Below are 114929 nucleotides of genomic sequence, written 5' to 3' on the forward strand. Positions count from 1 at the left end.
TCTCGGCTCCTTAGTGTTTACGTTTTCCCCAACCTATGAATGCACCCGCAAAGGGTCAAGACATAGTCGAATTTTTCAATGCATCTATCACCAAATCGTGCGGTAATGACATAAGTTTCTGCGTTTCTGTCCATAAAATAGCCCCTTCAACGCTGTGATCGGGATAGATTTGTTTCAAAGCGGAAATATAAGCCCCCATTTGGCGTAACAATCCATCGGGAATATCTTCGACTTTATCAGGGACCGTTTTGTTGCTTTTGAAATCTACGGCTAAAACTGTGCCATCGCGAACGATCAAACGGTCAATGGCACCGTATATTGTTTCATTGTTCAACTCTGGTACGTTTGCGCATAGATTCACCTCTGTTAATGCGCCTGGTTGAAAGAGGAATTCTAAATCAGATGCCTCTAAAACACGCACCGCAGTATCATAGACTTCGGATGTGTCTAATGTTGGAATGTTCCCCAGCAATTTATCTGACAGGTCTTTCCAGTTCGACCTATGCGTACTGGGTAAATGCTCTAGAAAGGTATGAATTAAAGTGCCGCGCATCTTTGCGGTTTCTTCATCCATATGCTGTGCTTCGGTTGGTAATGCTTTCGCTCCGCCCAAGTTTGAAGGGGAAAGCGTAGAAAGCCGTGGCGCAGGAATTGGTGCTGCCGCATTCAACCAATCAGGCAGTTTAGCTTTTTCTATCTGAGCATCATCATCGGATGGTTTCAAGTCTGTGGGCCAAAATTCATTCTGTAAAACCAACCCACCATCAGCATGCTCTGCCCCAGCATTTTCCATACCTTCAGCCACCAAACGGTACCAAGGACTGCCTGTTTTCCCTAACTTGCCAGCGCCACAAACAACCAACCAGTTTTCAGCGCGCGTTAAGCCTACATAAAGCAATCGCAGCCGTTCCTGTTGGTCCAATTCTTTACGTGCTTCTAAAACAGCACGTTCCGCTTGGTTGGCATTCTCTTTGGCAGACTTCCAACCAACCAAACCTTCATCCAATGCAACAACTTCCTGACCATCCCTGCTGCGGGTATCCACAGTATCTGGCAGTATGACAATTGGTGCTTCCAAACCTTTGGATGCATGTACAGTCATCACTCGAATTTGGCCTGAACTGCTGTCCATTTCACGTTTGATTTCTACAGCACCAGAGGCAAACCAGTTTAGAAATCCTGTCAGGGTTGGTGTTTCTGTTTGCTCATATCGCATGGCTTGGGAGAGCAATTCATCAATGCCATCTTCCGCCTCTTCGCCCAAACGATCCAACAGATTTTCACGCCCATGATGCTGCGTTAAAATACGATCGATCAATTCAAACGGGCGCATCCAATCCGCATGATCCAGCACATCATCAACAATCGCTTTCGCTGTTGGAAATGCATCCGCCTGTTCGCGAAAACTTTGCCAAAGCGTGCCTTTGCGCCCATGTGAAAGCGTGAACAATTCACTTTCCGATATGTTCAAAAGAGGGGATCGCATGGCCTCTGCCAAAGACAGATCATCCTCTGGTGTGGCTGCAAATTTTAACAAGGATAGAATGTCCTTAACCGCCAACTCCTCGCCGACTTTCAAACGATCCGCACCCGCCACGTTCAAGCCAAGTGATTTCAGCTCTTTTATGATTGCACGGAATAAAAGGGATCGTTTTTGCACAAGAATCAAAAAATCCCCCGCATGAACGGGACGTAATCCATCATCTGTTTCGATCTGGTGGCCACTAGAAATGGTCGTATCAATCCATTCCGCAATCTGTGTTGCTAACACCTGACGTGGGTCACTTGCGCTGGGGCGATCCAAGGGTTCGAACCATGGTTTATCTTCTGGCTCTGGCTGTGCTTCAACCAATGGCCAAAGCTCCACGCGCCCAGGTTTTTCTGATTTAAATGCGCGGTGCTTTACATCCCCAATGATCCCGCTTTTAGCGTCGCCTACGAACGTATGATCCACCAACCGCAAAATTGGTTCGGCAGAACGGAATGAAAACAACAGGCTTTGTTTATGCAGCTGGTTTTCAATCGCGGTTAACCGTTCTTCAAACCAATCGCGCATTTCACCAAAATATTTTGGATCGGCCCCTTGGAATGAATAAATAGATTGCTTTTCATCCCCCACAACGAAAATGGTACGCTCTGTATTACTAGCGCCTTGCCCCGATGTGAATTCTTCGGTCAAGCATTCAATCAACCGCCACTGATCGGGACTGGTATCCTGCGCCTCATCCACCAGAACGTGATCTATGCCACCATCCAGACGGTAGAGCACCCATTGCGACATAGAACTATTTTGCAGCAAAGCTTGCGATTTTTCGATCAAGTCTTGGTAATCCAATTTACCATGCAACAGTTTGTAGCTGTTATAGGCTTTCAGGAATGGCGTTGCGAAATCATAAAGTGCAACAGCCCGTTCATACGCTGAAACAGATACAAACGCCTCGCGCGCTGCTTCGACACGCGCCATTAAATCATGCAGTTGTGATACCAACGCAACATTGGCTTCGCGCACAGCTTTGGTTGGTTTCAAATTTGGCAGCGCCTCAAAGCGTTCCTTATGCAACATACAACCAATAAGGATTTGAAAACGTGCGCGATCAGTTTGTGCAGACAGTGCCATTTGGAAAGCTGCCCCAAGTTTTTTGTCATTGGCACCACTTGCCAAAAGCAGCGGCACCATATCGGTGAGCACAGACAGATCATCCGACGTGACTGTTGTCTGCGCAATAGTTTCCGCAGTCATATCTGGGATCAGGCCAAAATCACTATGCGTAGGTCGTGTTGCAAACCCACGATGATTTTGCGCAATTGCTTGTAATAAACTGTCTGGATCAGCGCCCGTATAAAACTCAGCCAACCGTTCAAAGGCAGGACGGGCATCGCCCTCTGCCAATTGTTCCAGAATATCAGAACGGACTTGTTTGGCTTGGCGGTCTTCCAGAATTTCAAACTGTGGAGATACATGCGCTTCTAACGGAAATTGCCGCAATAAAGCATCACAAAAAGCATGTATCGTTTGGATTTTCAAACCGCCTGGTGTTTCCAATGCGCTAGCAAACAAAGTCCGCGCTTGCCGCAATTTGATATCATCCAAAAGCCCAGCATCTTCACCCAATTTTTCCAAGGTTTCGCGCAAACCAGCATCAGGCATCATCGCCCATTCACCCAACCGCTTAAACAGACGGTTCTGCATTTCGGCAGCGGCTGCATTGGTATAGGTCAGACACAGGATTTTTTGCGGATCAGTGCCATGCAACAACAAGCGTGCCACGCGATCGGTCAGCACCCGTGTTTTGCCAGATCCGGCATTGGCCGACACCCATGTCGATGCATTCGGGCGCGCGGCTGTTACCTGTGCCTGCGTTGCTTCATCAAACTGGATCATGGTACATCCCTCGTTTCAGGCATGTCCGTTTCTTCCCATTCGCCAAAGCGCGACAGGTGGTCATAATCTGATCCGTATTTATCCTTTTGCATTTTCAAGCGTGCACCGTAGCCAACACCGTTTTCAAAATGGCATCGCAACAATTGGATCAATTCAGCCCAAGTGTCATCCGCAAGCGTATCTGTGACTGGAACACTGCGCGAAGCTTCTGGCCCTTTCAGGCTGATATACTGCAATGCAGCAATGCTGAGTGGCGCCATATTTGCAAAGCCACCAGCCGCAGCGATCGCAGCCTCTAATTGCAATTGTTTGTCAAAATGGTGGATTTCTTTTGGCCCAGGGGGATCACCAGACTTGTAATCATAAATCATCAACTGCCCTTTGGGGTCGAGGTCTAAGCGATCTGCCTTGGCGGTTAGGGTGAAAACAAACTCCGTCGCCTGACGCGCTCCTTTAATCTCTTGTGCAGAAATACGTCCTAATTGAGAACGTTCTTGTTCTGCCTCAACCAACCAAGGTGCGATCTTTTTCAAACGTCCAAACCATAAACGACGCGCAGATTGCCAAGGTACATCACGCTCCAAAACCTTAGTTGCAATGTCTAGAAAATGTTCAACGGTATATTCCCCATCTTCAAAATGGGTAGATTGATTGAAGGTTTCCAAAATCGTATGCAAAACAATCCCGCGCGATAATGCATCAGGTTCTAATCCATAAGGTTTCAATGCACGCAGTTCCAAAACAGATTGGGCATAAATCTCGTATGGATTGCGCACTAACGTTTTGATCCGCGTTACAGACAGTCTTTTCGGATGTGCTGTTGCAGGTGGCACAGGTGCAGGGCGCGCCGCTTTCTCCAACCGTCCAGTTGGTCTGTCCAAGCTACGTGCAAGCTGCAACCAACGATCCCCACGGTTTGCCATATCACTCAGCGCGGTTTCACCGACTTTTCCTAACCCTGTCAGCAGGTTGTTCAATCGCGTCAGCCAGCGCGATGAAACAGTGGGCGCTTCACCATCGCGTATTGCACGGGACAGCACAATCTTATTTTGTCCGAACGCCTGTTGAAAGTCATGTGCAGAGAGCCCGATATTACGTTCAGGTAAAAGCAGCCCAAGCTGCTTACGCATGGAACGATTCAGCCACGGATCGGGTTTTGGTTTTTGTGGCCAAATGCCTTCGTTCAGCCCGCCAAGAATCACCAAATCAGCCCCTTGTACACGTGCCTCTAGCGTACCCCAAATTGCAATGTTTGGGTGTGGTTTCACAGCATCGCGCACTTCACCGCTTTGCAACACAGAGTAGAGCAAAGAGGCGTAATCGGACGCTGTCCAAACGCTATCCCCATCCGCCTCTTGTGCTAGATTGTCAAACAACCGTTGTGCTTGTTGCCCCTCGTTCTCACGCCACAGACAATGCTGCTCTGCTTTGGCGCCTTTTGAAAGCGCGTATAAAAAACCCTCATGCACAGCCAGCCAATCTGACATACTACGCGGTGTTGTATCGGTAATCATCTCAAACCCGTCACAAAGCCAAGCGACCCAGGGTTGTGCATCGACATGTTTAGCATCTGCCCATTCACGGATTATGTCGAATTGCACAAACGGCGGTCCGCCCCGAATAAGCGGTGTATCACGATCAAGTTCAGCGCGTTCCAAATCACGCGTAAAACGCAAATGATTGCCGCGATCATCAGCTTGATGCGTTAATGGATGCTTCAATACAGCAATCAGTTCAGCAGGGGTGATGACTTTGCCCAACAAACCAGCAGTCAGGCGCATGAAAATACCAATCGCTGACAAATGCAATGGTTCTCCCGCACTGTCATCGGGGGTGATGTTCCAGCGGTTCAATTGTGCGGAAACACGGCGTGTTAAATTTCTGTCAGGCGTTATCAAAACCGCGGTTTCATTTCGTTCGGCTGCTTCACGCAAACATACAGCAATCGCATTGGCTTCGTCTTTGGGTGAGACTGCTGAAATCAGACTGATGTTTTGTGTCGCGGAAGGAATAGTGGGGATTAAATCAGGTCCTTCCTCTAACCATTGATCCGTTACAGGTGCAGGGCGCAAAGCAAGCGATAGTAATTTGTTCCTGTCCTGTGAAAAAACCAGTTTTTCATGCCAAGCAGGAATGTCATTTGGGTCCGTATTCAATTTACCGCAGACCCGTGCCAGCATTGACTGAGGATGATCGTCATTGGCATTTTTACGCCCTAAAACATCCCAAACATCTGCTGGTGTTTCCACATCATACCCAGGTAAAACCACTGCCCCTTGTGGTAGCTTCGAAACGGCCTGCATGAATAATGCAGTTGCGCCGCGTGACCCTGTTGACCCTGCAATGATGATTGGGTTGCTTGGTGGATCTTCTACCCAGTGATTTGTATAGGCTTGGATCACCGCACGTTGTCGAGCTTCTGGATCAATCAAAGACTGTGCTGTCCAATATTGGGTCAGGATGTTCAAAAACTTCAGGCTGCGATCCCAGTGTTCAGATGCATTGCCTAGTTCAACATCTTGCAACCGATCCAATGAAACACCTTCACCGTGAAACTCATCCAATAGCGCGGCCAAACTATCGGCCAGCGCAAACACCGATGATTTTGGTGCAAGGTCTGGCTGCTGTTCAATCAAAGCTGCGACCAAGTCCGCCAGTTTTAACCGACGCTGTAATGGTGATACAGGCAAGGCCAAATCTATCGGTGCCAAAGCATCATGCGTTAAATCTGAAAGCACTTTAAGGCGGGGCAATAACGTTGCCCCTTTTTGTTTGAACAAATCTTCAACACGCCGTGCTGCACGCCGCGTGTTCAGATAAATTGTTATGCTTGCAAACTCATGCGGTTGCTTTGTTATTGCGCGTTCAAAAAGACCATCAACAAAATTTTGCGAAAAATCAGCGCCAATCGGAACCATAAAAACACGTGATTGATGGTTTGGTTCAAACATCAGCAGCTATCTTTTCTGCTAACTCTATGCCTTCGGGATATCCCACATCTACCCATGTGCCATCATAAATAGCACCGCTTAACCGTCCTTCTGCAATCATCTTTTCCCACAGAACATTAATCGAAAAACATTGTTCCGTAATCGCATTCAATCCTTCTGTTTTGATGATCTGAACACCTGAATAAACATAAGGGGCTTCTTTTGCAGTACCTTTACGCTGCAAACGTGCTTGGTCTGTTAAAAGAAAATCCCCAGCTCCTAAATAACCTTGAGCATTAGGTTTCTTTAATATCAGCAGCAATCCATCCATGGTATCGGGGTTCCACGATTGCAGCAGCTGTTCAATTGGGTTTCCGTCAAGCCATATGGAATCGCAATTCATCGTAAAAACAGGATCGGTTCCAATTTGTGGCAATGCATTTTTTAACCCACCGCCCGTTTCCAGTATTTCAGGTTCTTCGCGGATAGTGGTGATACTAATTTTGGTTTTTAGATGCTGTTCCAAAGGATCTGCAAAGTAATGTGTGTTTACGAAAACATCCGCAATCCCAGCATTGGATAAGATATCCAACGTATGATCAATCATTGGCTTGCCCAGCACTGGAACTAAAGGTTTTGGCATGTCATTGGTCAAATGGCGCATACGGGTTCCAAACCCAGCAGCAAAAACCATAGCGGACTTAGGCTGCATGCGCGGCCTCTTTAATCTGCGATAATATCTCTGGCGTGGGCGTTGGAATATGGGCAGCAACCCATGCTTTTAAATCTGCCAATTCTGGATGTGCTAAATCGTGTTGCAAATGATCCCAAACACGTGGAATTAAATCTACATAATGGGGTTTACCATCACGAACACAAAGCCGTGCAAAGATGCCGATAATTTTCAAATTTCTCTGTGCGCCGATTGCTGCATATGCGTAATTGAACGCATCTGCATTGGCACCTGACTGTTTGATGAAATAACACTTCATGCTGTTTTGCAAATCCAGCGATGTATCTCTGCGTGCATCTTCCAACAACGATACCAGATCATATGCAGGATGACCCATTAAAGCGTCTTGGAAGTCCAACAGTCCAACATTTCGAACCCCGTTACGCTTAGGCATCCATAATAGATTTTCTGCGTGATAATCGCGCAAGACTAAAACAGGCGCTTTGTTTTCAACACGCCCACATACTTCACGGATATGATCGCGGTATGCAGCCGTAAGGTCATCAGAAGTTTCTTGTCCTGAAATCGCAGGTAAATACCAATCTGTCACCAAATCCGTTTCGCGCAAATATGTTGCCATGTCATAGGGCGGAATTCCATCAGGTATCGTGGCGCCATGCAAGCTTAGCAAGACATCAATCGCTGCTTTATAAAGAACAGTTTCGCTATTTTGATCTCGCGCGCATATGCGTGCGAAAAGATCATCCCCTAAATCCTCTAACAACAAAAATCCATTAGTCTCATCACTGGCTAATAATTTTGGTGCAGATAGTTTATGATCAACAAGAATGTTTAAAACCTTTACGAATGGGCGTACATCTTCGCCCTTTTCAGGGGGCGCATTCATCAAAATTGCTTTGCGCCCGTCTGATTTTGTTAAACGATCATAGCTACGGTTCGAAGCATCCCCTGCAACCATTACAGACACAGCGTCATCCCAGCTGATATGTTTTAAGAAAGTTTGTTTTTTTGCTGCTCGGTTTGTCATGCTTAAGTATTGCCTAAATCTAGGGATTTTACATCTGCTAGCTTATGGTTCCATTTCGCATCTTGCCATGAAAATACGATGGATCTTTTACCTTCACCAACAATGCCAATTTGAACGCTTAACGCGTGCTCTGGTGCCAAAGATCCTAATCGATCAGGCCATTCAACAAAGCATGCTGCTGTTTCAAATGCATTGTCCAACCCAAGTTCAAAAACCTCATCAGGGTGGGATAGGCGATAAAGGTCAGCATGCACATATTCAACAGTGCCCATTTCATAGGTTTGCACCAATGTGAATGTTGGAGACGGCACGTCTTCGACTTGCCCTGACTTTTGCATTGCTGTTTGGATGATTTTACGCGTTAAATCTGTTTTCCCAACACCAACTTCACCGTACAAAAGTACCACATCACCATTGATAATATTCGCTGCCAATGCTGTTGCGATGTCTGCCGTATCATCAGGGGTGTTAGAAATGAGTGTAAATTGCACAGGGCGTCCTTTGGTTCTGCTAAAGCGAAACTAAGGAATTCTGCCTATGCTTCGCAAGCTAAACTGACATTTTCTGTGTTATTTATTTTCGTATAGGTGTGAAATTCACATAAAGTGTCCCCAGTCGGCATGGGTTCAAAGTTAACAATGACAGGATCACCGTTATGCGTTTTAATATCTGCGTACCATGGTGTTCGGTCTTGTGTATTTTCAACATATTCTCTCAAATCCCCCCATGTGGGTGTTGGATGAAAGATACTCTGCATCAGGTTTGAAAAATCATGAGTTGTTTTACAGTCTCTTGCATTAATGACCTCTTCTTTAAACGCGTGGTTTTGAAATGTTGTTGCGCCAGTTCGATCAAAAACAATGATTCCGATTGATGTAGCATTCATCGCACTTTGTAATTTATGTATCTTGGATCTAAATCCCCGTTCCATAACCAGAGCATTGGTCACGTCTTCAAATAAAAACACAACCGTTCCAGACGGGTGAGGGCGCCCAATCACACGTAAAGTGCGCCCATCTGGTAAATCCCAGTCTTCTCGAAAGTCATCTCGCATTGCACTACGTTCAATTTGTCGAAATGTTTGTCGCCAAGATGTATAGTTTTTGGGTTCTGGCAACACTTGTGTATCACGCAGTCGATCCATGAATGACAGTAAGTTGGGTTGTTGAAGTAACCATTCTGGGCGCAAACCCAGATGCTGCGATAGGGCGGGGTTAAACAATGAAAGCTCATTATTTTTGTCAAAGACAGCAATCCCAACCATCAGCTGTGCAAAAGTAGCACTAAGCGTTTGGACAAATTTGCTACGTCCCCCATTACTTTGTGTAACAGTTTTTCGTGAAGCCCTTTGATCTGTTTTTTTAAAATTATTTTCATTTTCCGGTTTAGGCAATTTGAATAACACAATGCTGATCAGCAGAAGGCTGGTCATAAAAACGCAGAACAGAGTTAAAATAGATAGAATCACGGCTATATCTTTAATTAGGTTCCCCCATCAAAGCGTGAAATTCTGAATCAGAGATTAAGAGCTTGTCTCGAATTGTTGATTCAATCCCAATGCGCCACGTATATCCGCGGGATCCTTTTCCAGTCCGGCCCGCTCCCAGCGTACATTCACAAGGGCGCCTTTAATTTTTGCGCCAACGATGTGATGTTTTTCATTCGTATCAGCAGAAGCATTTGCAAACGTAAGTTCAGCACCAGAACGTTCCAGCAAAGTTTTTGCGATAAATAAACCCAGCCCCATACCTTGATATTCGGAGAAATCTTGTGCGCGTTGGTTTTGACGGGATCGTTTGCTGATAAAAGGGTCGCCAATACGGTCCAACAGATCACTTGGATAGCCATTGCCATCATCTGCAACAATAATACGAACAGATGCTTCATCCCAAGTAGCGTCGACCCATACATTAGCACGCGAAAAGTCTACTGCGTTTTGAACCAGATTACGAAGTCCGTGGATGATTTCTGGGTGGCGCGAAATAATGGGAGTGTCTTCTGCAAACATATCTTCATCTTTGCCATTGATTGTGAAATTGATTATTTTACCGCGGCCTTCATGGGGCTCTGCAGCCTCATGAATAATGGCTGTTAATGGTGCGTGTCTTAACAATAAATCATCTTTGCCGCTGCGCCCCATGTCGCGCAAAATTTGACTTAGGCGATCCGCCTGCTCCTTAATCAAGATTGCATCGTCATGCAGGTCGGCATCCTCTTTTAATTCTGATGCAAGTTCAGAGGAAACCAATTTAATTGTTGCAAGCGGTGTGCCCATTTCATGAGCGGCTGCAGCTACAACGCCACCCAAAGCTGTTAGCTTATACTCACGAGCAAGAGCCATTTGTGTAGCGGACAAAGCCTGTGACATTGAAAACATTTCCACAGTGACACGTCGCGCATAACTGGCAAGGAAAAGAATACCGATGGTCAAAGCAAACCACATACCGCCCAAGAAAATATTCTGAACTTCTAAAATCTCACCAGTTTGCCGTGCTAATGGTGTGTATACGAAGGTCAGTAGTGTAATTGTGATCAATGCGGTTATGCTGATTACTAATGTTGCATTAAATGTAAGTGCTGTTGCTGCAATTGTTACAGGCGCCAAAATCAACATAGAAAACGGATTATGCAGCCCGCCTGTTAAATACAGTAATAAAATTAGCTGCGCTAAATCGAACAGCAAAGACAGCATCGCTTCGCGCTCTGAAAGACGTTTATTCGCAGGCAGGATTAATGTGGCAGATATATTGAACAATACAGCCGCAGTGATAACTATTAAACAAGCACGAAATGGAATTGCCAGCTCCAGATAATAAACAGCAGCCACAACAGCCCCTGTTTGCCCCGCAATAGCAAGCCAACGCAAAATAACCAGTGTTCTCAATCTGATCCAATCGCTGCGGGCTTCTTTTGTAAAAAGATTTGTAGATGGCTGCGACAATGAATGACTCTCTTGTGACTTGTCTTCTGTGTCATGAAGTTAGATGAATGAATACAACTAATCTAGAGTGGTTACTGTTATGTCTAAGTCTTTAGCAATATTTGCATCAAGCGTAGCAACCTTGGGAATCGCTGTTGGTGCGTATTTCGTATTATCCCCAACTGAAAATCAATGTGGCCCAACTGGTGTGATTGCAGGCAATGCCACGATTGGCGGCCCATTTGAGTTGGTGAACCATAAAGGTGTTACAGTTACCGAAAAGGATGTTATCAAAGACGTATCGCTTGTTTATTTCGGCTACACATATTGCCCAGATGTTTGCCCATTGGATGTGGCGCGTAATGCAGAAGCGGTTGATCTGGTCGCCGCAGATGGAATTAATGTAACGCCTGTATTCATCACAATTGATCCTGCACGTGATACACCAGAAGCTTTGTCAGATTATGTGGATGTTACACATGAAAAAATGATTGGGCTGACAGGTACAGACGAACAAATCGCAGCGGCATCCAAAGCGTATAAAACCTATTACCGTAAAAACGGTGAAGGCGAAGATTACTTAATGGACCATTCGACATTCAGTTATTTGATGTCCCCAGACGGTTTTTTGGATTATATACGCCGCGATATGACAGCTGAACAAGTTGCTGAAAAAGTCGGGTGTTTCGTTGGTTAATTAGGTCAAATTGACCTCATGTAATCTTCCATTTAAAAGTGATCTTATGGAATTATATAAAGTTGGTGGAAATGTCAGAAGATGAACTTGGCGAGATTGGCCCAGATAACAGTCTTTTAATCTTAGATGATGATGAACCGTTTCGTCGTCGCTTGGCGCGCGCGATGGAAAAACGTGGTTTCAACCCAACACCATTAGACTCTGTTGCTGCAGGGCGTGCGTTTTGTACAGCAACACCGCCAGCCTATGCGGTTGTCGATTTACGTTTGTTAGATGGTAACGGTTTGGATGTGGTCGAAGTGTTACGTGCCCGCCGCCCAGAAGCCAAGATTATTGTCCTAACAGGATACGGTGCCATTGCGACTGCTGTTGCTGCTGTGAAAATCGGCGCAACGGATTATTTGGCGAAACCAGCGGATGCAAATGATGTGACAAACGCGCTGCTTGCAACACCAGGTGACAAACCTCCGCCCCCAGAAAATCCAATGTCTGCGGATCGTGTGCGCTGGGAACATATCCAGCGCGTATTTGAATTATGTGATCGCAATGTTTCAGAAACAGCACGTCGCTTGAACATGCATCGCCGCACATTGCAGCGGATTTTGGCAAAGCGTAGCCCACGTTAATGTTACTCTATGTTTTGTGGAAGATAGTTGATTGAAATAATCGGGTATGGTTTTAAGAATACATAAATATCCTCCAACTATAACCAGAAAAAACAAATGCATAAAACCGTTTTACCTGCTATTTTATTTACAACTTTAGCAGCGACACAAGTCCAGGCAAAACCTATACAAACCTATTTCTGCCCAGCCGATAAATCTGTAGACAACCACTTTATTCAGGTTACAGACGAGCCTTTAATGCTCAAAGTTATTAACGTTCCGAATGGTCAAAATGATATAAATAAGGGTTCAGTCTTACTGGAAGTTCCAGGTGAGAAAAATAGCAAAAATGGAGCAATGAAGTTTGGTCCAGAAGTATTTAAAGCGCCTTATTTTTACCTTCCTAAAAGTGGAGGGTTTAGTTTTAAATTCAAAGACCGTACTGGAAAAGAGGTGGATTTTGCACATTATCACTGTGAGTCAATATAGAGGTTAGGTTCCTTTAGCTGCACGAAGTAACCATTTTTTAAATGTAAGCAAAGAGGGCGTTTCGCGCCCTTTTTTTGTAACGATATAATACCCTAACCCATCATCCTTTAATTCGCATAGCTGCTGAAGGCTTCCATTGGCAATGGCTTGTTCGACATGCGCATATGGCTGTAAAGTTAATCCTGCACCTGATTTGATAGCAGCAAGAACCAGTTCGCTGTTATCGAACATCGTGATATTGGCTTTCTCTAAGTCCAAACCAGCATCTTCCATCAACAATTTGCGTTCATGCATCATGCCTTGAAAGAACCACGGCAAATCTTGCGTATGTTGAAAACAGCTAATTGAATGTTCTTTGGTGTATTCAGTGCTAGCAACCACAATAAATCGATCTCGAACAAGGGGTGTTACATCCAACCCTGACCAATCACCTTTTCCAAATCGAATAGCCATATCAGCTTCGCCTGATGCTAAATCAACAGCATGTGCGCTTGGGTTAAGGTTGATCGTGATATCTGGGTATTTTGACCAAAAAGCCCCCATGCGCGGTATCAACCAGTTTGATGCAAATGCAGGTGTTAGTGAAACATTTATAGGGCGTGTTTCACTATGACTACGCAAATCATCAACGCCGTCTGCAATGGTAGAAAACCCAGACTTAAGACTCTTTGCTAAAGCAGTGCCTTTTTCTGTAGTTGCCATACCGCGACCTTGTCTTATAACAAGGTTTTCCGAAAAATAGCTTTCCAAATTACGAACGTGCTGGGCAATAGCGGCGTGTGTAACATTTAGCTCGCGTGCTGCTTTGCTAAAGCTGTTGTGTCTAGCTGTAGCTTCAAAAGCGCGTAGGGACGCCAATGGCGGAATCTTGTGCCAATTCATATATGATACCTCAGCTTACATATTGAAAACCGTAATGAATCGATTTCATTCTTTAAAATAGGCATAAATAATCCAACGAAGCAATGAAAGGATTTAGATATGTTAAGTATTATATCAGATGCAATGATGATTGCGACGCGCACAAGCTCTCCCAAGCGCCCTTTTGAAGACAGAGAAGAAAACAGACGTTACCTGTATTTAGAAGATCGTCGTCGGCGTGAAGAAAAGCGCCAATTAAACCTCGCTTTAGGGCGAGGTTTGTTAAAATAAATGCAAATTATGCAGAATAAGGTGCGAGAGCGATCTTTTTAAAACTAGGTCGCTCTTGCAATTTATCGACGATACTTGCCAGTTTTTTGCGATCGCGCCATTGAGCACCCATTCTGGATTCTGCCCATAAAACGATACAAGCAAAAGCGTAATCACACACGTTTGGCTCATCGCGTATCAACCAGTCGCCAGCTTGCGCCTCTAACCAATCCAATGTTTTCTGCCCACGCAAAATATGTCGGTCACGTGGGTTGTAACCCAATACATTTTCCCCAACAGGTTCTAAGCCAGCCCAAACTTGTTGTTGTGCTGCGACAAGAAAATTCCCGACTTCCAGAATGACAGCCAAAATTTGACGGTCTGCCAAAGGATCTAAATAGGGTTCGGTTGCCTCTTCGGTCATCGCCCAAAGTTGCTCCACAATTTGCGAAGTTGGAAAAATCGTTTCACCCACAGTTTTCAAAACAGGCACTTGGCCTGTAGGCGTGATCTCAAAATAATCATCAGGTAATGGATGATCCAATGGGATCGACTTAACAGGCAAATGCCATTCTTCGATTAAGATGCGGCACAACCGTGCAAAGGGTGATCCTTCGATATAAAATAGTTTTGCTGAGTCTAATTCATCCATCTGTCAAATCCGTAAATCGTTCCAAGAAGCGTCCTTTCACTTCCATAGGAGCATGTGGGCGTAATGTACGCTTTGGCAAGTCTGATATCACCGGTTTTCCAAATAATTTGTCGGCTTCAGACTTTGAGAAGCCCGCAATTTGCACTGCTTCAAGCCAAGCTGACAATTTATCCGCACGTTTGATCTGTTTTTTGATTAAATCTGGGGTTTTTGCAGGCAACCCAAACCGCACATGAATCGCTGCCACTAAACGCTCATCTAACGCTTCATATCCTGGCCCAACAGCAGCCTTAACAGGCGATATCATATCGCCGATTACATACTCAGGTGCATCATGGAGCAAAGCTGCTAATCGCCATTTTGGATCTATGCGTGGGTTAAGTGTGGTGAATAGTTCTTCTACAAACACAGAGTGCTCAGCAACAGAATAAGGATAATCCCCAATCGTCTGCCCATTCCAACGCGCCTGAAACGCTAAACCATGGGCGATATCTTCTATCTCGATATCTAATGGAGATGGATCAAGAAGGTCTAACCTACGTCCAGATAGCATGCGTTGCCAGGCTCTGGGTGGGATAGAATTCTTTGACATAAAATCTCCGTATAAAGTTAATAAATACACCCAATAGGGTAACCCCTTGTCGATACTCAATCTGAGTGCTACATGCCACCCTAGAATTATATATTTGTAGAGGACCTTACATAATGGCCAATGACTATATCGTAAAAGACATCGCTCTTGCAGACTTTGGTCGTAAAGAGTTGAACATTGCTGAAACAGAAATGCCGGGCCTAATGTCCTTGCGCGAAGAGTTCGGCGATAGCCAACCTCTTAAAGGTTCGCGCATAGTTGGTTCTCTGCACATGACGATCCAAACCGCTGTTCTAATCGAAACATTGACAGCTCTTGGTGCAGACGTGCGTTGGGCATCATGTAACATCTTCTCTACACAAGACCACGCTGCTGCAGCTATTGCCGCCGCTGGTGTTCCAGTATTTGCGATCAAAGGCCAAAGCCTTGAAGAGCACTGGGATTACTTGGACAAATCATTCTTGTTTGAAGATGGCCCAAACTTGATCTTGGATGATGGTGGCGACGCTACACTCTACATCCTTTTGGGCGCACGCATCGAAGCTGGCGAAGAATTCAGCGTTGCTGGTTCTGAAGAAGAAGTAGCGATCCAAGCACAAATCAAAAAGCGTATGGCGGCATCTCCTGGTTGGTTCACAAAAATGCGTGACCAGATCCAAGGCGTATCTGAAGAAACGACAACGGGTGTACACCGTCTGTACGAACTGCACAAAAACGGTGAACTACCATTCCCAGCGATTAACGTGAACGACTCTGTAACGAAGTCAAAGTTCGACAACAAATACGGTTGTAAAGAATCATTGGTAGACGGCATCCGCCGCGCAACTGACACAATGATGGCTGGTAAAACAGCAGTCGTATGTGGCTATGGCGATGTTGGCAAAGGTTCAGCCGCTTCTCTTCAAGGTGCTGGTGCACGTGTTAAAGTCACTGAAATTGACCCAATCTGTGCGCTACAAGCAGCAATGGATGGCTTTGAGGTTACAACACTAGAAGACGCAGTTGCTGACGCTGACATCTTTGTAACGACAACGGGCAACAAAGACATCATCCGCATCGAACACATGCGTGCGATGAAAGATATGGCCATCGTTGGTAACATCGGCCACTTTGATAACGAAATTCAAGTTGCACAATTGGACAACCTGAAAATGACAAACATCAAAGATCAAGTAGACATGTACGAAATGCCATCAGGCAACCGTATGATCCTATTGTCTCAGGGTCGTTTGTTGAACCTTGGTAACGCAACGGGCCACCCATCATTCGTGATGTCAGCATCGTTTACAAACCAAGTTCTAGCACAAATCGAATTGTGGACTAAGGGTGATGAGTACAACAACGAAGTGTACATCTTGCCGAAGCACTTGGATGAAAAAGTTGCACGCCTACACTTAGAAAAAATTGGTGTGAAACTAACAGAGCTTTCCAAAGACCAAGCCAGCTACATTGGTGTGGAACAAGAAGGCCCATATAAGCCAGAGCATTATCGTTACTAATCATCTGATCTTAGATGACAGATAACTTAAAAAAACGCCGTCCCTATTTCCAGTGGGCGGCGTTTTTGCTTGTAGTAGCTGCCGCAACCTATGGCGGTTATCAGGCCATGATTCACCCCAACACATCCTTACCACCCGAATGGAACCCTACCGTTCCATTAAATGTGGATCACAAGCTTTCACCTCTTACGATGTGGAAGTTACGCAATGCTCTAGGCGATGCAGAACAATGTCATTCAGCTTTGGCAAACATAGCCAAATTGACCCGCTTGCCAGATTTTGAAAAAGACGAACTTTGCCACATCCGTGATCAAGTGGAATTGAATGCGATCGGTCAATCAAAAGTATTGCCCTTCAACACAAGATGCCAAATGGTATTGCGTATGGCGATGTGGGAAAAACACGGCATCCAACCTGCCGCGCAAAAGCATTTCCAGATCCCCGTTGGCGAGATCAAACATTATTCCAGTTACAGTTGTCGCAAAATCCGTACCGTTGGAGGTGACAATACTCGCATGAGCACACATGCCACGGCAGAAGCCATAGATGTATCAGGGTTCGTATTAAAAGATGGAAGCCGTATCGATTTAAAATCAGGCTGGAATGGTTCTGCCCAAGAAGCAGCATTCCTTAGAGATGTGCGCAATAGCGCTTGCGATTGGTTCAAACTCACCCTCAGTCCAGACTTTAACGCGCTTCATTCTGATCATTTTCATCTGCAACATAAGGGCTGGAATGCGTGCAGATGATCCATGCCTTGAAGAGACCATAATACCATTTACAACTGTTTATATTACAAGCGTAGGATATACTGCGGAATTGTGCTGCTCTCTTAACTGCACATTATGCATTAAAGCAGAATGTTGTCTGCGGGCGATTTTACGGGCTATAAAATTTATCATGAAATATGTTGGTATTCTCATCTATAGTGTTGGCTCAATCGCACAAGAAATCGCTTAGTATGAAACAAAGTCAAAGCCGCACTCAAAATAATGTTTCAAAGGTTTAACTTTATGATATTGGGGGTAATTATAATTAGTGGATTGTCTCCACTGTGAGCCTGAGTAGCTTTAGTTAGCATCTAGGCTCCTAGAAACGAAGATGAAGGTTATATCATGAAATTGTTCACCAGTTTTGCACTTATTGCTTCTATGTGCGGGTCTCTTGCCGTTGCCCAAGATATGGAGATTGTCGTTCCAAATGGTTGGGTTGCAACCGATTCTGGCATAGCAAAGGGAAATAGCGAATTATCCGTAGGGCCAATCCTCGATCTTGGTGAGCTGACGCCGGCGGAATACTTGGAACGGCTCGCGAAAGAGCCATTTGAATATAGCGAAATAACGTCGGTTAGCGAATTGAAAGATGGTAACATTGTTACGCAAGTAGCGCGCGAAGTGATAAAAGACGAGATTGAAGCAAGGTCAATCCTATTCATCTGCAAGGACGGGCAAAATAAACACCGCTTATTGGAACTCTTCACTGATGATGTTTTTGCGGTGATCTCTGGCGGAAAAGCGGCAATCGGCTTCTGTAGCCAGTAATCGATCCGTTTGCTCTGCCAACTTTAGGCTTGCCTCAAGCGATCGCAAACTATGTCCAACAGCGCGCAGCAATGTGCGCTGATTGTAATAAATTTAAGAAAATGGAGACTTCAAAGTGCTCAAGCTTACAACTCTACTAACCAGCATAATTTTCATGGCATTTGGTGGTATTGCGTTTTCTAAAGACCTTACAAGTAAAGATGTAACCCATTTCACGACGTTGATTGATTTATTGGAACACGAATACCGTGGTTCTTTAAGTAACTTAAAAACAAAGTTCGATACGTCATCAGCAGCTCAATTTCCGACAAACAATGCAGGGCATGTTGCTTTGTATGATCATACTTACAACGATCTAGCCAATGACACGGAGCAAGGTATTATAGATAAGGCCGTCATCCAGTCTGGATATTCTGAAGACGATGATTGGATATCCAAAAGCGATCGGATTGTAGCTGCATATATCAAAATTCAAACAGACAAAGGGCTTTATAAAAATATCATATCTATGCCCAACAGTGCGTTGCAGTCACTACCTACTGATGTTGCAAATCAGATCAAAGGCTTGTTGGCGATCATTCCCGCTGCGGAAAAAGCCAGTGATGCAGATGTTGCAGTGGTTCGACCACACATGGCTGCATTAGAAACAGCTATGACGGATGGGTTCTGATATGAAACATAAATTGCGTGACTTATGTATAAGAGTTACTACACAGACAGAATGAGAGATAAAAATCAATATGAGTGATACGATAGGGATTGAGAGATGGTTGAGCTTTGCTCAGAAAGCGTAGGGTGGGCTTAAGCCTGCACACTCTATAAATTCACCTATCAAAGTGATCGTGGCAAGCTGCGTACATTAATGTAATCAACTTATTCACGTGCTGTATCGCTCAACCTAGTTTTTCTTTGATGATCCTATAGTTTTTATATTGTTTAATCCTATCAATTACTTAATTTAATGTCCCAGTTGGGACATAGTGGTTTTCCTCAGATATAGAAACAATCATCCATCCTTCCTAGTGGCATACTAATGTACCTAAATTTCCAGGTTTTCGCTTTTTTCATCTTTTTCCTTTTTTATTGAAGGCACTTCACCTATCCTCTGGATTGAAACCGTGCATGTATCTAGCTCCAGCACAGTTTTTTAAAGAAATTTCGGGGTACGATCCGAAAACAGGGAAGGAATTAATTAATGAGCAAACGTGATGATTTGATCGCGCTGTACGCGGAAGACCTAAGCAGCAAATGCGGAATGCAGGCTGACATGGATTTACTCACAAAAGTAACAATTGGCTGTGGCCCTGCAATCTATAATGATGACGCATCTACTGTTGCAGGTTCTCAAGAGGCTGAACTTGAAACGGTGAAAAACAATTTTCTAATCAAAAAATTGGGTATGTCAGATAGCCCTGAGTTGATGGATGCTATCAATTCTGTGATGACAACATACGGCCAATCAAACCGCAACAAATACCGCGCGGTTGTGTATTACATGCTGGTTAAGCATTTTGGCAAAGAGTCCGTATACGGCTAAGCCACTTCACAAGTTTACGAAAAGGCGTCCATTAAGGGCGCCTTTTTTATTTAGAACAGCATTAACACCAAACCGATGACACCACAGCCAATCGTGGCATACCCGCCATCGATTAAAAGTAATTTCATAGGTCTGCCCGCAAACCCATAGTTTGTAGCGATCCAAGGTGTTGCAATAAACAAACCAAGACCTAGACCGCTTATGACACCCTTTCCAAGACTATCAACGCCAGTTCCTACAAAAACATGACGCATCATACCAGCCACTAAAATCGCACTGATAAGCCCTGTTAGATATGTCACAGCACCAGCGTTATGCGCCTGTTCTTCGGAAACACCTGCAGCTTCCATCCATGGTTTCGACAATGACATGTACCAAACGGCACCAAAGGCAAAGGCTGCGATACCTGCTGCAATAACGGATAAATATTCCATAACTCATCCTTTCTGTTTGAATTTTTAGTATGCGAAGTTTCGCCGCCCGAATCTATGATTTTATTTTTCGAGTAAGTAACTAAGGTAATCCTATGAAGCGAAAGGAAGCAGAATGATTGTACGTGACATAAAATCTATTATTGGCAGCGACCATGATGTGCATGGGTCAGGTTGGAACAGCCGTCGCTTATTGGTGCGCGATGATGGCATGGGATACACAATGACGGATACGATCGTTAAAGCAGGAACAGAGATGACGTTAGAGTACAAAAACCATCTTGAGGCTTGTTATTGTATTTCAGGATCGGGTGAGATCGAAGATCATGCATCAGGTCAAATACACCAGCTTTTTAAAGGTGTGATTTATGCTTTGGATAAGAATGATTATCACACATTACGTGTGCATGAGGGCGCGGATATGAATTTGATTTGTACATTTACACCCGCTTTAACGGGGCAAGAGGTACATGGACCTGACGGCAGTTATTCTTAACCTGTATACCCACCAAGGTCGCAAACGATTTTCCATTCTTCATTTGTGACTGGTTGCACAGATAGACGTGAACTTTTCACCAATGCCATTTCAGTCAAACGTGGATCAGCTTTGATCTGTTCTAGTGTCACAGGATTTGGCACATCTGCCACAGCTTTTACATCCACACATTCCCAACGATGATCGTCCGTGGTGCTGTCAGGGTGGCATTCCGCACAAACCTCGACCACACCCACAATGCGTTTTTCTTTGACGGAATGATAAAAGAACCCCAAGTCGCCAACCGACATTTGACGCATGAAATTGCGGGCCTGATAATTGCGCACGCCATCCCATTCTTCGCCAACATCACCCTTGGCCACCTGTTTGTCCCAACCCCATGTGTTGGGTTCCGATTTAAACAACCAATATGCCATATCACACCTCGTGTTTTAGTGGCCTCGACATCAATTGCGTCAAGGCGTCTGTAACGGATAGTTCTTCTTGTAGCACAGCTGAAACCGCTTTGCAGATTGGCATTTCCAATCCGTGTTTTTCCGCCAATGCACCAACTGCCAGTGCTGTTGAAATACCTTCAACGGTTTTCGTTTGCCCAAATCCCGCTTGCGACCCAACCTGATGCCCAAAGGCAAAGTTGCGTGATTGCATGGATGTACAGCTTAACACCATATCGCCAAACCCAGACAGTCCAGACAATGTTTCGGGTTGCGCACCCATCTTATGCGCCAATCCCGTGAGTTCCGCAAAACCGCGTGTTAACAATGCCGCTTGCGCACTTTCGCCCAAGTTTGATCCATTCACGATCCCACAAGCTATGGCATAGACGTTTTTCAATGCGCCGCCCAATTGCACACCCTGCACATCATGGGATAAATACATCCGCAATGTTGGTGTCGATAGCAATTCTTGCAGTTCGGCACCCAGTTCGGGGTCAGCGATGCCAAGCGTTAAGGCCGTTGGCTTCCCACTGGCAATCTCTGCCGCAAAGCCTGGGCCAGAGATGGCACCGAATATCAGATCAGGGCGTTCCTCTGCCAAAATATCTGTTTGGCTGCGCGATGTGTTCAACTCAATCCCTTTGGCGCACATCAACACAGGGCAGGTTAAACCCTTGAAAGCATCCGATTGAATAACCGAGCGTGAAACCTGCGCAGGCACCACCATGAGCAACACATCAGAGTTTGTTAAATCAGACAGATCGCTTGTGGTCATCAAAGCCTTTGGCAACTCAATATCGGGCAGATAAGCTGTATTTACACGCTTTTCAGACATCGCATTCATCTTTTCAGCACTCCGCCCCCAAAGCGTAACAGAGTTGCCGCCGCGTGCCAGAACACAGGCCAAAGCCGTTCCAAATGCACCTGCGCCAATCACCCCGATATTTTTCATGCCTTAGCACCCTTTTTACCCGAGCCTAGCATTGGTGCCGCCGATTGATCCAGTGGCCATCTTGGGCGGGCGTTCAAGGATATGTCGCTGAATGCACCTGCGCGGTACTTTTCAACGCCAACCCACGCGATCATAGCAGCGTTATCTGTGCAGTATTTCAAGGGGGGTGCCAAAAAGGAAAACCCTTGTTCCGCGCATAAATCTTGCAGTGCCGCACGAATTTGAATGTTGGCAGCTACACCCCCTGCTACAGCAAGAACAGGCGTTTTCGTATCCGTTTGTTCCATAAACGCCAAACAAGCGCGGCGCGTTTTTTCAGTCAGAACCGCAGCAACAGCATCCTGAAACCCAGCACATAAATCAGCTTGATCCGTAACAGTCAGTCCGCCTTTTTCTTCAACAATCTGATCACGGGCACGACGCAATGCGGTTTTCAAACCTGAAAAGGACATATCGCAACCGGCACGATCCAGCAAAGGTCGTGGGAATTTAAACCGTTTTACATCACCTTGCGCAGCTTTTTCTTGAACCAATGGCCCACCCGGGTACCCAAGCCCCAACAGCTTTGCAGTTTTGTCAAATGCTTCACCAGGTGAATCATCAATAGTACCGCCAAGGCGTGTGTATTCATCCGCCGAATGCACAATCAAGAACTGGCAATGCCCGCCACTGATCAGCAACATCAAGTAGGGAAAGGCAATGCCATCCGTCATGCGGGGCGTCAAAGCATGCCCTGCCAAATGGTTCACACTGATCAGCGGTTTACCAGCGCCCACAGACAACCCTTTGGCACACATCACGCCGCTTAAAACACCCCCGATTAAACCGGGGCCTGAGGTCACAGAAATTGCATCAACCTCTGCCAATTTCAATCCCGCTTTATCCAGCGCGTTCTCAACACAAATATCCAAACGCTCTGCATGTGCGCGCGCTGCAATCTCTGGCACTACGCCACCAAAATCAGCGTGTAGATCATATTGCTCAAACACTTCGGATGAAAGGATTTCAGTGCCGTTTTCAGCACTGTGGCGCACAACAGCAGCGGCTGTATCATCACAGCTGCTTTCCAATCCTAAGATCGTAATTGAATCTGACATTGCCAATCGTCGCCTTACATGTGCATTTTGGTTAAGGTTGAGTTATCACCTGACTGAAACGCAAGCAATGGACAGCCGCATGAAAACACTTCTGATGATCAGGGATGAACAGCTTGCTGCAGATTTCGTGACTGCGCTGGGTGCGGTAAACCCAGTTATCTATGCGCCTATGGTGACGATTGAGTGGGTTAATGCAGATCAGCCTATTCCTGCCGCAGAAGTTTTAATTTTCACATCCTCAAACGCTGTACGCGCCTATTGCAAAGCCACTGAAGGTCGCTCTGCAAAAGCCATATGCGTTGGGTCTATAACGGCTAAAGCAGCGGGTAACCAAGGTATTGAGGTATCTAAAACCTATGAAACTGTCGAAGCTTTGATTGCAGATGTAAAGAACGACCAAGATCAATATACATCAATTCTTTATCCAAGAGGCGAAGTTGTATCCGTAGATATTGCCCAAGCGTTATCTGATACCGATATCACTCTAACAGAAGCCATTCTGTACAAACAAACGTTTCATGACCTACCTCAACAGGGCATTAACGAAATCGAATCATCCCCAGTTGTGGTGCCAATTCTATCCAAAGAAATCGCAGGAAGGTTCCTAGAGGCCATAACCATATTAAATTCACGAAACGTCACTATAATTTGCATCAGCCCTGCAGTTGCTGAAATTTTCAAAGATTCCACAGGTTTTACAGTGCAAATCGCACCTAAGCCCACACGTGCGGCTTTAATACAGATGGTACAGGTCGCATTGTCGGCCTAGAAAACCGCAAGAAGCCCTTTAAGATCGTGAAACAGGGCCTTATATTCAATCTGTTAGTTAAAAGGTATTCCCGTGGCAAAAAAAGACACCGAAAACACAGATGTTGAACAGCTAGAAGACAAAGCAGAAATTGTTGAAGCTGAAACAGAAGAAGTGATCGCGGACGAAGACACATCTGATCAGGATGTTTCTGACGAAGAGTTTGAAGATGACGAACATGAAGACGAGGAAGAGCATCGTTCCCTTTCCGCAAAAGTCTTGCGTGCTTTGGGCATCTTTGTTGTCGGCGCAGGTGTTGCCCTATGGGGTGGTCCAAAAGTGGCGCCTATGTTGCCAGCGGGTTTGTCACCTGTTGCGGAATTCCTATCCCCGCAAACAGATGTATCAACGCAGCTTGCGGCACTGAAAACGGATTTTGAAGCACAGATCGAAGTGGCAAAAGCAGACACATCAGCTTTGGCAGAATTGAAAACGCTTGCTGAAAAGAATGCAGTACTTGAAATGCATGTGGATACATTGGGTGCAAGTATTACGGAGCTGTCTGAAAGCTTGCAAAAGATCCAAGCAGATGTGGCAACATTGGAAACGCGCCAAAGCTTAACAACTCAAGGCGGTGAACTATCCGCAGAAGCATTGAAAAACTTCGAAGAGAAGTTGGCTGCAATTTCCGAAGCACAGTTAAAACTGAACCAAAGCCAAGACTCAGCTGTTGCAGCACAGCAAACAGCAGAAGAAAAACTGAAACTGGCAACTGCAACACGCGCAATTGGTCAGATTACAGATGCTTTGAAATCAGGCGCGCCATTCAACGATGTATTGGCAGAGCTTGGTGATATCAACGTTCCAACAGCTTTGGCAGATATTGCTGAAACGGGCACTGCATCCTTGAACGATCTAAAAAAACAACTGCCATCACTGGCACGTACTGCAATCCGCGAAGATGCAGCCGTAAATTCAACAGATAGCGTTGTTGGTAAATTCACATCCTTCCTGAAATCTCAGGTGGGCACACGGTCATTAGAGCCACAAGAAGGCGATGCCGTCGATGCCGTTCTATCACGTATCGAGGCAGCATTGGCTGATGCAAGCCTAAGCGATGCACTGGCAGAAGCGGGCGCTTTATCAGATGCAGCAAAAGCCACATTGGGCGATTGGATAGCATCATTGGGCACGTTGGATGCTGCTACGAATGCGCTAAACGATTTACAACAAACACTAACGTCACAAGACTAGACGGGACATCATTATGATTTGGTCATTGGTAAGAATTATACTTTTTATCGGCATTATTGCCCTCATTACCTTTGGCATAGTGTTTGTCATTGAAACTGGTGGTGAAGTCAGACTGTCTTTGGCAGAAAAAGAATACAGCTTTAGCCCGCTTATAGGCGTCATTGGCTTGGTTCTGCTTCTTGCCGCGCTTTGGGTTGCCAAATTGGCACTGGGCTTGATGTCTGCCGTGTTCCACTTCTTTAACGGTGATGAAACTGCAATTACACGCTATTTCAACCGCAACCGTGAAAAGAAAGGTTTTGATGCGTTGGCCGAAGGTATGGTTGCCTTGGCAGCTGGCGAAGGCAAAACAGCGATGGCGCAAGTGTCCAAAGCGGAACGTATGTTGCAACGTCCAGAACTGACAAACCTTGTGAATGCGCAAGCGGCGGAAATGTCTGGCGATACGAAAAAAGCGCTAAAGTATTACAAAAGCCTTTTGGAAAACGATCGCACCCGTTTTGTGGGTGTCCGTGGTTTGATGAAGCAAAAGCTGGCAGAGGGTGACACTGACACGGCTATGAAGCTGGCGCAAAAGGCTTTTGCTTTGCGTCCTGCACATGAAGAAACACAAAACCTATTGTTCGAAATGCAGTCTGATTCAGGTGATTGGTCAGGGGCACGTGAAACGATTGTAACCAAGGTTCGCAAGGGCAGCTTGCCCAAAGATGTGGGTCGTCGTCGTGAAGCAATTTTGGCAATGGCTGATGCAAAGGATCTGTTAGATGCTGGCGATGTTGAAGCGGGTAAAAATGCAGCGATTAATGCGAATAAGCTAGCGCCGACTTTGATTCCAGCGGCAGTTCTGGCGGCCGAAATGCAAACCCTTGCGGGCAATAAATCTGCGGCTGCTAAGATCATCAAAAAAGCGTGGACAGGGAATACCCACCCTGATCTTGCAGCGGCTTTTGCAGAGATCGAGGAAAATGAAACATCTGAACAGCGTTTGAAACGTTTCAACGTTCTGACAAGGGTCAATGCAACAGATACAGAAACACGTCTGTTAAAAGCAGAACTTGCTTTGGCAGACGAAGATTTTCCAGCGGCACGCCGCGCGTTGGCTGATCTGCATGAAACAGAACCAACAGCGCGTTCGTTGTCTGTTATGGCAGCTATTCACCGTGGCGAAGGTGCTGGCGATGAAATCGTACGCGGCTGGCTGAACAAAGCTTTGGTTGCATCGCGCGGTCCGCAATGGATTTGCTCGTCTTGTAATAAAATCCACGTTGCTTGGACGCCGAAGTGTGACAACTGTAAAGCGTTCGACAGCATGGATTGGAAAACACCGCCAGCAAGCGATGATGTGGAACAGTCGACACGTCAACTGCCATTTGTAGCTAGCGTATTAACAGCATCAGACAGTGCAACAGATGCCGTTGTTGAAGAAGCAGAGGTTGTTAGCGAAAGCTAAACATTCTCAGCAATCATAGAGATCATCTCAAATATCACTTCAGCCGCACCTATCGCTGTTATTTGGTTGGGGCTGACTTTGGTCGGAATCAAACAAACCACATCACCACTAATGGAAACAGGCCGTGCGCCACTTTTCATGATTTAGCCTTTCATTTTATACCATTTCTTTAGGATCAATTTAGCGGTCATCAAATCCAGATGTGCCCCACCGCCATTTTTAAACAGATTTATCTCATCGTCACTTTGACGGGTAAATGCGCCGCTTGTAATGTCATAATAATCGGCAATGACATCATTTGCGGATATCACACCATCAGCAATCGGGGTCTTTAATTCGCCGATATGTTCAATCGTTGTTTCGCGGCTGTCCACAAAGATACGTGACCGTGTTAAAGCCGCATCATTCGTTTCGCGCATGTCGGGACGGTAAGCACCAATAAGGTTCAAATGTTGCCCTGCTTGCAACCACGCCCCATCCACCACAGGGTCACTAGACATGGTGGCGCAATTTATAATATCTGCGGCTTCTGTTGCGCTCTTTAGGTCTGTAACGGGTGTAATATCATGATGGTTTGAAAGCTCTTTTGCCATCGTGACCGCTTTATCAGAACTACGGTTCCAAAGTTGGAATCGTGCGTCAGGGTAAAGTTTTGAATAGCCATCAATCATATTTGTGGAAACGGTGCCTGCACCCACAACTAGAATATTATTGCTATCAGTACGCGCCAGTAATTTTGCACCCAGCAATGAATCTCCAGCGGTTTTCCATTTGGTGACCAAATGGAAGTCAACTAACGCTTCCAATTCCCCCGTTTCATCATCGAATAGCATAACGCCGCCATTCACCATAGGACGATCATTTGCTATATTTGAGGGCATAATAGTGGCGCCTTTAATGGCGACACCTAACCCATCAATCCATGCAGAACGCGATAACAAAGTGTCATCACCGCGATAGGCAAACCCATCTGCAACACTGGCCTTTGGTAGTTTATGGCCTTCCTCAATCGCGCCTATAACGTCTGTCCATTCTAACATTGGATCCATTTCGTCAAAGCTGATGAAGGGTATGGTCATTTACTGTCCTATTTCTGCCTGTGTTAGAAGCCCGTGATCAATCAAACATTGTGCCCAACCTTGAGGGTGTTCGAATAAATGCGCTTGCCAACCACGCGCCTGTGCTGCTGTGATATTGTCCTGACGATCATCCGCAAACAAGAGTTTTTCTGGGGCGATCCCACAATCATCCTCTAGCATCTGGTAAATCTGTGCATCAGGTTTGATGACGGACATATGGCCCGAGATATAACGGCGATCAAATTCACCCAACTCAGGATACTTCGTTTCCGCATAAGCAAAGCTTTGAATGCCAAAGTTAGATAGGGCAAACACAGGAACGTTTTTGGCGCGCAATGCACGCAAACAAGTCCACGACAGATCAATCGCTGGCGTGGCCATTTCAATCCAACGATCATGCCACATACGGATTTCCAGCGTGAATTCTGGGTACTTTTTAGCCCAAGCGTAAATCGTATCTTTAAAGTTGCCACCACGATCCACTTCATCATTCATACCATGCAGGTCAACAGTGCTGAACATCGCTTTGCGACGTTCCCTACCAATAACGCTGTCATAAAATCGTTCAGGTTGCCATTCGATCAAAACATTGCCGATATCAAATACGACGGCTTTTATATGTGTCACTTAACGAATTTCCTCTTGGCTGTTTGAACTTCGCGTTCCAGCATATCTAAAAACCTGGAACGATCCGCTTTGGAAAAAGGTTTCCCGCCCCCTTGTCTGAATGGGTCAGCGGCACGCAGGTCCGCCATTAAATCACGCGTGGCCAATCTATTGCCAATATTACCTTCGGTGAAGACCTCACCATTGTGTTGCAAAACCTGCGCTTTATTCGCCACGCATTTAGCTGCTAATGGGATGTCATTTGTAACCACAACATCCCCCACACCTGCACGATCTGCAATCCACATATCCGCGATATCAGGGCCATCAGAAACAATCACTGTTTCTACCAATGGATGCGGGTTTGGGCGCAATCCACCGTTAGAAACAATATAGATTTTTAGCTTATGGCGATCTGCAACTTTGACGGCTTCGTCCTTTACAGGGCAAGCGTCCGCATCAACATAAATCTGGGTCATTTTTCCAAATCAAGGTTAGGCATCCGGTTCCACGCATCAAGACCCGCAATTTTATAGGCTTCAGCCAAAGTCGGATAGTTGAACGTGTTTTCAACAAAGTAATCGACTGTGCCGTCCAAATTCAAAACAGCTTGTGCAATATGGATCAACTCGGTCGCGCCTTCGCCAACGATTTGAACGCCCAGAATTTTGCGATTTTTCAATGATACAAGCATTTTCAACATACCTGTTTTCAATCCCATAATATGTCCACGTGATGTTTCGCGGAATCGCGCAATACCCACTTCATAGGCTATACCACGCTCAGCGCATTCCTCTTCTGACATGCCGCACGTGGACATCTCTGGAACGGAATAAATCCCATATGGAAACCAAGGGGATTGTTTTAATGTTGGGTGATCCATGGCATGACAAGCTGCGACACGCCCTTGTTGCAAAGACGTAGACGCAAGGCTGGGAAAACCAATTACATCGCCGCAAGCATAAATATGAGATTGCGGTGTCTGGTAGCTGTCTTTGTCCACTGGAATGCGATTGCGATGATCAGTTTCCAACCCGCAAGCTTCTAAGTTCAGCTTTTCCGTGGCTCCCATACGTCCAGCTGCAAATAGCAGCATTTCTGCAGAAACATTACGGCCATTTTCTAGTTCTACATGGACTTTTTCTTCATCGGTTGAAACTTTGGTCACTGTTGATCCAAGACGTAAATCTACGCCCATATCGCGAATTTCATGCGTAAATTCTTGGATCAAAGTTTTATCAATGAAATCAAGGAAACTGTCGCGCGGTTCTATCAGAATAACATGCACATCAAGGGCGGACATCATCGTGGCATATTCAACGCCAATCACACCTGCACCGATTACGATCATACTGCGTGGGATACGTGGCAGACTTAGAATTTCGTCACCATCCAAAACCTTTTCACCATCGAACGGAATATAGTCTGGGCGGAACGGAACTGTACCAGTCGCTAATAAAAAACGATCAGCAGTAAATGTCGCACGTTCGCCATCCTCGCCAATTACTTCGATGCTGGATTTAGATGTGAAGTGCGCTTCACCAAACATGGTATCAACACGGTTTCTAGAAAATTGATGCTCGAGAACATCCACTTCGTAATCCAATGTTTTACGTAAGCGATCCCGCAAATCCCGCGCTTTGATTTCATCCTTAGCGCGGTAAGAGCGGCCATAGAATGATCGCTCGCGGTAGCCTGATAAGTTCATAATCGTTTCACGCAAAGTCTTGGATGGGATCGTTCCTGTATGGACACAAACACCGCCTACTTTTTGGCCGCGTTCGACCACCAATACTTTGTGCTTTAGTTTTGCAGCTTGGATTGCTGCGGCGCGACCCGCTGGTCCGCTGCCGATAACGATTAGATCATAATGGCTCATATAGTCCCCTAAGTTGCTTTTATTGTGTCAAAGCTATGTTGGTTTTTTAACGTTTATGTATCAAACACGAAAAAAAACGAATTAAAAATACCAAAACAGGTGAAATTTACACATTTTAGGCATTAATGGCCTGTTTTTCAGTGATTACTTCCGAAAATAGCACCTATAGCTTTTTATACATGACCAAGGCGTCTACATACCCAATTTTCGGATGATTGAATGCTTCTGGAATGTGTCCGATAATATCGAAACCATATTTTTGCCAAGTGGCAATTGCGCGTTCATTCGATGCTAAAACAAAGTTGAATTGCATGCCGCGAAAACCCATTTCTGGCGCGGCTTTCAAACTGTGTTCAATCATGGCGCGGGCTATGCCTTTGCCTTGGGCATCAGGGTGGGTGATGAAACCGCAATTGCAAATATGTGCGCCATGCCCGCTTTGGTTGGGGCAGATATAGTAAGTGCCTAATATTTGCTTTTCATACTCCACAACAAACGCAGTGTGTGAGCCGTCTATCCAATAAGACAACGCATCTTTTTCAGAGATATCAGGGTTGACCGCATATGTTTCACCTGAGCGGAAAACAGGTTTTAAGATCGCCCATATTTCGGGGCGATCTTGGGTATTAGCTCGGCGTATAATCACACTTTAGAATTCGACAACTGCACGAATGGATTTGCCTTCGTGCATCAAATCGAAACCTTTATTGATATCATCCAGTGACATTGTATGTGTGATCATTGGATCAATTTCGATTTTACCGTCCATGTACCAATCAACGATTTTCGGCACATCAGTACGACCGCTTGCGCCACCAAATGCCGTGCCGCGCCATGATCGACCTGTCACCAACTGGAAGGGACGTGTGGAAATTTCTGCACCCGCTGGCGCCACGCCGATAATGATGCTTTCGCCCCATCCTTTGTGTGCAGCTTCTAATGCTGTGCGCATCACACCAACGTTGCCTGTAGCATCGAATGTGTAATCTGCACCGCCACCTGTCAGTTCAACCAAATGCGCTACCAGATCACCATCTACTTCTGATGGGTTTACGAAATCTGTCATGCCGAATTCTTTGGCCATCGGCACTTTGCTGTCGTTCAAATCAACACCAACGATTTGATCAGCCCCCGCAAGACGTAAACCCTGGACAACATTTAAACCAATCCCACCCAAACCGAATACGATGGCAGTAGAACCGATCTCTACTTTTGCCGTATTGATCACAGCGCCAATACCTGTGGTCACACCACAACCGATATAGCAAATCTTATCAAACGGCGCGTCTTTGCGTACTTTTGCCAATGCAATCTCTGGCACCACTGTGTGGTTCGCGAAAGTTGAACAGCCCATGTAGTGATGGATCGGTGTACCGTCCATCATGGAAAAACGTGTTGAGCCGTCTGGCAATAGACCAGCACCCTGTGTCGAGCGAATTTTCTGGCACAGGTTTGTTTTCGGGTTCAAACAGTATTCGCATTCGCGGCACTCTGGTGTGTAAAGCGGGATCACGTGATCGCCGACTTCCAATGATGTAACACCTTCGCCAACTTCAATCACAACGCCAGCACCTTCGTGGCCTAGGATTGCAGGAAAGATGCCTTCTGGGTCATCGCCAGAGCGTGTGAACTCATCTGTGTGACAAAGCCCTGTTGCTTTGATTTCAACCAATACTTCACCTGCGCGTGGACCTTCTAAATTAACGTCCATCACTTCAAGTGGTTTACCCGCCTCTAGGGCGACCGCAGCGCGTGTTATCATGAGTTTTCTCCCAAATGTTTGTCTGCAAAGTGCTTGAACCAAGCGTCAAAATCAAGTGAATTAGCAGAAACCAAGTGACCATGTCGGCTCCTACCGCTAGGGTGACGTTAATGAACAAAGAGAGACGTATGTTTTGGAAAAATATGATGTTTTGGTAATCGGTGGTGGCGTAAATGGGTGTGGTATTGCCCGTGATGCAGCCGGTCGTGGATTGAAAGTTGCACTGGTAGAGCAATCTGATTTGGCCAGTGCCACGTCGTCTGCGTCCACGAAACTGTTTCATGGCGGTTTGCGTTACTTAGAATATTACGAATTTGATTTGGTGCGCAAAGCGCTGAAAGAGCGCGAGGTCCTGTTGCAAAATATGCCACATATTTCATGGCCGATGCGGTTTGTTATTCCACATTTGTCTGGCATGCGCCCAAAATGGATGCTGCGTGTTGGTTTGTTTTTATATGACCACATTGGTGGCCGTAAAATTTTGCGCCCAACCAAAAAAATCAACCTATGTAAAAGCGAATTGGGCGACCCATTAGAGGATGAAATCAAAGTTGGGTTTGAATACTCTGATTGTTGGGTCGATGATGCGCGGTTGGTTGTTTTAAACGCCCGTGATGCAGCGGATCGCGGTGCCAAGATTATGACACGTACGCGGTTTGTGTCTGCCAAAGATACAGATGGCGAATGGACGGCATCTTTGAAGGATGTAAACACGGGTGAGACGCAAAAAATCCAAGCACGTGTGTTGATCAATGCGGGTGGTCCTTGGGTCAAAGATATCATCGAGGATCGCGTCAAAACCGATACAGATGAAGGTATAAGATTGGTGCGTGGTTCGCATATCGTTGTGAACAAGCTTTATGAACACGATAGGGCGTATTTCTTTCAAAACAGTGATGGGCGTTTGGTTTTCACTATTCCTTATGAAAATGATTACACCTTGATTGGCACAACGGATGCTGATCACATAGGTGATCCATCGACAGCGAAATGTAGTGATGAAGAGGCGGCTTATTTATGCGAAATCGCATCACGTAATTTCAAGAAAGACATTTTGCCAAGTGATGTGGTTTGGAGTTATGCTGGTGTGCGTCCATTGCACGATAATGAAAAGGGCGATGCCAGTGCCGCATCGCGTGATTATCAGATCAAGGTGCGCCGCATAAATGATACTGCTCCGCTGATCAATATTTTTGGCGGTAAAATTACAACCTATCGTAAGCTTTCTGAAGAGGTGGTTGCCGAATTGGCGCCATTCGCACGTATGATCGGTAAGCCATGGACCCATCATGCGTATTTGCCTGGTGGTGATTTTGCTTTTGAGCAAAAGGATGAATTAATTGCACAGTTCCGCTGGGATTTTCCATTTTTAAAAGAAGATCAGATGCGCCGTATGTTTAAAGCGTATGGAACGCAAGCAGCGGAAATGTTGCGTGGTCTGACGTCTGTGAAAGAAATGGGCAAAGATTTTGGCGCTGGTTTGACGGAAATCGAAGTCAAATGGTTGATGGATCATGAATGGGCGCAAGTGGCGGAAGATGTGATTTGGCGCCGCACTAAACTGGGTTTGCGATTGTCTGATAAACAAGTCGCAGCACTGGATGCCTGGATGAAAAAGGCTGCTGTATGAGTTTTGTTTTAGCTATAGACCAGGGAACGACATCCAGTCGTGCCATCCTTTTTGACGGTGATTTAAAGCCTGTTTCCAAAGGTCAAAAAGAATTCACACAAATTTTTCCTAAAGCGGGATGGGTAGAACATGACCCAGAGGAAATTTGGAGCTCTACCGTTGAGGTTTGTAAAGAAGCATTAACAGAAAAAACCATGGCTGTAGGAATTACCAATCAGCGCGAAACAATTGTAGTTTGGGATCGGGAAACAGGCGCCCCAATTTACAATGCGATTGTTTGGCAGGATCGCCGTACAGCTGATTATTGCAAAGTATTGAAAGAGGCGGGTCATGAAGCGGGTATCAGTGCTAAAACGGGTTTGTTGTTAGATCCATATTTTTCCGCGACTAAGATTAATTGGATTTTGGATAATGTTGATGGCGCACGTGCCAAAGCGGATGCTGAGCAATTGTTATGCGGTACAATTGATTGCTTTTTGATTTGGCGCTTAACAAGTGGTGCAGTTCATGCAACGGACGCAACAAATGCATCGCGCACGATGCTCTATAACATTCACACAGGTAAGTGGGATGATACATTATTAGAGTTGTTCGATGTTCCACGTTCGATGCTACCAGACGTCAAAGACAGCTCTGACGATTTTGGTACAACTGATGCTGAAATTATAGGGGACGCCATTCCTATTCGCGGTGTTGCAGGAGATCAGCAAGCAGCTGTTGTTGGGCAAGCATGTTTTGATGTGGGTATGATGAAATCCACTTATGGCACGGGATGTTTTGCATTGTTAAACACAGGCGCTACAGCTGTTGCATCACAAAACCGATTGCTGACAACGATTGCCTATCAATTAAATGGCAAAACGACCTATGCCTTAGAGGGATCAATTTTTATCGCAGGGGCTGTTGTGCAATGGCTGCGGGATGGTTTGCAAATTATTGATGATGCGGGCGAGACCCAAGCGTTGACAGAAGAAGCTGACCCAGAACAATCTGTCATTGTAGTCCCTGCTTTTACAGGTCTTGGTGCTCCTTATTGGGATGCTGAATGCCGTGGGGCTGTTTATGGGCTGACACGCAATTCTGGGCCAAAGGAATTATCCAAAGCTGCGTTGCAAAGTGTAGTGTTTCAAACGCGAGACTTACTAGAAGCAATGCGCAAAGATTGGGACTGGGGTGGTGATACTGTGCTGCGTGTTGATGGTGGCATGACTGCCAGCGACTGGACCATGCAGTACTTATCAGATCAATTAAGCGCGCCTGTTGATCGTCCAGAGGTAACGGAAACGACTGCGAAAGGAGCTGCTTATTTGGCTGGACTTGCAGTCGATTTATATCCAGGGCCAGCTGATTTTCAAAAGGCGTGGCAGCTTGAAAAGCGATTCGAACCTTCGGGAGAAAGTGGCGCGTTGAGCGATTCATACAGTCTATGGTTGAATGCGGTGCAGCTAACTATGCAGTTTAAGCCATAGATTTTATTATATTTTTGAATGTGTGATAATTGTCATACTAATGTTAAAATACTCTACTCATAATTGAAAAACGAACCGCGGTTATTGAATCTACCAACCGCATCGTTAAATGCTATTAATAATAAATTGGGGAAGAGGCCTGCCAGCCTTTTAATATTAATGAGTACTATATTACGTTCTGTCGTAAAACAATCAGCGGCGTGCGCTGTTACCGCATTTTCTGTGATGATCCACACGCTTGCCTTAGCACAAGACATTCAACTGCCTTTGGAAGAAGTCGAAGACAGTAGTTTGCGTACAACTGCACTTGGGGCCGTTGTAAGCGAGCAAGGTGTTTTGTCGCTGGCAAATAAAAGCTTTGATAATTATGATGCGCTTGCGGGAATTTCTGATGTTAATACGTTGGTATTAGATGGGTCGAATATCACAGATTTAACAGCCGTTTCAAAAATGACTGGGCTGGAGATGCTTAGCCTTAATGAAACGAATGTTACCGATCTGTCACCCTTAATAAACTTAAAGGGTTTAAAATATTTGTACCTTTCGGACACGCCTGTTGATGATCTATCAGCTTTGAAAAAAATCGCCTCTTTGGAAGATATTGGCTTAGATCGTACATTCGTAGAAGATGTATCGCCGCTAGCAAAAGCTAAAAGCCTGCGCCGTTTAAGCATTGAAGGGACTTTGGTATCGGACATTTCCAGTTTGAAGAAACTGGAAGATATGACGTGGTTCAATATTACTGACAGCTTTGTATCTGATATTACCGTCGTTAAGAATTTCAAAGACCTGCGAGAGTTTTCGCTGGGTGGTACTGTGGTAGAAAGTATTGATCCAGTACAAGACTTGGAAAAACTGAAAGTCTTACATTTAGATGGTACGCTGGTGACAGATTTATCTGCCCTTTCAAACTTGAAAAATCTGACCGAATTGAATGTCGGTTTGACGTCAGTATCGGACCTGATGCCGCTGAAGCAATTGGACAGTTTAAAGTTTCTAGATGCCAGTGTGACTGGAGTACACGATGTTCAACCTGTTGCGGATTTGAAAAGACTGCGCCAGATATTTCTGCAAGGATCACAGGTTCAGAACACAACCGTTTTGAATGCTTTGGTTCGTAGAGGCTTACGCGTCGAAATTTAATACTTTGGTTCCAATGCCTGAACGTGGGTTTTGGAACATTCCCCCTTTTTTAGGCATTTCTGTAATATCCGTATTTCTTTTATTGTAGGTGCTATTTTGAAATGACCATCACAGGGATTGGATTCTAAACGGTATCCGCTTGGCGATTTCTTTAAGAATACAATCATTTTTTCGTCTGTTTTGGGAAAGCTCCCGCACCAGCTTGCAAAACAAATGGTATCGACGGTTACAAGGACTGTGCGTTCTCTTAAGGCGCCAGAAACGCCATAAAATACGCCTGTAAATTCAGTAGTTATTTGGCGTTCAACACTTTGTTGATATTTCGGAATTTTCCCTGTTGCAGTCAGCGTACCTTGCCCCATGACATATATGTCTTTGGATGCAGCGACATTGTTAAATGTGCGCCCGATGTTTGGGCGTACACAACTTAATGCTGCGGCTTGTGATGCCAAAGCTAGGAATATCAAAGCAATGGCACCGAATTTTTTCATACAACTTTGGCCTGAAACTCTCGAAGAACACGTTCATATGTATCACGTTTAAAAGGCACAATCGCATCCAGCAATTTTTCTGCTGGTAACCATGCCCACTCGCTAAACTCTGGTTCTTCGGTGTTGATATTGATCGTTGCATCGTCACCTGTAAACTGCATCAAAAACCATTTCTGTTTCTGACCGCGATACCGGCCTTTCCACAACCTCGGCACTAAATGATGCGGCAGATCATAAGGTATCCAATCCTCTGTTGATGCAACGACAGTCACATCACTTGGGTGGATGCCTGTTTCTTCTTCCAACTCACGCAGGGCGGCAACTTCAGGGTCTTCGTCTTTTTCAACACCACCTTGGGGCATTTGCCATGCGCCAGATGGACCGTCCAAACGCTGACCAGCCCAAATGCCGCCATTACGATTGCAAATCATAATGCCAACACAAGGGCGATAGGGCAGAGCATAGATTTCTTCTTCGGTCATGTTATTTTGCGTCTGATAGAACGGTTAGGCCTTTAAGAATATCGATTGCATATGACAATTGATAATCGTCATTACGTAACTTCGCAGCATCTTCACGGGCTGTACGTTCTTCTTCTAGCTGTTTCTTTTGATCGTCTGTCAGGCTGTCATTTGACAATGAGCCGCGTAGATCTGATTCAAAGCGCTGGCTGCGCGGTGTTTCACCGTCTTCTTCATCTGGTTTTGGCAAACGTTGTTCAACCAAAATATCAGGTGCAACACCCAAGGCTTGGATCGAACGACCAGATGGTGTGTAATAGCGTGCTGTTGTCAGTTTGATACCAGAGCCACTTTGTAACGGCATAACTGTTTGAACAGAACCTTTACCAAAGCTGCGGGTGCCAACCACAACTGCACGGTGATGATCTTGTAATGCACCTGCAACGATTTCAGATGCCGATGCAGAACCACCGTTGATCAACACAACGATTGGTTTGCCTTGTGCCAGATCGCCTGGTTTTGCATTGCTGCGATCGCTGTCGTTGCTGTCGCGGCCACGTGTTGAAACAATTTCACCTTCTTCAAGGAATGCATCGGATACAAGGATTGCTTGGTTCAACAAACCGCCTGGGTTGTTGCGCAAATCCAAAACGAACCCGCCGACTTTGTCGATACCACCAGATTCTTCGATTTGCTTTTCGATACCTTCTTTTAGGTTTTTATATGTTTGATCCGTGAAGCCGGAAACGCGCATCACAACTGTGTCGCCTTCGGTGCGCACACGCGCGGCTTTCACTTTGATCTGGTCACGTACGATTGTGATATCGAAAGGCTCATCTGTGCCTTCGCGTACGATTGTAATTACGATTTCAGAGCCAACAGGGCCGCGCATCAAATCGACAGCTTCGTCTAATGTCATACCAAGGGTCGCTTCGCCGTCTACTTTGGTGATGAAGTCACCAGATTGAACGCCTGCTTTTTCCGCAGGTGTATCATCAATTGGTGTCACAACTTTTACAAAGCCATTCTCTTGTGTCACTTCGATGCCTAGGCCGCCGAATTCGCCACGCGTTTGGACGCGCATGGTATCAAAATCTTCGGCTGGTAAAAAGTTTGAGTGTGGATCAAGCGATGTTAACATGCCGTTGATTGCGCTTTGGATCAATTCTTCTTCATTGACCTCTTCAACATAGCCAGAGCGGATGCGTTCAAAAACATCGCCGAATAAATCTAGATGTTCATATGTTGATTTTGTTTGCTTTGTTTCTTGCGCAATAAGGGGTGCCGTGAAATTTGCTGTCAGCAATAACCCTGCCATTGTGCCGCCTACGGCTGCTGCGAATATCTTTTTCATCGTACGTTCCTATATGTTGCTTACAGCAAACCATTCTGTCGGATCGACAGGTTCACCATTGTTTCTTATCTCTATATAGAGCGATTCTTGACCAATTGTGCCACCACCTTCTGACGCTTCGATCAAAAAATCTTGAGCTTTTGGTTGTTTTCCACCCAAAAGGCCGATTGGATCGCCTGCATTTACGATCTGACCAAACTCTCCGTAGATTTGATTAAGGCCTGCAAGAACCATCAAATATCCAGGTTCGGGCTCTAGAATAATCACTTTGCCGTAATCCAAAAATGATCCTGCAAAACGGATTGTGGCGGATGTTGGAGATGTGATCAGTGATAATGGGCGTGCTGTTATAACAATACCAGGGCGTTTTATCCCTGCGGCGTCTGTTTCGTTAAATGCGCGCAGTAAAGCACCACCAGTTGGCAAAGGGATATCCCCTTTGGCAGCAAGGAACGACAATTGCTCGTCTTGTTCTAATCCGTCTAGTGGAATGTCGGTGAGGCCTGTAGCAAAGCTTTCAAGAGTTTCACTGTTATCTGCAAGGATTTGTGCGCGCACTGGATCAGCGGCAAAACGAACTGGTAAATCTGTGCGTTCGCTGATTGCTGTTGCAAGGGCAACGCGTGCATCTTGTGCTCCTGCGAGGCCAGATTGTAATTCCGTTTCCGCGTCTTTTTGTAGATTGCTAAGGCCTTCGATTTCTTGCAGCTGTGATTTCAACTCATCGGCACGAACTTGCAACATAGGTGCCACTTCAGACATGATCATACCTGAACGGGCTGTTCCAACGGGGCCAGCTGGATGGATCATTAGCAATGGCGTTGTTGCACGCTCCATTGTTTGTAAGACGCCCAATAAACGGCTGATCTGATCGCGTTGGCGCGCCAGATCAAGCTTTAGAACTTGTTCACGGATGGTTGCCGCACGCAGGCTTTCGCGCACAGCAAGTAATCCGTTTTCATAGGCTTGAACTGTTTGGCTTAGGGCGGCAACGCGGTCATCTGCATCACGGGCTTTTTTTAACGCAACAGACGCAGCTTTCAGATCTGTGGCAGCGGATTGTGCCAGCTGCATTGGGCTTTCTGCGAAAGACGCACTAAAGGGTACAGTTGTAAACTGTATCACTGTAGCCAGTGCTATTGCTTTTGAAAATCTCAACAAATCAGAGTTTCGCCCGTCATCTCATCGGGCTTCTCTAGGCCCATTAGTTCCAGCAAACTTGGCGCTAAATCAGCCAAACGTCCACCTGTACGTAACTTGGCCCCTTTTGGCCCACCAATCAAGACTACAGGTACAGGATTTGTAGTGTGCGCGGTATGCGGCTCACCCGTTTCTGGGTTTACCATAGTTTCGCAATTGCCATGATCAGCACAAACGATCATAGCACCGCCTTGGGTTTCTAATGCTGGAATCACTTTCGCAAGACCACGATCAACTGACGCGCAGGCGGCTATAGCTGCCTGAAGATCACCAGTATGGCCGACCATATCCGGGTTGGCATAGTTCACGACGATCAAATCGTATTTATCGGATTTGATCGCATCTACCAGATTATCAGTTACCTCACCCGAAGACATTTCTGGCTGCAGATCATAGGTTGCCACTTTTGGACTGGGCGCCAAATAACGCTCTTCATCTTTTGCAGGCTGTTCAATGCCACCATTCAAGAAAAACGTCACGTGTGGATATTTTTCAGTTTCAGCAATTCGGAGCTGTTTTTTGCCTTTTGCGGACACCCATTCGCCAAGTGTATTTTTCAATTCTTGGTCTGGGAAAATACAATCCATATAGGTGCTGTGGCGTGAAGAGTATTCAGCAAAACCGCTAACAGTTGCGAATTTAGGACGTTTGCCTGTATCGAACCCTTTAAAATCAGGATCACCAAAGGCTGCCATGATTTGGCGCGCACGGTCAGCGCGGAAGTTTAGGCATAGAATACCATCGCCATCATTCATGCCTGCGTAATCACCCAAAACACGTGGCTTGATAAATTCATCAAACACTTCTTTACCGTAAGCAACGTCAATGGCTTCGGATGCTGTGTCTGCTGTGTATCCTTTGGCATTCGCGATGGCTTCATAGGCTAGCTCAACACGTTCCCAACGGTTGTCGCGATCCATGGAATAATAACGGCCAGACACGGTTGCAATAAAAGCACCTTTTGGTAGGTCGTCACGAAGTTCTTCCAAATATGTACGTGCTGACTTTGGAGCCACATCGCGTCCGTCTGTAAACGCATGAATGGCGACGGTCAGGCCGGCATCCGTGAGCGCTTCTGCAGTGGCAATCATGTGATCAATATGCGAATGTACACCGCCATCTGACAGAACACCCATCAAGTGTACAATACCGCCCGATGCTTTCATGGTTTCAATAAAACGGATCACACTTGGCAAGCTGGAAAATGTGCCGTTTTCAATGGCACTATCAATGCGACGTAAGTCCATTTCCACAACGCGGCCTGCACCAATATTCATGTGACCCACTTCAGAATTACCCATTTGCCCGACGGGCAGACCAACATCTGGACCGTAGGTAATTAAGGTTGAGGATGGGCAACTTTCCATAATGCGATCAAAGGTTGGTGTGTCTGCCAAAGCTACAGCATTTGCCTCTGTTTCAGGACGCAATCCCCAGCCGTCTAAAATACATAATACAACGGGTTTGCGGGCAGTCATTTCGTCATCCTTGTGATTTGCTGCACCATACTGGCGGAGTAGTTCAGGTTCAACAGGGGATGTGGATTCAAATGTTTTGTTTTGGTCCGAAATGGGAACCGATCTATTGTGAAGGTAAATTGATCAAAGGGATGATATGAGGCGGTTAAAACTTAATGTTTTCACATCTATCCTCGCAGTGCCTTGGTTTATGTTTCTCCTGGGGGTCAAATTATTGATCGTGAAGCATTGAAGTCACAACAACGGATCGAATTTATTCGAACCTTAGGTATGTGCCCAGATGATTCTAGGCTTATTTCTGCACGCATAAAGTATGCTGGTAGATATGCGTTGTCTGAAGCAGAAATAGAGCGCGCAAATCTTGGGTGATTAAATTTAGGACAGTTCGTCTATTATCCAGTCAAGTAAGACTGATGTGTCTTCGCGCATTTCAAATTCTGAAGGCCGATAAACAGAAATTCCGTCAGGCAATAACATTTGTTCGTTGAATGGTTTAATTAAAAGGCCGTCATCTATCAGCTGCTTGGCAGTGTGACCCCACCCCAATGCGATGCCGTGCCCTTCTATAGTGGCTTGGATCATCATTGGAAAACTGTCATAAACTTCGCCTTTTGTTTGGACGCGAATATCTATGCCAAGCTTTGCAAACCATTCATCCCATGTGGTCCAGTCTTGGGGTGTGGTTACATGATGTAACAAGCGATACTGGGGGATATTTTTTATCGATAGTGGTTTGGAGAAATTACTTTGATATTTTGGGCTGCATATTGGGAATACTGTGTCAGGGGTGGTGTGCAAGCATTTCGCATTACCGCTGTCACGGTTTGAGGTTTGTAAAGCTAGATCAAATCGCTCTGATGCTTGTGTGATTGGTAACGTTGAAACGGCCACTCTGACCGCGATGTTAGGGTTCTTTTGGTAAAACTGGGATAACCGTGGCATCAGCCAATACAACCCTTCGCAGAGTTGTGCATGCAACACGATTTCACCATCAGAGGATTTATGGCGCAGCCCCTGTGTAAAGTCGCTAAGTGTAAAAAGCGTTTCGGCAACAACTTTTTGTAATTCGCGACCATCTTGGGTTAAGAACAGTGCCCTGTTTCGCCGCTCAAATAACTGGATACCAATATTTTGTTCCAAGGCGCGAATCTGTTTACTAATGGCGGCTTGCGTGAGGCCAAGTTCATAACCCGCTTTGGTGATACTGCCCAATCTTGCTGTAGCCTCAAATGGCAACAAGCTAGAAAGTGGGGGCAACGTTCTGCGTAAATTTTGCATAACTAAAAGTATACTATTTGAGAAAATAAGTAAATTTACATGTGATATTTTATAAATATGCTTAATTTAAAGTTACATAATTGAGTATCGCGATGTCTATGAAGCAAACGACACTACCCGACAGAACAAGATTTGCCGTTATGGTGATTGTTTTTACGGTATTTGCACTTTCGCTTGGGGATGCGCTGATTAAAAACTCTAGTGCAAACTTGGTTTTGTGGCAGATTTTCGTGTTGCGATCTTGTTTAATTATTCCGCTTCTATTTGGCATTTTGCGGATGAAATACTCAACAGTTGGGATAATCCCTACGGCATTTATATGGACACTCATCCGCAGCCTTATGCTGTCGTTCATGTGGGTTATCTATTACGCTGCTCTACCACATTTACAGCTATCCGTAGCGGCGGCGGCTTATTATACTTTGCCTATTTTCATCACTTTATTCTCTGCATTGTTTGTGGGTGAAAAAGTAAAACCACTTGGGTGGTTGGCAGTGCTGCTTGGGTTTTGCGGTGTCGGGTTAATACTGCAGCCAAAAGCAGACGATTTTAATTTCTATGCATTGCTGCCGCTGGCCTCGGCGGTTTTATATGCGCTATCTATGATTTTAACGCGCACGAAATGCAGTAACGAACATCCGTTGGTATTGTCGCTTGCACTGAATATCTCATTTGTTGTGGTCGGATTACTTGCGCCAGCTTTGCTGAACTTTGCATCGTTCACACCTGATGCAGGTTCTTTCTTATCCACCAGTTGGGTGGTTCTAACGCAAAGTGATTTTATGGTACTTATCGTATTGGCGATCGCCATTTTGATAGGCAGCATTGGTGCGGCTATTGCATATCAAATTGGTCGATCATCAGTTATTGCAACATTCGATTTTGCCTATGTTGCCTTTGCCGTTTTGTGGGGGGTTATCTTTTTTGGCGATATTCCAGATGTCACAATGCTGGCGGGAATGATGCTGATTGTTGTGTCTGGAATAATGGCCGTGCGCCAGTAATTATACGCGGTGATAAGGGCTGCCTGCCAAAATGCTGACAGCGCGGTAAAGTTGTTCGGTTAGCATGACGCGCGCCAGCATGTGTGGCCAGACCATTTTACCAAAGGAGATAGAGTAATGTGCTTGTGCGCGCAGTTCCTTGATAATGCCATCTGCGCCACCAATCACAAAGCATATGCAGGATGGGCCGTCATCCCGCCAGCGCGCCAATTGTTGCGCGAACTCTGGGGATGAAATCAGTTTGCCGCGTTCATCAAGTGTGACAATCACAGACCCTTTGGGAATGGATTTAAGCAATAGATCTGCTTCGGCTGATTGGCCGCCGCCTTTTTTGTCTTCGACTTCCACGATGGTACACTCGGTAAAACCCAATGCTTTACCACTGCGTTCAAAGCGCGTTACATAATCATCGATAAGGTCTTTTTCGGGGCCATTACGCAGGCGACCAACAACTGAAAGCTGGACGCGCATGGATTATACGTTTTCTGGTTCAGCCGATTGCAGCCACAGTTTCTCCAACTGATAGAACTCGCGCACTTCAGGGCGGAAGATGTGGATGATGATATCACCTGCATCGATCAAAACCCAATCGCCAGCGCCTTTGCCTTCCATGCGTGCAATCACACCCATGTTTTGCTTAAGGTTATCTACCAACTTTTCAGAAATCGCAGAAACTTGGCGTGTAGAACGACCTGTCGCTACGACCATATGATCCGCCATCTGTGATTTGCCTTGCAACTCTATCGTTACAATATCTTCGGCTTTATCATCTTGAAGGGAGTTCAGAACCAGATCCAGCATAGACATGCTGGGTATATTTTTATTCGCAGCGTCTGCTGCATCAACACGTTCAGTCAGAACCGTGTCCTCCGTATAGCGCACCGTACCTTGGTGCTAAGGTGATTCTAGAATACCAGACAAAGATTGACGGGGGCAAGTGACGAACGATCACGTTATGTAACGTGGCACATTTACGTCACTATTTATGACATAGCTCTGTATCGATATAGGTCTGAATGATCGCTTTGAAATCTTTATCAGCCTGAAAGCCTAAGTTAAGAGCGCGCTTTGCAGCAAAGCGTTCAGGCCATCCCATAACGATGTTTTGTATGGCTTCATTGGGTTCACGTTTGATCAGTTTCACCACATCAGCGCCCGCAATATCGTGTAAGGCTTCTATTTGATCCGCTACAGTGCATGAAACACCCGGCAAATTCAAAGACAGATGTTTGCCCAGTTGTGACGCGCTTATACTGGCGGCATGGGTCATAAAGCCAACGGCACTTTTAGGTGATGCAAACCAATGGCGCAGCGTTTCAGGGACGGGCAATATCGCCTCTTGCCCATTCAATGGTTCACGGATGATGCTGGAGTAGAAGGATGAAGCGGCAAGGTTCGGTTTTCCCGGTCGTACGCATATTGTGGGCAGGCGCATCGAAAACCCATCCATGAAACCCTTACGGACATAATCGGCAAGCAGCAATTCAACAGCGGCTTTTTGGGCGCCGTATGACGATTGCGGCGCTGTGAAAAAATCATCGGGAATGGTGTCTGGGTAGGGGCCGCTGAAGACGGCGAGAGATGAGGAAAAGATGACCTTTGGTTTATAACGGCCGTTGGAGGCTTCATGTTCTGCACGGATTGCTTCGAAAAGGTTCCAAGCACTGCGCATGTTAATATCCCAACCCTTGGCGAAATTTGCTTCGGCATCGCCTGAGACAATAGCGGATAGGAAATAGATGAGGTCTGGTTTTGAGGCGGCTAATGCTGTGGATGTTTCTGGGTCAGAGATGTTGCCTGTCAGTAAGGTTGGGCTGCCTTTGCCATTCCATGGTGGCGTAATGATATCATGTAAGATCAGTTCGTGAGCAGTGTCGCCGCTTAAACCGTTTGCTGCAATATCATGGGCGAGTTTCTGGCCAATCATGCCAGCGCCACCAAGTATAAGAACTTTCATTTTATCCCCAAACCCTAAATGGTTTTCGGCAATAGACTGTTTCATAGCCTTGTAAGGTTAATTGTTCGTGCCTTTTACTTTGAGTTATAATCAGTTCAATCTTGGCACCAACACAATGTAGTAAAACATGTGACCGGTAATCTCTTACATCTTCTTCGGATATATCATCATCAATAACAAAATCGCTTAAGCGTTCATTGAATATACCGCCGTTTATAATTTTATTAAAATCATAAATTAGCTGATTGTCATGATTAACAAGGCATAAGCTTTCGCCATAGAAAAACTCGTCATTACGATTCTTAGATTTGTGGTTTTTAGTCATGTCCCTAATGGAATACTATGGACTTAAATTGTAAAGCCCATAGTATAATATCTTAGCTACGAACCAATTTTTCGTAGCTTTCGGAAATGTCCCGCGCCATGGTGCCAACCTCGAAATTATAATCGCCGATTTGACCCACTGGCGTGACCTCTGCCGCTGTACCTGTTAACCAGCATTGTTCGAACCCTTCCAGCTCTTCTGGCATGATGTGGCGCACATGGGTTTTGATGCCCTTTTCCTTAAGCATGTCCAACACGGTTTGGCGTGTTAGGCCGTTTAAGAAGCAATCTGGGTCAGGTGTGTGCACTTCGCCGTCTTTAACAAAGAACATGTTTGCACCTGTTGCTTCGGCCACGTAACCACGATGGTCGAACATCATTGCGTCAGAACAGCCTTTGGCCTCTGCTTGGTGTTTGGCCATTGTGCAGATCATGTACAGACCTGATGCTTTGGCGAAACATGGGATTGTTTCTGGGCTTGGGCGCTTCCATTTAGAGATGTCCAATTTGGCGCCTTTGAATTTCGCGTCGCCATAATAGTTGCCCCATTCCCATGCGGCCACTGCCATGCGCACTGGGTTTGCTTGCGATGCAACACCCATGTCATTGCCAGAACCGCGCCAGCATAATACGCGGACATAGGCATCGCTGAAACCGTTGGCTTTCATCACTTCGTATTTAGCGGCTTCGATTTCATCCACTGTGTATGGAATTGGTACATCGATGTATTCGCCAGATTTGATCAGGCGTTCAGAGTGTTGAACGCTTTTGAAAATCTTACCGTTGTAAGCGCGTTCGCCTTCAAATACAGAAGAGGCATAGTGCATTGCGTGTGTTAAGACGTGTACCTGTGCATCACGCCAAGGGATAAGCTTGCCGTCCAACCAGATTTGACCATCGCGATCATCATAAGAACCCATCTGAACATCCTTCCATCGTAGGTAGAGTAATTTTATTACCCGAAATTAAAAACTTGCGTTACAAAGTTGCAAGAAACTTGGATTTCGCTATCATTTGATTCTTGGAAAGTCAATAATACTGACGTAAATTGAATAAACGGCGTAATATTCGTGATCGGATGAAATAAATGGTAGACTTGTCTAAAGCAGCAAAAGGGGAAAACTTACTTTTCCTAACGGATGACCAACTGCTGCAAGGTATCGAGCTTATGTTCTTTGCATACAAAGGCTTCACTTCGGACCCCGATCAAATTTTGCAAAATTACGCTTCTTATGGGCGCGCGCACCACCGCGCCTTGCATTTTATCAACCGAAACCCCAACATCACAGTGAATACGCTTTTGGATATATTGGGCGTCACAAAGCAATCGTTGAACCGTGTGCTTCGTCAATTGGTCGAAGACAATTTGGTGGAAAGCCAAGTTGGCAAACGAGATCGTCGGGAACGTAATTTGAAATTAACTGAAGCGGGACAAAATCTGGAACGCAGCTTGTCGGGCGCACAGCGCGAACGTATGCGCTCTGCCTATAAAGCGGCTGGACCTGATGCTGTGCAAGGTTTTCGGACCGTTTTGCAGAATATTATGGACCCACAGATGAAAAGCCATCTAGAGTGATAGGGTATTAGGGGAATATTAATGTCAGTACCAAATGTGAACGATGCCCATATTCTGATCGTAGACGATGACGAGCGGATCCGTGGGCTGCTGCAAAAGTTTTTGGCCCGTCATGGGTTCTGGGTCACAACCGCCCGCGATGCAGCACATGCGCGCAGATTGCTTGAGGGGCTGGATTTCGACCTGTTGGTGCTGGATGTGATGATGCCTGGCGAAGATGGTTTGACGCTGACAAAATCATTACGAGATACATTAACCACGCCAATCCTGTTGTTGACGGCCAAGGTTGAAAGTGGCGAGCGGATTATGGGGTTGGAAGCGGGTGCTGACGATTACTTGACCAAGCCGTTTGAACCCAAAGAATTGGTACTACGTATTAATGCAATCCTGCGTCGTGTCCCTGCTGATGCGCCAGTGAATGAGCCGCCTAAGACATTACAAATGGGTGAGGTTCGCTATGATGTGACACGTGGTGAAATGTGGCGTGGCAATGATTTGGTGCGTTTAACGGCAACGGAAAGTGCGCTGATGCGTATATTTTCGGCTGGAACACATACGCCTGTTTCACGTGCAAAACTCGTTGAAGATTTGGGGCGCGACAAAGGCCAAAGCCAAGAACGTGCAGTGGATGTTCAGATCACACGTTTGCGCCGTAAGATTGAAGACGATCCCAAGAACCCACGTTACCTGCAAACGGTGCGCGGTGCGGGTTATATGTTGGCGCCTGATTAAACATGACCACAGCTTTTATCACGCATACTGACTGTTTAAAACATGTCACACCTGATGGGCATCCCGAGCAAGTGGCGCGCTTACAAGCAGTTTTGAAACGCTTCGAAGCCCCAGAGTTTGATGCTTTGGATCGGCACGAAGCACCTTTGGCTGAAAAATCACATATCCTGCGTGTGCATCCAGAAGCGTATTACGACAAGGTTGAGGCGGCTGAACCTGCAACAGGTTGGACGCAATTGGATGCGGATACGCATATGTCCAATGGATCATTTCGTGCTGGCTTGCTGGCTGCGGGTGCAAATATTGAAGCGGTTGATTTGGTGGCTTCTGGCCAAGCTGACAATGCATTTTGCGCGATCCGCCCACCGGGGCATCACGCGGAAACATCTACCTCTATGGGGTTTTGTTTGTTTGGCAGTGTTGTGGTCGGGGCAAAACACGCTTTGGAAGAATATGGATATGACCGCGTTGCGATTGTGGATTTTGATGTCCATCACGGCAATGGCACCCAGGACTTGGTTTGGAATGACGATCGCATATTCTTTGCATCCACGCACCAAATGCCATTGTACCCAGGATCGGGTGCAGCGCATGAAACAGGTGCGTCTGGCAATGTGATGAACATTCCATTGCAAGCGAATGCAGATGGGGCAGCATTGCAAGCTGCGTTTAACAATTCCATCTTACCCGCTTTGGATCATTTCAAACCTGACATGATTTTCATCTCTGCTGGGTTTGATGCACATTATGCGGATCCGCTGGCAAACCTGAATTTCACCGAAGATGATTTCGTTTGGGCAACACATGCGCTTGCAAAAGCGGCAAAAAGGCTTTGTGGCGGCCGTCTGGTCTCGACTCTTGAAGGCGGATATGATCTTGAGGCGTTGGCTGCAAGTACCGCAGCACACGTTAAGATTTTGATGGAGTATTCGGCATGAGCGACGCACCCGTGGCAGAGATGAGCTTTGAGCAAGCGATGGCAGAATTGGAAACGGTGGTTTCTAAACTGGAAAGCAGCCAAGTGGCATTGGACGAGTCTATCAAGCTTTATGAACGTGGCGCAGAGTTGAAACAGCACTGCGAAACCAAGTTAAAAGAAGCCGAAGAAAAAGTGGCGCAAATCACATTAAGCCCAGATGGCACACCTGCTGGTTTGAAAGCCCAAGAAGGCTAACAGAATGTCCCCAGAATTTAAGTCACAACTGACCAGTGCAGTGGCGTTGGTGGAAGCGAAGCTGAACACGCTATTGCCAACGACAGATCAATCTTTGGTCGCTGATCCAATGCGCCATGCGGTGCTGAATGGTGGCAAAAGATTACGCGCGTTTTTGGTCATGGAATCAGCAGCATTGTTTGATGTGCCGACATCACAATCTGTTTATGCGGCCAGTGCGATTGAATGTATCCACGCCTACTCTTTGGTGCATGATGATCTGCCCTGCATGGATGATGATGACCTGCGCCGTGGCTTGCCAACGGTCCATGTGAAATGGGACGAAGCAACAGCCGTGTTGGTTGGTGATGCTTTGCAAACCATAGCGTTTGAGATTTTGGCTGATCAAGCTGCGGCTGACAGTGATGCTATTCGTATTCAGTTGATTAGTAGTATTGCCAAGGCCGCTGGTGCGGATGGTATGGTTTTGGGCCAAGCCCAAGATATTGCAGCAGAAACTGCAACTGTGCCACTGACATTAGAGCAAATCACAGACCTGCAAGCGAATAAAACGGGCGCGTTGATTAAATGGTCTGCACAAGCAGGTGCATTGCTTGGCGGTCAATCAACAGATGCGCTGGGTGCGTATGCAACAGCGCTGGGTCTGGCATTCCAAATCCAAGATGATGTACTGGATATCGAAGGTGATCCAGAGGCGGCAGGCAAGCGTTTGCAAAAAGATGCAGATGCTGGCAAAGCCACATTCGTTTCTATTCTGGGACTTGATGAGGCGAAACATCGCGCCAAGTTACTGGTAGAACAGGCAAATGATGTGTTATCACCGTATGGTGCCAAAGCGGACGCATTGCGTGCTGTAGCCCAATACGTGATCGAACGCGATAAGTAGCGAAAGAGTTTAAACCGTGACGAATGACCGTCCAAATACACCGATGCTGGATAAGATATCCACGCCAGAGGATTTGAAACAACTGACAGATGCGCAGTTGTGTCAGGTTGCGGATGAGTTACGCGCTGAAACGATTTCGGCTGTATCCGAAACTGGTGGCCATTTGGGTGCAGGTTTGGGCGTTGTGGAACTGACGACAGCCATTCATGCGGTGTTCGATACCCCCAAGGATCGTCTGATCTGGGATGTGAGCCATCAATGTTACCCGCATAAGATTTTAACGGGTCGTCGTGATCGCATTCGGACTTTGCGACAAGCGGATGGTTTATCTGGTTTTACGAAACGGTCTGAAAGTGCGTTTGACCCATTTGGAGCAGCGCATAGTTCAACCTCAATTTCTGCAGCGCTTGGTTTTGCGGTTGCCCGTGATTTGGGCGGCGCACCTGAACATGGTTTGGGCGATGCAATTGCTGTGATCGGTGATGGGTCAATGTCTGCGGGCATGGCCTATGAAGCGATGAACAATGCTGGGCATTTGAAAAAACGCCTGTTTGTGATTTTGAATGACAATGAAATGTCGATTGCGCCACCTGTTGGTGCGATGTCGTCTTATTTATCCAAGCTTTATGCTGGTGAACCATTTCAAGAATTGAAAGCGGCGGCAAAAGGTGTTGTATCGCTTTTGCCTGACCCGTTCCAAGATGGTGCCAAACGTGCGCGCGATATGGTCAAACATATGACTGTGGGCGGCACGATGTTTGAACAGCTTGGCTTTTCTTATGTCGGTCCGATTGATGGCCACGATTTGGATCAGCTTTTGAGTGTTTTGCGCACTGTAAAAGACCGGGCCACTGGCCCGATGTTGATCCACGTGATTACGAAAAAAGGTAAGGGTTATGCGCCAGCAGAAGCCTCTGCCGATAAATACCATGGTGTCAGCAAGTTTGATGTTGTGTCTGGGAAACAGCACAAAGCGAAATCGAATGCGCCGAGTTACACCAAAGTATTTGCGGAAAGCCTGATCAAAGAAGCAGCTGACGATGATAAGATTGTTGCGGTGACAGCTGCCATGCCAGATGGCACGGGTCTTGATCTGTTCGCTGAACGGTTTCCAAGCCGTTGTTTTGATGTGGGCATTGCCGAACAGCACGGTGTTACATTCTGTGCGGGTCTTGCTGCGGGTGGCATGAAGCCGTTTTGCACAATGTATTCCACATTCCTGCAACGAGGCTATGACCAAGTTGTGCATGATGTTGCTCTGCAACGTTTGCCTGTACGTTTCGCGATTGATCGCGCTGGGTTGGTTGGGGCTGATGGTGCCACACACGCAGGCAGCTTTGATGTAGCATACCTTGCGAACCTGCCAGACATGGTTGTTATGGCAGCAGCGGATGAAGCGGAATTGGTGCATATGGTTGCAACTGCCGCTTCGATCAATGATCGCCCATCTGCATTCCGCTATCCACGCGGTGAAGGTGTGGGTGTTGATATTCCTGAAAAGGGTGAAGTGCTGGAAATCGGTAAGGGCCGCATGATCCAAGAGGGATCAAAGGTTGCGATTCTGTCGTTCGGTACACGCTTGCAAGAAGTGATGAAAGCATCCGAAGCGCTATCAGCTAAAGGTATTACACCAACCATTGCCGATGCACGCTTTGCGAAACCTTTGGATGAAGATCTGATCCGTAAACTGGCTGAAACACATGAAGCGATCATCACGATTGAAGAGGGCGCTGTTGGCGGTTTCGGCAGTCATGTGATGCATTTCATGGCAGAGGCTGGCTTGCTGGATACAGGACTAAAAGTCCGCTCAATGGTATTGCCTGATATCTTTATCGATCAAAATTCCCCTGCAAAAATGTACGACGTTGCAGCGATGAATGCGGAACATATCGAAGCGAAAGTTTTGGATGTGATGGGCGTTGCCAGCATCGTGAAACGCGCCTGACGTAAGGTTTTTCTTTCCTATTACGGATTAATGAATAGCGTAATGCGCGGGAGGAATGACAATGGAACAATCAACAGGTGTGATACGCTATCGCTGGGTCGTGTTTTTGCTGGCGGCATTCTATTTCACCTATGGGTTCATTGGCACAGACCATAATTTTGTCGGTTGGCAATATCGGTATCTGACCAACTGGGCGATGACACTCAGCACAATATCCGCGTTCTTGATGTTACAAAGATCATTGGGACGACGGGATCAGCGGCATGAGGTTTTGGCCTCTGCCACGATGGTTATCAATTTCATGGTCGTGTTGCTCTATTGGAAAATATACCTGTCCGACCCAACACAATTCTATGTGGACGGCGTGCGGACAAGCCCCGCCTGGCAGGAATATTACCTGCATTTGTTAGGCCCTGTTTTACAATGGATTGATGCGCTATTTATTCTGGGCACCTTCCGACATATCAAGAAAACCATCGGTTTGGCTGTTAGTATTACACTGATTTATGTGGTTTGGATTGAGGGCATTGTTAGCCCGTTCAATGCGTCCCCAATTGGCAGTGTGACCACAGGTTTACCGTATCGGTTTTTGAATAACCTAGAGCTTGCAGATCGTGGAATGTTTTATATCCAAAACATTGCTGTTGCAGTGATTATGGCATTGGTATTCTCGGCGTTATCTAGGGTTTTGCGGAAACTTAACCTCGCGCCAAAGTAAACTGCGCCACCAATTCCACGTGGGCTGACCAGCGAAATTGATCCACGACTTGGACCCAATCCAATGTGTATCCACCATTGATCAATATCTTCGCATCCCGCGCAAATGTGGCAGGGTTGCAAGAAACGAATGAGATTTTTCCAATGTCTGATTGTGCCAGAATACGCGTTTGTTCCAAAGCACCTGCACGGGGTGGGTCAATGACCACGCCGTCGAATTTCTTTAATTCGTCCAACATCAGGGGGCGGTAAAATAAATCACGTGCTTCTGTCGTGACAGCTTTCAAATCTGTTGCTTTGCGCCATCCGCTCTCTAATGCCTCTAACATTTCGGGCAATGTTTCCACGGCATGAACTTCGGCATGTTTCGCAAGTGGCAGGCTGAATGTGCCTGAACCGCTGAACAGATCAATCACACGTTTGCACCCATCCAAAGTTTCCAAGCTGGCGGAAACCAATGCTTCTTCGCCCTCTTTGGTCGCTTGCAAGAATGAACCACTGGGCGGGATTACATGGGCTGTTCCAAATTTCTGTGTGGGGGGTGTGAGTTGTGCTAGAACTTCACCGTTCCATGCAATCCGCGCAAAGCCATTTTCTGCTGCAAAACGTGCAAGTGTTTCGGTTTGTTTCACTTCCAATTCCTTGGCATCCACAACATCCACATCCAAACCGTTTTCGGTGACAGTGACGCCAATGCGAATTTCGGTTTTGCGCGAACAACCAAGCTTTGCCAACTCACGGTAAGCATCAAAGCCCGCCATTATAGCAGGGTGCATCAAAGGGCATTCCAGCAGATCGATGATGATGTCAGAGCCGCGTTTGTGAAAACCTACTTCGGCGGATTTCTTTGTCCGTTGCGCCGAAAAAACAGCGCGGCGGCGACTGTGGGTAGGCGACACATGAATAGGGCGCAGTTCTGTATTGATATGGTTCAGCGCAAGCGTATCGCTGACCATTCTGGTTTTCCAATCCGCCATCAAATCATCGCTGGCGTGTTGCATGACACAGCCACCACATTTTTTAAAATGACGGCAGGCCGGTTTCACGCGATCTGAAACAGGCTCAACAATACGGGGCGCTTCGCAAATACCATGCTCAATATCACCGGCCACAATTTCACCCGGCAATGTGAACGGGAAAAATACATCCTCATTGCGTACGGATGCCACACCATCACCATGCCAACGCAGGCGTTCTATTTCATATGTTTCAGTCATGTGGGGGATTTAGCGGAAAATCAGCAGCGCGGAAAGGGCAAGAAATACTGCCATAGTGCGGCGAAAGATTAGCCATGCACGATCTGTCCTTAGGAAACGGGATACGCCTTCGCCAAAATAGGTCCAAAAGGTGCAGACGAAAAAGTTTATGCCCGTGAACCCCATCGCCAAGCGCAAAGCTTCGCTTTCGGGTGGTAAGCCAAGTGGATACCCTGCGGAAGCAGCAACTGCGACAGCCCAGATTTTTGGATTTATCCATTGAAACAGGACAGCTTGAACAAATGTGAAAGGTTTATCGGTCGATCCGTTTTTCAAGCCGCCTTGAACACGGTACAGGCTCCACGCCATCCAAAGGATCCAAAGTGCTGCAACACATTTCAGTACGAACGCCAATTCGGGGTGTGCGATTAAAAGCGCGCCGATGCCAAAGCCAACACAGGCACCGATAATGCCAACGCCAATAGCAACGCCAAGGATATGAGGCCATGTTGCACGCGCGCCAAATCGTGCGCCTGATGCAAGTAACAGGATAACGTTTGGCCCAGGGGAAAAGAGGCCTGCAAAGATGAAGGCATAAACGGGGTCAAACAGGCTCATGCATCATCTCCATTTGGCAAGGCAAGTAATGCGCTTTGCGTCATATTCAGATCAGATGCAAGCCATGCCGCTTTTAACTGTTTCAAACGCTTGCCCAAAGTAGCCCCTTGGTAGTGATCCGATAAATCGGCAGATTTGATTGGAAATATTGCCTCAGCACCCGCTTGTAAGTCTTGTTCCAACGTGTCTGAAACAGGCATACCCATATGCGCTGCAAGCACGAGCATTGCATCACGCCCACTCTCAATACCCAAAATATGTCCTGCCACTTTGGCTGAAGATGCTTCGATCACAACCTCATTCATTTGGGATAAAAGCTGCGCTTCTTTTTTGCTCAGGCGCAATGCATTTTGCACATCTTCGCCGCCCAGTGCCAATAAACGGCGCATCCAGTTTGGCTTTACCTTTACCATATTTTCCAAATGCACAAGCGGGGCAACAGATGCAGTGTTTGCACCCGCAATAACCCGCATCAACACACCAGATTGCGACATGGATGCAAGACTGGGTGCTGGATCATCTGCCGCCAACAGCTTGCGCATTTCATGCCCGATGCGCTCTTTGGACAGTGTTTCGATGCCATCCAGATTGCTGGCGCAAGCATCCAAAGCATCAGCATCAATACCCCCCGCAGGATCGCCGTAAATTGCATGAAAGCGAAAGAAACGCAGGATACGTAAATAATCCTCACGGATACGTTGATGCGCATCTTCGATAAACTGCACATGGCGGTTTTTCAGATCTTCCATACCATCCAAAGGATCATAAACTGTTCCGCTGATATCCGCGTAGAGCGCATTCATTGTGAAATCGCGGCGCAAAGCATCGTCTTTGATATCTTTGGAAAAGGCCACAACGGCACGGCGACCATCCGTTTCCACATCTTTGCGAAAGGTGGTGATCTCAATTGGTTCATCATCTGCGACCACGGTAACGGTACCATGCTCAATACCAGTTGGAATTGCGCGTAAATTGCTGTTCTTAGCAATATCCAATACTTGTTCAGGCAAAGCATCGGTTGCAAGATCAATGTCACTTGCAGGTGCATCCAGCAATGCATTGCGCACACAACCGCCTACAAAATACGCTTTGAAACCTGCATCATTTAACGCTGCGCATACAGTTTTGGCACCAGCGTTCTGTAACCAATCCGCTTTAACCTTCATCATGGGTTTCCATGATTTCGGTGAACATGCGCATCATGCGTGCCGTTGCACCCCATATGTAATAGGGGCCATATGGTACGGAAAAATATCTGCGCGCTTGGCCTTGCCACATGCGGCCTTCGATTTGGTAGTTTGCGGGATTAAGCAGGTGATCTAGCGGGGCTGAAAAGACTTCGGAAACTTCGCCCGTTAGGGCTTTGGGCATTGCATCTTCTGGTACCAACCCCACATAGGGATGCACAAGAAAAGCTGTGACTGTTTCATGTTTTGGCAATGCGCCGATAATTTGGATGCTATCAGGATGCAGTCCAATCTCTTCGTGTGTTTCACGAAGGGCTGTATATTCCGTGGATGTATCGCTGGCATCTGCCTTGCCACCTGGGAATGAAATTTGCCCTGGATGATTGCGCATTTTTTGTGAGCGTTTTGTAAAGATCACCTCTAACCCACGGGGGCCTTTTGTGATCGGGATCAATACAGCTGCATCCGTCAGCGTATTGGCACCCGCTTTGCCATAATCATGGTTCAAATCGAAATCTGACGAAGGTGCGATATTTGAAACGCCAGATAATGCAGCTTCAATACGGTTTAATTGCGGGCGAAAACTTTCCATAGCACTTTCATGGCGCAAGGATGCTTCGCCTGCAAGCCTAGTGTGGGTTTATGACTTGGCGTCAAACCCCAAAGTTTTCGGATCCAACTCGTAATGGGCGCCGCAGAATTGGCAATCTGCCGTGACCATGCCGTTATCCGCAGTCATCTTTTCGATGTCTTTTTGCGAATACATGGACATGGTGAATTCCACTTTTTCAGGGCCACATGAACAACCGAATTCAGCTGGTTGTGTATCAAACACGCGTGGTTGATCTTCGTGGAACAAGCGCATCAACAATGTGGTTGGGGATACATAAGGACCAACCAATTCTGTTTCTTCAACAGTTTTCAGGTGCATAGTTGCACGGTTCCAACCATCGTCATATTCACCCAAATCCAAATTATCAGATTGCATGATTTCTGGTGCATCACCCTCTGGATCTTTGGTCGCAAATGGGGATGCTTGTGGCATCAACTGAACCATCACACCGCCAGCGCGCCATTCGTTCTGCTCTTCGGCTGTAGATGATTGACCGACAGATAATTCAAACTCTGTTGGCAGTTGTTCTGATTGCGCGAAATATGTGCTGGCACATGCTGCCAATGAACCACCAGCAAGGGGTGTCATGCCTTGGTATGGTTTCATATCTTGGCCTTGGTCGATCAAGACGCCAAATATACCCTTGCCAATTTTTTCAAACGGTGTGCCCCGTTCTGTTTCCAAACGCTCTTTGTTAAAACTGGCATAAGCGCGAATACGTGCTGGTTCGCCTTCGTTTTGTGGGCCGTAATAGTCAGTTGCCAAAATACGAATTGGCCCATCTCCGCGAATTTGCAGAGATAGTTTCCAACGCAATTTAACAGTTGGGCCGATCAGGGCCGTTAGAACAACAGCTTCGGCTAGGATTGCTGACACTTCCAAAGGATAATTGTGTTGTTCTAAAATAGTGTTCAACAGGCCATCCAAACGGGCCACGCGTCCGCGCACGTCGGATTTGTCCAATTGGAATGGTAGGATGGTATCATCCCATTCGATTTTTGCTTGGTTTGTAGACATGATGCACCTTGGCTTTTTTGCCCCAATAAGATGTTTTCTGCCGAAGGGCAATTCCCCGCTGTTATTTCATCTGTTTTGGGGTATGTCAGCGGTATGAGACGTTACGGCCAATCTGTTAAAACTGATATCACTTATAAACATCGCCCTGGCGTTTATGGGGTGATTCTGCACGGCAATGAAATTTTACTGACCCATCAAGCGGTGCCAGAATCAGAAATCCAACTGCCTGGCGGTGGAATTGACCCTGATGAAACGGCTTTGCAAGCGCTGCATCGCGAGTGCCTGGAAGAAACGGGTTGGAAAGTGCAGGTTGATCGCCGCCTTGGTGCATATCAACGGTTCACTTATATGTTGGATTATGAATTTTGGGCGCAAAAGATTTGCCACATTTATCTGTGTCGCCCAGTTTACAAGTTACAAGATCCGATAGAACCATTTCATACGACAATATGGACGGATGTGGATGATGCATTGGATTTGATCAGTAATGAAGGCGACTGTGATTTTTTACGCGCTGTTTTGGCCTTACGGTGATGCGTTACGGCTGATCATCGCCCAGTCTGTTAAGGTGGCTGTTTTAATAAAATGCCGCGGTAACTGAGTTATGTCGCGAACGGGTATTTTTGCAAATGATTTTGCTTGCTTGGAAAAAAGTGTTGTGGTGCTGAAATCTTGCAAGGTGCATAGAACATGTTCCGTAACGCCAGTTTCTTCGAATTTCAGTTTAAAACTATCCTGCTTGCTTGGCAGCTTTCGTTCTGTATTAGCGGTGACTTGTAATCTCACATCAGATTGCTGCGGTAATATTTGTGTCACGGGCCCAGAATCAGATTGATGAAAACAGGTTAAATAACCGTCGCTGTTTGTATGAATATTAATTTTGAAAAGGTCGCCCGCTTTATGCTTACTTTGTGCGGATAACTTTATCTGCGTCCCGTTTGGGTTACGCTTCATAGGCTGTTTTGCATGTCTACCCCGGCCATTTACAGTGTAGCCATATATTTTTTGTTTTAGATGCTCATAGGTATCATAGTTTAAATCACCCGTTGCAATTAGGCGGTTGTCTGATTGGAATTTTGAAAGTGCCGCATGGGTTTTTCGATCCATAATACCAGTCGGGCGTGCAGACAAATATTCCAACTTTTCCAACATACGCTGTGTTTCAATTATGGACAGTATTTTGGGTGTTGCTTTGTATCTAGAACGTTTTAAGTTTTGTTTCTTTTCATTTGAGGGTTCGATATTTAAGCATTCCCAATATGGCACACCCGCATGACGCCCAAGAAGTTCAATCACACCCAACTCGACCAAATTGCGCACAGCTTGCCCAACACTTTCAATGCGATTGAATGATAAAGAGAGGTTATATCCAGTCAATTTGATTAACCCCTTACCACCTGTTCCAAATGTACTGTTTGTCACGATCATAGAGTTTGCAACTGAGCCACCTGGTAAAATGGTTTTACTTGGGTAAGACACAAGGTGTAGATCCACAGAAACAATAGATGCGCTGCGGTTTAAACTTGGCGTAACAGAAGTGAGAGCACCGCCATTAATTGTAAAAGGATGGGGTGCGTTTGTCAGATCAAGGCTTACATTTGCCTGATCATTAACAGCATTGCTATCCACTTGTGTGATCGCGCCACGAAAATACAACTGTGGCTTTATATCGTCCTTTGCAAAAGTTAGCAGCTTTATCTGCCCATCCTTGCGTTCTAACGATTGGTCTAAGAAGACATATTTTCCATTGCTCACATTCATATGGTTAATCGCATTAACCAGCATATCATCTGCACCCACAGATATTTTGCGTGATAGATCTGTGATGCCTGTCGAGGATACCAATATACGGTTATTCTTCTGTTTGGTGAGCAGACGGTCCATGCACTGCAAGGACGCGTTAAAAGATGTGAAATTTCGAACAGGACGATTGTTCGGTTGCGCAACGTTTTTTATGGAAGGCGCATGAAATGTTGCGCAAGATGCCAAACTGAATAGGCAGAGCGATTGTGCAATAAGCTTGAAAATATGACAACGAAGAAAGTGCATGAAAGACAGCCCCAATTTCCTCTTAGGTTAAAGCGGGGGTGTTGAAGCAATGTAAATCTTGGTCTTTTACTATGCATTTTTTCCTGAAAATTCGAATAAAATTGCCGATAGATCATCGTAAAATGGTGTGCCATTTGCGAATTGACTGACATCCCATAACAATGTGTTTAGATATTCTAAGCCCGTGCTATCTACATGGTTAGATAACGTTGCGAGCATGTTATCATCGTCATATAATGCATCTGTAGCATTCTGGCATTCTGTGATGCCATCTGAATACAATAACAGTCGGTCGCCGTGATTTAAATGTAGTGTTTCCGTGGTATAATTTACGCCTTCTACCAACCCGATTGGCGGACCGCCTGCGCCAACCAATTCGGATGTTCCGTCACTGCGAACAATTACGGGGTGGGGGTGCCCTGCCTGTACAAAGTCAACCTGCCCTGTTTCCAAATCAATATCGGCAAAGGCCAGTGTAAAGTAATGTTCGGTTTCCATATCTGCGAGTAATTGATTGTTTAATGCTTTCGCAATTTGCGCTGGTGATTTCTGAATATATCTTCCGCTGTTATCCCGTTCAAACGCGATGTTTTGAGCCTTGTTATTTCGACTTAAGTATCCAGCCAAGCGGGCTGTTACTAAGGCTGAAGATATTCCATGCCCTGAAACATCGATGGAATACATTCCCAAACGGGCATTTGAAAACTGAAAAAAACCAACAAGATCACCGCCAACATGTCCACATGATTTAAATAAAATAGATATGTCGCCAGCAGGAAGCTTTTTATGATTTTCTGGAATAAGTGACAGCTGTAATTTCTCTGCAGCGACTAAGTCTTTTCTGATTTCCTCATTTAACGCTTGGACCTCGGCCAAAGTGTCAGAGATGTGTTTGTTTTTTTCTTGCAGGCTTTGTTCCATCTTTAGGATGCGCTGCCCTGCTTGAATACGCCCGAATAATTCGTCTGGATTTACTGGTTTTGACAAAAAGTCATCGGCACCGCTGGATAAGCCTTCTGCAATTTCTTCCTTTGCCGACTTTGATGTTAGCAAAATGAAGTACCCATAACTTGAGCGGTTCAATTTTTTGAAGATTTTACAAAATTCTAAACCATTCACATCAGGCATCATCCAGTCGCTTATAATCAGATCGAAATTTTGATTTTTACAATGCTCTAATGCTTCTTGAGCGCTCAAACACTGTACAGGGTTTAGCCCCCATTTTTTTAAATATGAAGAAACGATTTTTAGTTGCAACTTACTATCATCAACAACCAAGACAGCTAGTTCTTCACCATTATCTATAGTTGGATGAGATAGTGTGTTTTGTAAGTTTTCCAAGGCAGCCTCGTTGGATGTGTTCCATGATGTTTATGTCTTATGGGAATTAAAAACTGATGAAGCATTGCAAAATATTTTTTGCAAATTGTAACGCTTCATTAGGAAGATTTTGCGACATACGATGGGAGCAGTGTGAACGAGGTCATAATGGCAGACTTAAAAACATTCTATTTTTCTGAGTTTGAAGATAGGAAACCTGAACCGCCTTTGCCCCATTCCATAATTATTGAAACGATCTGGCAATGTTTGGCAATTTGTACTGTTGGTTTGGGTTTATGGTATTTGTCTTGGCGATGGATGTTCTCATTTAATCCTGATGTGTCGTGGTTTTCATATTTGGTTTTTGGCGCGGAAGTGTGTGCTTTTATTGGCTTGCTTTTGTATGTGCATAATCTGTGGTCTGTGAATGACACGCCACAGACAGAAGCGCCTGAGTTTTGTGATGAACTGATTCCAGATCGCGTTTCTAAAACACCAATCAAGGTTGATGTGTTCCTGCCTACGTATAACGAAGATCCCGAAATGACGCGTTATTCTATCCGAGATGCAAAGGCTATTACGTATCCCTATGAACTGGATTTACGTATTTATGTTTTGGATGATGGTAACCGAACGCAAATGAAAAAAGTCGCGAATGAAGAGGATGTGAATTACATTACGCGTAGCGATAATGCTGGTTATAAAGCTGGGAACTTGCGCAATGCTATGGCTGTGACCCAAGGTGATTTCATCGTGATCTTGGATTCTGATACACGCGTATTCCCGACATTTTTAGAACACACACTTGGGTATTTTCGAGATCCTGATGTGGCTTGGGTTCAAACACCACAATGGTTTTATGACATCCCTAAGGGTAGAGGTTTGATCTGGGAGTGGACTAAACGCTATGGGTGCTTAGGCGGCTTTACTGCAAAGTTTGTGGAGCGTCTGATAGGACCTATTGTTGTGGGACGTGATCCTTTTATCAATGATGCAAAGTTATTTTATGATGTGATTCAACGCAGACGAAATGGATTGAATACATCGTTTTGTTGCGGTGCGGGATCCATTCATAGACGAGAAGCCGTAATGGAAGTCGCATTGAAAAATTATGCGCGATCAATTGATGAAAATGCAAATCAATTTGTGGCATATTCTAGACAAGAAAGTGCTGCACATAACCTTAGAAAAGCAGTGCATAAGGAGCTATCAATCTCGACGCGCCTGACGCCTTATAAATTCCATGTTTCCGAGGATATATATACGTCTATTTTACTACACAGTGATCCTGTGCGAAAATGGAAATCCGTTTATCATCCTCAGGTCGAAAGCAAAATGCTGTCGCCGCTGGATATTCAAAGCTGGGCTATGCAAAGGTTTAAATATGCAGGTGGAAGTTTAGATATTTTGATCAACGATTTCCCACTATTCAAAGCTGGGTTAAATTTTCGTCAAAGCTTGATGTATGCTGCAACCTTTTGGTCATATTTAACGCCTTTATGGACTGTTATTTTTATTGCGGCGCCATTGATTGCATTGTTCACAGGTCTGTCGCCCATTGCTGCTTATTCAATTGACTTCTTTTTACATCTATTGCCGTTTTTAATTATCCATGAAATGGCAGCTGTATTTGCCACTTGGGGTGTTGATAATCGGCAAGGTAAAATGCTGAATATTGCGTTTTTTTCATTTAATATAATGGCGCTGTGGGCTGTGCTGCGCGGTAAGGAAATCAAGTTTCATGTAACGCCAAAACAAAGAGACGATCAACGTCATATAGGATTGGTTGCGCCGCAAATTGCTGTTGTTGCTATAACTATAATGGCACTTGTTTACGCATTTACCCAAGCATGGATTGCGCCTGAAGGCAGGGATATTGGTTTGCTCGTGGTGAATACATTTTGGGCTTTGTATAATGCGAATGCGATGACGGTTTTGATAAATGCGGCACTTTGGACACCCGATAAGGAAAATGGACATAATATTGACGTAAAAAACCGCCTGGTAAAACAGGTGCACGCATGAATAATATCTTAAAAGCGAGAAGCCATATTGCATTCATTATTGGATTACTTTTGGCCGCGATTATTGCGATTTCCAGTGATAATGCAGTGCAGTATGCGCAGTCTAAAACGTCTGGGAAAAATGTATTACAAATAACTAAAAATCAAACAGTACTTGCACAGCATGATGTGCTAGAGGCGCATGATATCCAAAATGCAGTAATTGCATGGCAGTATTTTGAACGAAATTACAACGCGCAAACGGGTCTAGTTAATTCGGTTGATGGCTTTCCATCGACTACCTTATGGGACCAATCTTCATATCTCTTGGGTTTGATTTCCGCATTAAAATTAGGCGTTATTGATTTGGAAAAGTTTGATGAACGCATGTCGCAGGTGTTGCAAACACTTACGAAGTTACCCCTGTTCTTTGATCAGTTGCCTAATAAAGTATATGATACACGTCATCTGCAAATGACGACATATAACAACACGCCTTCCAAGACAGGTATTGGGTGGTCTGCATTGGATGTGGCAAGAATCGCGGTGCCTTTGAATATTTTATTATATGATTATCCACAACATTCTGCGGCAGCGGGAAAAATTTTATCAAATTGGAGTTTCGAAAGATTGGTCAAAGATGGTGTTTTGATTGGTGCCCGTTTGCACGAAGAGACAGGACTGCCAGAACATGTTCAAGAGGGTCGATTGGGATACGAAGAATATGGCGCTCGCGCCATAGGTCTGTTGGGTTTGGATGCGACCGTAGCATTAAAATATGATGACTATATGAGATTGGAAACAGTGGAAGATCAAAATATCCCTATTGATAGTCGGGATATCGCGCTGTTTGGCGCCCCTAATTATGTTGTGAGTGAACCCTATATTCTTATGGCAATAGAATTTGGTTTGGATCACCAAGCAAAAGAATTAACGCACCGTATTTATAAAGCTCAGGAAAGCCGTTTTAGAAACACTGGCCAGCTAACTGCAGTAAGCGAAGACAACATAAACCAAGCGCCTTATTTTATCTATAATACTGTTTTTGCGAATGGTGTAGCGTGGAATGCAGTTTCAGAAAGCGGTGAAATATTTCCCAATTTACGCACAATCAGTACGAAAGCTGCATTTGGTTGGGACGCACTATTCAAAACAGATTACACAAAACGTTTGGTTGATGCTGTGCAAAAAACTCAAACAAAAGACCGAGGATGGGTGTCTGGTGTTTATGAAAATGATGACAGTTTAAATGACGTAGCAACAGCCAACACCAATGGCATCATTTTAGAGATTATTAATTATAAAGCTAACGGGCCGCTAATTTCGGCCCGATTTAAAAAGGAGAACAAAAGTGATTGACTGGGCACAAGTTCGGCAACTGCAAGAGGACGTAGGCGCTGATGAAATGGATGAAGTTGTAGAGTTATTCCTTGATGAAGTGGATGAAGTGATGGAAAACTTAGCAACAGGGTACGAAGCGATGGCACCGAATGATCGATCCGCAGCGTTTCATCTTTTAAAAGGATGTGCATCGAACCTTGGTTTCAAGACATTCGCAGACCAATGTAGTCAAGGCGAAGACGTTACCAAAGCCGGAAATGAACCAGACTTTAAGGTCGCGGATCTAGTGCAAGTATACGCGTCTTCAAAAGCAAGCTTTATGGCAAATAAAGTATCACAACTTGGCTAAATAGTTTCGCCTAAAAAATCGGCAACCACCTCTATGAACGCACGTGGGTTTTCGGCATGAACCCAATGCGCTGCATTGGGGATTTCCGTTAAATTTGAGTTTGGAAAAAGCGCGTTGATAGTGCCCATGTGCGATGACAGAATATAATCTGATGCGCCACCTTTGATAAATAGAGTTTGATTATTGAAGCTGCCTGATACACTCGGAAAACCAACGATGTCATCCATGCTATTTGCCAGAGCATCTAAATTAAGGGCCCAACGATTGCCGTTTTCTGAAAGCTCTAAGCTTTGTAGTAAAAACGCACGCGATGCGGCTTCAGGCAATTGATTTTGTAGTAATACATCCGCCTCAGACCGGCGTGTAATTTGTGATAGGTCAAGACTGCGCATGATATCGATGTTTGAAATCTGCGAATGGGCATAGGCGATGGGTGCAATATCAGCAATTAATAAGCGATTTAAGTTTCCTGGATTGCGTAAGGCTAAAACCATAGCAGCCTTGCCCCCCATGGAATGCCCTAACAGATCAACGGGACCGTTAAGAGTACTCAATGTATTTCCCAGATCATCGGCCAGAGCATGATAGCTGTGATCATCATCCCAAAAACTGCCAGCATGATTGCGCATATCGACAGTGATAACCTTACGATCCACACTGAACCGCCGTGCAATTGCGCGCCAATTGCGACCAGACCCAAACAGGCCATGTGCAATCAGTAATGTGGGTTGCTCCGTCGCATCGCCAAAAACCTGTGTGTTCAAAAGTTGGGTCATACTAAAAACTCTGCCAATGTTTCATCATCTGTTATGTCACGGAATGTGAAGCCTGCCTTATCTATACGATCAAACAGGCTTTCAAAGCCACCTTTTGCACTGGTTTCAATGCCGATCAACACAGACCCAAAGTTGCGTGCTGATTTTTTCAAATACTCAAAGCGGGCAATGTCATCTTCTGGCCCCAAAAGATTAAGAAAGTCTTTTAAGGCACCCGGGCGCTGGGGTAAGCGCAAGATCAGGTACTTTTTCAAACCTTCAAATCGCAATGCACGTTCTTTGACATCAGGCAAACGCTCAAAATCAAAGTTACCACCAGAGGTAACACAAACAATACGTTTTCCAGCAATCTCGTCGGTCATGTCTTTCAGGGCATCAACGGTAAGCGCACCTGCAGGTTCCAAAACGATGCCCTCTACATTCAATAACTCTAGGATTGTTGCGCACAAACGGTTTTCATCTACACCTAAAACATGATCGGCTGATGTTTGTTTAAGAACCTCAAAGTTATTATCGCCGATACGTGCCACGGCTGCACCATCCACAAAATTATCAACGGTCGGCAATGTAACAAGGCCACCATTTTCAAGTGCGGCATGCAAACTACGCCCGCCCATAGGTTCAACCAAACGAATTTCGGGTTGAGTATCGCACGCACCGTAATATTTCAGTGACCCAGAGGACAATCCGCCGCCGCCAACTGGAAAGATCATGTAATCGATTGGCTTTGATAACTGTTCGCGGATTTCATGCACAACAGATGCCTGTCCTTCGATCACATCAACGGAATCGTAAGGTGGTAAAAAGACGCCGTCTGCTGATTTTGCGTATTTCTGGGCGGCAACAAGGGTTTCATCAAAATAGTCCCCCTCTAATCTGATTTCGATAAACTTACCGCCAAAGGCAGCTGTTTTATTAATCTTTTGCCCTGGCGTTGTGACGGGCATAAAAACCACGCCTTTCACACCGAAATGCTTGCAAGCAAATGCAATACCTTGGGCGTGATTTCCGGCAGACGCACAAACAAAAACCTTTGGTTTATCGCCGCTGGCCAATGCTTTGCTCATGGCATTAAACGCACCGCGAATTTTATAAGATCGCACAGGAGATAAATCTTCGCGCTTTAGGTAAATTTCTGCACTGAACTTATCTGAAAGATATTCATTTTTCTGCAATGGCGTCGCTGGAAAAAGCGCACGCATTGCTTTGGTTGCATGTGCAACATCATTTAGAAAATCAGCCATATCGTTGGTATCCGTGTAAATCTGTTGCTGCGGTTCATAAACCGTTTCTGATCGCGCGGAAAGCTAGAATAATTCTGGCTACGCACCACAATTCTCTTCATTCAGTAATGAAACCATGCTGCCCCTTGCTCGTCTGGCTAAAACCCAATAAACCCCGCTCAACAGAATCCATTATTTCGGAGCTTAATCCATGTCTGCACCTAAAAAAGTTGTCTTAGCCTATTCTGGCGGCCTTGATACATCGATCATTTTGAAGTGGTTGCAAACGGAATACGACTGCGAAGTGGTAACATTCACGGCTGATTTGGGCCAAGGTGAAGAACTGGAACCAGCACGTCAAAAAGCAGAGCTTTTGGGCATTAAACCTGAAAACATTCATATCGAAGATGTTCGTGAAGAATTCGTACGTGATTTTGTATTCCCAATGTTCCGTGCAAACGCAGTTTACGAAGGTTTGTATTTGTTGGGCACATCAATCGCACGCCCATTGATTTCAAAACGTCTTGTTGAAATTGCAGCTGAATCTGGTGCGGATGCGGTTTCGCACGGCGCGACTGGAAAAGGGAACGACCAAGTGCGTTTCGAATTGTCAGCCTATGCATTGAACCCAGAGATCAAAGTGATCGCACCATGGCGCGAATGGGATTTGTCCAGCCGTACGAAATTGCTGGAATTTGCAGAAGCACATCAAATCCCAATCGCCAAAGACAAACGTGGCGAAGCACCGTTTTCTGTGGATGCAAACCTGTTACACACATCATCAGAAGGTAAAGTTCTAGAAGATCCAGCAGTGGCTGCACCAGATTATGTTTACCAACGCACAGTGCATCCAGAAGATGCGCCAGATACGCCAGAGTTTATCGAGATTACATATGCCAAAGGTGACCCAGTTGCCTTAAATGGCAAAGATTTAACACCAGCAGAAATGTTAACAGCATTGAATGAACTTGGTGGCAAGCACGGTGTTGGCCGTTTGGATTTGGTTGAAGGCCGTTATGTTGGCATGAAATCACGCGGTATCTATGAAACGCCAGGCGGTACAATCATGCTAGAGGCACACCGCGGTATTGAATCCATCACTTTGGATCGTGGCGCGGCCCACCTAAAAGACGAGCTTATGCCGAAATATGCTGAACTGATCTACAACGGTTACTGGTTCAGCCCAGAACGTGAAATGTTGCAAGCATTGATTGATGCCAGCCAAGAGCATGTGAACGGCACAGTTCGTTTGAAATTGTACAAAGGTTCTGTTGTAACTGTAGGCCGCTGGTCAGATGACACATTGTACTCAGAAGAGCATGTAACGTTTGAAGATGATGCAGGTGCATATGACCAAAAAGATGCTGCAGGTTTCATCAAAATCAACGCGCTTCGTTTGAAGTTGTTGGCTGCCAGAGACAAACGTTCAAAATAAACTGCCTAATTAAAGGTCAAGGCCCTGAATTTGCGCCTTTTACTATGTGAAAAGATGCATCTTCACTGATTGACGGATTCTGCAAACCCACCTAGTATGCGCCTATATAATAATGGGCCAAAAGGTCTGGGGGAACGCGACGGACAATTTCTGACGCATATTCAGAAATTACGCATTTTCCCAAGGTAAGGCACCAATTGGTGTGCAGGGGAGCGGACTTTAGTGAGTAATAGTGTGACGCGATTGTATTCGCACCTGATTTTACAGGTGTATTTGTGATGCAAAAACCAGAAAGTAACTTGCAGTTTGGGCAACCGCAGAAATCTTCAGGATTGATCCGAGGTGCTATTATTGGCGCTGTTTTACTGCTTGCTGTTTTTGGATTGCTTGCCGTTTTTAGCAAGCTTGATTTTTCAAGCGATGATAAAAACCAAACATCTGTTGTTTCCCAAGAAGATGAAGTAAAGAAATTCACGCGCCTGACATCAGATTGGACGACTGCACGTAATGGATTGCAGGCCGCAACATCTTCTGAAGCATCAATTAATACACGTATATCTGAAGTGCGTGCAAAGAATGCGGCACAAGAAGCGGTTTTAAAAGAAGTTGAAACAGCATTCTCTCGTGCTGCTAATCGTGTTGATGATGCTAAAAGCAAATTAGTTGAGGCCGAAAATGATATGGCGCGTTTCCTAGACGACAGTTTAGAACGCAAAGTTGCAACGGCTGTAGGAACGGTGGAAACATTTACGGAAACACGTGAGCAAGCGGAACAAGCTGAATTGGTAGCATTCCAAGAGGCTGAGCGCATAAAATCTGCTGTGGTTCAATTGCGCTTGGCATCTCAAGCCGCCAAAGCAGCGGCAGAAGCAACGGCAAATGTTGCCAGCGCAGCAGATGCCGCACAGATCATCGTCGATCAAAATGAAGATGCTGTGCCGGATTCAGACGGATCAACATTACAAAACTTGCGTAATGACTTTTTTAACGAGGCTAAAGCCCAAGCAGATTCAGCAAAACGATCAGCTGATGCAGCGGAACGCGCAATGGCTGCAAGCGCGCAAAAGCTTGATCAAGCTTTTGCGCGTGTTAAGGAGAGAAAAGAAGCGGTTATCATAGCACGTTCTGATGAAAACCAAGCCCAAACAGAGCTGGCGGGTTTAGCCATGGAATTGGAAGACTTGCAAAAACAACGTACATCATCGCGTAAAGTTGCTGCAATTGCCAAAGAACGTTTGCTGTCAGAAGAGGCTGGGCTGGAAAAACGCAAAGCGGATTTGACACGTGAAACGTTGAAAAGCGAAGACTTAAAAGCGGTTTATGCTGACCTGCAAAAACAACGCGATAGCCAAGAAGCAAAGGTTGGCGCAGCGCAGCAAATTTACGATGATGCCGAAGCAAAACTACGCGATGCACAAAAGCTTCGCGCAAAACGTATTGCATCAGATGTCGCAGCAGTGAATTCTGAAATGCACGATCAATTGCGTGCAAAGCTTGGTAATCTGCGTATCGAAAACCCTGATCATGATCGTTTCATTGTGTCATCCGAAGCATTGTTTAAATCAGGTTCTGCGGAATTGGGCGAGTCAGGTAAAATTCTGATCACAGATATGGCAGGTGTCATCACGTCAGTTACGAGTGCGCTGCCAGAAGATGCTGATTGGATTTTGCGTGTCGATGGTCACACAGACAATACGCCGTTCAAAGGTGCAGGCCGTTTCCGAGATAACTGGGAACTGAGCCAAGCACGTGCTTTGGCGGTTGTGAAGTACATCGTTTCTTTGGGCAAAATCCCACCAGAACGTTTGGCAGCGAATGGTTTGGGTGAGTATCAGCCTTTGAAAAAAGGCGATTCTGAAAAAGATCGTGCTGAAAACCGCCGTATCGAGCTTGCTTTGGTGCCGCGCTAATATTTCATTAAAACACAAAGTGTTCACGATTTCCTCAAGCATAGTTTAATTGCAGTTCACACACGGCTGACGGAAAATACACGCAACTTAATGAGGCGTGTAAGCTATGAATATTTTCAAGACTTCCCTTGTGGCACTTTCTGTTTTGTCCACCACATCCGCTGTGCAAGCAGCAGAACAAACCGCTATTTTTGCAGGTGGTTGCTTTTGGTGCGTTGAATCAGATTTTGAAGCTGTCAAAGGCGTGAAAGATGTTGTCACAGGATATATTGGTGGCTCCGCAGAAACAGCAACATATAAGCGCATTGGTAAAGGCGGTACTGGTCACTATGAGGCGGCAAAGATTGTCTATGACCCAAAGGTGGTCAGCTATGATGAGCTGTTAGATATCTTTTGGCGTTCCGTAGATGCCACAGACGCAGGTGGTCAATTCTGTGATCGTGGTCCAAGCTACCGCACAGGTATTTTTGCATTGAATGATGCACAACGAAAAACCGCACAAAAATCCAAAGCAGCTTTGGATGCCAGTGGACAATTACCAAAACCTGTTGTGACCGAGATTAAAAACGCCAGCCCATTTTATCTGGCAGAGGAATATCACCAAGATTACTATAAAAAATCAGATTTGGTCATCACACGTTTTGGCCCAACAACAAAAGCCAAAGCTTACAAAAAATACCGCGATGCTTGTGGGCGTGATCAACGTGTTAAGCAGCTTTGGGGTAAAGATGCATACATTCATGACATTACAGGCTGATAAGGTCCCCTCTTTCGCCAGTAATATATCTGGCCCGCGTTCTGCGCGGGCCTTTTTTAATAGAGAAAGTTGTTTGTGATGATCACACGCAACGCATAAATCCCTATAAACGCAACGATAGGTGTAAAATCAATACCGCCTGTTGATGGAATAAAACGGCGGATAGGGGCATAAATAGGTTCCAACAAACGATTAATACCGTACCAGATTTGAGCGACCAAAGGCTGGTGTAAATTCAATACCTGAAAGTTAATCAACCAACTCATGATGATATGAATGATTAGAATTGTGTAAGCGATGTCTAAAACAAACAGCAAAATTTGTGCGATCGATGTCATGGTCAGGCCCTTTTTTCCAGTGCACTAGATTTATGGTGCGTTTATCCATTTGGCAAGACTTGGTGTGACCCGACGTCGCCGTTGCATCGTTCCTTTGTTTTGATAGCGTTTTTTCAAAGGAGATTTCCCATGTTCCCATTTATACGTCTTGGCAAAGAACTTATAAAATTTAGTAGTGCACGACCAATCACGCTGGATGAAACGCATGTTTCGACGCATATTTGTTGGCCAATCGATATCGATTTCTATGGCGAGCTTAACAATGGTCGCACATTATCGCTTTATGACTTGGGCCGTATTGCGATGGGGCAACGTGTGGGTCTGTTAAAAGCCTTACGAACCCATAAGTGGGGTCTGACGATGGCAGGTGCATCCGTGCGGTATCGCCGTCGTATAACAACGTTTCAAAAATTCACGATGAAAACACGTCCAGTCGGGCGTGATGAGCGGTTTTTATATATCGAGCAATCAATGTGGAGTAAGGGCGAAGCAACGTCATCAATCCTCTACCGTTCCGCAGTGACCGATAAAAATGGCATAGTGCCAACACAACGCGTGGCAGAGGCTTTAGGCCACCCTGATTGGAACCCAGAGATGCCAGAATGGGTGCAGAATTGGATCAAAGCCGAAGATACGCGGGTTTGGCCACCTGGAACCTGAAAAAACTTGCCAGACACCCTATAAAAATGTTCCATTAAAAGAAAAAATATCAGGGGACATCCATGTCATCAAAAGTCAGTAAAAAAGCGATCTGGAGCTGGATGTCGTATGATTGGGCCGCACAACCCTATCACACATTGTTGGTGACTTTTATTTTTGCACCTTACTTTACATCCGCAGTTGTGGGTGATGGCACACAAGGGCAGATCATGTGGGGCACTATGATGACAATCATCGGTGTCATTCTAGCGGTTAGCGCACCAATCATGGGTGCAATTGCAGATACAACAGGTCCACGAAAACCGTGGATCATGGCATGTTCAATCCTCTTTGTATTAGGTGCATTCCCACTGTGGTTGGCAACGCCTGGGATGGATGATCCAACACGTATTCTTATGTTCTTTGCGATAGGTTTCATTGGCGTGGAAATGTCCCAGATATTTGTTAGCGCAATGTTACCTGATTTGGGTGACCGTTCTGAAATTGGTAAAATTTCAGGAAGCGGTTGGGGCTTTGGGTATCTTGGAGGTGTTCTGACCTTATTCATCATGCTTTTGCTTTTGGCAGAAAATGACAAAGGTGTAACCTTATTGGGCAACGCTCCACTCTTTGGTCTTGATGCTGAAGCGCGTGAAGGCACGCGTTCAGTGGGGCCTTTAACGGGATTGTGGTACATTGTCTTTATGATCCCATTTTTCCTTTGGGTTCCTGATACGAAACGTAAACCAAAAGTCGCGAATGCAATTTCAAATGCGATGAAAGAATTGTTCAACACGATTAAGAAGTTGCCACAAGACATCAGCCTGTTTGCATATCTTGGATCGTCTATGTTTTACCGCGATGCGCTTAATGGTTTGTATGCCTTTGGTGGCATTTATGCGGCTGGTGTATTGGGTTGGTCTATCGTTCAAATTGGTATCTTTGGAATAATCGCGGCCATCACAGCGGCTGTTGCATCTTGGATCGGTGGTTTTATGGACCGCGCCTATGGGCCGAAAAAAGTGATCATCTTTTGCATCGTTGTTTTGATCGTTGTCTGTATCCTATTGGTTGGCACATCGCGCGAAAGCTTTTTTGCGGCACCATTGGCCGAAGGGTCTACATTACCTGATAAAATGATGATGATCTGTGGTGCGTTAATTGGTGGTGCAGGTGGTGCCATTCAAGCATCATCCAGAACCATGATGGTGTTCCAAGCCAACAAAGAGCGTATGACAGAAGCATTCGGGTTGTACGCTTTATCAGGTCGCGCCACAGCATTTTTGGCTCCTGGTTTAATCGCACTATTTACAGACTTAACACAAAGCCAAAGACTGGGTATTTTGCCAGTAGCAGTTTTACTTTTAATCGGTTTGGTCCTGTTGGTATGGGTCCGCCCAGGCAAGGAGTATGAATAATTTTAAAACGTCATTTTATCAAAACACTTTGTTTATCTGCGTCCATCATTTTGGGGGCGTCTCTTGCGGTGACTGAAAGCTTTGCCCAAACCAAAGCGAATAAGCTTTTTGGGTCAAAGAATTCACCATCACAGCAATCCTCGCACGCTTATGGCAGTTATGCCAAAGGCTGTTTGGCAGGTGCGGTTCAATTACCTGAAACAGGCCCAACGTGGCAAGCAATGCGCCTAAGCCGCAATCGCAATTGGGGGCATCCTGAAACGATTGATTTTGTGAAACGCCTGTCTGCCCAAGTGGCACAGGAAACAGATTGGGCAGGTTTATACGTTGGGGATATCTCTCAACCGCGTGGTGGCCCAATGCTGTCAGGTCATCAATCGCATCAGCTGGGATTGGATGCTGATATCTGGTTGTTACCGCCAAAACGTTTGAACCTCAGCCGTAAAGAACGCGAAAACCTATCGTCTAAAACGGTGCGCGCAAAGAATTGGCGTACAGTGAACAGCAATTGGACGCATGATCATATGAAGGTGATCAAAGCCGCGGCAAGCGATCCTGCGGTGGATCGTATTTTTATCACTGCCCCTGCAAAAGTTTGGATGTGTGAAAACGCGCGCGGCAATAAAAGATGGTTGCAAAAAGTGCGCCCTTTCTGGGGGCATCATTATCATTTTCATGTGCGCCTGAAATGCCCTGCCGGATCAGTTGGGTGTAAGACGCAAACACCAACAGTTAAACAATTGTCCAAAAATGCGACGGGTTGCGATAGCGATTTGAACTGGTGGGTGACAACCGCATTAGAGCCACCTGATCCGAATGCGCCAAAGCCGAAACCGAAAAAGAAAAAACGCGGTGCGCGGGATTACGTTATGGCTGACTTGCCAAATCAGTGTGGAACTGTTTTGAAGTCTCAATGATTAAATGGATACTGATATTTTGTTGTGTAGCGCAAGCTGCAATGGCTGCGGATGCGCGGCTGTTGTCGAGTTTTACATTGAGCAATTCTGACGATGATTTTGGTGGCTTATCGTCTATTCACTTGGATGATGATGGCAGGACATTTTTGATGACGACAGATCAAGGGCGATTTTACAGTGGTAAGATCGAACGTAACGGATCTGAAATTACGGGTGTTAGTCAGCAAAAACTAACTCAAATCAAAGACACCAAAGGCAATCCTGTAAGCGGGAAGTCATTGGGTGATAGCGAAGGTATCGCAATACGATCCAATGGGCGTATTTATATATCGTTTGAACGTTACCACCGTGTTTGGACGTACCGAAACACAACATCCGAAGCGGCATGGCTACCACGCCACCCAGATTTCAAACGCCTGCAAAACAATTCATCCTTAGAGGCTTTGGCAATAGACGCAAAAGGGCGCCTATATACTCTGCCAGAACGATCAGGTGCATTGGGAAAACCATTCCCAGTCTATCGTTACAATGGCAAAGCATGGGATAAACGCTTGTCCATTCCACGCCGTGGTGCGTTTTTGGCGGTTGGTGCTGACTTTGGGCCAGATGGAAAATTCTATCTGTTGGAGCGAAACTTTAAAAAGCCAATCGGTGTTTATTCGCGCGTCCGACGGTTTGATTTAACAAAATCTGGGTTCACGAACGAAGAAACAATCATCGAATCTTCATTAAACCAACATGATAATTTAGAGGGCATTTCCGTGTGGCAGGATGATCAGGATAAAATCCGGATCACCCTTGTTTCAGATGATAATTTCAACTTTATCCAACGCACAGAACTCGTCGAATATATTATCGATTAAGCAGGGTTTTCAGCGTCCCATTTGTCCATAATCGCCAAAGCTTCTTCAGCGGTTTCAACGAAATGGAACAGATCCAAATCCTCATCAGAAATAGTGCCTGCATCTGCAAGGTTTTCCCAATTCACGATAGAGCGCCAGAATTTTTCACCAAACAAAATCACAGGCACGTTCCGCATACGGCCTGTTTGGATCAACGTCAGTGTTTCGAACAATTCATCCAACGTGCCAAAACCACCAGGGAATGCAGTGACGGTTTTTGCACGCATTAGGAAATGAATTTTACGCGTCGCGAAGTAGTGAAAGTTAAAGCACAACTCTGGCGTACAATATTCATTTGGTGCTTGCTCAAACGGCAATACAATGTTCAACGCGATTGATGCGCCACCTGCATCCACAGCACCTCGGTTGCCCGCTTCCATCACACCTGGGCCGCCGCCTGTGACAACAACGTTTTCTTTGCCGTAACTTTTCATACTGCGTTCTGTTACAACACGCGCGAATGTGCGTGCTTCATCATAATAATGGGACAGGTCTGATAATGTTTTTGTGCGCGCCTTATCCTTAAACTCTGGGTCGGGAATACGCGCGCCGCCAAACATGACAACAGTGCTTTCAATGCCGCGTTCTGCCAAAATCAGTTCTGGTTTCATCATTTCTAACTGAATGCGCGTGGCGCGCAGTTCATCACGACACAAGAAGTCGTCATCAGCAAACGCCAAACGATAGGCAGGTGCCCGTGTTTGGGGGGTGTCCGGTGTTTTTTTGGCTGCTTCTAGATCAGCCTCTGCATTTGGAAAACTTGCTTGTTTACGTCCCATGTCGAATATTCCTTCGTAAATGTCGCCGTGGATTGCACACGGTCTGATTACAATCTATATGCATCACAAAAATCTATCCAGACACGAATTGGAGATTCCATGTCAAATGAACAGTTAGAAGTGGCAATTGAAGCTGCTTGGGAAGCCCGCGACACGATTACGCCAGCAACAACAGGCGAAACACGTGAAGCGATCGAAGATACGCTTAACGCATTGGACAGCGGCACACTACGCGTTGCTGAACCACGCGCAGATGGCAGCTGGCATGTGAACCAATGGGCTAAGAAAGCTGTTCTATTGTCTTTCCGCCTAAACGACATGGCAATCATCGAAGGTGGCCCAGACAATGCAGGTTGGTGGGATAAAGTGCCATCCAAATTCGACGGTTGGGGTCAAAACCAATGGACAGACGCTGGCTTCCGCGCAGTTCCAGGTTCAATTGTACGCCGTTCCGCATTTATCGCCAAAGGTGTGGTTTTGATGCCATCATTCGTAAACATCGGCGCTTATGTTGATGAAGGTTCTATGGTTGATGGTTGGGCAACTGTTGGATCATGCGCACAAATCGGTAAAAACGTTCACCTATCAGGCGGCGTTGGCATCGGCGGTGTTCTTGAGCCAATGCAAGCAGGCCCAACAATCATCGAAGACAACTGTTTCATCGGCGCACGTTCCGAAGTCGTCGAGGGTTGTATCGTTCGCGAAGGTTCTGTTTTGGGCATGGGTGTATTCATCGGCCAATCCACAAAAATCGTAGACCGTGAAACAGGCGAAGTTATGTATGGCGAAGTGCCAGCAGGCTCTGTTGTTGTTGCAGGTTCTATGCCATCGAAAAACGGTGTGAACCTATACTGTGCTGTGATCGTGAAAAAAGTAGACGCGAAAACACGCTCAAAAACATCTATCAACGAGTTGCTACGCGACTAATTTATCAAAGGGCTTCGCTCTATAGCGGAGCCTTTCCTTCTTTCAGTATCTCCAGAATATGAAAAACAGTGAAATACTTCACGGTTTTGTGAAACTGTTTCTGACATACTCATTTTATTGAACTCAATTTTTTTTAAGGAGAAATAAAATGAATAGATGTATGAGAAGATGCCTTTTAAAAAGATTACCTTGGTGGCTGGGTATTAGTGCCGTCACTTTTTACGCTGGCTCATTTTACGGTACTGTTGGTCTACTTGCTGCCGCAGGCTTATCTTTTGCGGTTGCAGTGACTTTTGTCTATCAGTGCTGGTGGGGTTGCCGCAGATAAGCGATTATTAAAACCAATTTTTATACTCATAATACCGCTAAATGAGCGGTGTTATGAAAAATTACGATACTCATTAAAAATAACTATAAAACTGCTAGAACATTGTAGTATTGGCAAATTCTAGGTTCCCAAGTACGCCAAATGTATGGGTTAGTTTTTAAAAGGTGTGTCATGGCGAATGCCAAAGTTGAAATCAAAAAACAGGTTGGAGTATTCGATTGGTTTACGCCTGTTGGCGTCATCACCGTTCCGTCCTTTATCCTACGCGCCTTAACGGCAGTTTTAATTTTCCCAATACCAACGTTGATCGCTGCATCTGCTGCTGCCGTCATAGATAAAGACAGCACAAACGGCACGATAAACCTGACAGTTGGTTTAGTCGCAATAACCTCTATTGTTCTTGGGATTTGGGTACTATTGGCGACGCTCACAAAACACTACCGCACCAAAGGCGTTTTTGCCCCGTTTCTGTTTGCGCTGCTCACACCTGTTTTACCTTTTATGCTGGTTTTAACTTGGCTCTTTTCCTCCAAAGAGCGCCGTACACATTATGAGCATTTGGCGGAGCAACAGGCGGCCCTGCGGAAAATGGCAAAATCCAAACGCAAAACAAAATCTATGGGCGGGCGTACCAATGCAGGTTATAGAAGACTTGCAAAAGACAAAGCATCATACCGCGATGATGGTGCACCAACCGTACGCAGACGGAGATAAAGATGACGACCGAGAAAAAACAAAAACGCAAACAGCAGGTTTTCACTTTGCTGGTTCAGGTCGGTCGTAACGACAATGACGGTTTGCCAAAGAATGCAACAGGCGGTGCCATGATGTGTTTCGCCAGCGGCGTAGACGAAGCAGAAGCTGTGCGTGAAACGGTTGCTTTGTTAAAACGTGCTGATCTGGCGCCTTTGGATGTGACAGGCTACGGCACATTGGCCGAACGTCTTGAAGAAGGGCACGATATTAATCAAGAAGAACGGGATTTGATGCAGCAAGCTTTGGATGAAAATTCCGTGGTTGTGTATCAGCTGACCCCTTTTTACGACTGAGGTTCGTAAATTAACGTCTGACAAAAAGTCATACGTATGTCATACGCAAGTCATACGCGGATCATACACGAGGTTTGACCAATCATGCTGACCATATTCTTCGATCTTGATGGTACATTATTAGACAGCCAACCAGGTATCATTTCATCCATTCAACAAGCGATGACAAAGCTAGGTGGTGAAGAGCCAAGTGCAGATGAACTGCGTGGTTTGATCGGTATGCCGCTGCCTTATATCTTTACCAGCCTAATGGGTGAATACGCGGATGTTGGCGAAGCGGTTGACCTTTACCGCGACCATTACACCGAAGAAGCCATGTATGATGCCGAACCTTATGATGGCATTGGCGAGATGTTTGATGAATTGCATACGGTGGATGCGAAACTCTTTATTGCTACGTCGAAACCACAGATTTATGCACAACAAATTGTCGAGCATTTTGGTATTCATGCGCATATCGAGCGGGTCTTTGGATCTGAGCTGGATGGCACCAATTCCGACAAAACCGCGCTGTTGCAATTTGCGCTGGATGAAACGGGCGAAGACCCTGCAAAATCTATTATGGTGGGCGATCGTCAGATGGATATCTTTGGTGCAAAGAACAATGATATCCTGAATATTGGTGCGATGTGGGGCTATGCGGACGACGGTGAATTGCATATGGCCGAGGCGGATATGCTGGCGGGTGCCCCAGAAGAAATCCCAGAGATTTCATTTGATCTGCTGGGTATCGAGACAGACTGATGAAAACCTGTGATGTTTTGATTGTTGGGGGTGGGCCTGCGGGGTTATCTGTAGCGTCTTCATTAGCAGATAATATCAGCTCTATAATTGTTCATCAGGACATGGAAATTGGGAAGCCTGTTCGCACCAGTGGTGGTAGCTTTTTAAAGGACATGGAGCGACTGTGTCCCAATCAGGACATTTATCAAGTAATTGATAAATTGGACTATTTTTCAGATAATGCTGAGGCGCGTTTTGATGTTGAGACCGATAAAATGGTCATTTTAGATGTCACAAAACTCTACAAACATCTGGCATCTTTATCGGATGATAAACCGCGCGAATTGCTGCTAGGTACAAAGTATATCAACACCGTGGAAGAGGATGGTTTTTATACCTCTACACTACGTTTGCGCGATGGTGAAAAACAGCAAGTGAAATCCAAATATATCATCGATGCGTCGGGTTGGCATTGTGCGGTCACGGCTCCGCTTGGGTTGGTGGAAAAGCCAGAGCGTTTGGGCATTGGTACGGAATATGAGTTCGTACAAAAAGATTACCCAATGAATCGCGCGATCCTGTTTGTTGGTTCGCATGTTCTGTCAGGCTATGGTTGGGTTTTCCCCACGAATTACGGCACCGTGCGTTTGGGCGTGGGTGTGATTAAGCCCGACACAGACGACAGCCCGCGCGATGTGATGCAATCGCTTTTGGACAGCGGATTTTTGGATAAGTTGGGTGTGAAAGTGCCAGAGGATTATGAGGTGAATTCGGGCATTTTACCCTCTGAACCTTTCGATCAAAATGTGGTGTTTGGCAACATTATCCGCGTCGGAGATTCTGCAAATTGCGCAACCCCTGTGGCGGGCGAAGGTATTCGCATTGCGATTGAACAGGGACGTGCACTTGGTACGCTTTTGACAGAAGCGATCAGAACCAACAGCCCGCGCCCATTGGATTATTTCGAAAAAGCCTATGCCGCTAAATATGCCCGCGATTACCGTATCGGCTTTTGGGCGAACCAACGGATTGCGCGTTATACCCCTGCGGATTGGGATAAATCGGTGAAACGTTTGGCTAAGATGGATGAAGTGCAAATGACTGAGCTCTTGCGCAGCAGGTTCAGTTTGAAATCCATTTTACGCACTGTGATTTTACACCTGAAGCGTAAGCTATTCGGATAGAAAAAGGGCACCCAAATAGATGCCCTTAATATTGTTACATATCGAATTCTAATGGATGCACAGAGGCGAACAAACCAGTGGTTTTAAGCTGGTGCAATACATCTGCATTTGGCGCATCATCCAAGTATAAAAGCGCAATTGCGTCTTTGCCAACGTCACTACGACCCAATGTAAAGTTCGCAATGTTTACGCCATTCGCACCCATCGTTTGACCCAAAGCACCGATGATACCTGGCACGTCATTGTTGGTTGTGTAAAGCATGTGGCGGCCAACTTCAGCATCGATGTTGATACCTTTGATCTGAATGAAACGCGGTTTGCCATCAGAGAACACTGTGCCGCCGATAGAGCGTTCGCGATCGTCAGTAATAACTGTCACGCGGATATAACCATCGAATGCGCCAGCTTTGTCTTGGCTGGTTGTGCTGATCTTAATACCGCGTTCTTTGGCGATCACTGGGGCGGAAACCAAGTTCACATCAGGGTTTGCTTTTTTCATGATACCCGCAACTACTGCACAGTTCAGTGCGTCTAGGTTCATGTCTGATGCACACCCATCGTATAGAATGTTGATTGCCTTAATCGGTTCCTCTGTCATCTGACCCGCAAAACTGCCTAAGTGATCAGCAAGCTTGATCCATGGTCCCATAACCTTGGCCTCTTCTGCGGTCACAGATGGCATGTTCAATGCGTTGGTTACAGCACCTGTCAGCAAGTAATCAGACATTTGTTCTGCTACTTGCAAAGCCACGTTTTCTTGTGCCTCTGTTGTTGCAGCACCCAAGTGCGGTGTACACACAACGTTTGGCAGGTTGAACAATGCATTTTCTTTGGCAGGCTCTTCTGCAAACACGTCAAAAGCTGCGCCAGCAACATGGCTAGATTTTAGCAGTTCTGCCAAAGCCTCTTCGTCAACCAAACCACCGCGGGCACAGTTGATGATGCGAACGCCTTTTTTGGTTTTTGCCAAGTTTTCAGCAGACAGAATATTGCGTGTTTGATCTGTTAATGGGACGTGCAGCGTAATGAATTCAGCGCGTTCCAGCAGTTCATCCAACTCAACTTTTTCAACACCCATTTTGTCAGCTTTTTCGGTTGATAAGAATGGATCGTAAGCGATCACTTTCATTTTCAAACCACGGGCACGGTCGCAAACGATACCACCGATGTTACCAGCACCAATGACGCCCAGAACTTTGTTTGTCAGCTCTACACCCATGAACTTTGACTTTTCCCATTTGCCAGCATGTGTTGATGCTGATGCTTCTGGGATTTGGCGTGCGACTGCGAACATCATTGCGATTGCGTGTTCGGCTGTTGTGATCATGTTGCCAAATGGTGTGTTCATGACGATCACCCCTTTTTTCGACGCAGCAACTTTGTCTACGTTGTCGGTGCCTATACCAGCCCGTGCAACGACTTTTAGGTTTGTTGCAGCGTTTAGGATTTTTTCGGTCACTTTTGTGGCAGAACGGATTGCAAGGCCGTCATAATCGCCAACCTTAGCGGCGAGCGCGTCTTTGTCTTTACCCAGATCAGGTTCGAAGTCGACTTCGATACCGCGATCGCGAAAGATTTGAACGGCGGTTTCAGACAGTTTATCAGATACAAGTACTTTAGGCATAATAGCCTCCATTAGAATATGTTGGGAGGCTGGCCCGTTGGTGGGCCAGCGATAAAATTAAAGCGTGGCGATTTGCGTTTCAAACGCCCAGTTCAACCACGGTGTCAAAGCTTCTAGATCAGCTTGTTCCACTGTGCCGCCTGTCCAGATGCGCAGACCTGCTGGGGCATCACGATAAGCGCCGATGTCATAGGCAACGCCTTCGTCATCCAGCAGTTTAGCCAAACCTTTTGCGAATGCTGCTTGGGCATCTGCATCAAGGGCAACCACACGCGGGTCTGAGATTTTCAAACAAACGGATGTGTTGGATAGGGTTGCTGCATCTTCGGCCAAAAAGTCGATCCAATCGTTCGCTGCAACGAAATCGGCAAGCACTTTCATATTGGCATTTGCCTTGGCGATCAGGCCATCTTTATTGCCTTGGGCTTTGGCCCAATCCAATGCGAACAGGTAATCTTCGACAGCTAACATAGAAGGTGTGTTGATTGTAGCGCCCTTGAAAATGCCATCGATCAATTTGCCACCTTTTGTCAGGCGGAAGATTTTCGGGAGTGGCCATGCTGGTGTGTAGCTTTCCAAACGTTCTACTGCGCGTGGGGATAGAATCAGCATGCCATGGGCAGCTTCACCGCCCAGAACTTTTTGCCAGCTGAATGTTGTGACATCCAATTTGTCCCAAGCAAGTTCTTGGGCGAATGCGGCAGATGTTGCATCACAGATTGTTAGGCCTTCGCGGTCAGCGGGAATGAAATCACCGTTTGGAACCTTCACGCCAGAAGTTGTGCCGTTCCATGTGAAAACGACATCGTTGTCGAAGTTCACTTTCGTTAGATCTGGTAGCTTGCCATAATCCGCATCATGGTGATTTACGTTCTCAAGCTTAAGCTGTTTTACAACATCGCTGACCCAGCCAGCGCCAAAGCTTTCCCATGACAGCATGTCTACGCCGCGTGCGCCAAGCAGTGACCATAGTGCCATTTCAACAGCACCTGTGTCAGATGCAGGAACGATGCCGACTTTGTAATCGGCAGGAATGTCCAACACTTCACGTGTGGTTTCGATGGCTGCTAGTAATTTGTTTTTCCCAATCGCGGCGCGGTGTGAGCGGCCAAGGGCGGCATCGTTCAATGCATCCAGCGACCATGTGGTCGGCTTGGTGCAGGGGCCAGAAGAGAATTGGGGATTGTTCGGACGAATGTCCGGTCGTGGTAGTGTCATAATGTGTATCCTCACAGATATAATGCCCTTCGTTGGGGAAGGGTGTCCCACGTACTTGGATATGGACACTTGCTGGGATACACAATAGGAGTTGCGTGATTTTGTGACGTTTTTCAATGATAAGATGTCGCATTATAGTGAATAAATTTACGATAGGAAAACATTGTATGTATGCGGCAACTTTGATCGCCAACCCGAAATCAGCTAATTTAACAGCTGAGATCGTGACAGAAACCGCAACCAAACTTGGGGTGCAAGATATTGATTGGCTTAATGAAAATGTGGCTTGTGATATCTTCTTACCTAATGAACGTCACCCAGTTGAGTTGGATGTGATCAGGGATGCTTTGCGCCAAAACGAGATAGATTTCGTTGTTCAACCGATTGAAGGTCGTCGCAAAAAGGTTTTGTTGGCGGATATGGACAGCACAATGATTCAACAAGAATGCATTGATGAATTGGCGGCAGAGGCTGGCGTTGGCGAACATGTGGCGGGAATCACGGCGCGTGCGATGAATGGAGAATTGGATTTCGAAGACGCTTTGCGTGAACGTGTTGGGTTGCTGAAAGGTTTGGATGTTTCGGTTATCCAAAAGGTGATCGCATCGCGGATTACATTGATGCCAGGTGGTGCAGAGCTGTTGGCAACGATGAAAGCAAATGATGCTTATGCGGCTTTGGTATCTGGTGGCTTTACGGATTTCACTCAAGCGATTGCGGATAAGTTGGGTTTTGATGAGAACCGAGCGAACACATTGTTGCAAAGCGATGGGATTTTAACGGGTGAAGTTGGCACACCAATTTTAGGGCGTGAAGCAAAGGTGGAAGCGCTTGAAGATATCATCGATCAAAAGGGTTTAACGACTGATGATGTGATCGCTGTTGGTGATGGTGCAAATGATCTTGGCATGTTGGGGCGTGCAGGAACAGGTGTCGCGTTACATGCCAAACCTGTTGTTGCAGAGCAAAGTGGTGTGCAGCTTAATTTTGCTGATCTGACAGGACTTTTATATTTGCAAGGCTACCGCATTTCAGAATTTGCGGCTTAACACCATTTCAGAAACCCAAATTGAGATTTCCCGAAGGAAGGGATTCTTAATTGTGGTGCGATTGCTTTCCTGCAAAGGTTTCAAACGAAACAGCTAGGAGGGCTGATAAATGTCCGTGAATGAAAAGATCGTATCCGATCTTGTTGCCAATAATGTTGAGTTTGTAACGACTGTTCCCTGTAAACAATTGGCAGGCGTAATCGATCAAATCGATGCCTGCGATGACATCTATCACATTCCTTCAAACAAAGAAGATGAAGGTATGGGGCTGTGCGCAGGTGCATTCATGGGCGGCAAACGCCCCGCGATCATCATGCAGAACACAGCGATTGGTGTGACCATCAATACGCTGGTGACACTTACACAATATTACCGCATGCCGTTACCGATGCTGATTAGTTATCGGGGTGAGTTGGGTGAGCCTGTTGCTTGTCAGGTGGAAATGGCGGTTCACACCAAAGCGCTTTTAAACCAGCTGAACATTCCGACATATCATTTCCATCACGAGGATGATGTGAATGAATTTGATGCAATCCTGAAACACACATTCATGTGCAACAAGCCTGTCGCGATTTTGACGGATGCTTCTTTCTGGAAAGGATACTGATTATGATACGCTCTGAAATCTTAAAAGAAATCGCACCTGTTATTTCCGAACATTTGGTTGTGTGTAATATTGGTTTGCCCAGCCAAGAGCTGCATATGATTGATGATCAACCGACGAATTTTTATATGCTCGGCACGATGGGCCTTTCATCCTCTATCGGTTTGGGTGTTGCTTTGGCGCAGGATAAGAAGGTTATTTCTATCGATGGTGATGGCTCGGTTCTGACTAACTTTGGAACGTTGCCGACGATTGCCAATAATGTGGCGGACAACTTCATTTTGCTGATCATTGATAACGGCAGCTATGGTTCAACGGGTGACCAGCCGACCTATGCAGGACGCAAGACATCTTTGACGGCAGTGGCAAAAGCTTGTGGTTGTGAAAACGTCATTGAATGCAAAGCTGAAGAAACACGTGGTGTTTTGGAAGATGCGTTGAAATCAGACAAAATGACAATCATCGTGGCGAAATGTGAAAGCGGTAATATCAAAGTACCTGTCATCACAATGGATCCTGTCGTAATCCGCGACAGATTCATGAAACAGGTGCATAGTTAAGCTTTTATAGGCTTTTTACGGTTCAGTGACTGCATTTCGTTCCGTTTTTCCGAAAGAGTGTTCGGAATCTTTGAACGCGATGCTAAAATTTTACTGCCACTGGACTGAATCAGCACGAGTGAAGTACATCAGTTTACATCGAAATTTAGCCGTTCGCGGCCCCCATGGGAGATTTTCATTATGAAAATGACAACAGAAGAAGCTTTTGTAAAAGTCTTACAAATGCACGGTATCGACAACGCATTTGGGATTATCGGATCGGCTATGATGCCTATTTCTGACCTTTTCCCAGCTGCTGGCATCAAGTTTTACGACTGTGCTCACGAATGTAACGCAGGCATGATGGCTGACGGTTACACGCGTGCAACTGGTAAAATGTCTATGATGGTTGCGCAAAACGGCCCTGGTATTACATCTTTGGTAACACCAATTAAAACGGCTTACTGGAACCACACACCATTGTTGATCGTAACACCACAAGCTGCGAACAAAACAATCGGTCAAGGCGGCTTCCAAGAAGTTGAGCAAATGGCATTGTTGGAAGACATGGTTGCTTACCAAGAAGAAGTTCGTGACCCATCTCGTATGGCTGAAACTTTGAACCGTGTAATCTTGCAAGCGAAACGCGCTTCTGCACCAGCACAAATCAACATTCCGCGTGACTTCTGGACACAAGTGATCGACGTCGATCTACCAGCTGTTGTTGAATTCGAACGCCCACAAGGTGGCGCAGACGCAGTTAAAGCTGCTGCTGACTTGCTTTCAAACGCTAAGAACCCTGTGATCTTAAACGGTGCTGGTGTTGTTTTGGCTGACGCTATTGGCGACTCAGCAAAATTGGCTGAACGTTTGGACGCGCCTGTATGTGTTGGCTACCAGCACAACGATGCGTTCCCAGGTTCACACCCATTGTTCGCAGGTCCTTTGGGCTACAACGGTTCAAAAGCTGGTATGGAATTGATTTCAAAAGCTGACGTTGTTCTATGTCTTGGTACACGTTTGAACCCATTCTCAACGCTACCTGGTTACGGCATTGACTACTGGCCACGTGATGCGAAAATCATCCAAGTTGACATTAACCCAGACCGTATCGGCCTAACTAAGCCTGTAACTGTTGGTATCGTTGGCGATGCGAAAAAAGTTGCAAACGGCATTTTGGAGCAGTTGTCTGACACAGCGGGTGACGCAGGTCGTGAAGAGCGCCGTACAGTGATTGCGAAAACAAAATCTGCATGGGCTCAAGAGCTAACATCTATGGACCACGAAGACGACGATCCAGGCACAACTTGGAACGAACGTGCACGTGACCGTGAGCCAGGTAAAATGTCTCCTCGTATGGCTTGGCGCGCAATTCAAGCAGCATTGCCAAAAGAAGCAATTATTTCTTCTGACATCGGCAACAACTGTGCGATCGGTAATGCTTACCCATCATTCGAAGAAGGTCGTAAATACCTAGCACCTGGCCTATTTGGCCCATGTGGTTACGGTTTCCCGGCGATCTGTGGTGCGAAAGCTGGTCGTCCAGACGTGCCAGTGGTTGGTTTCGCTGGTGACGGCGCATTCGGCATCTCAATGAACGAAATGGTTTCTGTAAACCGTGACGATTGGCCTGCTGTGACTATGGTTATCTTCCGCAACTACCAATGGGGCGCTGAGAAGCGTAACACAACATTGTGGTTCGACGATAACTTCGTAGGTACAGAGCTTGCAACTGAAGTAAGCTACGCTGGCATCGCAAAAGCATGTGGTGTTGAAGGTGTTGCTGTTTCTTCTATGGAAGAGCTTACAGACGAGTTGAATAAAGCTGTTAAGCGTCAAATGAACGAAAACAAAACAACGTTCATCGAGGTCCTATTGAACCAAGAACTAGGTGAACCATTCCGTCGTGACGCAATGAAGAAACCAGTTTCTGTTGCAGGTATCGATGCTGCGGACATGAAGCCACAAGCTGGCGCATAAGTTTACTAAATATCTTAGAAAGGCCTCTGATTATTCAGGGGCCTTTTTGTTTAAGCAGACTTAACTTGCCTGATTGTGAAGCCTTTCGAATTGGCTGTATCACAGTGAATTGATTGGTGGGTGTTGCGAAGTATGGCTAGAAAATTGAATGCGTTACGTTTTTTTGATTGTTTTGCTGGCATTTCCAGCCGCCGCCGCCGATAAGCGTGAGGTTTTTTACGGGACATGGGGTACACCGAAACAATGTTCTCGTGAAACGATAAAGTCTGGCGGGACAGTTTTGTCCGAACCATTTGAAATCAGCGCAGACTGGTTAAAACAGGGGCAACTTTGGTGTCGTCTTAATTGGTATCCTATAGAGATTCGCGAAGATGGGTTTTTCTCAGGCGCGTTTGCACAGTGCGGCGAAGATTCTGTACGCGATTATTCCCTTGGTATGGTGCTATCTGATAACAGCCTTACACTGCGGTGGGATTTCCCATTGTCGAACGGTCCATTGATGCGTTGTTCGGATACTTGAGCCCAAAGTCCTGCGCATCACTCTGGCCGCGAAACTTCTGATGATGAGCGCTCAGAACTGGGATAAATCGCTAGGAAAGCAACGAAAACAGAGATTTAGAAGTTTTCTATTATTACGTTTAAAAAGTGGTTGTTTTCCCGCTACTTAATCCATAAATACGTCCGTGGAGACGTGGCCGAGTGGTCGAAGGCGCTCCCCTGCTAAGGGAGTAGGCGGTTTGTAGCTGTCTCGAGGGTTCGAATCCCTTCGTCTCCGCCACCCGTCTTTCATTCAATTGAAATGGGGCATATACGATTTAGAGATATTCTGGTTCGTTAATCTATGTGCGGAAGACTTGTGTGCGCAGCAAATGTGCATCGTACAGTGGCATTGGCATCACTTCATCACCGATTACAGTTGTTGCAGGGGATAAATAGCGTAGGCCTGTGACCTGTGTTCTACAGCCTTCGCCGACCGCTATGCCACCACTTTGCGCACAAATAGTGATCCATTTTTGGTCAATCAATGAACGTGTTAAAGGATCAAAATCGAATTGTGACCCTGCACCAGAACAGTTGATTACGAAACCTGTTTTATGTCTTATCATCATACCTGTGCCGTTTTTCAAAATCACATTTGCACCAGATTCCATAACTTCGATAGCTTTGACAGATCCGCGAATAATCTTTGTAGAGCCAGTAGCGTTTAGCCGTTTGAAATCCATAATTGTGTCGCGTGTTCCTCCACGAAACCAATGACGTAACGTGTTTGGTACTTTGCGTGCTTCGTCTATATTGGGGATTAAACTCTTTAAACCGTGCTCCGTAAAATATGCACGAAACCCAGAGCGTAATTCGCCCATCTGAAGCCCGTTTTTCCGAGCAGATTGTATATTTTCTTGCACCGCTGCAAGAAAGCTTTCTGCAGTTGGATAGGGACCCTTAAGATTGGGGCGCATAATTTTGCGAGGTAGTTGCGGGATTAAAGGTTCTGGCAATGACCCACGCGGTGAACAGGCGGTTAAGCGAATTTGGTCTTCTGGTAGCAAAGATTGGCACAAGCGCAAAACATCAAGCATCGTGGCATTCATGCCTATACAAAAAATTTCCGAACCTTTTTGAATGTGTTCTGCAATGCGTGCTTCGTTGCCAAACAATGTTGAAGCACTGAATGTACTGTCATCTCCATCGATACGTTGGGTTTCAGGGCCGCCTGTGGCTATGTCTACTGTGTCTGCGCAATGGTGTTGGTTATCGCTTGTTTTAACGCGGAAACCATTAATTGTTTCCATAATAGCGATTGCTGTACTATTTATTAGTCGAACTTTGACGCCGTTTTGTTGGAGTTTTGTCAATGCCACTTTTGTGCGTTCTTCGATGAAATCCCCTAGGAATGCGCGGGGTACATTCAGGCCTTTGATGTCACCTTTATCAACAAACGTTTGTGCTGCTGCCAACCAATTCAATCTTCGACCTTGCATTTTTTCGCATAGGCTAGCCCAATTTTTTTCCAGCCATGGGCCAAAATCTGGATCAATATCTTCGGCAGGAGAGTTTAATAAATACGCGAACTGCCAAGGCGTTTCTTGGGGTTCTGCCGCATATGCCAATCCACGGCCAAGGCGCGTTGCATTGTTGCCGATGACGATTAATTCGTCACCGGGCTTTAGTGTGCAGCATTCAGAAAATGCTGCTGCAGTAACACCATCTCCAATAATCATGTGACGGCGTATCTGATGTCGTTTTTCATGGTCAGACATGGTTGTGATTGTCCTGGAATACTTTGAATATTTTATATTTGACTGTGTCTATATAAAACGTAAGCACTACAAATTTTCATTTGCTTATTAGGGTATTGGCGGCAATCAAGCAATGGAATTTGGCCAAATCAAGGCCTGTTTTTGAATTTTTATAAATATGGAAAAAGACAAGTTTTGCGCGCATAATTGTACAGCAAATGGAACCTTTTGTCTGATATTGTTGAATTATATAGCCTAGCAGATTATCGTTGATTAGAGATATAGTACAAGTGATCAACGATTATGATACCAAGCCTAATTTCATTAAGGAATGAATACCTTTCGGTATCAATTTCAGATTTAGGTGCAGAGATGCAAAACCTTTGTATGCATGATGGGCGAAATATTCTATGGAATGGGGACGCAGCATTCTGGACGGGGCGAGCGCCAATATTGTTTCCGATTGTTGGCCGAGCTCCTAATGATGAAATTGCGGTAGGTGATCACAAAGCAGATATGGCTCAGCATGGTTTTGTGCGACGTTCGGTCTTTAAGCTTGATGATGTTACTGCGCACATGTGCCGACATGTTTTGCAAGATAATGACAATACGCGTCACAGTTACCCTTTTAGATTCCAGATGACTGTAACACATCGCATAATCGATAAGACGCTGGATGTGCAGGTCATTATTGAGAACCGAGACAATCGGTCAATGCCTTTTGGGTTTGGATTTCACCCAGCGTTTTCGTGGCCATTACCTGGTGGTGAAGGTCAGGTTCATCACGTTCTATTAGACAATGAAGCCGAGCCAGAAATGGTGCGTTTGCAAGATGGGCTGATACCGGACCAAATTCTGGCTTCACCTTTTACAAAGGGGCGCTTAGAAATCACACCGGATATGTTCTGTGAAGACGCAATGATTTTTCCAAGTGGTTCTGGTACTGGGTTAACTTATGGCATAGAGGGCGGTCCCCAGCTTAAGTTTAACTTTGAAAACCTACCCAATCTTGCACTTTGGAGTAAACCTAATGCTCCGTTTTTATGTGTTGAACCATGGCATGGCATGGCTGCGCGCGTAAGTGCTTCGCCGCAAATTTCTGAAAGGCCTTATAGCTTAGAGCTTGCAGTAAATGGTGCAATAAAGTTTGGGTATAAAGCCGAAATACGCCTTTGATGAAATTATGAATCCATGTTTTTTGTGATGATGCGTGCTTCATAGGATTTCAAGCTTGGGTAAGCCGCAGGGTAAGCAGCTTTTTCTTCAACCATTTGCGGAAACAACTCTAGCAGCTCTTCTCTCGCTTCTGGTTTCATATCTGCAACCGTTGCGGCGCAAGGATGGAAGCTTTCTGTTGGTAGCCCATTGCTGAAAATAATCTCATGTTGATCAAAAGCGATGTGATAGTAGGTCACACTATTACCGCTATGATCAACTGTAATTGTTGTGTCGTTTACTAGGACGTGAGCTGGTATTAAAATATCAGAGCTATTAAACATCAACTCAGCATGCCAACTTTGCAAAAATACACGGTGCTGACGTGATATAAACAAATCTTGCTCTGGCATGTTTGTCCCAAAAGCATCTTTTGCAATCTTTATGGGTCGTAGTTTTATATTTTCTGCAAGACGTGATGATGGAATATTGGATGAACCTATCCAGCGGATTTCTTGTAAACCGTTATCACGAGTTAATATATGATCACCAACTTCTAACTCTTCAACATTGGTTAATCCACGCGCTGTCAATATCTTGGACCCTTTGACAAAACATGGAACGAAAGGGATGATCACAACGCCTGACGTTAAAACGGAAGAGCCTTCATCAAAGCGAGAAACCACCTCTACCTCTAGGTCTTCGCCAAAATTCACGGGAAAGCCGGCGATTTCTTCATTGTTGATTGTAAAGCCAAGCGGTGTTGTTACCAAAACACCATCACCAGGTGTAAATACACCATAGCTCACGCCATCAACAAATACTTCTACTTCTTGTAGTTCAGGCAAAGGGGGTGGTGCTGTAATAACGTCTACCAATTGGGCTACATCTGTCACACGTTCTGCGCCGCCAGTGTTGTCGATTGTATTAAGACCGCCTAATGAACTGTTAGAGCCAACACCAATGGCCGTAACGCTTGCGCCGAAATTTGTTTCTAGAAGCGTAAGTTCGTCTGAACCATTGTCGCCCCGGTTACGTGCGCCATCAGATAGAAAGATTACTGCATTCGTATCGTTTGTGTCAACATCACCTGCAGCTGTCCATGTATCAATAACTTCATCTAGCCCAGATTCGAAATTTGTAGCACCGCCATCATTTAAACCGTTTACGGCAGTATTAAATTGGGATTGTTGATCTAAAGTGAATGTCCCAAGTGTCGCGCCATCATTGTTATATTCAATCAATGTAATTTCTACGGTGCTTGGATCATAACCTGCGTCAATGAAACTTTGGAACACTTCTTGTGCCGCAATTTGTTGCGCTTCTAGAAATGTGTCATTGTCGCCATCGCCGTCAACGTCACTGCCAGAGTTATTACCTGTTGATCCCGACGTGTCGATTACCAAGGCTATATTGATATCAGGAGACAAACCGCTAGTTGTAATGTCTACGCTCAAAGGTAATGTTTCATCTGTCGACACTGGTAACGTAACCTGTTGAGTTACGTTCAAGCCATTAAAGGTATCACTTGTCGTTGTTGTTGTCGTTGGTGTATCCATCGGTACCATTCCAGATAATTAATAAAATTAGGTATTTATGTTAATGAGCCTCTAAGGCTTTTCAATTTGTAATGAATTTTATTCTCACCAACACAATATAGTCAATCTTATAACATATTTAAGACATATTGTTTGATGCTTTCAAGGAAACAGTCTGTTTCTAATGCATTTTAAAAACATTCATACCTAAAAGCCCACAAAACAGACTACCCTTCAATTTTTAAAATGAAAAATGAGTGGAGTTTGTCCCGCTTAATCGACAAACTTCACTCAGATTTTAGATGATTCTGTTGTGGAAAATTATAATAACTGAGCGTTGGCAGCTTTATAAACCTTCTATGCAACCAACCATTTAGGATCTACTGCTTCAATTGACTTTGAGCCGCTTAAGATCGTTTGTGAGAGCGATTTTACACGGGGTAAGCTATGCGCTGCAAAGACGTTTGCATGGGCAATCTTGGCATCTAGGAAGGCGTCATCCCAATCGCCAGACCCTTTTTGGTCTTCCGCAGCTATTTTGTTTTTCAAAGCCATCCAACCACCAGCTAGATGTCCAAGCATCATTAGATAAGGAACAGAAACCGCAGCTGCTTCGCGCGTAGATAATCCACCTGTTAGGATGTAATCTAATGCTTGCTCTGCATCATCCGCAGCTGCATTCAAAGTATCATCCGCACCAGTACGAATATCTTCTAATAATGAGCGCACAGCCACACCTTGATCGCGCATCGTTTTACGAAACACTAAGTCATTGGCTTGAATTGCTGTAGTACCTTCGTAGATTGGTAAAATGCGTGCATCGCGCATATGCTGAGCAGCACCCGTTTCTTCAATAAAGCCCATGCCGCCATGAACTTGAACACCGTCTGATGCAATATCCACAGAGCGTTCTGTCATCCAACCCTTGATGATTGGTACCATCAATTCTGAACGAGACTGCCAATGCGCTTTACTCTCGCCTGTATCATAGTGACCGCGGTCTAATGCAGTGGCACCATAAAGCGCTAAGGAACGCATAGCTTCGATTTCAGCGCGCATTGTTGCAAGCAGGCGCATCACGTCTGGGTGGTGAATGATTGCATCGCCATCAGCGCGATCAAGTGGTGTGCCTTGTTTACGCTCTTGGGCATAGCTTAGAGCCTGGTGATACGCGCGGTTAGAAATTGATAGGCCTTGGATGCCCACACCAAAACGGGCGTGGTTCATCATGTTGAACATCACTTGCAGACCATTGTTTTCTGGCCCAACCATATACCCAATTGCGCCTTCGTTTTCGCCGTATTGTAGTACAGCTGTTGGGGATCCGTTGATGCCCATTTTATGCTCGATAGATACGCATTTCACATCATTGCGTTCGCCCAATGAACCGTCTTCGTTCACAAGGTATTTTGGTACGATGAATACAGAGATACCTTTCACACCTTCTGGTGCATTTGGGGTGCGGGCCAATACAAGGTGAACGATATTTTCAGACATATCGTGTTCGCCATATGTGATAAAAATCTTTTGACCTTTAATGCGATAATGGTCACCATCTGGGGTAGCTTGCGAACGGATAGATGCAAGATCAGTACCTGCATGCCCTTCAGTTAAGTTCATTGTTCCTGTCCAGCGACCTTCGGCCATTGGTGGGATAAACATTTGTTTCTGCTCTTCGGATGCAGATGTTTGCAACGCGTGGATCAAGCCTTCGGTTAATAGATGACACAGTGCAAAGCCCATGTTTGCGGAATGCCACATTTCGCGTACAGCGGCGCATAGCAATTCAGGCATGTTTTGCCCGCCATATTCCTCTGCTGTACCTATACCTGTCCAGCCACCTTCGCCCAGTGCTTTGAATGCTTCTTTAAAGCCTTCTGGTGTTGTGACCGTATTGTCAGAATGCCATTTTGACCCAGTCGTGTCACCTGAATGATTTACGGGTGCTACGATTTCAGTGGCGACACGTGCTGCTTCTGAAATGACTGCATCACAGATGTCTTCGCCGTAATCTTTGAATGGCTCAAGATCGGTGATAGCATCCAACCCAATGACATGGCGGATAGCAAAGCGGATATCATTTTCGTCAGCGTTAAACATGGGAACCCCTGAATCAATTTTTCTATATTAAATATGGCTTTGATAGCTTTGTCGTCAATTACCTTGCGTCGCGTGATTTTGATGTTCTTGGGATGGTTACCGTGAACATCGCGCCTGTTTTTGATGGGGTAAAGACAACATCGCCCCCAAGGTTACGCATAATTTCTGCACAAATTGAAAGCCCAAGTCCAACACCGCTTGAGGATGCCCCTGATGAGAGTTTAGAAAACTTCTCAAAAATGATTTCTTGATCCGCTTCTGAAACGCCTGGGCCATTGTCTGAAATCGTAACAGTTAAAGCTTTAACCGTTTCGGCGACACTAAAGTCGATAACAGGCACATCTTTATCGTTATATTTAATTGCGTTTGTTATAAGATTAATAAAGACCTGTGCCAGCCTGTCTGCGTCTGTAAACAGGGTGATCTTCTGAAATGCTGTTGGGATGTTTACCTTGATTTCTTTTGTGTCAAAAGCCGTTTGGCTGGCAGTAATGGATTGCTCTATAAGCTTACCAAGATTGCGGTTTTCTAGATTCAGTTTAACCTTACCACTTTCTAAAAAGCTTAAGTCCAAAATATCATCCAAGATACGTGTTAAGCGTTGGCTTTCATCATTAATAATAGATGAAAAATGCGCGAACTGCTTACGATCAATTTCGCCGTCATTCATTAGGATTGCCGAAAATGATCGTATAGATGTCATCGGAGTACGCAATTCGTGACTGACCTGACTAAGGAAGTCATCTTTTTGTTGGCTGAGTTTTGTCAGTTTATTATTTGCTCGGCGCAATTGTTTTGCTGTTGCGGCTAATTCTTTCGACTGTTTTTCTAACCGAGCGGAATATTCCATGACCTGTGCGGTTTCATCCGCCACCGCAATCAACTCTTCAACAGATACCGTGTCGCGACCAGAAATTTGTCCAACCATTGCATGGGCGGTGGCGGCACCCACAGAACCCGCGAATTCACGTTCCAAAGTTATGATAAATTCTGAAGTTGGATCGGGCAGGCCAGAAGGTTTTCCCTGTTCTTTTGCTTTCGCTTCAAACAGGCGTCCAGCCTCGGTCCGACCCAAGATACGTTGTGCCAATATAAACAGATCATCCGATGTTGTAATTTGGCTTGGCATGTGGCGCTGTGACGTGCGCCCAAACACGTTGGTAAATTCTAGGGCTTGTAGGTTTTCCAACGGTTTTGGTGAGGTGAAAAGCGAAACGGAAACAAAGGCGAATAGGTTTAAGCACATGGACCAGAATACTGCATGAACCAATGGGTCTTCTATTTCAACGCCAAGTAATGCTTGTGGCCGTAAAGCTGACAGACCAAATAAGCCATTTTCAATAGTATCCTTTGACAACAGGAAGCTGTCGCCGAAGCTTGGTAGGAATAATGTGTAAGCCCAAATGGTGAAGCCCACTAAAATGCCTGCAAGAGCACCTGATCGGGATGCATTTTTCCAGAACAAACCAAAGAATAAGGCTGGTAAAACCTGAGCAATCCCAAGAAAAGCGATTAGGCCGATAGATGCCAGTGCGGATGTTCCGCCTGTGAAGCGATAATAGAAATATCCCAAGGCAAGAATGCCAGCGATACTGATGCGTCTGCTGCGTAGCAGGATAGAACGTACATCATCACTTTCAGGATTACGTGCATGTGTGCGGTAAAGCCAAAGGGGTAATACGATGTGATTGGATACCATTGTGGAAAGGGCGATGGCTGCAACAATTACCATGGATGTAGCGGATGAGAACCCGCCCAAGAATGCAAGTGCTGCAATGCTCTCCTGACCCATGGCAAGTGGCACCGTCAGAACGAACAAGTCAGGGTTAGAACCTTCTGGTAAAATCTCTTGCCCAACGACAGCGATTGGAACCACGAATAAACACATCAAGAAAAGATAAAGTGGAAAAGCCCAACTTGCGGTTGCCAGATGGCTTTCGGCATCGTTTTCGACAACGACAACTTGGAACATGCGCGGCAGACAGATGATGGCGGTTGCTGATAGGAATGTCAGTGTTACCCAGCGTGAATTAAAAACACCTGTGTCTTTTGGCATGATCTCTTCGGCGTTTTGTAAGATATCTTTTGGGCCATCTGCAACGAACCAGACAACAAAAATACCAACGGCTAGCAACGCAATTAATTTAACGACAGCTTCCAATGCGATAGCTGTAACCACACCATGGTGGCGTTCGTTGGCGTCTAGGTTGCGTGTGCCAAATACAACGGTAAAGGCGGCAAGGCCAATTGCAATTAAGAGTGCTGTGATTGCTGGTGAAGGTGCGTTCGCATTGTTTTCTGTGAAAACAGCAAAGCTGAGTGTAAGAGATTGCAATTGCAACGCGATATAAGGTGTTGTGCCGATCACGGCCAGTAATGTCACCACAACAGCCAATAAATTACTTTTGCCATAACGCGATGAAATAAGGTCAGCGATGGATGTGATACGCTGGGTGCGGCCAATACGGACGAGTTTACGCAGTAGCCACCACCAGCCGACAAAGACCAAAGTGGGGCCAACATAAATCGCTAGGAATTCTAACCCATTACGAGCGGCTGATCCTACAGCGCCGTAGAATGTCCAAGCAGTACAATAAACAGAGATGGATAAGGTGTAGACAATGGGTGACTTTAAAAAAGTCATCTTGTTCTTTTGTGCCCATTGTTCAGCCAAAGCTGCAACGCCAAACAAGATGGCTACATAGGCCAAACAAATGCCGGCGACTATGTTGAACGTTAACACTATTTCTCTCTAATTTCAGGCGCTAATGCGCGAGACAAAAAATAAGCTGCAGCAATCAACAAAGCCCAAACACCAAAGATAAACAAAAGAGTTGTTATCAAAGAAGAGTTGCCATCATCCTTTGTGAAAACTTTAACAATGGGCGTTAATAGTAAAAACGTCCCAATGATTGGCAGAATTAATGCAATTTCGCGTTTCTTTCGATTGCTGCGATTGCGCTTATCCACATTATCAAAGGAAGTGTCTTCACTCATGCGGATAACAAGGTATGAATGTTTCTGATAATTTCTTTATTCGAAAAGGGCTTTGTCATAAATAGGCTGACCCCCGCTTCTTCTGCGGCGGTGCGATCTTTTTTCTGACCTTTCGCTGTAAGCATTAAGACTGGTAAATCGGCAAATCCCTCAATAGCTCGTAATTCTTCTAGGATTTGCATGCCGCTTTTATTGGGTAGCATCATATCTAATACGATCAAATCAGGGTTGGTTTTTTGGATGTGTTCGACACATCCGTCACCATCCATGAACGCAGATACATTTAACCCTTCCCGGGTCAGTAAAAAGGACAAAGCCTCTATGATAAATGGTTCGTCTTCGACGAGTAAAACAGATTTAGCCACGCACCCCTCCCAAAATATGCGGCTTGGTCACCCTATAACGAATCTTCATTTAGGCAAGCAGGAACTACTGTAGCAGATATTTCGATCTGCGGGCCGCACAATTGTCGCGGGGGCACACTGGGCATTGTAAACCTACAGCCAGATTGGGTTGTGATGCGATCTGTGGCTTTGTTAGCAACATGTCGTAGTCCGGCGTGAATGCCATAACAGCACTTGCGCGGGCTGGCATGCCAATAGCATTTGGCTCATCGTATTGTGCAAGGGAATATGTCAGAAACCTCTCGCCAGTGGGGGTATTGATGAAAGCTTTGATCGGTTGGTACGGTTGGCTTAGGCTGCGATATATCGGCCAAAGGGGGCAAGCACCGCTGAAGCGGGGTAATGAAAGTGTAGGTAGTTTTTTTCGAAAAATCACGGCGCCACTGCCATCGCATTCCATGATGCCGAACCTTGGAATATCATCTGCACGCGGCATATGTGCCAGTCGTTTTAAGATTAGCGTCAGTGGTATGTTTAAATCTTGGGAAAGGGCAATGGGGTTGAATTGAAGCTTTTGGGCGATTGGTAAAAAAGCTTGGATTGGTAGCATTTTTGTAATTTCAGTATACCGCTCTAATGTCTTTAACGTTTCAGGTTGCTCCTCATCAGGAATGCTCAATGTGTCCATATAGACTTGAGCAGAAGTGCCGTTTTTTTCCAAATCGTCTATGTAAAAGTCATGTTGTTCTAATAACGCTTCTGCTGTTGCGTTGTCGCTTGTTTGTGTGTTGTTTTCGGGTGAGGGCTCAAAATGTTGCAAGATATCTTCGGCAGTTTGCGCTAAACGATTTGCCTCGTCCAGCAGGTTGTTCAGGAATTTGCCCTTTAAGGTATCTGGCAGGGTTTGATCATCAGATAAAATTTCTGCTGTTGATTTAATCGTGGTGATATTCGACAGCATCAGATGCATGGCTTCTGAAAAGAATGGATCATTGTTCATCTGGTCAGACATGGCCTGCAGTGTTTCACCCTGTGCGGCTGATTGCTCGAACTGTCGTCCTATCAACCTTGCAAAGCCTGGAAAGCGTGCAATGAATTCTTCTGTTCGACTTGTCTCGCAATTGATTGAGGGGGTGCTGGCGGCCGATTGATTTACACGATCGATTAAGGCTTGATCAGCACCCTCAGTTAACTCTCTCGGATCGATTTCCAACACACGCGCCAAAGCCAATAATGTTTTGCCGCCGATTCCCCGTCTGTTGTGTTCAATCAAGTTTAAATAGGACGCAGAAATTCCCGCACTCTTTGCCAATGCGGCTTGGCTGATCTTCTTGGATCGCCTGTTTTCGCGGATTCTGGTTCCTAGAAGAGTGCGTGGCATAATCGCTTCCCTTTATTTTTAAACAAAAAACTGTGATTTAGTAAATATATTTACTATTAATGAATATGTAAATTCAATTAATTTACAAAATAAATAAATAAAAACAGTTATTTATTGTAAAAGTTACAGATTGTAATAGTCTAAGCGCGTCGACTAGACACTGGCACGGCGTTCTGGGAGGTTCAGATCGTGCTAGAACATGGGAGGAAATCTATGTCTAATTTAACACGTCGTGGTTTGCTTAAATCTGGTGCCGTAATGGGCGCAGGCTTGGCAGCCCCAACATTTTTCACAAACATGGCACACGCTTATACAAATGCACCAACAGGTTCATCTGTAACGCTTGGCTTTAACGTACCACAAACTGGTCCATATGCGGACGAGGGTGCAGATGAGCTTCGTGCATACGAACTTGCTGTTGAACACCTAAACGGTGGTGGAGACGGCGGCATGATGAATACATTTTCATCAAAAGCGCTTAAAGGTAATGGTATCCTTGGCAAAAAAGTAGAGTTCGTAACAGGCGATACGCAGACTAAGTCTGATGCGGCGCGTGCTTCTGCGAAATCAATGATCGAAAAAGATGGCGCAGTGATGATCACTGGTGGCTCTTCTTCTGGTGTTGCGATTGCGGTACAAGGTCTATGTCAAGAAGCTGGCGTTATCTTTATGGCTGGTTTGACACACTCAAACGACACAACTGGTAAAGATAAAAAAGCCAACGGCTTCCGTCACTTCTTTAACGGCTACATGTCTGGTGCTGCTTTGGCGCCTGTGCTTGAAGCACGTTATGGTAATGACCGTAATGCGTACCACCTTACAGCTGACTATACTTGGGGTTGGACGCAACAAGAGTCTATCCAGCAAGCAACAGAAGGCAAAGGTTGGAACACAGTTAACAACGTATTAACACCGTTGGCGACAACAGACTTCTCGTCTTATGTGGCGCCTGTGTTGAATTCTGGCGCTGACGTTTTGGTTCTAAACCATTACGGTGGTAACATGATCAACTCTTTGACATCAGCTGTTCAATTTGGCCTACGTGACAAAGTTGTTAACAACAAGAACTTTGAAATCGTTGTTCCGTTGTACTCTCGCCTAATGGCGCGTGGTGCAGGTGAGAACGTTAAAGGTATCTTTGGTTCAACAAACTGGCACTGGTCTTTGACTGATGACGGCACAAAAGCTTTCGTTAAGTCATTTGGTGAGAAGTATGGCTTCCCTCCATCACAGGCTGCGCACACAACATACGTACAAACATTGCTTTATGCTGATGCTTGTGAGCGTTCTGGTACATTCAACCCATGTGGCGTTGCTGAAGCTCTTGAAGGCTTTAAGTTCGACGGTATGGGTAACGGTCCAACTGAGTACCGTGCTGAAGATCACCAGTGTTTCAAAGACGTTCTAGTTGTGAAGGGTAAAGAAAACCCAACATCAGAATTTGACGTTCTTGAAGTTGTTGAAGTTACACCTCGTGCACAAGTTGAGTATCCAGTGGATCACCCAATGTTTGCAGGCGGTGACTTGGGTAAATGTAACCCAGGCGCATAAGCTTTGCATGACTGATAAAGGATCGCGTCCCCTTGTGGGGGCGCGATCATTCTGCCAAGCACCCTATAGAATGGTGCAGTTATAATTATCGATTAGTAGGACCTGGGAAATGGATGCGATATTCCTTCAGATACTTAATGGCTTAGACAAGGGTAGCGCATATGCGCTGATTGCTTTGGGCCTTACACTTATTTTCGGCACATTAGGTGTTGTGAACTTTGCACACGGTGCGTTGTTTATGATCGGTTCCTTCTGCGCTGTAACACTAAGCAAAATCTTGACACTTTCAACGGTGACGCTCGACCCGACAAAAACTGATTTTCTGGGCAACCCGCTAAAGGTCAAAACACCTTATGTCGTTGAATGGTTTGGAGAATCCACTGGTAACGCGATGATTGATTGGTCCGTTCCGCTTGCCATTCTGTTTGCAATCCCGGTGATGTTACTTCTTGGTTGGGTTATGGAACGTGGCTTGATCAAGCATTTCTATAAACGGCCTCATGCGGATCAGATTCTAGTGACTTTTGGTTTGGCCATTGTGATCCAAGAGATTGTAAAAGCAACGTATGGTGCGAACCCAATTCCGACACCTGCACCTGATCAATTTGTTGGATCATACAATGTTGGGGCTCTTATTGGCTTGGATGCAAGCTATCCTTACTGGCGTATGATTTATTTCGGGTTCTCCGTGACGATTATTGCTGCAGTATTCTCATTCTTAAAGTTTACGACATTTGGTATGGTTGTTCGTGCTGGTATGGCAGACCGTGAAACCGTAGGCATGCTTGGCATTAATATCGACAAACGTTTTACAATTATGTTTGGTGTTGCCGCAGCTGTAGCTGGCCTTGCGGGTGTAATGTACACACCAATCAATTCACCTAACTATCACCAAGGCATGGACTTCCTTGTTCTAAGCTTTGTTGTTGTGGTTGTTGGCGGTATGGGCAGTTTGCCAGGTGCAGTATTGGCTGGGTTCCTTTTGGGTACGCTTGAAAGCTTTGCATCCATGAATGAAGTCAAAGGCTTTTTCGAAGCGCTATACTTACCGTCTATTGACCAAATCATCATCTATCTAGTTGCAATCATCATTTTGCTGACCAGACCGCGCGGATTGCTTGGTCGTGCTGGCGTGATGGAGGAATAACAATGAAACATCTATCAAAAACAGATAAATCAACATTTATCTTGGTTGCAATCCTTGCCCTTTTGGCACCGTTCATTTTGAACCCGTTCCCAGAAGGCTCTGCTATGGCGCAGTTCAACGCAGGTTACCCTGACTTGATGCAGCGTTTTGCAATCTTTGGTATCCTTGCTATCGGATTTAACATCCTATTCGGTTTAACGGGTTATCTATCATTCGGTCACGCCGCATTTTTGGGTGTAGGATCATATTCAGCGGTTTGGATGTTCAAATTGCTGTCCATGAATATCGTTCCTGCGATTATTCTGTCTGTGATCGTGGCCGGTGTTTTCTCCTTACTGATTGGCTTCATTTGTCTGCGTCGCTCTGGAATTTATTTTTCCATCCTGACGTTGATGTTTGCGCAGATGAGTTACTCATTAGCTTATTCGGTCCTGACACCGCTTACGAATGGTGAAACAGGTTTGCAGGTTTACAATGATGATCCGCAATACTTAATGGGACCAAATTCATCAGAAGTAACAAACTTATTCGGTTTGGAGATGCGTAGTACATTTACATTGGATGTAGGTCCTTGGGCGTTCCAATTTAACCTCGGTTACTATGTTTGCGCGCTATTCTTATTGCTTGCTTTCTACATCGCTATACGCATTTTCCGGTCTCCCTTTGGTTTGATGTTGCGTGCGATTAAAACCAACCAGACCCGCCTGAACTATACAGGTTTGAACTCTCGTCCATATACATTGGCCGCGTTTGTCATCTCTGGCATGTATGCGGGTCTGGCAGGTGGTTTAATGGCTTCTATGGATCCATTGGCGGGTGCGGAACGTATGTATTGGACTGCATCAGGAGAGATTGTTTTGATGACAATTTTGGGCGGCGTTGGTACATTGCTTGGGCCAGTTCTGGGCGCGGGTTTTATTAAGTATTTCGAAAACATCTTTTCAAAGATCAACGATACAGTGTTGCACACATGGTTCTCTATTCTGCCTGATGGTTTGGAAAATGCGATTGTATGGGTTCTACATTTCTTCGTGGGTAAAGGCTGGCACCTAACGCTAGGCTTGTTGTTCATGATGATCGTTATCTTTTTGCCAGGTGGCTTGATGGAAGGTGGTCAAAAAATCATGAATAAAATTCGTGGTAAGAAAAAGAACGACAAAGATGGTGGCGCAAAAGCAGCTGCCACACCTGCGGAATAAGGAGAGGGCTGATGGGAATTTTAGAAGTCCAAAATGTGAATAAAAGCTTTGGTGGCTTGAAAGCGTTGCAAAACGTAAACCTTGATATCGAAGAAGGAACTATTCACGCGATCATCGGACCAAATGGCGCTGGTAAATCAACTTTGCTGAACTGCTTTGTTGGTAAACTGGTACCAGATACGGGTACCGTAATGTTTGACGGTAAATCGTTGTTGGGTATCAAACCACACGAGATCAACCAAACAGGTGTAAGCCGTGTGTTCCAAACACCAGAGATATTCAGCGAGCTAACCGTTGCTGAAAACGTGTTGATTCCATGCTTTGCGAAACGTGATGGGGCATTCACATTGAATGCATTATCACGAGTCACAGGTGAAGTGGATGTTCGTGAAAAAGCGGAACAGATGCTGATCGATGTAAGCATGGAAGATAAAAAAGACATGCTGGCATCATCGCTATCGCGTGGTGATAAACGCCGCTTGGAAATGGCTATGTGTTTATCACAAGACCCTAAGTTGCTGCTTTTGGATGAGCCAACAGCGGGTATGGCGCGTGCAGATACAAACAATACAATCGAGTTGTTGGCGCAAATTCAAGAACGTCGCCATATCACAATGGCCGTGATTGAGCATGATATGCATGTTGTGTTCTCATTAGCCCAAAAAATCAGCGTGCTTGCACAAGGCACCGTAATCGCGGAAGACTTACCTGAGAACATCAAAGGCCATCCAAAAGTACAAGAAGCGTATTTGGGTGGAGCACACTAATGTTGGATAATACAGCTATGGCTAAAGAAAAAAACGCAAATCACGCAGCAACGGCACCCGCCTATTTTTCTGCATATGACATTCACGCCTATTACGGTGAAAGCTACATCGTTCAAGGTGTCAGCCTGAATATTCATGAGGGTGAAATTCTTGCCCTTTTGGGTCGAAATGGTGCTGGTAAAACATCTACGTTGCGCGCAATAGCACGTTTGGATGATCCGATGCTGACTAAAGGTGAAGTATGGTTAGATCATCAACCGCTTCACAAAATGAAGTCTTATGAAGCGGCGCAATCTGGTATCGCTTTGGTGCCAGAGGATCGCCGTATCATTCAGGGTTTGACAGTTGAAGAGAATATTCAACTTGCGCAAATCTCAGAACCTGTAGGTTGGTCATTGGATCGTATCTATGACTTGTTTCCACGTTTGGGTGAACGTCGTAAACAAGAAGGCACAACACTTTCAGGTGGTGAGCAACAAATGTTGGCAATCGGTCGAGCGCTTGCACGTGACATTAAATTGCTATTGTTGGATGAGCCTTACGAAGGCTTGGCGCCTGTGATCGTTCAAGAGATCGAAAAGACTTTGCAGATGATCCGTGAACAAGGCATCACAACGATCATCGTTGAGCAAAATGCGGTTGCTGCGTTGAATTTAGCGGATCGGGCTGTGATCTTGGATACAGGACAAGTTGTTTTTGATGGTACAGCAAAAGAGGTGCTGGACAATGAAGAGCTTCGCCACGAATATCTGGCAATCTAAACAGCCAAGATTTGGTACTTAATTTATTATTCAAAGCGGTTTTTCTGAAGGTTAATCGGGAAAACTTGCTATCTGCGAGGAACATATGACAGATAAAACTTTTCCACCAGCAACTGACGTTTCTGCGAACGCGCATGCTGACCTAGCGAAATACGAAGAGATGTATGCAGCTTCTGTTGCTGATCCAGAAGCATTTTGGGCTGAGCATGGTAAACGTTTGGATTGGATGACACCTTATACAAAGGTGAAGAATACAAGCTACGCTTATCCTGATGTATCTATTAAATGGTATGAAGATGGTGTTCTGAATGTCTGCGCAAATTGTGTTGATCGTCATTTGGATACGCGCGGTGATCAAACAGCGATCATTTGGGAGAGTGATGAACCGGGTGGCGATGAAAAGATTACATATAAGAAGTTGCACGAAGAGGTTTCTAAACTTGGGAACGTTTTAAAAGATTTGGGCGTTAACAAAGGCGACCGTGTGATTTTGTATATGCCAATGATTCCAGAAGCGGCTGTTGCAATGTTGGCTTGCGCGCGCGTGGGCGCAATCCATTCAATCGTCTTTGGCGGTTTTAGCCCTGACGCGTTGGCAAGCCGTATTACCGATTGCGATGCGAAACTGGTGATCACAGCAGACGAAGGTCCACGTGGTGGTAAAGCCATTGGCCTAAAGAAAAACGTTGATGCAGCTTTGGCAATCAGCGGCGATGTCACAACTTTGGTTGTGGCACGCACAGGCGGTGGTCCAGGTAATCAAGACGGCCGTGACCATGACTATGCACAGCTTATGGCCAAGGCGTCTGCGGATTGCCCGCCAGAGCCTATGAATGCCGAAGATCCATTGTTCATCCTGTATACATCAGGTTCGACAGGTAAACCAAAGGGCGTTGTACACTCTTCTGGGGGTTACCTTGTTTACGCTTCCATGACGCATCAATATACGTTCGATTACCATGATGGTGACGTATATTGGTGTACAGCTGACGTGGGTTGGATCACAGGCCACAGCTATATTGTTTACGGGCCACTTGCGAATGGTGCGACGACATTGATGTTCGAGGGCACACCAACTTACCCTGACACGTCACGGTTTTGGCAGGTGTGTGAAAAACACAAGGTGAACCAGTTCTATACAGCCCCAACAGCGATCCGCTCTTTGATGGGCTTGGGTGATGGTCCCGTTAATAAATGTGATCTGTCTTCATTAAAAGTGCTTGGCACAGTTGGAGAGCCGATCAACCCAGAAGCATGGAATTGGTACAACGAAGTGGTTGGCAAAGGAACAGTGCCAATTGTGGACACATGGTGGCAAACGGAAACGGGTGGTCACATGCTGACACCGCTACCAGGTGCAACAGCAACGAAACCAGGGTCGGCAACACGTCCATTCTTTGGGGTGCAACCTGTTATTCTGGATCCGCAAACGGGTAAGGAAATTGAGACAACTGTTGCCGAAGGTGTGCTGGCGATCAAAGAAAGCTGGCCCAGCCAAATGCGTACGGTTTATGGCGATCACGAGCGTTTTGTGAACACGTACTTCCAACAGTACAAAGGCTATTACTTCACCGAAGATGGCTGTCGCCGTGATGAAGATGGGTACTATTGGATCACTGGTCGTGTGGACGATGTGTTGAACGTCTCTGGTCACCGTATGGGTACAGCTGAAATTGAAAGCGCATTGGTCGCCCATCCAAACGTGGCGGAAGCTGCTGTTGTAGGCTTCCCACATGATGTTAAGGGGCAAGGCATCTATTGTTATGTGTCCCTGAATGTAGGCACAGAAACATCCGAAGACTTGCGCCTTGAGTTGCGTAATTGGGTGCGTAAAGAGATCGGCCCAATTGCCTCCCCTGACTTTATCCAATTCGCCCCTGGTTTGCCAAAAACACGCTCTGGCAAAATCATGCGCCGCATTCTGCGTAAGGTTGCAGAAAATGATTACGGATCATTGGGGGATACATCGACACTGGCTGAGCCAGAGGTAGTGGATGACCTAATCGAAAACCGACAAAATAAGTAAGACGACAACACCGCGAAACTACAAAGACCCAAGGTATAACTTTGGGCCTTTGTATAAATCTGATATGTGGCTAATTAATTTAACCGACTGAGCCTTATATAGCAGATGTTTAGTACTCTTAATTTAAAGTAATTGTCATCTGTTCTGGTGAATCTTTAACCTTTGGACGTGCCGTTAATTTAACGACATTTTTTTCAGTTGAAACTTTATAACATGCAAATTTCGCATTAGGTTGTAATAATGGCTTCATGCAAAATTTCCCTGACTTTACACGAAAGAAACCGCACGTAAGGCTTTGCGTGACCTGCAACTCAAAGGTTTTCTACGAGTTTCTAAAATTGCTCTTCTTGGCCCGCTACGTATCCCGTTTGAATGATATGCAGGGCACATAAGCTATGGCACAACATGGCGTATTGTGTAACCGACAATTAAGAACTTATTTTGGCATTTTAAAACTATAGATACTCCATGATTGCCAATGGGTGAACACGGTAAGCCAATGCAATTTGTCCCCCACATGTCCCTCAGAAAGTAAAAAAGGCTAGGGGTATTTCGCAAAATACGCCCTAAGCCTTTGTTTTATTGGTGAGCCGGTCGGGGTTCGAACCCGAGACCTACTGATTAAAAGTCAGTTGCTCTACCAGCTGAGCTACCGGCCCTCCATTGCGCGGGTATTATGCGTCTCAGGGGCTTTGGTCAAGACCTTATCGACAGAAAAATGCTACATCTGGAATGATTGTGACGACTCGTCTATATGAGACCTATGACAAATCAAAATACACATAATGTCGGTTTGCCTTTTTTGAAAATGCACGGTCTTGGAAATGACTTCGTCATTGTTGATGCAAGAAAGGCCGATAACCCTATAACGCCTGCTGTTGCGAAAGCGATTGGCAGCCGATTCTTTGGCGTGGGCTTTGATCAACTGGCTGTTTTGCGTGAAACGGATGATGCTGACATTGCTGTAGATTTCTGGAACTCTGACGGATCAACTGCGGATGCTTGTGGCAATGCAAGCCGTTGTGTGGCGCGTTTGGTGATGGAAGAGACGGGTGATGATTCTATCACGCTGCAAACGGGATTTGGTTTATTGCCTGTCGTGCGCGTAGATGCGGATAATTTCAGTGTGAATATGGGCCAACCGCAGCTGACATGGGATACCGTTCCTTTGGCGCGTGATGTTGATCTGAATGCTTTGCCGATTGAGGGTGAACCAGGTGCCGCTGGTATGGGCAATCCGCATTGTGTGTTTGTTGTGGATGATGCCGAAGCAGTTGATCTGCCAAAGATTGGCCCTGTGATGGAACATCACGAGTTATATCCAGAGCGTACGAATGTTGAGTTTATCAATATCATCAATCGCAACCATATCCGTATGCGGGTTTGGGAACGTGGTGGTATGATCACGCTGGCCTGTGGTTCTGGGGCTTGTGGTGCTGTTGTGGTGGCGCATCGCAAAGGGCTGACAGATCGTAATGTTCAGGTCGATTTGGATGGCGGTACGCTACACATAGATTGGCGTGAAGATGGCGTGTGGATGACAGGGCCAACAGCGCTGGTTTTCTCTGGCGAATTAAGTGCTGAGTTTTTGAGTAGTATTGATGGCTAATCCCCCGATCTTTGAAACCTTTGGTTGTCGCTTAAACGCGTATGAAACCGAAGCTATGAAGGACTTGTCGGAACAGGCAGGTTTGGATGGTGCCGTGGTGGTGAATACCTGCGCTGTAACAGCAGAGGCTGTGCGCCAATCCAAGCAACGTATTCGCAAATTGCGCCGTGAAAACCCTGATGCGCGTTTGATTGTGACAGGATGTGCCGCGCAAACGGAACCCAAAACCTATTCCGATATGGAAGAGGTGGATATGGTTGTCGGTAACATCGAAAAGATGCAGGCGGACACTTGGGAAAACATTGCCAAAGGCCCAGACTTTATTGGCGATGCAGAAAAAGTTCAGGTCGATGATATTATGTCCGTCACCGAAACGGCTGGCCATCTGATTGATGGGTTTGGAACACGGGCGCGTGCCTATGTTCAGGTGCAAAACGGCTGCGATCATCGCTGTACGTTTTGTATTATTCCCTATGGTCGCGGTAATTCACGGTCTGTTGCAGCGGGTGTCGTTGTCGAACAGATTAAGAGATTAGTGGATAAAGGTTACCAAGAGGTTGTGCTTACGGGCGTAGACATCACCAGTTGGGGTGCTGACCTGCCGATGACACCGAAATTGGGTGATTTGGTGCAACGTATTTTGACACTGGTGCCTGACCTGCCACGCCTGCGCATTTCTTCGATTGATTCCGTAGAAGTTGACCCAGCATTGACCGATGCCATTGGCGGTGATCGTCGTTTGATGCCGCATCTGCACCTGTCGCTGCAAGCGGGCGATGATATGATCCTGAAACGGATGAAACGCCGTCATTTGCGCGATGACGCTATTCAGTTTTGCGAAGATATGCGCAAGGCGCGCCCTGATATTGTATACGGTGCAGACATTATTGCGGGCTTCCCGACGGAGACGGAAGAGATGTTTGAGAACTCGTTGAAATTGGTCGAGGATTGTGGGCTGACTTGGCTGCATGTGTTTCCATTTTCACCACGTGAAGGAACGCCTGCTGCGCGTATGCCGCAGATGGATCGCGGTATCATCAAAGAACGCGCTGCACGGTTGCGTGCGGCAGGGGATGAGCAGGTTAATCATCACCTGAATGCTCAGATCCAGAAGCGCCATAATATCCTGATGGAAAACCCGCGTATGGGGCGGACAGAAGGGTTCACGGAAGTGTATTTTGACACTGATCAACCCGTTGGTAAGATTGTGAAAGCGCAGATTATTGGGCGCAATGATACGCAACTGGTAGCCTAATATGCCCCGACCTATTTTATATTCTTTTCGCCGTTGCCCCTATGCAATGCGGGCGCGTTTGGCGTTAGAGGCTGGTGGGATTGATGTGGAACTGCGCGAGATTATTTTCAGGGATAAAGCGCCAGAGTTTTTAGCGACCTCGCCCAAGGGTACTGTGCCTGTTTTGGTGTCTGATAATGATGTTTTATTAGAAGAAAGTTTGGATATCATCCGCTGGTCGATGGAAGCCTCTAAAGCGGGTGAAATCCTTACACCTGACGCGGGCAGTACGGATAAAGCGATTGCTTTGATTGAGCGTATGGACGCGGATTTTAAGCCGCATTTAGACAAGTATAAATACGCCAGCCGTTATGAAGATGTGGATGGGATTGCATCGCGTTCAGAAGGTTCGAAATTCATTGAAGAACTTGAAGATATGTTAGCAGGGCAACCCTATCTATATGGTCAAAAACGATCTGTTGCTGATATTGGTGTGGCACCATTTGTGCGCCAGTTTGCGCATGTAGATCAGGATTGGTTTTATGGCCAAGACTGGACGAATGCCATCAAGTGGTTGGATGCATTTAAAGCGTCGCCAGAGTTTTTGCGTATCATGAAAAAATACCCCAAATGGGTTGCGGGTGATGATGCGATTATTTTCCCACCTGAAATTGACTAACCGCGCGGTGCGTTAAGAATTTCCGAAACTGTGAAAAAACGCTGTATGATCCGCGTATGACAAACGTATGCTTTGCGTATGGCAGTTTGTATGGCACCAAAGATTAACGGCTTTGAGCTTATTGGTTAAGGAAATGTGAAAATGCACCCAAACCCAATTTTTCGTAAATCAGAGCGTGAAGCGAATTTAGCATTCGCACAGCATCGCAGCTTTGGCACTTTGTCGATTAATGCGGATGAAGGCCCGTTGGTTTCGCATGTACCGTTTCAATTGTCCGAAGATGGTAAATCATTGGAGGCGCATCTGGTGCGTTCTAATCCAATTGCGCGTGCTTTGAGGAATGGTGAAGCAAAAGCTGTGATCGCAGTAAGTGGCGGGGATGGATACATCTCGCCCGATTGGTATGAAATTGAGGATCAGGTGCCCACTTGGAATTATGTGGCGGTGCATTTGCGTGGCACTGTGCGGTTGCTGGCTGATGATGCGTTACACGGTGTATTGGAACGGCTCTCTGCCGCGATGGAAACGCGTTTGTTGCCCAAGCCAATTTGGACGATGGATAAGATGACGCCTGGTGCATTGTCCAAGATGATGCGCCAGATTGTTCCGATAGCCATGGATGTTTCTGATACCGATGGAACTTGGAAGTTGTCACAGAATAAAGCTGATGACGTTCGGATACGTGCGCATCAGGGGTTGGCATCAACAGGATTTGGATTAGAATATCAGGCAATTGCGGACCTTATGAAAGATCCGCCCTGTTAGGAGCGTTTAAAATGGCACTACCTATTATCCCTTTGGCAGTTGTTGCGGGTGCAGTTGCACTGGCGCGCAATGTTCATATTTCACCAGTGGACCAACGTGTAGAAGATCGGTTGGATGATGTTGGAGAAGGATTTTCTGTGCACCGCGATAAAGCAGGCCAACAATTGAACAGCAGTTATCGGTGGAAACGCACTGTCCGTTTTGGAAAAAATGGACAGGGGTATGAAATTGATGCATCGGCCCTTGGGCGGATTAAATTTAAGAAAGTAAACTAATGCAGTTATATTCAGCGGCACCGTCCCCATTCGTACGCAAAGCACGTGTGGTTTTGTTAGAGCTTGGTTTGAGTGATCAGGTTGAGATTGTCGAAGCTATGGGAACGCCCATCAATTCGTCGAATATGCCAGTGGATCAGAACCCTTTGGGCAAAATCCCGTGTTTGGTTCGTGAAGATGGGCCATCTATTTACGATAGCCGTGTGATTACGCGGTATTTGAATGATAAAGCGGGTGGTGATCTGTATCCAACCTGTGATCGTCAGTGGGAGACGCTGACATTAGAGGCCACGGCTGATGGTATCATGGATGCGGCTGTGTTGATGGTTTATGAAAAACGCGTGCGCCCTGATGAGTTGGTTTATATGGCGTGGATCAATGCGCAGTGGGAAAAAATTTCCCGTACTTTGGATGCTGTCGAAGATCGTTGGATGGATCACCTGTCTGGTTCATTAGATATGGGCCAAATCGGTTTGGGCATTGCGCTGGAATATCTGGATTTCCGCCATGAAGATCGCAATTGGCGTGTGGGTCGTGATAAATTGGCAGCTTGGCAAGCTGAGTTTGCGAAGCGTGATGCGATGCAGGCGACACAACCAACGGCATAATTCAATTCATCTGTGAGTGAGACAAAGTTTCTTGACAGAAACGGGCTTTGCTTGTCTGATTTTTTCAGCCCAAAGCCAATGGAGAGACTTTGTCGAACGATCCTTTATTACAGCCCTATAAGCTGAAACATCTGACACTGAAAAACAGGATCATGACGACGGCGCATGAGCCTGCGTATCCAGAAGATGGTTTGCCCAAAGAACGGTATCGTGCGTATCATGAAGAGCGGGCAAAAGCGGGTGTCGGGATGACGATGACGGCAGGGTCGGCGATTGTATCGCGGGACAGTCCGCCATCGTTTAACAATATTTTGGCTTATAAAGATGAAGTTGTGCCTTGGATCAAGCAATTGACCGATGCGTGTCATGAACATGGTGCGGCAGTGATGATCCAATTGACCCATTTGGGGTGGCGTACGGGCTGGAATAAGGGGGATTGGCTGCCATCGGTTTCATCTACGCATGGTAATGAACCTGCGCACCGTGCATTTCCTAAAAAGCTGGAAGACTGGGACATTCAACGGATCATTCGGGACTATGCGGATGCTGCGGAACGGATGAAAGCGGGTGGTATGGATGGGATCGAGCTGGAAGCCTATGGTCATTTGATGGATGGGTTTTGGTCGTCTTATACGAATACGCTTGAAGGGGATTATAACGGCAGTTTAGAAAACCGTTTGCGGTTTTGTTTGGACGTGTTGGCGGCAATCCGTGAACGCGTAGGTTCAGAGTTTATCATTGGTATTCGCTATACAGCGGATGAGGTGGATAAAAGCGGGATCACGGCAGAGGATGGTTTGGAAATTGCCAAAATGCTGCGCGATAGTGGCATGGTGGATTTTCTGAATGTGATCCGTGGGCGTATTCATACGGATGCGGCTTTGACAGGGGTTATTCCGATACAGGGGATGGTTTCTGCCCCACATCTGGACTTTGCAGGGGAAGTGCGACGTTTAACTGGAATGCCGACATTTCATGCGGCTAAGATCGCGGATGTGGCAACAGCGCGGCATGCGGTGGCAAATGGGCTGTTGGATATGGTGGGGATGACCCGTGCGCATATGGCTGACCCGCATATCGTGAAGAAAATTGTTGAGGGCCGTGAGGATGATATTCGGCCCTGTGTTGGCGCGACCTATTGTTTGGATCGCATTTATCAAGGCGGCGAGGCGCTTTGTATTCATAATGCAGCTACGGGGCGTGAATTGACGATGCCGCATGATGTGTTGCCTGCAAAGGTTTCCAAAAAGGTTGTTATAGTGGGCGCTGGGCCCGCTGGACTGGAAGCAGCGCGTGTTGCTGCAGAGCGTGAGCATCAGGTTGTTGTGTTTGAGGCGGCAGCGGATGCCGGTGGGCAGATACGATTAACGGCTTTGTCAGACAGACGGCGTGATATGATTGGCATTGTGGATTGGCGCATGGCGCAATGTGCGGCGCGTGATGTGGAGTTTCGGTTTAACACATGGGCAGAGGTTGCGGATGTGGTTGTAGAGCAACCAGATGTGGTAATCGTGGCGACTGGTGGCCTGCCTGATACAGACGTTCTGGAAGTGGGGAACGATCTGGTGGTGTCCAGTTGGGATATTATTTCAGGGGATGTGAAACCTGCGGATACTGTTTTGATTTATGATGATGCTGGAGATCATGCTGCATTGCAGGCGGCAGAGGTTGTGGCGACTGCGGGTGGTGCTGTTGAAGTTATGACGCCTGATCGCAGCTTTTCGCCAGAGGTGATGGGGATGAATCTTGTGCCTTATGTGCGGGAGCTACAAAAGAAGGATGCGCAGTTCACAGTGACCCGTCGATTGATGGGTGTGACACGCGAAGGCAATCAATTGAAGGCTGAGATTGGCACGGATTATAGTGATCTTCGCAGCCATAAGATGTATGATCAGGTGGTGGTGAACCATGGAACATTGCCGATGGATGATCTGTATTTTGAACTGAAACCAATGTCGTCTAATTTGGGTGAGGTTGATTATGATGCTTTGATTGCAGGCGGTGCGCAGACGATTAAGACCAATCCTGATGGTGCGTTTCAATTGTTCCGTATTGGTGATGCGGTGTCAGCACGCAACACACATGCCGCGATTTATGATGCTTTGCGATTGGTGAAGGATATTTGAACCTCAGCCCCAAATGGAACTGAGGTTCTGCGGTATTATTCAGCTGCAATAGCAGCTGCTTCTAGTGCAGTTGCAAGCTCGCCATCTGGGTCTGCTGTGACGAGAGACGGTTGGAAACGGACAGTGTTGATGTCAGTTATGCCTATGACATTTAGCCACCAATCTAAGTAAGCAGAATGGAAGTCGCTGCCGTATTTTGGATCAGCATCTGGGGCGTAAACGCCAGATGTATAAAATACACTGGCCTTTTTGTTTTCTAACAACCCAAAGTACCCTTGTTCAGGATCAAATCCGAAGAGCAAACCTGGTTGTGTGATGATGTCGATGTATTGTTTAAGCTTATATGGAATACCGCCATTCCACATTGGCACTGAAAACACATATTGATCCGCTTGCGTAAAACGGTTCGTGATTTCTACAACTTGATCCCATGCGGATTGGCGTGTGCTGTCCATATCGCCCACACCAAAGAATGTCATTTTTGCTGCGGCTTTATCCCCGTCAAAATCGATCAGGTCTTCTTGCCATAAATCAAGCGTATCTACCTCTAGGCTCGGGTCCGCTAATTTCAACGCGTCTATATGGGTTTGTGCCAGTTGAGTTGATTTTGAATCTTCGCCGCGAGGAGAGGCGATGATGTAAAGTAGTTTGGTCATTGGGGAATCTCCGTGTAACTTTCTAAATATAATTTTGATGGTTACTTGTGTTAATGTAACTTGTCAAACATTGTTTTGATGGTTAACTATTTGGTGATCGTCTTATGTATAGGAATGCCTTGTGATTGATAATGTGCGACCCGATCCGTTTTTAATCGCAGATAATGCTGCGCTTGATTTCATGAACTCTGAATGTTTTTTCGGGGACGGCATGATTGAATGGATTGGTAACGGTGCTGATTTGTTAAGTTGGATGGTAAAATCTGACTTGATTACAGAGGATATCAGAGTTGCATCTGAAAGACAGTTTTCTCAGAAATCGCTTGATGATGTCGCTATAAAAGCGCGTAGTTTGCGGGATTGGTTGCGTGCGTTTACTGCGGGTTCGGAAAAGTCAGATTTGAAAATACTGACGGATATTCTGGCCAAAGATAATCTTTATTGGACTGTAACCCAAGGTGATGATGATCATGCATTGGTTTGGAGGCAAGAACGCACCTATAAAAAAGCATCAGATCTTTTACTGCCAATTGCAGAGGTGATTGGGGACTTTATTTGCAATGTTGATCATACGCATACAAGGAATTGCGAAGGCCCCCAATGTACGCTTTGGTTTAATGATGTCACAAAGAACCGTAAGCGCCGTTGGTGTAGTATGAGTGTTTGTGGTAACCGCGCCAAGGTTGCAGCGCATAGAGAGCGCAAACGAAAGCTTGGTTAGTTTTGTGTCAGCAAGCGTATCCCAAGTGCGCCTAATACAACGGAAGACACGCGGTCGATGTATTTCTTTAAACGTATGTAAAATGCACTGACTGTCTTTGTGCTCATCCCTATGGCCATAGCTGTATAGAACATCAGTTCTACAATTAGGTGGTTTAACACGACGGTAGCATTTTCTGCGAAGGTCATGCCTTTTGGAAAGATCACAACCAATACAGCGGCTGCGAAGAGTACGGATTTTGGATTTAGCAGGTTGATTAGAACGCCTTGTAGGAATGCGCGGTTGGATGGTTTGGTTTCGGTTTCCAATACATCATTTGCGCTGCGCCACATTTT

Annotated in this window: 115 protein-coding genes and 2 tRNA genes (1 of these 117 cut by a window edge); 61 read left to right on the plus strand and 56 right to left on the minus strand. The window is 45.8% G+C overall.

Translation table 11 applies throughout. The annotated features are described in order from the left end of the window. Positions 1 to 55: 55 nt before the first annotated feature. From addA to regB, 7 genes are read right to left on the minus strand one after another with little or no spacing between them, the layout of a single operon-like run. Positions 56 to 3382 carry a double-strand break repair helicase AddA gene (addA, locus tag F9L33_RS08245; protein WP_152142285.1) on the minus strand — a complete coding sequence of 1109 codons (3327 nt, stop codon included), beginning with the start codon at positions 3380 to 3382 and terminating at the stop codon, positions 56 to 58. Then, positions 3379 to 6333, minus strand: a complete 2955-nt coding sequence (gene addB / locus F9L33_RS08250) for a double-strand break repair protein AddB (RefSeq protein WP_152142286.1) — start codon at positions 6331 to 6333, stop codon at positions 3379 to 3381. Before addB ends, addA begins: the two co-directional genes overlap by 4 nt. Then, a complete protein-coding gene (locus F9L33_RS08255; protein WP_152142287.1) occupies positions 6326 to 7024 on the minus strand; it encodes a nucleotidyltransferase family protein in 699 nt (232 codons plus the stop codon). The genes addB and F9L33_RS08255 overlap by 8 nt, the downstream gene beginning before the upstream one ends. Next, positions 7014 to 8033: an aminoglycoside phosphotransferase family protein gene (locus F9L33_RS08260; protein ID WP_152142288.1), complete on the minus strand. Its 1020-nt coding sequence runs from the start codon at positions 8031 to 8033 to the stop codon at positions 7014 to 7016. Before F9L33_RS08260 ends, F9L33_RS08255 begins: the two co-directional genes overlap by 11 nt. A gap of 2 nt (positions 8034 to 8035) precedes the next feature. Continuing rightward, positions 8036 to 8524: a tRNA (adenosine(37)-N6)-threonylcarbamoyltransferase complex ATPase subunit type 1 TsaE gene (gene tsaE, locus F9L33_RS08265; RefSeq protein ID WP_152142289.1), complete on the minus strand. Its 489-nt coding sequence runs from the start codon at positions 8522 to 8524 to the stop codon at positions 8036 to 8038. A 44-nt stretch (positions 8525 to 8568) separates the two neighbouring features. Next, entirely contained in the window at positions 8569 to 9501 is a 933-nt protein-coding gene (locus tag F9L33_RS08270) for a PAS-domain containing protein (protein ID WP_152142290.1), read from the minus strand. Between the two features lie 54 nt (positions 9502 to 9555). After that, positions 9556 to 10974 (minus strand): sensor histidine kinase RegB, encoded by a 1419-nt coding sequence (gene regB / locus F9L33_RS08275; RefSeq protein ID WP_152142291.1) that lies wholly within the window; start codon positions 10972 to 10974, stop codon positions 9556 to 9558. Between the two features lie 79 nt (positions 10975 to 11053). Here regB and F9L33_RS08280 point away from each other — a divergent pair, with 79 nt between their 5' ends. From F9L33_RS08280 to F9L33_RS08290, 3 genes are all read left to right on the plus strand, one after another. Beyond that, positions 11054 to 11650, plus strand: a complete 597-nt coding sequence (locus F9L33_RS08280; RefSeq protein ID WP_152142292.1) for an SCO family protein — start codon at positions 11054 to 11056, stop codon at positions 11648 to 11650. A gap of 71 nt (positions 11651 to 11721) precedes the next feature. Beyond that, positions 11722 to 12276 (plus strand): ActR/PrrA/RegA family redox response regulator transcription factor, encoded by a 555-nt coding sequence (locus F9L33_RS08285; protein ID WP_152142293.1) that lies wholly within the window; start codon positions 11722 to 11724, stop codon positions 12274 to 12276. Between the two features lie 96 nt (positions 12277 to 12372). Beyond that, positions 12373 to 12744: a hypothetical protein gene (locus tag F9L33_RS08290; protein WP_152142294.1), complete on the plus strand. Its 372-nt coding sequence runs from the start codon at positions 12373 to 12375 to the stop codon at positions 12742 to 12744. A 3-nt stretch (positions 12745 to 12747) separates the two neighbouring features. On the opposite strand, the gene F9L33_RS08295 is transcribed toward F9L33_RS08290, so the two are convergent. Continuing rightward, positions 12748 to 13626 carry a LysR family transcriptional regulator gene (locus F9L33_RS08295; RefSeq protein WP_152142295.1) on the minus strand — a complete coding sequence of 293 codons (879 nt, stop codon included), beginning with the start codon at positions 13624 to 13626 and terminating at the stop codon, positions 12748 to 12750. A gap of 99 nt (positions 13627 to 13725) precedes the next feature. On the opposite strand from F9L33_RS08295, the gene F9L33_RS15760 reads away from it, so the two are divergent. Next, positions 13726 to 13896, plus strand: a complete 171-nt coding sequence (locus F9L33_RS15760) for a hypothetical protein (RefSeq protein WP_193221999.1) — start codon at positions 13726 to 13728, stop codon at positions 13894 to 13896. A gap of 7 nt (positions 13897 to 13903) precedes the next feature. On the opposite strand, the gene F9L33_RS08300 is transcribed toward F9L33_RS15760, so the two are convergent. Further along, on the minus strand, positions 13904 to 14527 hold the full coding sequence (locus F9L33_RS08300; RefSeq protein ID WP_152142296.1) for a glutathione S-transferase family protein: 624 nt from the start codon (positions 14525 to 14527) through the stop codon (positions 13904 to 13906). After that, positions 14520 to 15119, minus strand: a complete 600-nt coding sequence (locus F9L33_RS08305) for an HD domain-containing protein (RefSeq protein ID WP_152142297.1) — start codon at positions 15117 to 15119, stop codon at positions 14520 to 14522. Before F9L33_RS08305 ends, F9L33_RS08300 begins: the two co-directional genes overlap by 8 nt. A gap of 113 nt (positions 15120 to 15232) precedes the next feature. Here F9L33_RS08305 and ahcY point away from each other — a divergent pair, with 113 nt between their 5' ends. From ahcY to F9L33_RS08330, 5 genes are all read left to right on the plus strand, one after another. Continuing rightward, positions 15233 to 16618, plus strand: coding sequence for an adenosylhomocysteinase (gene ahcY, locus F9L33_RS08310; protein ID WP_152142298.1), 1386 nt, complete (start codon positions 15233 to 15235; stop codon positions 16616 to 16618). Positions 16619 to 16632: 14 nt separating this feature from the next. Next, the gene (locus F9L33_RS08315; protein ID WP_152142299.1) at positions 16633 to 17367 is read left to right on the plus strand and encodes an extensin family protein; all 735 of its coding nucleotides are present in this window, start codon (positions 16633 to 16635) and stop codon (positions 17365 to 17367) included. Positions 17368 to 17733: 366 nt separating this feature from the next. Beyond that, positions 17734 to 18159 carry a hypothetical protein gene (locus tag F9L33_RS08320; RefSeq protein ID WP_152142300.1) on the plus strand — a complete coding sequence of 142 codons (426 nt, stop codon included), beginning with the start codon at positions 17734 to 17736 and terminating at the stop codon, positions 18157 to 18159. 115 nt (positions 18160 to 18274) lie between these two features. After that, on the plus strand, positions 18275 to 18829 hold the full coding sequence (locus F9L33_RS08325; RefSeq protein ID WP_152142301.1) for a hypothetical protein: 555 nt from the start codon (positions 18275 to 18277) through the stop codon (positions 18827 to 18829). Between the two features lie 525 nt (positions 18830 to 19354). Then, on the plus strand, positions 19355 to 19696 hold the full coding sequence (locus tag F9L33_RS08330; RefSeq protein ID WP_152142302.1) for a DUF2853 family protein: 342 nt from the start codon (positions 19355 to 19357) through the stop codon (positions 19694 to 19696). A gap of 50 nt (positions 19697 to 19746) precedes the next feature. Here the strand turns inward: F9L33_RS08330 and F9L33_RS08335 are convergent, their stop codons facing one another. Beyond that, positions 19747 to 20130: a DUF1761 domain-containing protein gene (locus tag F9L33_RS08335; protein ID WP_152142303.1), complete on the minus strand. Its 384-nt coding sequence runs from the start codon at positions 20128 to 20130 to the stop codon at positions 19747 to 19749. A 112-nt stretch (positions 20131 to 20242) separates the two neighbouring features. Here F9L33_RS08335 and F9L33_RS08340 point away from each other — a divergent pair, with 112 nt between their 5' ends. Continuing rightward, positions 20243 to 20623, plus strand: coding sequence for an ectoine synthase (locus tag F9L33_RS08340; protein ID WP_152142304.1), 381 nt, complete (start codon positions 20243 to 20245; stop codon positions 20621 to 20623). Here F9L33_RS08340 and F9L33_RS08345 read toward each other — a convergent pair. The 3 genes from F9L33_RS08345 to tsaD are packed head-to-tail and all read right to left on the minus strand — an operon-like array spanning position 20620 to position 23109. Then, the gene (locus F9L33_RS08345; protein ID WP_152142305.1) at positions 20620 to 21039 is read right to left on the minus strand and encodes an EVE domain-containing protein; all 420 of its coding nucleotides are present in this window, start codon (positions 21037 to 21039) and stop codon (positions 20620 to 20622) included. The genes F9L33_RS08340 and F9L33_RS08345 overlap by 4 nt on opposite strands. 1 nt (position 21040) lies before the next feature. Then, on the minus strand, positions 21041 to 22012 hold the full coding sequence (locus F9L33_RS08350) for an NAD(P)H-dependent glycerol-3-phosphate dehydrogenase (RefSeq protein ID WP_152142306.1): 972 nt from the start codon (positions 22010 to 22012) through the stop codon (positions 21041 to 21043). Continuing rightward, entirely contained in the window at positions 22009 to 23109 is a 1101-nt protein-coding gene (gene tsaD, locus F9L33_RS08355) for a tRNA (adenosine(37)-N6)-threonylcarbamoyltransferase complex transferase subunit TsaD (RefSeq protein ID WP_152142307.1), read from the minus strand. The genes F9L33_RS08350 and tsaD overlap by 4 nt, the downstream gene beginning before the upstream one ends. A gap of 79 nt (positions 23110 to 23188) precedes the next feature. Between tsaD and F9L33_RS08360 the strand changes: the two genes are divergently transcribed. The 3 genes from F9L33_RS08360 to F9L33_RS08370 all read left to right on the plus strand — a co-directional run bounded on the left by F9L33_RS08360 (position 23189) and on the right by F9L33_RS08370 (position 26561). Continuing rightward, complete coding sequence (locus tag F9L33_RS08360; RefSeq protein WP_193222000.1) at positions 23189 to 23878, plus strand: uroporphyrinogen-III synthase; 690 nt, start codon at positions 23189 to 23191, stop codon at positions 23876 to 23878. Between the two features lie 72 nt (positions 23879 to 23950). Continuing rightward, positions 23951 to 25111: a COG4223 family protein gene (locus F9L33_RS08365; RefSeq protein WP_152142309.1), complete on the plus strand. Its 1161-nt coding sequence runs from the start codon at positions 23951 to 23953 to the stop codon at positions 25109 to 25111. A 13-nt stretch (positions 25112 to 25124) separates the two neighbouring features. Continuing rightward, positions 25125 to 26561 carry a heme biosynthesis protein HemY gene (locus F9L33_RS08370; protein ID WP_152142310.1) on the plus strand — a complete coding sequence of 479 codons (1437 nt, stop codon included), beginning with the start codon at positions 25125 to 25127 and terminating at the stop codon, positions 26559 to 26561. On the opposite strand, the gene F9L33_RS15765 is transcribed toward F9L33_RS08370, so the two are convergent. The 7 genes from F9L33_RS15765 to F9L33_RS08400 all read right to left on the minus strand — a co-directional run bounded on the left by F9L33_RS15765 (position 26558) and on the right by F9L33_RS08400 (position 31887). Then, positions 26558 to 26701, minus strand: coding sequence for a hypothetical protein (locus F9L33_RS15765; RefSeq protein ID WP_193222001.1), 144 nt, complete (start codon positions 26699 to 26701; stop codon positions 26558 to 26560). The two genes, F9L33_RS08370 and F9L33_RS15765, sit on opposite strands and share 4 nt — an antisense overlap. Positions 26702 to 26704: 3 nt before the next feature. Further along, a complete protein-coding gene (locus F9L33_RS08375) occupies positions 26705 to 27640 on the minus strand; it encodes an ornithine cyclodeaminase family protein (RefSeq protein WP_152142311.1) in 936 nt (311 codons plus the stop codon). Further along, on the minus strand, positions 27641 to 28267 hold the full coding sequence (locus F9L33_RS08380) for an HAD family phosphatase (RefSeq protein WP_152142312.1): 627 nt from the start codon (positions 28265 to 28267) through the stop codon (positions 27641 to 27643). It lies immediately after the preceding gene. Beyond that, positions 28264 to 28725, minus strand: coding sequence for a YaiI/YqxD family protein (locus F9L33_RS08385; RefSeq protein WP_152142313.1), 462 nt, complete (start codon positions 28723 to 28725; stop codon positions 28264 to 28266). Before F9L33_RS08385 ends, F9L33_RS08380 begins: the two co-directional genes overlap by 4 nt. Continuing rightward, complete coding sequence (gene sthA / locus F9L33_RS08390) at positions 28722 to 30125, minus strand: Si-specific NAD(P)(+) transhydrogenase (RefSeq protein WP_152142314.1); 1404 nt, start codon at positions 30123 to 30125, stop codon at positions 28722 to 28724. The genes F9L33_RS08385 and sthA overlap by 4 nt, the downstream gene beginning before the upstream one ends. Before the next feature lie 163 nt (positions 30126 to 30288). Further along, the gene (locus F9L33_RS08395) at positions 30289 to 30771 is read right to left on the minus strand and encodes a GNAT family N-acetyltransferase (protein ID WP_152142315.1); all 483 of its coding nucleotides are present in this window, start codon (positions 30769 to 30771) and stop codon (positions 30289 to 30291) included. Positions 30772 to 30774: 3 nt separating this feature from the next. Further along, positions 30775 to 31887, minus strand: coding sequence for an S-(hydroxymethyl)glutathione dehydrogenase/class III alcohol dehydrogenase (locus tag F9L33_RS08400; RefSeq protein ID WP_152142316.1), 1113 nt, complete (start codon positions 31885 to 31887; stop codon positions 30775 to 30777). Positions 31888 to 32020: 133 nt separating this feature from the next. Here F9L33_RS08400 and glpD point away from each other — a divergent pair, with 133 nt between their 5' ends. From glpD to F9L33_RS08415, 3 genes are all read left to right on the plus strand, one after another. Continuing rightward, on the plus strand, positions 32021 to 33517 hold the full coding sequence (gene glpD, locus F9L33_RS08405) for a glycerol-3-phosphate dehydrogenase (protein WP_152142317.1): 1497 nt from the start codon (positions 32021 to 32023) through the stop codon (positions 33515 to 33517). Then, positions 33514 to 34986: a glycerol kinase GlpK gene (glpK, locus tag F9L33_RS08410; RefSeq protein ID WP_152142318.1), complete on the plus strand. Its 1473-nt coding sequence runs from the start codon at positions 33514 to 33516 to the stop codon at positions 34984 to 34986. The genes glpD and glpK overlap by 4 nt, the downstream gene beginning before the upstream one ends. 159 nt (positions 34987 to 35145) lie before the next feature. Continuing rightward, positions 35146 to 36129: a leucine-rich repeat domain-containing protein gene (locus tag F9L33_RS08415; protein ID WP_152142319.1), complete on the plus strand. Its 984-nt coding sequence runs from the start codon at positions 35146 to 35148 to the stop codon at positions 36127 to 36129. On the opposite strand, the gene F9L33_RS08420 is transcribed toward F9L33_RS08415, so the two are convergent. The 6 genes from F9L33_RS08420 to F9L33_RS08450 form a co-directional block, all read right to left on the minus strand. Further along, entirely contained in the window at positions 36126 to 36620 is a 495-nt protein-coding gene (locus F9L33_RS08420; RefSeq protein ID WP_152142320.1) for a hypothetical protein, read from the minus strand. The two genes, F9L33_RS08415 and F9L33_RS08420, sit on opposite strands and share 4 nt — an antisense overlap. Then, entirely contained in the window at positions 36617 to 37102 is a 486-nt protein-coding gene (locus F9L33_RS08425; protein ID WP_152142321.1) for an RNA pyrophosphohydrolase, read from the minus strand. The genes F9L33_RS08420 and F9L33_RS08425 overlap by 4 nt, the downstream gene beginning before the upstream one ends. 1 nt (position 37103) lies before the next feature. Continuing rightward, positions 37104 to 38435 carry a S41 family peptidase gene (locus F9L33_RS08430; RefSeq protein WP_152142322.1) on the minus strand — a complete coding sequence of 444 codons (1332 nt, stop codon included), beginning with the start codon at positions 38433 to 38435 and terminating at the stop codon, positions 37104 to 37106. 9 nt (positions 38436 to 38444) lie between these two features. Further along, on the minus strand, positions 38445 to 39560 hold the full coding sequence (locus F9L33_RS08435) for a murein hydrolase activator EnvC (RefSeq protein WP_226804041.1): 1116 nt from the start codon (positions 39558 to 39560) through the stop codon (positions 38445 to 38447). Positions 39561 to 39589: 29 nt separating this feature from the next. Then, complete coding sequence (gene gpmI, locus F9L33_RS08440) at positions 39590 to 41113, minus strand: 2,3-bisphosphoglycerate-independent phosphoglycerate mutase (protein ID WP_152142323.1); 1524 nt, start codon at positions 41111 to 41113, stop codon at positions 39590 to 39592. A gap of 375 nt (positions 41114 to 41488) precedes the next feature. After that, positions 41489 to 42391, minus strand: a complete 903-nt coding sequence (locus F9L33_RS08450) for a LysR substrate-binding domain-containing protein (RefSeq protein ID WP_152142324.1) — start codon at positions 42389 to 42391, stop codon at positions 41489 to 41491. A 98-nt stretch (positions 42392 to 42489) separates the two neighbouring features. On the opposite strand from F9L33_RS08450, the gene F9L33_RS08455 reads away from it, so the two are divergent. Next, complete coding sequence (locus F9L33_RS08455) at positions 42490 to 43395, plus strand: DMT family transporter (RefSeq protein WP_226804042.1); 906 nt, start codon at positions 42490 to 42492, stop codon at positions 43393 to 43395. Here the strand turns inward: F9L33_RS08455 and rlmH are convergent, their stop codons facing one another. The 5 genes from rlmH to F9L33_RS08480 form a co-directional block, all read right to left on the minus strand. Further along, positions 43396 to 43866 carry a 23S rRNA (pseudouridine(1915)-N(3))-methyltransferase RlmH gene (gene rlmH, locus F9L33_RS08460; protein ID WP_152142326.1) on the minus strand — a complete coding sequence of 157 codons (471 nt, stop codon included), beginning with the start codon at positions 43864 to 43866 and terminating at the stop codon, positions 43396 to 43398. Positions 43867 to 43869: 3 nt separating this feature from the next. Further along, complete coding sequence (gene rsfS / locus F9L33_RS08465; protein WP_152142525.1) at positions 43870 to 44202, minus strand: ribosome silencing factor; 333 nt, start codon at positions 44200 to 44202, stop codon at positions 43870 to 43872. Positions 44203 to 44374: 172 nt separating this feature from the next. Continuing rightward, entirely contained in the window at positions 44375 to 45352 is a 978-nt protein-coding gene (gene denD, locus F9L33_RS08470) for a D-erythronate dehydrogenase (protein WP_152142327.1), read from the minus strand. A gap of 1 nt (position 45353) precedes the next feature. Next, a complete protein-coding gene (locus F9L33_RS08475; protein WP_152142328.1) occupies positions 45354 to 45677 on the minus strand; it encodes a hypothetical protein in 324 nt (107 codons plus the stop codon). A gap of 52 nt (positions 45678 to 45729) precedes the next feature. Further along, the gene (locus F9L33_RS08480) at positions 45730 to 46596 is read right to left on the minus strand and encodes a branched-chain amino acid aminotransferase (RefSeq protein ID WP_152142329.1); all 867 of its coding nucleotides are present in this window, start codon (positions 46594 to 46596) and stop codon (positions 45730 to 45732) included. A 167-nt stretch (positions 46597 to 46763) separates the two neighbouring features. Between F9L33_RS08480 and F9L33_RS08485 the strand changes: the two genes are divergently transcribed. The 7 genes from F9L33_RS08485 (at position 46764) to F9L33_RS08515 (ending at position 52707) form a co-directional block, all read left to right on the plus strand. Continuing rightward, positions 46764 to 47252 carry a MarR family winged helix-turn-helix transcriptional regulator gene (locus tag F9L33_RS08485; protein ID WP_152142330.1) on the plus strand — a complete coding sequence of 163 codons (489 nt, stop codon included), beginning with the start codon at positions 46764 to 46766 and terminating at the stop codon, positions 47250 to 47252. Positions 47253 to 47273: 21 nt separating this feature from the next. After that, positions 47274 to 47984 carry a response regulator gene (locus F9L33_RS08490; protein WP_152142331.1) on the plus strand — a complete coding sequence of 237 codons (711 nt, stop codon included), beginning with the start codon at positions 47274 to 47276 and terminating at the stop codon, positions 47982 to 47984. Between the two features lie 2 nt (positions 47985 to 47986). After that, a complete protein-coding gene (locus tag F9L33_RS08495) occupies positions 47987 to 48922 on the plus strand; it encodes a histone deacetylase family protein (protein WP_152142332.1) in 936 nt (311 codons plus the stop codon). Then, positions 48919 to 49158 (plus strand): exodeoxyribonuclease VII small subunit, encoded by a 240-nt coding sequence (locus F9L33_RS08500; protein ID WP_152142333.1) that lies wholly within the window; start codon positions 48919 to 48921, stop codon positions 49156 to 49158. The genes F9L33_RS08495 and F9L33_RS08500 overlap by 4 nt, the downstream gene beginning before the upstream one ends. Positions 49159 to 49162: 4 nt before the next feature. Then, positions 49163 to 50044: a polyprenyl synthetase family protein gene (locus F9L33_RS08505; RefSeq protein ID WP_152142334.1), complete on the plus strand. Its 882-nt coding sequence runs from the start codon at positions 49163 to 49165 to the stop codon at positions 50042 to 50044. A 43-nt stretch (positions 50045 to 50087) separates the two neighbouring features. Further along, positions 50088 to 51989, plus strand: coding sequence for a 1-deoxy-D-xylulose-5-phosphate synthase (gene dxs, locus F9L33_RS08510; protein WP_226804063.1), 1902 nt, complete (start codon positions 50088 to 50090; stop codon positions 51987 to 51989). Between the two features lie 61 nt (positions 51990 to 52050). Further along, positions 52051 to 52707 carry a hypothetical protein gene (locus tag F9L33_RS08515; protein ID WP_193222002.1) on the plus strand — a complete coding sequence of 219 codons (657 nt, stop codon included), beginning with the start codon at positions 52051 to 52053 and terminating at the stop codon, positions 52705 to 52707. Here the strand turns inward: F9L33_RS08515 and F9L33_RS08520 are convergent. Genes F9L33_RS08520 through F9L33_RS08540 form a run of 5 tightly spaced genes read right to left on the minus strand, consistent with a single transcriptional unit; the run spans position 52688 to position 57337 of the window. Then, positions 52688 to 53923: a class I SAM-dependent RNA methyltransferase gene (locus F9L33_RS08520; protein WP_152142337.1), complete on the minus strand. Its 1236-nt coding sequence runs from the start codon at positions 53921 to 53923 to the stop codon at positions 52688 to 52690. The two genes, F9L33_RS08515 and F9L33_RS08520, sit on opposite strands and share 20 nt — an antisense overlap. Positions 53924 to 53932: 9 nt before the next feature. Beyond that, positions 53933 to 54520 carry a LysE family translocator gene (locus F9L33_RS08525; RefSeq protein WP_152142338.1) on the minus strand — a complete coding sequence of 196 codons (588 nt, stop codon included), beginning with the start codon at positions 54518 to 54520 and terminating at the stop codon, positions 53933 to 53935. Further along, positions 54517 to 55689: a CCA tRNA nucleotidyltransferase gene (locus F9L33_RS08530; RefSeq protein ID WP_370452095.1), complete on the minus strand. Its 1173-nt coding sequence runs from the start codon at positions 55687 to 55689 to the stop codon at positions 54517 to 54519. The genes F9L33_RS08525 and F9L33_RS08530 overlap by 4 nt, the downstream gene beginning before the upstream one ends. After that, positions 55676 to 56317, minus strand: a complete 642-nt coding sequence (locus tag F9L33_RS08535; RefSeq protein WP_226804043.1) for a CoA pyrophosphatase — start codon at positions 56315 to 56317, stop codon at positions 55676 to 55678. The genes F9L33_RS08530 and F9L33_RS08535 overlap by 14 nt, the downstream gene beginning before the upstream one ends. Positions 56318 to 56347: 30 nt before the next feature. Further along, positions 56348 to 57337 (minus strand): Hsp33 family molecular chaperone HslO, encoded by a 990-nt coding sequence (locus F9L33_RS08540; protein WP_152142339.1) that lies wholly within the window; start codon positions 57335 to 57337, stop codon positions 56348 to 56350. 30 nt (positions 57338 to 57367) lie between these two features. Between F9L33_RS08540 and F9L33_RS08545 the strand changes: the two genes are divergently transcribed. Beyond that, positions 57368 to 57871, plus strand: coding sequence for an NUDIX hydrolase (locus F9L33_RS08545; protein ID WP_370452096.1), 504 nt, complete (start codon positions 57368 to 57370; stop codon positions 57869 to 57871). On the opposite strand, the gene F9L33_RS08550 is transcribed toward F9L33_RS08545, so the two are convergent. Then, entirely contained in the window at positions 57863 to 59221 is a 1359-nt protein-coding gene (locus tag F9L33_RS08550) for a DUF4384 domain-containing protein (protein ID WP_193222003.1), read from the minus strand. The genes F9L33_RS08545 and F9L33_RS08550 overlap by 9 nt on opposite strands. A 234-nt stretch (positions 59222 to 59455) precedes the next feature. Beyond that, a complete protein-coding gene (locus tag F9L33_RS08555; RefSeq protein ID WP_226804044.1) occupies positions 59456 to 60727 on the minus strand; it encodes a SpoIIE family protein phosphatase in 1272 nt (423 codons plus the stop codon). 147 nt (positions 60728 to 60874) lie between these two features. Between F9L33_RS08555 and F9L33_RS08560 the strand changes: the two genes are divergently transcribed. Genes F9L33_RS08560 through F9L33_RS08570 form a run of 3 tightly spaced genes read left to right on the plus strand, consistent with a single transcriptional unit; the run spans position 60875 to position 64399 of the window. After that, positions 60875 to 62731, plus strand: coding sequence for a glycosyltransferase (locus F9L33_RS08560; protein WP_152142341.1), 1857 nt, complete (start codon positions 60875 to 60877; stop codon positions 62729 to 62731). Next, entirely contained in the window at positions 62728 to 64068 is a 1341-nt protein-coding gene (locus F9L33_RS08565) for a DUF3131 domain-containing protein (RefSeq protein ID WP_152142342.1), read from the plus strand. Before F9L33_RS08560 ends, F9L33_RS08565 begins: the two co-directional genes overlap by 4 nt. Beyond that, entirely contained in the window at positions 64061 to 64399 is a 339-nt protein-coding gene (locus F9L33_RS08570) for an Hpt domain-containing protein (RefSeq protein WP_152142343.1), read from the plus strand. Before F9L33_RS08565 ends, F9L33_RS08570 begins: the two co-directional genes overlap by 8 nt. Here the strand turns inward: F9L33_RS08570 and F9L33_RS08575 are convergent. Together F9L33_RS08575 and ilvA are read right to left on the minus strand one after the other, a co-directional pair. After that, positions 64396 to 65175, minus strand: coding sequence for an alpha/beta fold hydrolase (locus tag F9L33_RS08575; RefSeq protein ID WP_152142344.1), 780 nt, complete (start codon positions 65173 to 65175; stop codon positions 64396 to 64398). The genes F9L33_RS08570 and F9L33_RS08575 overlap by 4 nt on opposite strands. Beyond that, the gene (gene ilvA / locus F9L33_RS08580) at positions 65172 to 66419 is read right to left on the minus strand and encodes a threonine ammonia-lyase IlvA (RefSeq protein WP_152142345.1); all 1248 of its coding nucleotides are present in this window, start codon (positions 66417 to 66419) and stop codon (positions 65172 to 65174) included. The genes F9L33_RS08575 and ilvA overlap by 4 nt, the downstream gene beginning before the upstream one ends. Positions 66420 to 66609: 190 nt before the next feature. Between ilvA and F9L33_RS08585 the strand changes: the two genes are divergently transcribed. The 3 genes from F9L33_RS08585 to msrA all read left to right on the plus strand — a co-directional run bounded on the left by F9L33_RS08585 (position 66610) and on the right by msrA (position 70500). After that, entirely contained in the window at positions 66610 to 67833 is a 1224-nt protein-coding gene (locus F9L33_RS08585; protein WP_152142346.1) for an argininosuccinate synthase, read from the plus strand. A 278-nt stretch (positions 67834 to 68111) separates the two neighbouring features. Beyond that, positions 68112 to 69743 (plus strand): OmpA family protein, encoded by a 1632-nt coding sequence (locus F9L33_RS08590; RefSeq protein WP_152142347.1) that lies wholly within the window; start codon positions 68112 to 68114, stop codon positions 69741 to 69743. Positions 69744 to 69849: 106 nt separating this feature from the next. Next, positions 69850 to 70500: a peptide-methionine (S)-S-oxide reductase MsrA gene (msrA, locus tag F9L33_RS08595; protein WP_152142348.1), complete on the plus strand. Its 651-nt coding sequence runs from the start codon at positions 69850 to 69852 to the stop codon at positions 70498 to 70500. 56 nt (positions 70501 to 70556) lie between these two features. On the opposite strand, the gene F9L33_RS08600 is transcribed toward msrA, so the two are convergent. Continuing rightward, positions 70557 to 70838: a YggT family protein gene (locus F9L33_RS08600; protein ID WP_152142349.1), complete on the minus strand. Its 282-nt coding sequence runs from the start codon at positions 70836 to 70838 to the stop codon at positions 70557 to 70559. Positions 70839 to 70967: 129 nt separating this feature from the next. Between F9L33_RS08600 and F9L33_RS08605 the strand changes: the two genes are divergently transcribed. The 4 genes from F9L33_RS08605 to F9L33_RS08620 all read left to right on the plus strand — a co-directional run bounded on the left by F9L33_RS08605 (position 70968) and on the right by F9L33_RS08620 (position 74675). Further along, the gene (locus F9L33_RS08605; protein WP_152142350.1) at positions 70968 to 71498 is read left to right on the plus strand and encodes a thioesterase family protein; all 531 of its coding nucleotides are present in this window, start codon (positions 70968 to 70970) and stop codon (positions 71496 to 71498) included. A gap of 62 nt (positions 71499 to 71560) precedes the next feature. Further along, positions 71561 to 72895 carry an MFS transporter gene (locus tag F9L33_RS08610; protein ID WP_152142351.1) on the plus strand — a complete coding sequence of 445 codons (1335 nt, stop codon included), beginning with the start codon at positions 71561 to 71563 and terminating at the stop codon, positions 72893 to 72895. 68 nt (positions 72896 to 72963) lie between these two features. After that, positions 72964 to 73812 carry a penicillin-insensitive murein endopeptidase gene (mepA, locus tag F9L33_RS08615; RefSeq protein ID WP_226804045.1) on the plus strand — a complete coding sequence of 283 codons (849 nt, stop codon included), beginning with the start codon at positions 72964 to 72966 and terminating at the stop codon, positions 73810 to 73812. Beyond that, the gene (locus F9L33_RS08620; RefSeq protein ID WP_152142353.1) at positions 73809 to 74675 is read left to right on the plus strand and encodes an esterase-like activity of phytase family protein; all 867 of its coding nucleotides are present in this window, start codon (positions 73809 to 73811) and stop codon (positions 74673 to 74675) included. Before mepA ends, F9L33_RS08620 begins: the two co-directional genes overlap by 4 nt. Here the strand turns inward: F9L33_RS08620 and F9L33_RS08625 are convergent. Next, positions 74672 to 75493 carry an LOG family protein gene (locus F9L33_RS08625; protein ID WP_152142354.1) on the minus strand — a complete coding sequence of 274 codons (822 nt, stop codon included), beginning with the start codon at positions 75491 to 75493 and terminating at the stop codon, positions 74672 to 74674. The genes F9L33_RS08620 and F9L33_RS08625 overlap by 4 nt on opposite strands. 99 nt (positions 75494 to 75592) lie before the next feature. On the opposite strand from F9L33_RS08625, the gene dapD reads away from it, so the two are divergent. The 5 genes from dapD to F9L33_RS08650 all read left to right on the plus strand — a co-directional run bounded on the left by dapD (position 75593) and on the right by F9L33_RS08650 (position 79704). Further along, a complete protein-coding gene (gene dapD, locus F9L33_RS08630) occupies positions 75593 to 76420 on the plus strand; it encodes a 2,3,4,5-tetrahydropyridine-2,6-dicarboxylate N-succinyltransferase (protein WP_152142355.1) in 828 nt (275 codons plus the stop codon). Positions 76421 to 76919: 499 nt separating this feature from the next. Beyond that, positions 76920 to 77462 (plus strand): hypothetical protein, encoded by a 543-nt coding sequence (locus F9L33_RS08635; RefSeq protein ID WP_152142356.1) that lies wholly within the window; start codon positions 76920 to 76922, stop codon positions 77460 to 77462. Between the two features lie 2 nt (positions 77463 to 77464). Continuing rightward, positions 77465 to 77797 carry a hypothetical protein gene (locus F9L33_RS08640; protein ID WP_152142357.1) on the plus strand — a complete coding sequence of 111 codons (333 nt, stop codon included), beginning with the start codon at positions 77465 to 77467 and terminating at the stop codon, positions 77795 to 77797. Positions 77798 to 77881: 84 nt separating this feature from the next. Beyond that, a complete protein-coding gene (locus F9L33_RS08645; protein ID WP_152142358.1) occupies positions 77882 to 78541 on the plus strand; it encodes an HAD hydrolase-like protein in 660 nt (219 codons plus the stop codon). Further along, positions 78541 to 79704, plus strand: coding sequence for an NAD(P)/FAD-dependent oxidoreductase (locus tag F9L33_RS08650; RefSeq protein WP_152142530.1), 1164 nt, complete (start codon positions 78541 to 78543; stop codon positions 79702 to 79704). The genes F9L33_RS08645 and F9L33_RS08650 overlap by 1 nt, the downstream gene beginning before the upstream one ends. Positions 79705 to 79738: 34 nt before the next feature. Here F9L33_RS08650 and serA read toward each other — a convergent pair whose 3' ends face one another. Together serA and F9L33_RS08660 are read right to left on the minus strand one after the other, a co-directional pair. Beyond that, positions 79739 to 81331 carry a phosphoglycerate dehydrogenase gene (gene serA / locus F9L33_RS08655; RefSeq protein WP_152142531.1) on the minus strand — a complete coding sequence of 531 codons (1593 nt, stop codon included), beginning with the start codon at positions 81329 to 81331 and terminating at the stop codon, positions 79739 to 79741. Positions 81332 to 81385: 54 nt separating this feature from the next. After that, the gene (locus F9L33_RS08660) at positions 81386 to 82546 is read right to left on the minus strand and encodes a phosphoserine transaminase (protein ID WP_152142359.1); all 1161 of its coding nucleotides are present in this window, start codon (positions 82544 to 82546) and stop codon (positions 81386 to 81388) included. A gap of 167 nt (positions 82547 to 82713) precedes the next feature. On the opposite strand from F9L33_RS08660, the gene serB reads away from it, so the two are divergent. The 6 genes from serB (at position 82714) to F9L33_RS08690 (ending at position 87496) form a co-directional block, all read left to right on the plus strand. Next, positions 82714 to 83595, plus strand: coding sequence for a phosphoserine phosphatase SerB (serB, locus tag F9L33_RS08665; protein ID WP_152142360.1), 882 nt, complete (start codon positions 82714 to 82716; stop codon positions 83593 to 83595). 109 nt (positions 83596 to 83704) lie between these two features. Then, positions 83705 to 84202, plus strand: a complete 498-nt coding sequence (gene comD, locus F9L33_RS08670; RefSeq protein ID WP_152142361.1) for a sulfopyruvate decarboxylase subunit alpha — start codon at positions 83705 to 83707, stop codon at positions 84200 to 84202. Positions 84203 to 84204: 2 nt separating this feature from the next. After that, positions 84205 to 84759 carry a sulfopyruvate decarboxylase subunit beta gene (gene comE, locus F9L33_RS08675; protein ID WP_152142362.1) on the plus strand — a complete coding sequence of 185 codons (555 nt, stop codon included), beginning with the start codon at positions 84205 to 84207 and terminating at the stop codon, positions 84757 to 84759. Positions 84760 to 84939: 180 nt separating this feature from the next. Beyond that, positions 84940 to 86718: a sulfoacetaldehyde acetyltransferase gene (xsc, locus tag F9L33_RS08680; RefSeq protein WP_152142363.1), complete on the plus strand. Its 1779-nt coding sequence runs from the start codon at positions 84940 to 84942 to the stop codon at positions 86716 to 86718. Between the two features lie 148 nt (positions 86719 to 86866). Next, complete coding sequence (locus tag F9L33_RS08685) at positions 86867 to 87238, plus strand: hypothetical protein (RefSeq protein ID WP_152142364.1); 372 nt, start codon at positions 86867 to 86869, stop codon at positions 87236 to 87238. Positions 87239 to 87403: 165 nt separating this feature from the next. Then, positions 87404 to 87496: transfer RNA gene (locus F9L33_RS08690), tRNA-Ser, on the plus strand. Between the two features lie 61 nt (positions 87497 to 87557). On the opposite strand, the gene F9L33_RS08695 is transcribed toward F9L33_RS08690, so the two are convergent. Beyond that, positions 87558 to 88976 carry an FAD/NAD(P)-binding protein gene (locus tag F9L33_RS08695; RefSeq protein ID WP_152142365.1) on the minus strand — a complete coding sequence of 473 codons (1419 nt, stop codon included), beginning with the start codon at positions 88974 to 88976 and terminating at the stop codon, positions 87558 to 87560. Between the two features lie 282 nt (positions 88977 to 89258). Here F9L33_RS08695 and F9L33_RS08700 point away from each other — a divergent pair, with 282 nt between their 5' ends. Further along, positions 89259 to 90131: an aldose 1-epimerase family protein gene (locus F9L33_RS08700; protein WP_226804046.1), complete on the plus strand. Its 873-nt coding sequence runs from the start codon at positions 89259 to 89261 to the stop codon at positions 90129 to 90131. 5 nt (positions 90132 to 90136) lie between these two features. On the opposite strand, the gene F9L33_RS08705 is transcribed toward F9L33_RS08700, so the two are convergent. The 6 genes from F9L33_RS08705 to F9L33_RS08730 all read right to left on the minus strand — a co-directional run bounded on the left by F9L33_RS08705 (position 90137) and on the right by F9L33_RS08730 (position 98470). After that, entirely contained in the window at positions 90137 to 91669 is a 1533-nt protein-coding gene (locus F9L33_RS08705) for a Hint domain-containing protein (protein WP_193222004.1), read from the minus strand. A gap of 336 nt (positions 91670 to 92005) precedes the next feature. Further along, entirely contained in the window at positions 92006 to 93748 is a 1743-nt protein-coding gene (locus F9L33_RS08710; protein WP_152142367.1) for an acyl-CoA dehydrogenase, read from the minus strand. Positions 93749 to 93806: 58 nt separating this feature from the next. Next, entirely contained in the window at positions 93807 to 96491 is a 2685-nt protein-coding gene (locus F9L33_RS08715; RefSeq protein ID WP_152142368.1) for an ATP-binding protein, read from the minus strand. After that, positions 96491 to 96745: a hypothetical protein gene (locus tag F9L33_RS08720; RefSeq protein WP_152142369.1), complete on the minus strand. Its 255-nt coding sequence runs from the start codon at positions 96743 to 96745 to the stop codon at positions 96491 to 96493. The genes F9L33_RS08715 and F9L33_RS08720 overlap by 1 nt, the downstream gene beginning before the upstream one ends. Beyond that, positions 96742 to 97110 (minus strand): response regulator transcription factor, encoded by a 369-nt coding sequence (locus F9L33_RS08725; protein WP_152142370.1) that lies wholly within the window; start codon positions 97108 to 97110, stop codon positions 96742 to 96744. The genes F9L33_RS08720 and F9L33_RS08725 overlap by 4 nt, the downstream gene beginning before the upstream one ends. A gap of 64 nt (positions 97111 to 97174) precedes the next feature. After that, entirely contained in the window at positions 97175 to 98470 is a 1296-nt protein-coding gene (locus F9L33_RS08730) for an XRE family transcriptional regulator (protein ID WP_152142371.1), read from the minus strand. Positions 98471 to 98683: 213 nt separating this feature from the next. Between F9L33_RS08730 and F9L33_RS08735 the strand changes: the two genes are divergently transcribed. From F9L33_RS08735 to acs, 6 genes are all read left to right on the plus strand, one after another. Continuing rightward, positions 98684 to 100021 carry a substrate-binding protein gene (locus F9L33_RS08735; RefSeq protein ID WP_152142372.1) on the plus strand — a complete coding sequence of 446 codons (1338 nt, stop codon included), beginning with the start codon at positions 98684 to 98686 and terminating at the stop codon, positions 100019 to 100021. 109 nt (positions 100022 to 100130) lie between these two features. Further along, positions 100131 to 101168, plus strand: coding sequence for a branched-chain amino acid ABC transporter permease (locus F9L33_RS08740; protein ID WP_152142373.1), 1038 nt, complete (start codon positions 100131 to 100133; stop codon positions 101166 to 101168). A 2-nt stretch (positions 101169 to 101170) separates the two neighbouring features. Beyond that, positions 101171 to 102367 carry a branched-chain amino acid ABC transporter permease gene (locus F9L33_RS08745; protein WP_152142374.1) on the plus strand — a complete coding sequence of 399 codons (1197 nt, stop codon included), beginning with the start codon at positions 101171 to 101173 and terminating at the stop codon, positions 102365 to 102367. An 11-nt stretch (positions 102368 to 102378) separates the two neighbouring features. Further along, the gene (locus F9L33_RS08750; protein WP_152142375.1) at positions 102379 to 103134 is read left to right on the plus strand and encodes an ABC transporter ATP-binding protein; all 756 of its coding nucleotides are present in this window, start codon (positions 102379 to 102381) and stop codon (positions 103132 to 103134) included. Then, positions 103134 to 103895, plus strand: a complete 762-nt coding sequence (locus F9L33_RS08755; protein ID WP_370452098.1) for an ABC transporter ATP-binding protein — start codon at positions 103134 to 103136, stop codon at positions 103893 to 103895. Before F9L33_RS08750 ends, F9L33_RS08755 begins: the two co-directional genes overlap by 1 nt. Before the next feature lie 85 nt (positions 103896 to 103980). Further along, positions 103981 to 105921: an acetate--CoA ligase gene (gene acs, locus F9L33_RS08760; protein WP_152142376.1), complete on the plus strand. Its 1941-nt coding sequence runs from the start codon at positions 103981 to 103983 to the stop codon at positions 105919 to 105921. 118 nt (positions 105922 to 106039) lie between these two features. Here acs and F9L33_RS15995 read toward each other — a convergent pair whose 3' ends face one another. Both F9L33_RS15995 and F9L33_RS08765 read right to left on the minus strand, forming a co-directional pair. After that, on the minus strand, positions 106040 to 106171 hold the full coding sequence (locus F9L33_RS15995; RefSeq protein ID WP_255478306.1) for a hypothetical protein: 132 nt from the start codon (positions 106169 to 106171) through the stop codon (positions 106040 to 106042). 333 nt (positions 106172 to 106504) lie between these two features. After that, positions 106505 to 106580: transfer RNA gene (locus tag F9L33_RS08765), tRNA-Lys, on the minus strand. A gap of 104 nt (positions 106581 to 106684) precedes the next feature. Here F9L33_RS08765 and dapF point away from each other — a divergent pair. The 7 genes from dapF (at position 106685) to F9L33_RS08800 (ending at position 113217) form a co-directional block, all read left to right on the plus strand. Continuing rightward, on the plus strand, positions 106685 to 107530 hold the full coding sequence (gene dapF / locus F9L33_RS08770; RefSeq protein WP_152142377.1) for a diaminopimelate epimerase: 846 nt from the start codon (positions 106685 to 106687) through the stop codon (positions 107528 to 107530). Then, entirely contained in the window at positions 107523 to 108785 is a 1263-nt protein-coding gene (gene mtaB / locus F9L33_RS08775; RefSeq protein WP_152142378.1) for a tRNA (N(6)-L-threonylcarbamoyladenosine(37)-C(2))-methylthiotransferase MtaB, read from the plus strand. The genes dapF and mtaB overlap by 8 nt, the downstream gene beginning before the upstream one ends. A 1-nt stretch (position 108786) precedes the next feature. Beyond that, complete coding sequence (locus tag F9L33_RS08780; RefSeq protein ID WP_152142379.1) at positions 108787 to 109443, plus strand: glutathione S-transferase; 657 nt, start codon at positions 108787 to 108789, stop codon at positions 109441 to 109443. A 141-nt stretch (positions 109444 to 109584) separates the two neighbouring features. Next, positions 109585 to 110208 (plus strand): FMN-binding negative transcriptional regulator, encoded by a 624-nt coding sequence (locus F9L33_RS08785; RefSeq protein ID WP_152142380.1) that lies wholly within the window; start codon positions 109585 to 109587, stop codon positions 110206 to 110208. Between the two features lie 11 nt (positions 110209 to 110219). Then, positions 110220 to 110483 carry a hypothetical protein gene (locus F9L33_RS08790; protein ID WP_152142381.1) on the plus strand — a complete coding sequence of 88 codons (264 nt, stop codon included), beginning with the start codon at positions 110220 to 110222 and terminating at the stop codon, positions 110481 to 110483. Continuing rightward, a complete protein-coding gene (locus F9L33_RS08795) occupies positions 110483 to 111091 on the plus strand; it encodes a glutathione S-transferase (protein ID WP_152142382.1) in 609 nt (202 codons plus the stop codon). Before F9L33_RS08790 ends, F9L33_RS08795 begins: the two co-directional genes overlap by 1 nt. Before the next feature lie 89 nt (positions 111092 to 111180). Further along, positions 111181 to 113217, plus strand: a complete 2037-nt coding sequence (locus F9L33_RS08800; protein WP_152142383.1) for an NADH:flavin oxidoreductase — start codon at positions 111181 to 111183, stop codon at positions 113215 to 113217. A gap of 35 nt (positions 113218 to 113252) precedes the next feature. Here the strand turns inward: F9L33_RS08800 and F9L33_RS08805 are convergent, their stop codons facing one another. Further along, a complete protein-coding gene (locus F9L33_RS08805) occupies positions 113253 to 113873 on the minus strand; it encodes an FMN-dependent NADH-azoreductase (RefSeq protein ID WP_152142384.1) in 621 nt (206 codons plus the stop codon). Between the two features lie 121 nt (positions 113874 to 113994). Here F9L33_RS08805 and F9L33_RS08810 point away from each other — a divergent pair, with 121 nt between their 5' ends. Then, on the plus strand, positions 113995 to 114594 hold the full coding sequence (locus tag F9L33_RS08810; RefSeq protein WP_152142385.1) for a CGNR zinc finger domain-containing protein: 600 nt from the start codon (positions 113995 to 113997) through the stop codon (positions 114592 to 114594). Here F9L33_RS08810 and F9L33_RS08815 read toward each other — a convergent pair. Further along, positions 114591 to 114929 carry the 3' portion of a LysE family translocator gene (locus F9L33_RS08815; RefSeq protein WP_152142386.1) on the minus strand. Its footprint extends 264 nt past the window's final position, so 339 of the gene's 603 nt are visible here — the last part of the coding sequence; the start codon falls outside the window, past its right edge — the gene reads right to left on this strand; it ends in the stop codon at positions 114591 to 114593. The genes F9L33_RS08810 and F9L33_RS08815 overlap by 4 nt on opposite strands.

The organism is Amylibacter sp. SFDW26 (assembly GCF_009184395.1).
GTDB lineage: Bacteria > Pseudomonadota > Alphaproteobacteria > Rhodobacterales > Rhodobacteraceae > Amylibacter.

What these genes read in the sequence shown, in the direction of transcription:
- F9L33_RS08740 (WP_152142373.1), top strand. Translation starts at nt 100,131, where the DNA reads ATGGATGCGATATTCCTTCAGATACTTAATGGCTTAGACAAGGGTAGC.
- F9L33_RS08495 (WP_152142332.1), top strand. Translation starts at nt 47,987, where the DNA reads ATGACCACAGCTTTTATCACGCATACTGACTGTTTAAAACATGTCACA.
- tsaD (WP_152142307.1), bottom strand. Translation starts at nt 23,109, where the DNA reads ATGTCAGATTCAATTACGATCTTAGGATTGGAAAGCAGCTGTGATGAT.
- F9L33_RS08490 (WP_152142331.1), top strand. Translation starts at nt 47,274, where the DNA reads ATGTCAGTACCAAATGTGAACGATGCCCATATTCTGATCGTAGACGAT.
- F9L33_RS08540 (WP_152142339.1), bottom strand. Translation starts at nt 57,337, where the DNA reads ATGTCTACAAACCAAGCAAAAATCGAATGGGATGATACCATCCTACCA.
- F9L33_RS08340 (WP_152142304.1), top strand. Translation starts at nt 20,243, where the DNA reads ATGATTGTACGTGACATAAAATCTATTATTGGCAGCGACCATGATGTG.
- F9L33_RS08260 (WP_152142288.1), bottom strand. Translation starts at nt 8,033, where the DNA reads ATGACAAACCGAGCAGCAAAAAAACAAACTTTCTTAAAACATATCAGC.
- F9L33_RS08525 (WP_152142338.1), bottom strand. Translation starts at nt 54,520, where the DNA reads ATGAGCCTGTTTGACCCCGTTTATGCCTTCATCTTTGCAGGCCTCTTT.
- F9L33_RS08575 (WP_152142344.1), bottom strand. Translation starts at nt 65,175, where the DNA reads ATGACCCAACTTTTGAACACACAGGTTTTTGGCGATGCGACGGAGCAA.
- F9L33_RS08610 (WP_152142351.1), top strand. Translation starts at nt 71,561, where the DNA reads ATGTCATCAAAAGTCAGTAAAAAAGCGATCTGGAGCTGGATGTCGTAT.
- F9L33_RS08255 (WP_152142287.1), bottom strand. Translation starts at nt 7,024, where the DNA reads ATGCAGCCTAAGTCCGCTATGGTTTTTGCTGCTGGGTTTGGAACCCGT.
- gpmI (WP_152142323.1), bottom strand. Translation starts at nt 41,113, where the DNA reads ATGACTGCCCGCAAACCCGTTGTATTATGTATTTTAGACGGCTGGGGA.
- F9L33_RS08590 (WP_152142347.1), top strand. Translation starts at nt 68,112, where the DNA reads ATGCAAAAACCAGAAAGTAACTTGCAGTTTGGGCAACCGCAGAAATCT.
- F9L33_RS08335 (WP_152142303.1), bottom strand. Translation starts at nt 20,130, where the DNA reads ATGGAATATTTATCCGTTATTGCAGCAGGTATCGCAGCCTTTGCCTTT.
- F9L33_RS08755 (WP_370452098.1), top strand. Translation starts at nt 103,134, where the DNA reads ATGTTGGATAATACAGCTATGGCTAAAGAAAAAAACGCAAATCACGCA.
- F9L33_RS08790 (WP_152142381.1), top strand. Translation starts at nt 110,220, where the DNA reads ATGGCACTACCTATTATCCCTTTGGCAGTTGTTGCGGGTGCAGTTGCA.
- F9L33_RS08640 (WP_152142357.1), top strand. Translation starts at nt 77,465, where the DNA reads ATGACGACCGAGAAAAAACAAAAACGCAAACAGCAGGTTTTCACTTTG.
- F9L33_RS08420 (WP_152142320.1), bottom strand. Translation starts at nt 36,620, where the DNA reads ATGAAAAAATTCGGTGCCATTGCTTTGATATTCCTAGCTTTGGCATCA.
- F9L33_RS08720 (WP_152142369.1), bottom strand. Translation starts at nt 96,745, where the DNA reads ATGAGTGAAGACACTTCCTTTGATAATGTGGATAAGCGCAATCGCAGC.
- F9L33_RS08600 (WP_152142349.1), bottom strand. Translation starts at nt 70,838, where the DNA reads ATGACATCGATCGCACAAATTTTGCTGTTTGTTTTAGACATCGCTTAC.
- F9L33_RS08625 (WP_152142354.1), bottom strand. Translation starts at nt 75,493, where the DNA reads ATGGGACGTAAACAAGCAAGTTTTCCAAATGCAGAGGCTGATCTAGAA.
- F9L33_RS08320 (WP_152142300.1), top strand. Translation starts at nt 17,734, where the DNA reads ATGAAATTGTTCACCAGTTTTGCACTTATTGCTTCTATGTGCGGGTCT.
- F9L33_RS08500 (WP_152142333.1), top strand. Translation starts at nt 48,919, where the DNA reads ATGAGCGACGCACCCGTGGCAGAGATGAGCTTTGAGCAAGCGATGGCA.
- F9L33_RS08295 (WP_152142295.1), bottom strand. Translation starts at nt 13,626, where the DNA reads ATGAATTGGCACAAGATTCCGCCATTGGCGTCCCTACGCGCTTTTGAA.
- F9L33_RS08345 (WP_152142305.1), bottom strand. Translation starts at nt 21,039, where the DNA reads ATGGCATATTGGTTGTTTAAATCGGAACCCAACACATGGGGTTGGGAC.
- F9L33_RS08300 (WP_152142296.1), bottom strand. Translation starts at nt 14,527, where the DNA reads ATGGATGAATTAGACTCAGCAAAACTATTTTATATCGAAGGATCACCC.
- F9L33_RS08645 (WP_152142358.1), top strand. Translation starts at nt 77,882, where the DNA reads ATGCTGACCATATTCTTCGATCTTGATGGTACATTATTAGACAGCCAA.
- F9L33_RS08660 (WP_152142359.1), bottom strand. Translation starts at nt 82,546, where the DNA reads ATGACACTACCACGACCGGACATTCGTCCGAACAATCCCCAATTCTCT.
- sthA (WP_152142314.1), bottom strand. Translation starts at nt 30,125, where the DNA reads ATGAGCCATTATGATCTAATCGTTATCGGCAGCGGACCAGCGGGTCGC.
- F9L33_RS08795 (WP_152142382.1), top strand. Translation starts at nt 110,483, where the DNA reads ATGCAGTTATATTCAGCGGCACCGTCCCCATTCGTACGCAAAGCACGT.
- dapF (WP_152142377.1), top strand. Translation starts at nt 106,685, where the DNA reads ATGACAAATCAAAATACACATAATGTCGGTTTGCCTTTTTTGAAAATG.
- ahcY (WP_152142298.1), top strand. Translation starts at nt 15,233, where the DNA reads ATGGCCAATGACTATATCGTAAAAGACATCGCTCTTGCAGACTTTGGT.
- xsc (WP_152142363.1), top strand. Translation starts at nt 84,940, where the DNA reads ATGAAAATGACAACAGAAGAAGCTTTTGTAAAAGTCTTACAAATGCAC.
- F9L33_RS08605 (WP_152142350.1), top strand. Translation starts at nt 70,968, where the DNA reads ATGTTCCCATTTATACGTCTTGGCAAAGAACTTATAAAATTTAGTAGT.
- F9L33_RS08505 (WP_152142334.1), top strand. Translation starts at nt 49,163, where the DNA reads ATGTCCCCAGAATTTAAGTCACAACTGACCAGTGCAGTGGCGTTGGTG.
- ilvA (WP_152142345.1), bottom strand. Translation starts at nt 66,419, where the DNA reads ATGGCTGATTTTCTAAATGATGTTGCACATGCAACCAAAGCAATGCGT.
- denD (WP_152142327.1), bottom strand. Translation starts at nt 45,352, where the DNA reads ATGAAAGTTCTTATACTTGGTGGCGCTGGCATGATTGGCCAGAAACTC.
- dapD (WP_152142355.1), top strand. Translation starts at nt 75,593, where the DNA reads ATGTCAAATGAACAGTTAGAAGTGGCAATTGAAGCTGCTTGGGAAGCC.
- rlmH (WP_152142326.1), bottom strand. Translation starts at nt 43,866, where the DNA reads ATGCGCGTCCAGCTTTCAGTTGTTGGTCGCCTGCGTAATGGCCCCGAA.
- F9L33_RS08360 (WP_193222000.1), top strand. Translation starts at nt 23,189, where the DNA reads ATGAAAACACTTCTGATGATCAGGGATGAACAGCTTGCTGCAGATTTC.
- F9L33_RS08370 (WP_152142310.1), top strand. Translation starts at nt 25,125, where the DNA reads ATGATTTGGTCATTGGTAAGAATTATACTTTTTATCGGCATTATTGCC.
- serB (WP_152142360.1), top strand. Translation starts at nt 82,714, where the DNA reads ATGTATGCGGCAACTTTGATCGCCAACCCGAAATCAGCTAATTTAACA.
- F9L33_RS08305 (WP_152142297.1), bottom strand. Translation starts at nt 15,119, where the DNA reads ATGTCAAAGAATTCTATCCCACCCAGAGCCTGGCAACGCATGCTATCT.
- F9L33_RS15760 (WP_193221999.1), top strand. Translation starts at nt 13,726, where the DNA reads ATGTTAAGTATTATATCAGATGCAATGATGATTGCGACGCGCACAAGC.
- F9L33_RS08385 (WP_152142313.1), bottom strand. Translation starts at nt 28,725, where the DNA reads ATGACCCAGATTTATGTTGATGCGGACGCTTGCCCTGTAAAGGACGAA.
- F9L33_RS08705 (WP_193222004.1), bottom strand. Translation starts at nt 91,669, where the DNA reads ATGGATACACCAACGACAACAACAACGACAAGTGATACCTTTAATGGC.
- F9L33_RS08520 (WP_152142337.1), bottom strand. Translation starts at nt 53,923, where the DNA reads ATGACTGAAACATATGAAATAGAACGCCTGCGTTGGCATGGTGATGGT.
- comD (WP_152142361.1), top strand. Translation starts at nt 83,705, where the DNA reads ATGTCCGTGAATGAAAAGATCGTATCCGATCTTGTTGCCAATAATGTT.
- F9L33_RS08315 (WP_152142299.1), top strand. Translation starts at nt 16,633, where the DNA reads ATGACAGATAACTTAAAAAAACGCCGTCCCTATTTCCAGTGGGCGGCG.
- rsfS (WP_152142525.1), bottom strand. Translation starts at nt 44,202, where the DNA reads ATGTCTATGCTGGATCTGGTTCTGAACTCCCTTCAAGATGATAAAGCC.
- msrA (WP_152142348.1), top strand. Translation starts at nt 69,850, where the DNA reads ATGAATATTTTCAAGACTTCCCTTGTGGCACTTTCTGTTTTGTCCACC.
- F9L33_RS08280 (WP_152142292.1), top strand. Translation starts at nt 11,054, where the DNA reads ATGTCTAAGTCTTTAGCAATATTTGCATCAAGCGTAGCAACCTTGGGA.
- addA (WP_152142285.1), bottom strand. Translation starts at nt 3,382, where the DNA reads ATGATCCAGTTTGATGAAGCAACGCAGGCACAGGTAACAGCCGCGCGC.
- F9L33_RS08560 (WP_152142341.1), top strand. Translation starts at nt 60,875, where the DNA reads ATGGCAGACTTAAAAACATTCTATTTTTCTGAGTTTGAAGATAGGAAA.
- F9L33_RS08455 (WP_226804042.1), top strand. Translation starts at nt 42,490, where the DNA reads ATGAAGCAAACGACACTACCCGACAGAACAAGATTTGCCGTTATGGTG.
- glpK (WP_152142318.1), top strand. Translation starts at nt 33,514, where the DNA reads ATGAGTTTTGTTTTAGCTATAGACCAGGGAACGACATCCAGTCGTGCC.
- addB (WP_152142286.1), bottom strand. Translation starts at nt 6,333, where the DNA reads ATGTTTGAACCAAACCATCAATCACGTGTTTTTATGGTTCCGATTGGC.
- acs (WP_152142376.1), top strand. Translation starts at nt 103,981, where the DNA reads ATGACAGATAAAACTTTTCCACCAGCAACTGACGTTTCTGCGAACGCG.
- F9L33_RS08375 (WP_152142311.1), bottom strand. Translation starts at nt 27,640, where the DNA reads ATGACCATACCCTTCATCAGCTTTGACGAAATGGATCCAATGTTAGAA.
- F9L33_RS08450 (WP_152142324.1), bottom strand. Translation starts at nt 42,391, where the DNA reads ATGCAAAATTTACGCAGAACGTTGCCCCCACTTTCTAGCTTGTTGCCA.
- F9L33_RS08475 (WP_152142328.1), bottom strand. Translation starts at nt 45,677, where the DNA reads ATGACTAAAAACCACAAATCTAAGAATCGTAATGACGAGTTTTTCTAT.
- F9L33_RS08415 (WP_152142319.1), top strand. Translation starts at nt 35,146, where the DNA reads ATGAGTACTATATTACGTTCTGTCGTAAAACAATCAGCGGCGTGCGCT.
- F9L33_RS08565 (WP_152142342.1), top strand. Translation starts at nt 62,728, where the DNA reads ATGAATAATATCTTAAAAGCGAGAAGCCATATTGCATTCATTATTGGA.
- F9L33_RS08480 (WP_152142329.1), bottom strand. Translation starts at nt 46,596, where the DNA reads ATGGGTTCTTATGATGATCGCGATGGTCAAATCTGGTTGGACGGCAAG.
- F9L33_RS08330 (WP_152142302.1), top strand. Translation starts at nt 19,355, where the DNA reads ATGAGCAAACGTGATGATTTGATCGCGCTGTACGCGGAAGACCTAAGC.
- F9L33_RS08745 (WP_152142374.1), top strand. Translation starts at nt 101,171, where the DNA reads ATGAAACATCTATCAAAAACAGATAAATCAACATTTATCTTGGTTGCA.
- F9L33_RS08550 (WP_193222003.1), bottom strand. Translation starts at nt 59,221, where the DNA reads ATGGACCGTCTGCTCACCAAACAGAAGAATAACCGTATATTGGTATCC.
- F9L33_RS08805 (WP_152142384.1), bottom strand. Translation starts at nt 113,873, where the DNA reads ATGACCAAACTACTTTACATCATCGCCTCTCCTCGCGGCGAAGATTCA.
- F9L33_RS08485 (WP_152142330.1), top strand. Translation starts at nt 46,764, where the DNA reads ATGGTAGACTTGTCTAAAGCAGCAAAAGGGGAAAACTTACTTTTCCTA.
- F9L33_RS08530 (WP_370452095.1), bottom strand. Translation starts at nt 55,689, where the DNA reads ATGATGAAGGTTAAAGCGGATTGGTTACAGAACGCTGGTGCCAAAACT.
- F9L33_RS08735 (WP_152142372.1), top strand. Translation starts at nt 98,684, where the DNA reads ATGTCTAATTTAACACGTCGTGGTTTGCTTAAATCTGGTGCCGTAATG.
- F9L33_RS08620 (WP_152142353.1), top strand. Translation starts at nt 73,809, where the DNA reads ATGATTAAATGGATACTGATATTTTGTTGTGTAGCGCAAGCTGCAATG.
- F9L33_RS08695 (WP_152142365.1), bottom strand. Translation starts at nt 88,976, where the DNA reads ATGTCTGACCATGAAAAACGACATCAGATACGCCGTCACATGATTATT.
- dxs (WP_226804063.1), top strand. Translation starts at nt 50,088, where the DNA reads ATGCTGGATAAGATATCCACGCCAGAGGATTTGAAACAACTGACAGAT.
- F9L33_RS08285 (WP_152142293.1), top strand. Translation starts at nt 11,722, where the DNA reads ATGTCAGAAGATGAACTTGGCGAGATTGGCCCAGATAACAGTCTTTTA.
- mtaB (WP_152142378.1), top strand. Translation starts at nt 107,523, where the DNA reads ATGGCTAATCCCCCGATCTTTGAAACCTTTGGTTGTCGCTTAAACGCG.
- F9L33_RS08425 (WP_152142321.1), bottom strand. Translation starts at nt 37,102, where the DNA reads ATGACCGAAGAAGAAATCTATGCTCTGCCCTATCGCCCTTGTGTTGGC.
- F9L33_RS15765 (WP_193222001.1), bottom strand. Translation starts at nt 26,701, where the DNA reads ATGAAAAGTGGCGCACGGCCTGTTTCCATTAGTGGTGATGTGGTTTGT.
- F9L33_RS08780 (WP_152142379.1), top strand. Translation starts at nt 108,787, where the DNA reads ATGCCCCGACCTATTTTATATTCTTTTCGCCGTTGCCCCTATGCAATG.
- F9L33_RS08585 (WP_152142346.1), top strand. Translation starts at nt 66,610, where the DNA reads ATGTCTGCACCTAAAAAAGTTGTCTTAGCCTATTCTGGCGGCCTTGAT.
- F9L33_RS08290 (WP_152142294.1), top strand. Translation starts at nt 12,373, where the DNA reads ATGCATAAAACCGTTTTACCTGCTATTTTATTTACAACTTTAGCAGCG.
- comE (WP_152142362.1), top strand. Translation starts at nt 84,205, where the DNA reads ATGATACGCTCTGAAATCTTAAAAGAAATCGCACCTGTTATTTCCGAA.
- F9L33_RS08710 (WP_152142367.1), bottom strand. Translation starts at nt 93,748, where the DNA reads ATGTTTAACGCTGACGAAAATGATATCCGCTTTGCTATCCGCCATGTC.
- F9L33_RS08545 (WP_370452096.1), top strand. Translation starts at nt 57,368, where the DNA reads ATGTTTTCTGCCGAAGGGCAATTCCCCGCTGTTATTTCATCTGTTTTG.
- F9L33_RS08650 (WP_152142530.1), top strand. Translation starts at nt 78,541, where the DNA reads ATGAAAACCTGTGATGTTTTGATTGTTGGGGGTGGGCCTGCGGGGTTA.
- F9L33_RS08515 (WP_193222002.1), top strand. Translation starts at nt 52,051, where the DNA reads ATGGAACAATCAACAGGTGTGATACGCTATCGCTGGGTCGTGTTTTTG.
- F9L33_RS08350 (WP_152142306.1), bottom strand. Translation starts at nt 22,012, where the DNA reads ATGAAAAATATCGGGGTGATTGGCGCAGGTGCATTTGGAACGGCTTTG.
- F9L33_RS08730 (WP_152142371.1), bottom strand. Translation starts at nt 98,470, where the DNA reads ATGCCACGCACTCTTCTAGGAACCAGAATCCGCGAAAACAGGCGATCC.
- F9L33_RS08700 (WP_226804046.1), top strand. Translation starts at nt 89,259, where the DNA reads ATGATACCAAGCCTAATTTCATTAAGGAATGAATACCTTTCGGTATCA.
- F9L33_RS08750 (WP_152142375.1), top strand. Translation starts at nt 102,379, where the DNA reads ATGGGAATTTTAGAAGTCCAAAATGTGAATAAAAGCTTTGGTGGCTTG.
- F9L33_RS15995 (WP_255478306.1), bottom strand. Translation starts at nt 106,171, where the DNA reads ATGAAGCCATTATTACAACCTAATGCGAAATTTGCATGTTATAAAGTT.
- F9L33_RS08785 (WP_152142380.1), top strand. Translation starts at nt 109,585, where the DNA reads ATGCACCCAAACCCAATTTTTCGTAAATCAGAGCGTGAAGCGAATTTA.
- F9L33_RS08685 (WP_152142364.1), top strand. Translation starts at nt 86,867, where the DNA reads ATGCGTTACGTTTTTTTGATTGTTTTGCTGGCATTTCCAGCCGCCGCC.
- F9L33_RS08430 (WP_152142322.1), bottom strand. Translation starts at nt 38,435, where the DNA reads ATGAAAAAGATATTCGCAGCAGCCGTAGGCGGCACAATGGCAGGGTTA.
- F9L33_RS08400 (WP_152142316.1), bottom strand. Translation starts at nt 31,887, where the DNA reads ATGATAACACGCGCTGCGGTCGCCCTAGAGGCGGGTAAACCACTTGAA.
- F9L33_RS08635 (WP_152142356.1), top strand. Translation starts at nt 76,920, where the DNA reads ATGGCGAATGCCAAAGTTGAAATCAAAAAACAGGTTGGAGTATTCGAT.